104 protein-coding genes and 1 tRNA gene (2 of these 105 only partly in view) are annotated in these 115,343 nt (G+C 45.5%); 55 read left to right on the forward strand and 50 right to left on the reverse strand.

Annotation, left to right across the window (positions count from 1 at the left end; all coding sequences use genetic code 11):
- Positions 1-39: the end of a DUF3579 domain-containing protein gene (locus AOC20_RS08115; RefSeq protein ID WP_215360105.1), read on the forward strand. The gene continues 276 nt to the left of window position 1, outside the view; 39 of the gene's 315 nt are visible here — the last part of the coding sequence; its start codon lies beyond the left edge, outside the window; it ends in the stop codon at positions 37-39.
- Positions 40-112: 73 nt separating this feature from the next.
- On the opposite strand, the gene rpsT is transcribed toward AOC20_RS08115, so the two are convergent.
- Entirely contained in the window at positions 113-379 is a 267-nt protein-coding gene (rpsT, locus tag AOC20_RS08120) for a 30S ribosomal protein S20 (RefSeq protein WP_011903592.1), read from the reverse strand.
- Between the two features lie 151 nt (positions 380-530).
- Between rpsT and murJ the strand changes: the two genes are divergently transcribed.
- Positions 531-2,084: a murein biosynthesis integral membrane protein MurJ gene (gene murJ / locus AOC20_RS08125; RefSeq protein WP_215360108.1), complete on the forward strand. Its 1,554-nt coding sequence runs from the start codon at positions 531-533 to the stop codon at positions 2,082-2,084.
- A 5-nt stretch (positions 2,085-2,089) separates the two neighbouring features.
- Positions 2,090-2,932, forward strand: coding sequence for a SirB1 family protein (locus AOC20_RS08130; protein WP_215360110.1), 843 nt, complete (start codon positions 2,090-2,092; stop codon positions 2,930-2,932).
- Positions 2,933-2,967: 35 nt separating this feature from the next.
- Here the strand turns inward: AOC20_RS08130 and AOC20_RS08135 are convergent, their stop codons facing one another.
- Positions 2,968-3,612, reverse strand: a complete 645-nt coding sequence (locus AOC20_RS08135; protein WP_215360112.1) for a VTT domain-containing protein — start codon at positions 3,610-3,612, stop codon at positions 2,968-2,970.
- Positions 3,613-3,670: 58 nt separating this feature from the next.
- Between AOC20_RS08135 and miaA the strand changes: the two genes are divergently transcribed.
- Complete coding sequence (gene miaA, locus AOC20_RS08140; RefSeq protein ID WP_215360114.1) at positions 3,671-4,675, forward strand: tRNA (adenosine(37)-N6)-dimethylallyltransferase MiaA; 1,005 nt, start codon at positions 3,671-3,673, stop codon at positions 4,673-4,675.
- A 21-nt stretch (positions 4,676-4,696) separates the two neighbouring features.
- On the opposite strand, the gene purM is transcribed toward miaA, so the two are convergent.
- Positions 4,697-5,749, reverse strand: coding sequence for a phosphoribosylformylglycinamidine cyclo-ligase (gene purM, locus AOC20_RS08145; protein WP_215360117.1), 1,053 nt, complete (start codon positions 5,747-5,749; stop codon positions 4,697-4,699).
- Between the two features lie 72 nt (positions 5,750-5,821).
- Between purM and AOC20_RS08150 the strand changes: the two genes are divergently transcribed.
- From AOC20_RS08150 to panB, 6 genes are read left to right on the forward strand one after another with little or no spacing between them, the layout of a single operon-like run.
- Entirely contained in the window at positions 5,822-6,811 is a 990-nt protein-coding gene (locus AOC20_RS08150; RefSeq protein ID WP_215360119.1) for an AI-2E family transporter, read from the forward strand.
- A gap of 11 nt (positions 6,812-6,822) precedes the next feature.
- Positions 6,823-7,578, forward strand: coding sequence for a DnaA regulatory inactivator Hda (gene hda, locus AOC20_RS08155; RefSeq protein ID WP_215360121.1), 756 nt, complete (start codon positions 6,823-6,825; stop codon positions 7,576-7,578).
- A 19-nt stretch (positions 7,579-7,597) separates the two neighbouring features.
- Positions 7,598-8,278, forward strand: a complete 681-nt coding sequence (locus AOC20_RS08160) for a histidinol-phosphatase (protein WP_215360123.1) — start codon at positions 7,598-7,600, stop codon at positions 8,276-8,278.
- The gene (gene pcnB / locus AOC20_RS08165) at positions 8,275-9,675 is read left to right on the forward strand and encodes a polynucleotide adenylyltransferase PcnB (protein WP_215360125.1); all 1,401 of its coding nucleotides are present in this window, start codon (positions 8,275-8,277) and stop codon (positions 9,673-9,675) included. The genes AOC20_RS08160 and pcnB overlap by 4 nt, the downstream gene beginning before the upstream one ends.
- Before the next feature lie 52 nt (positions 9,676-9,727).
- Positions 9,728-10,255 carry a 2-amino-4-hydroxy-6-hydroxymethyldihydropteridine diphosphokinase gene (gene folK / locus AOC20_RS08170; RefSeq protein ID WP_215360127.1) on the forward strand — a complete coding sequence of 176 codons (528 nt, stop codon included), beginning with the start codon at positions 9,728-9,730 and terminating at the stop codon, positions 10,253-10,255.
- A gap of 17 nt (positions 10,256-10,272) precedes the next feature.
- Positions 10,273-11,091 (forward strand): 3-methyl-2-oxobutanoate hydroxymethyltransferase, encoded by an 819-nt coding sequence (gene panB / locus AOC20_RS08175; RefSeq protein WP_215360129.1) that lies wholly within the window; start codon positions 10,273-10,275, stop codon positions 11,089-11,091.
- On the opposite strand, the gene dnaJ is transcribed toward panB, so the two are convergent.
- The 5 genes from dnaJ to hrcA all read right to left on the reverse strand — a co-directional run bounded on the left by dnaJ (position 11,092) and on the right by hrcA (position 17,208).
- Positions 11,092-12,228 carry a molecular chaperone DnaJ gene (dnaJ, locus tag AOC20_RS08180; RefSeq protein WP_215360131.1) on the reverse strand — a complete coding sequence of 379 codons (1,137 nt, stop codon included), beginning with the start codon at positions 12,226-12,228 and terminating at the stop codon, positions 11,092-11,094.
- A 100-nt stretch (positions 12,229-12,328) separates the two neighbouring features.
- On the reverse strand, positions 12,329-14,266 hold the full coding sequence (dnaK, locus tag AOC20_RS08185; protein ID WP_215360133.1) for a molecular chaperone DnaK: 1,938 nt from the start codon (positions 14,264-14,266) through the stop codon (positions 12,329-12,331).
- A gap of 156 nt (positions 14,267-14,422) precedes the next feature.
- A complete protein-coding gene (grpE, locus tag AOC20_RS08190) occupies positions 14,423-14,971 on the reverse strand; it encodes a nucleotide exchange factor GrpE (protein ID WP_215360135.1) in 549 nt (182 codons plus the stop codon).
- Between the two features lie 66 nt (positions 14,972-15,037).
- On the reverse strand, positions 15,038-16,132 hold the full coding sequence (gene hemH / locus AOC20_RS08195; protein ID WP_215360138.1) for a ferrochelatase: 1,095 nt from the start codon (positions 16,130-16,132) through the stop codon (positions 15,038-15,040).
- Between the two features lie 65 nt (positions 16,133-16,197).
- Positions 16,198-17,208 carry a heat-inducible transcriptional repressor HrcA gene (hrcA, locus tag AOC20_RS08200; RefSeq protein ID WP_215360140.1) on the reverse strand — a complete coding sequence of 337 codons (1,011 nt, stop codon included), beginning with the start codon at positions 17,206-17,208 and terminating at the stop codon, positions 16,198-16,200.
- Positions 17,209-17,245: 37 nt separating this feature from the next.
- Here hrcA and AOC20_RS08205 point away from each other — a divergent pair, with 37 nt between their 5' ends.
- Positions 17,246-18,151 (forward strand): NAD kinase, encoded by a 906-nt coding sequence (locus tag AOC20_RS08205; protein WP_215360142.1) that lies wholly within the window; start codon positions 17,246-17,248, stop codon positions 18,149-18,151.
- A 26-nt stretch (positions 18,152-18,177) separates the two neighbouring features.
- Positions 18,178-19,848, forward strand: a complete 1,671-nt coding sequence (recN, locus tag AOC20_RS08210) for a DNA repair protein RecN (protein WP_215360144.1) — start codon at positions 18,178-18,180, stop codon at positions 19,846-19,848.
- A gap of 10 nt (positions 19,849-19,858) precedes the next feature.
- On the opposite strand, the gene glnE is transcribed toward recN, so the two are convergent.
- Positions 19,859-22,672 (reverse strand): bifunctional [glutamate--ammonia ligase]-adenylyl-L-tyrosine phosphorylase/[glutamate--ammonia-ligase] adenylyltransferase, encoded by a 2,814-nt coding sequence (glnE, locus tag AOC20_RS08215; RefSeq protein ID WP_215360146.1) that lies wholly within the window; start codon positions 22,670-22,672, stop codon positions 19,859-19,861.
- A gap of 77 nt (positions 22,673-22,749) precedes the next feature.
- Between glnE and AOC20_RS08220 the strand changes: the two genes are divergently transcribed.
- From AOC20_RS08220 to AOC20_RS08235, 4 genes are read left to right on the forward strand one after another with little or no spacing between them, the layout of a single operon-like run.
- Positions 22,750-26,907 carry a YhdP family protein gene (locus tag AOC20_RS08220; protein ID WP_215360148.1) on the forward strand — a complete coding sequence of 1,386 codons (4,158 nt, stop codon included), beginning with the start codon at positions 22,750-22,752 and terminating at the stop codon, positions 26,905-26,907.
- Positions 26,908-26,913: 6 nt separating this feature from the next.
- Positions 26,914-27,747 carry a carbon-nitrogen hydrolase family protein gene (locus AOC20_RS08225; protein WP_215360150.1) on the forward strand — a complete coding sequence of 278 codons (834 nt, stop codon included), beginning with the start codon at positions 26,914-26,916 and terminating at the stop codon, positions 27,745-27,747.
- A 20-nt stretch (positions 27,748-27,767) separates the two neighbouring features.
- Entirely contained in the window at positions 27,768-29,258 is a 1,491-nt protein-coding gene (gene tldD / locus AOC20_RS08230; RefSeq protein ID WP_251373083.1) for a metalloprotease TldD, read from the forward strand.
- A gap of 30 nt (positions 29,259-29,288) precedes the next feature.
- Positions 29,289-30,416: a 3-deoxy-7-phosphoheptulonate synthase gene (locus AOC20_RS08235; protein WP_251373084.1), complete on the forward strand. Its 1,128-nt coding sequence runs from the start codon at positions 29,289-29,291 to the stop codon at positions 30,414-30,416.
- Between the two features lie 39 nt (positions 30,417-30,455).
- Here the strand turns inward: AOC20_RS08235 and AOC20_RS08240 are convergent, their stop codons facing one another.
- Positions 30,456-31,025 carry a cob(I)yrinic acid a,c-diamide adenosyltransferase gene (locus AOC20_RS08240; RefSeq protein ID WP_215360152.1) on the reverse strand — a complete coding sequence of 190 codons (570 nt, stop codon included), beginning with the start codon at positions 31,023-31,025 and terminating at the stop codon, positions 30,456-30,458.
- A 42-nt stretch (positions 31,026-31,067) separates the two neighbouring features.
- Here AOC20_RS08240 and AOC20_RS08245 point away from each other — a divergent pair, with 42 nt between their 5' ends.
- Genes AOC20_RS08245 through proC form a run of 5 tightly spaced genes read left to right on the forward strand, consistent with a single transcriptional unit; the run spans position 31,068 to position 36,577 of the window.
- Positions 31,068-32,558 (forward strand): FAD-linked oxidase C-terminal domain-containing protein, encoded by a 1,491-nt coding sequence (locus tag AOC20_RS08245; RefSeq protein WP_215362280.1) that lies wholly within the window; start codon positions 31,068-31,070, stop codon positions 32,556-32,558.
- Positions 32,558-33,703: a glycolate oxidase subunit GlcE gene (gene glcE, locus AOC20_RS08250; protein ID WP_215360154.1), complete on the forward strand. Its 1,146-nt coding sequence runs from the start codon at positions 32,558-32,560 to the stop codon at positions 33,701-33,703. The genes AOC20_RS08245 and glcE overlap by 1 nt, the downstream gene beginning before the upstream one ends.
- Positions 33,704-33,711: 8 nt before the next feature.
- Positions 33,712-34,989 (forward strand): glycolate oxidase subunit GlcF, encoded by a 1,278-nt coding sequence (gene glcF / locus AOC20_RS08255; RefSeq protein ID WP_215360156.1) that lies wholly within the window; start codon positions 33,712-33,714, stop codon positions 34,987-34,989.
- Entirely contained in the window at positions 34,986-35,711 is a 726-nt protein-coding gene (locus AOC20_RS08260; RefSeq protein WP_215360159.1) for a YggS family pyridoxal phosphate-dependent enzyme, read from the forward strand. Before glcF ends, AOC20_RS08260 begins: the two co-directional genes overlap by 4 nt.
- Entirely contained in the window at positions 35,708-36,577 is an 870-nt protein-coding gene (gene proC, locus AOC20_RS08265) for a pyrroline-5-carboxylate reductase (RefSeq protein WP_215360161.1), read from the forward strand. Before AOC20_RS08260 ends, proC begins: the two co-directional genes overlap by 4 nt.
- Here the strand turns inward: proC and ubiA are convergent.
- Together ubiA and recG are read right to left on the reverse strand one after the other, a co-directional pair.
- Complete coding sequence (ubiA, locus tag AOC20_RS08270) at positions 36,574-37,437, reverse strand: 4-hydroxybenzoate octaprenyltransferase (protein WP_215360163.1); 864 nt, start codon at positions 37,435-37,437, stop codon at positions 36,574-36,576. The genes proC and ubiA overlap by 4 nt on opposite strands.
- Before the next feature lie 10 nt (positions 37,438-37,447).
- Positions 37,448-39,538: an ATP-dependent DNA helicase RecG gene (recG, locus tag AOC20_RS08275; RefSeq protein ID WP_215360165.1), complete on the reverse strand. Its 2,091-nt coding sequence runs from the start codon at positions 39,536-39,538 to the stop codon at positions 37,448-37,450.
- Positions 39,539-39,568: 30 nt separating this feature from the next.
- Between recG and queA the strand changes: the two genes are divergently transcribed.
- The 5 genes from queA to secF all read left to right on the forward strand — a co-directional run bounded on the left by queA (position 39,569) and on the right by secF (position 45,105).
- Positions 39,569-40,615: a tRNA preQ1(34) S-adenosylmethionine ribosyltransferase-isomerase QueA gene (queA, locus tag AOC20_RS08280; protein ID WP_215360167.1), complete on the forward strand. Its 1,047-nt coding sequence runs from the start codon at positions 39,569-39,571 to the stop codon at positions 40,613-40,615.
- Positions 40,612-41,769 carry a tRNA guanosine(34) transglycosylase Tgt gene (gene tgt, locus AOC20_RS08285; protein ID WP_072582910.1) on the forward strand — a complete coding sequence of 386 codons (1,158 nt, stop codon included), beginning with the start codon at positions 40,612-40,614 and terminating at the stop codon, positions 41,767-41,769. Before queA ends, tgt begins: the two co-directional genes overlap by 4 nt.
- Before the next feature lie 133 nt (positions 41,770-41,902).
- Complete coding sequence (yajC, locus tag AOC20_RS08290; RefSeq protein WP_068320905.1) at positions 41,903-42,229, forward strand: preprotein translocase subunit YajC; 327 nt, start codon at positions 41,903-41,905, stop codon at positions 42,227-42,229.
- Between the two features lie 38 nt (positions 42,230-42,267).
- Positions 42,268-44,127: a protein translocase subunit SecD gene (secD, locus tag AOC20_RS08295; RefSeq protein WP_215360169.1), complete on the forward strand. Its 1,860-nt coding sequence runs from the start codon at positions 42,268-42,270 to the stop codon at positions 44,125-44,127.
- Between the two features lie 3 nt (positions 44,128-44,130).
- A complete protein-coding gene (gene secF, locus AOC20_RS08300) occupies positions 44,131-45,105 on the forward strand; it encodes a protein translocase subunit SecF (RefSeq protein ID WP_215360171.1) in 975 nt (324 codons plus the stop codon).
- Here secF and AOC20_RS08305 read toward each other — a convergent pair.
- The gene (locus AOC20_RS08305; protein WP_215360173.1) at positions 45,102-46,457 is read right to left on the reverse strand and encodes a 3-deoxy-D-manno-octulosonic acid transferase; all 1,356 of its coding nucleotides are present in this window, start codon (positions 46,455-46,457) and stop codon (positions 45,102-45,104) included. The two genes, secF and AOC20_RS08305, sit on opposite strands and share 4 nt — an antisense overlap.
- Complete coding sequence (purB, locus tag AOC20_RS08310; protein WP_215360175.1) at positions 46,454-47,833, reverse strand: adenylosuccinate lyase; 1,380 nt, start codon at positions 47,831-47,833, stop codon at positions 46,454-46,456. Before purB ends, AOC20_RS08305 begins: the two co-directional genes overlap by 4 nt.
- Positions 47,834-47,928: 95 nt before the next feature.
- On the opposite strand from purB, the gene AOC20_RS08315 reads away from it, so the two are divergent.
- Positions 47,929-48,543 carry a glutathione S-transferase gene (locus AOC20_RS08315; protein ID WP_215360177.1) on the forward strand — a complete coding sequence of 205 codons (615 nt, stop codon included), beginning with the start codon at positions 47,929-47,931 and terminating at the stop codon, positions 48,541-48,543.
- 74 nt (positions 48,544-48,617) lie between these two features.
- Here AOC20_RS08315 and mnmA read toward each other — a convergent pair whose 3' ends face one another.
- Complete coding sequence (gene mnmA / locus AOC20_RS08320; RefSeq protein WP_215360179.1) at positions 48,618-49,730, reverse strand: tRNA 2-thiouridine(34) synthase MnmA; 1,113 nt, start codon at positions 49,728-49,730, stop codon at positions 48,618-48,620.
- A 177-nt stretch (positions 49,731-49,907) separates the two neighbouring features.
- Here mnmA and AOC20_RS08325 point away from each other — a divergent pair, with 177 nt between their 5' ends.
- Genes AOC20_RS08325 through AOC20_RS08335 form a run of 3 tightly spaced genes read left to right on the forward strand, consistent with a single transcriptional unit; the run spans position 49,908 to position 52,802 of the window.
- The gene (locus AOC20_RS08325; RefSeq protein WP_215360181.1) at positions 49,908-51,038 is read left to right on the forward strand and encodes a Re/Si-specific NAD(P)(+) transhydrogenase subunit alpha; all 1,131 of its coding nucleotides are present in this window, start codon (positions 49,908-49,910) and stop codon (positions 51,036-51,038) included.
- Between the two features lie 24 nt (positions 51,039-51,062).
- Complete coding sequence (locus tag AOC20_RS08330; protein ID WP_011903634.1) at positions 51,063-51,401, forward strand: proton-translocating transhydrogenase family protein; 339 nt, start codon at positions 51,063-51,065, stop codon at positions 51,399-51,401.
- 33 nt (positions 51,402-51,434) lie between these two features.
- Entirely contained in the window at positions 51,435-52,802 is a 1,368-nt protein-coding gene (locus AOC20_RS08335) for an NAD(P)(+) transhydrogenase (Re/Si-specific) subunit beta (protein ID WP_215360183.1), read from the forward strand.
- 74 nt (positions 52,803-52,876) lie between these two features.
- Here the strand turns inward: AOC20_RS08335 and AOC20_RS08340 are convergent, their stop codons facing one another.
- Entirely contained in the window at positions 52,877-55,273 is a 2,397-nt protein-coding gene (locus tag AOC20_RS08340; RefSeq protein WP_215360185.1) for a tetratricopeptide repeat protein, read from the reverse strand.
- Between the two features lie 283 nt (positions 55,274-55,556).
- Here AOC20_RS08340 and AOC20_RS08345 point away from each other — a divergent pair, with 283 nt between their 5' ends.
- Positions 55,557-56,348, forward strand: a complete 792-nt coding sequence (locus tag AOC20_RS08345) for a hypothetical protein (protein WP_215360187.1) — start codon at positions 55,557-55,559, stop codon at positions 56,346-56,348.
- A gap of 13 nt (positions 56,349-56,361) precedes the next feature.
- On the opposite strand, the gene AOC20_RS08350 is transcribed toward AOC20_RS08345, so the two are convergent.
- The 3 genes from AOC20_RS08350 to AOC20_RS08360 form a co-directional block, all read right to left on the reverse strand.
- Positions 56,362-57,096, reverse strand: a complete 735-nt coding sequence (locus AOC20_RS08350) for a hypothetical protein (protein ID WP_215360189.1) — start codon at positions 57,094-57,096, stop codon at positions 56,362-56,364.
- A 118-nt stretch (positions 57,097-57,214) separates the two neighbouring features.
- Entirely contained in the window at positions 57,215-58,867 is a 1,653-nt protein-coding gene (groL, locus tag AOC20_RS08355) for a chaperonin GroEL (RefSeq protein ID WP_215360191.1), read from the reverse strand.
- Between the two features lie 28 nt (positions 58,868-58,895).
- Complete coding sequence (locus tag AOC20_RS08360) at positions 58,896-59,186, reverse strand: co-chaperone GroES (RefSeq protein WP_072582790.1); 291 nt, start codon at positions 59,184-59,186, stop codon at positions 58,896-58,898.
- 316 nt (positions 59,187-59,502) lie between these two features.
- Here AOC20_RS08360 and AOC20_RS08365 point away from each other — a divergent pair, with 316 nt between their 5' ends.
- From AOC20_RS08365 to dacB, 4 genes are read left to right on the forward strand one after another with little or no spacing between them, the layout of a single operon-like run.
- A complete protein-coding gene (locus AOC20_RS08365; protein ID WP_215360193.1) occupies positions 59,503-60,345 on the forward strand; it encodes a diguanylate phosphodiesterase in 843 nt (280 codons plus the stop codon).
- Positions 60,345-60,968: a response regulator transcription factor gene (locus tag AOC20_RS08370; RefSeq protein ID WP_215347694.1), complete on the forward strand. Its 624-nt coding sequence runs from the start codon at positions 60,345-60,347 to the stop codon at positions 60,966-60,968. Before AOC20_RS08365 ends, AOC20_RS08370 begins: the two co-directional genes overlap by 1 nt.
- A 4-nt stretch (positions 60,969-60,972) precedes the next feature.
- Complete coding sequence (locus AOC20_RS08375; RefSeq protein WP_251373085.1) at positions 60,973-63,399, forward strand: ATP-binding protein; 2,427 nt, start codon at positions 60,973-60,975, stop codon at positions 63,397-63,399.
- A gap of 38 nt (positions 63,400-63,437) precedes the next feature.
- Positions 63,438-64,967, forward strand: a complete 1,530-nt coding sequence (gene dacB / locus AOC20_RS08380) for a D-alanyl-D-alanine carboxypeptidase/D-alanyl-D-alanine endopeptidase (protein WP_215360195.1) — start codon at positions 63,438-63,440, stop codon at positions 64,965-64,967.
- Here dacB and AOC20_RS08385 read toward each other — a convergent pair.
- The 7 genes from AOC20_RS08385 to AOC20_RS08415 are packed head-to-tail and all read right to left on the reverse strand — an operon-like array spanning position 64,913 to position 72,421.
- The gene (locus AOC20_RS08385) at positions 64,913-66,019 is read right to left on the reverse strand and encodes an L-threonylcarbamoyladenylate synthase (protein WP_215360197.1); all 1,107 of its coding nucleotides are present in this window, start codon (positions 66,017-66,019) and stop codon (positions 64,913-64,915) included. The genes dacB and AOC20_RS08385 overlap by 55 nt on opposite strands.
- Positions 66,020-66,021: 2 nt before the next feature.
- Positions 66,022-67,206, reverse strand: coding sequence for a 5-(carboxyamino)imidazole ribonucleotide synthase (locus tag AOC20_RS08390; protein WP_215360199.1), 1,185 nt, complete (start codon positions 67,204-67,206; stop codon positions 66,022-66,024).
- Between the two features lie 4 nt (positions 67,207-67,210).
- On the reverse strand, positions 67,211-67,705 hold the full coding sequence (gene purE, locus AOC20_RS08395) for a 5-(carboxyamino)imidazole ribonucleotide mutase (RefSeq protein WP_215360201.1): 495 nt from the start codon (positions 67,703-67,705) through the stop codon (positions 67,211-67,213).
- 40 nt (positions 67,706-67,745) lie between these two features.
- Positions 67,746-68,642: a phosphoribosylaminoimidazolesuccinocarboxamide synthase gene (locus tag AOC20_RS08400; RefSeq protein ID WP_215360203.1), complete on the reverse strand. Its 897-nt coding sequence runs from the start codon at positions 68,640-68,642 to the stop codon at positions 67,746-67,748.
- A 7-nt stretch (positions 68,643-68,649) separates the two neighbouring features.
- Entirely contained in the window at positions 68,650-69,714 is a 1,065-nt protein-coding gene (gene fba / locus AOC20_RS08405) for a class II fructose-bisphosphate aldolase (protein ID WP_215360205.1), read from the reverse strand.
- A gap of 56 nt (positions 69,715-69,770) precedes the next feature.
- Positions 69,771-71,207 (reverse strand): pyruvate kinase, encoded by a 1,437-nt coding sequence (gene pyk, locus AOC20_RS08410; protein WP_215360207.1) that lies wholly within the window; start codon positions 71,205-71,207, stop codon positions 69,771-69,773.
- A 2-nt stretch (positions 71,208-71,209) separates the two neighbouring features.
- Positions 71,210-72,421, reverse strand: a complete 1,212-nt coding sequence (locus AOC20_RS08415) for a phosphoglycerate kinase (protein ID WP_215360210.1) — start codon at positions 72,419-72,421, stop codon at positions 71,210-71,212.
- A gap of 207 nt (positions 72,422-72,628) precedes the next feature.
- Here AOC20_RS08415 and AOC20_RS08420 point away from each other — a divergent pair, with 207 nt between their 5' ends.
- From AOC20_RS08420 to AOC20_RS08440, 5 genes are read left to right on the forward strand one after another with little or no spacing between them, the layout of a single operon-like run.
- Entirely contained in the window at positions 72,629-73,552 is a 924-nt protein-coding gene (locus AOC20_RS08420) for a branched-chain amino acid transaminase (protein ID WP_215360212.1), read from the forward strand.
- Between the two features lie 21 nt (positions 73,553-73,573).
- Positions 73,574-73,762, forward strand: coding sequence for a zinc-finger domain-containing protein (locus tag AOC20_RS08425; RefSeq protein ID WP_215360214.1), 189 nt, complete (start codon positions 73,574-73,576; stop codon positions 73,760-73,762).
- Between the two features lie 46 nt (positions 73,763-73,808).
- Positions 73,809-74,849: a lipopolysaccharide heptosyltransferase II gene (waaF, locus tag AOC20_RS08430; protein WP_215360216.1), complete on the forward strand. Its 1,041-nt coding sequence runs from the start codon at positions 73,809-73,811 to the stop codon at positions 74,847-74,849.
- 17 nt (positions 74,850-74,866) lie between these two features.
- On the forward strand, positions 74,867-75,301 hold the full coding sequence (locus tag AOC20_RS08435; RefSeq protein WP_215360218.1) for a nuclear transport factor 2 family protein: 435 nt from the start codon (positions 74,867-74,869) through the stop codon (positions 75,299-75,301).
- Between the two features lie 3 nt (positions 75,302-75,304).
- A complete protein-coding gene (locus AOC20_RS08440) occupies positions 75,305-75,925 on the forward strand; it encodes a DUF2946 family protein (RefSeq protein WP_215360220.1) in 621 nt (206 codons plus the stop codon).
- On the opposite strand, the gene AOC20_RS08445 is transcribed toward AOC20_RS08440, so the two are convergent.
- On the reverse strand, positions 75,922-77,622 hold the full coding sequence (locus tag AOC20_RS08445; protein WP_215360222.1) for a M48 family metalloprotease: 1,701 nt from the start codon (positions 77,620-77,622) through the stop codon (positions 75,922-75,924). The two genes, AOC20_RS08440 and AOC20_RS08445, sit on opposite strands and share 4 nt — an antisense overlap.
- 23 nt (positions 77,623-77,645) lie before the next feature.
- On the opposite strand from AOC20_RS08445, the gene moaC reads away from it, so the two are divergent.
- Complete coding sequence (moaC, locus tag AOC20_RS08450; protein ID WP_215360224.1) at positions 77,646-78,122, forward strand: cyclic pyranopterin monophosphate synthase MoaC; 477 nt, start codon at positions 77,646-77,648, stop codon at positions 78,120-78,122.
- A gap of 10 nt (positions 78,123-78,132) precedes the next feature.
- Here moaC and AOC20_RS08455 read toward each other — a convergent pair whose 3' ends face one another.
- The 13 genes from AOC20_RS08455 to AOC20_RS08515 form a co-directional block, all read right to left on the reverse strand.
- The gene (locus AOC20_RS08455) at positions 78,133-79,029 is read right to left on the reverse strand and encodes a glycosyltransferase family protein (protein WP_215360226.1); all 897 of its coding nucleotides are present in this window, start codon (positions 79,027-79,029) and stop codon (positions 78,133-78,135) included.
- Positions 79,030-79,256: 227 nt separating this feature from the next.
- Positions 79,257-79,940 carry a glycosyltransferase gene (locus AOC20_RS08460; protein ID WP_215360228.1) on the reverse strand — a complete coding sequence of 228 codons (684 nt, stop codon included), beginning with the start codon at positions 79,938-79,940 and terminating at the stop codon, positions 79,257-79,259.
- Positions 79,924-82,008 (reverse strand): tetratricopeptide repeat protein, encoded by a 2,085-nt coding sequence (locus AOC20_RS08465; RefSeq protein WP_215360230.1) that lies wholly within the window; start codon positions 82,006-82,008, stop codon positions 79,924-79,926. Before AOC20_RS08465 ends, AOC20_RS08460 begins: the two co-directional genes overlap by 17 nt.
- 102 nt (positions 82,009-82,110) lie before the next feature.
- A complete protein-coding gene (locus tag AOC20_RS08470) occupies positions 82,111-83,580 on the reverse strand; it encodes a tetratricopeptide repeat protein (protein ID WP_215360232.1) in 1,470 nt (489 codons plus the stop codon).
- 250 nt (positions 83,581-83,830) lie between these two features.
- Positions 83,831-84,361, reverse strand: coding sequence for a pilin (locus AOC20_RS08475; protein ID WP_285896897.1), 531 nt, complete (start codon positions 84,359-84,361; stop codon positions 83,831-83,833).
- Between the two features lie 121 nt (positions 84,362-84,482).
- The gene (locus AOC20_RS08480; RefSeq protein ID WP_215360234.1) at positions 84,483-85,190 is read right to left on the reverse strand and encodes a TerC family protein; all 708 of its coding nucleotides are present in this window, start codon (positions 85,188-85,190) and stop codon (positions 84,483-84,485) included.
- 99 nt (positions 85,191-85,289) lie between these two features.
- Entirely contained in the window at positions 85,290-86,183 is an 894-nt protein-coding gene (gene sucD, locus AOC20_RS08485; protein ID WP_072582760.1) for a succinate--CoA ligase subunit alpha, read from the reverse strand.
- A 15-nt stretch (positions 86,184-86,198) separates the two neighbouring features.
- Positions 86,199-87,368, reverse strand: a complete 1,170-nt coding sequence (gene sucC, locus AOC20_RS08490; protein WP_011903667.1) for an ADP-forming succinate--CoA ligase subunit beta — start codon at positions 87,366-87,368, stop codon at positions 86,199-86,201.
- A 189-nt stretch (positions 87,369-87,557) separates the two neighbouring features.
- On the reverse strand, positions 87,558-88,079 hold the full coding sequence (recX, locus tag AOC20_RS08495) for a recombination regulator RecX (protein ID WP_215360236.1): 522 nt from the start codon (positions 88,077-88,079) through the stop codon (positions 87,558-87,560).
- A gap of 17 nt (positions 88,080-88,096) precedes the next feature.
- Positions 88,097-89,137: a recombinase RecA gene (gene recA, locus AOC20_RS08500; RefSeq protein ID WP_251373086.1), complete on the reverse strand. Its 1,041-nt coding sequence runs from the start codon at positions 89,135-89,137 to the stop codon at positions 88,097-88,099.
- A 186-nt stretch (positions 89,138-89,323) separates the two neighbouring features.
- Positions 89,324-89,836: a DUF2878 domain-containing protein gene (locus tag AOC20_RS08505; protein WP_215360241.1), complete on the reverse strand. Its 513-nt coding sequence runs from the start codon at positions 89,834-89,836 to the stop codon at positions 89,324-89,326.
- Positions 89,837-89,888: 52 nt separating this feature from the next.
- Positions 89,889-89,965: transfer RNA gene (locus AOC20_RS08510), tRNA-Met, on the reverse strand.
- Positions 89,966-90,043: 78 nt separating this feature from the next.
- The gene (locus AOC20_RS08515; RefSeq protein WP_215360243.1) at positions 90,044-90,454 is read right to left on the reverse strand and encodes a hypothetical protein; all 411 of its coding nucleotides are present in this window, start codon (positions 90,452-90,454) and stop codon (positions 90,044-90,046) included.
- 46 nt (positions 90,455-90,500) lie between these two features.
- Between AOC20_RS08515 and AOC20_RS08520 the strand changes: the two genes are divergently transcribed.
- On the forward strand, positions 90,501-91,112 hold the full coding sequence (locus tag AOC20_RS08520; protein ID WP_215360245.1) for an MOSC domain-containing protein: 612 nt from the start codon (positions 90,501-90,503) through the stop codon (positions 91,110-91,112).
- A 54-nt stretch (positions 91,113-91,166) separates the two neighbouring features.
- On the opposite strand, the gene AOC20_RS08525 is transcribed toward AOC20_RS08520, so the two are convergent.
- Positions 91,167-92,837: an MFS transporter gene (locus AOC20_RS08525; protein WP_215360247.1), complete on the reverse strand. Its 1,671-nt coding sequence runs from the start codon at positions 92,835-92,837 to the stop codon at positions 91,167-91,169.
- 211 nt (positions 92,838-93,048) lie between these two features.
- On the opposite strand from AOC20_RS08525, the gene AOC20_RS08530 reads away from it, so the two are divergent.
- Positions 93,049-94,647, forward strand: coding sequence for a gamma-glutamyltransferase family protein (locus AOC20_RS08530; RefSeq protein ID WP_215360249.1), 1,599 nt, complete (start codon positions 93,049-93,051; stop codon positions 94,645-94,647).
- On the opposite strand, the gene AOC20_RS08535 is transcribed toward AOC20_RS08530, so the two are convergent.
- Entirely contained in the window at positions 94,634-95,263 is a 630-nt protein-coding gene (locus tag AOC20_RS08535) for a trimeric intracellular cation channel family protein (protein WP_215360251.1), read from the reverse strand. The genes AOC20_RS08530 and AOC20_RS08535 overlap by 14 nt on opposite strands.
- A 90-nt stretch (positions 95,264-95,353) precedes the next feature.
- On the opposite strand from AOC20_RS08535, the gene maiA reads away from it, so the two are divergent.
- Positions 95,354-96,028 (forward strand): maleylacetoacetate isomerase, encoded by a 675-nt coding sequence (maiA, locus tag AOC20_RS08540; RefSeq protein ID WP_215360253.1) that lies wholly within the window; start codon positions 95,354-95,356, stop codon positions 96,026-96,028.
- Between the two features lie 12 nt (positions 96,029-96,040).
- On the opposite strand, the gene AOC20_RS08545 is transcribed toward maiA, so the two are convergent.
- Positions 96,041-96,565, reverse strand: a complete 525-nt coding sequence (locus AOC20_RS08545) for a gamma carbonic anhydrase family protein (RefSeq protein ID WP_215360255.1) — start codon at positions 96,563-96,565, stop codon at positions 96,041-96,043.
- A gap of 56 nt (positions 96,566-96,621) precedes the next feature.
- The gene (locus AOC20_RS08550; protein ID WP_215360257.1) at positions 96,622-97,824 is read right to left on the reverse strand and encodes an ammonium transporter; all 1,203 of its coding nucleotides are present in this window, start codon (positions 97,822-97,824) and stop codon (positions 96,622-96,624) included.
- 136 nt (positions 97,825-97,960) lie between these two features.
- Between AOC20_RS08550 and AOC20_RS08555 the strand changes: the two genes are divergently transcribed.
- Entirely contained in the window at positions 97,961-98,323 is a 363-nt protein-coding gene (locus AOC20_RS08555) for a Rap1a/Tai family immunity protein (protein WP_215360259.1), read from the forward strand.
- A 47-nt stretch (positions 98,324-98,370) separates the two neighbouring features.
- Positions 98,371-98,658, forward strand: coding sequence for a YMGG-like glycine zipper-containing protein (locus tag AOC20_RS08560; protein ID WP_215360261.1), 288 nt, complete (start codon positions 98,371-98,373; stop codon positions 98,656-98,658).
- Positions 98,659-98,713: 55 nt separating this feature from the next.
- On the opposite strand, the gene AOC20_RS08565 is transcribed toward AOC20_RS08560, so the two are convergent.
- Together AOC20_RS08565 and AOC20_RS08570 are read right to left on the reverse strand one after the other, a co-directional pair.
- Positions 98,714-99,103 (reverse strand): OsmC family protein, encoded by a 390-nt coding sequence (locus AOC20_RS08565; RefSeq protein WP_215360263.1) that lies wholly within the window; start codon positions 99,101-99,103, stop codon positions 98,714-98,716.
- Positions 99,104-99,151: 48 nt separating this feature from the next.
- On the reverse strand, positions 99,152-99,562 hold the full coding sequence (locus AOC20_RS08570) for a rhodanese-like domain-containing protein (RefSeq protein WP_215360265.1): 411 nt from the start codon (positions 99,560-99,562) through the stop codon (positions 99,152-99,154).
- A 57-nt stretch (positions 99,563-99,619) separates the two neighbouring features.
- On the opposite strand from AOC20_RS08570, the gene AOC20_RS08575 reads away from it, so the two are divergent.
- The 9 genes from AOC20_RS08575 (at position 99,620) to AOC20_RS08615 (ending at position 109,599) form a co-directional block, all read left to right on the forward strand.
- The gene (locus AOC20_RS08575) at positions 99,620-100,882 is read left to right on the forward strand and encodes a putative Na+/H+ antiporter (protein ID WP_215360267.1); all 1,263 of its coding nucleotides are present in this window, start codon (positions 99,620-99,622) and stop codon (positions 100,880-100,882) included.
- 66 nt (positions 100,883-100,948) lie between these two features.
- Entirely contained in the window at positions 100,949-102,298 is a 1,350-nt protein-coding gene (gene miaB, locus AOC20_RS08580) for a tRNA (N6-isopentenyl adenosine(37)-C2)-methylthiotransferase MiaB (RefSeq protein WP_215360269.1), read from the forward strand.
- Positions 102,285-102,758, forward strand: a complete 474-nt coding sequence (gene ybeY / locus AOC20_RS08585; protein ID WP_215360271.1) for an rRNA maturation RNase YbeY — start codon at positions 102,285-102,287, stop codon at positions 102,756-102,758. Before miaB ends, ybeY begins: the two co-directional genes overlap by 14 nt.
- A gap of 30 nt (positions 102,759-102,788) precedes the next feature.
- Positions 102,789-103,628 (forward strand): CorC family transporter, encoded by an 840-nt coding sequence (locus AOC20_RS08590; RefSeq protein WP_215360273.1) that lies wholly within the window; start codon positions 102,789-102,791, stop codon positions 103,626-103,628.
- A gap of 8 nt (positions 103,629-103,636) precedes the next feature.
- Positions 103,637-105,169: an apolipoprotein N-acyltransferase gene (gene lnt / locus AOC20_RS08595; RefSeq protein WP_251373087.1), complete on the forward strand. Its 1,533-nt coding sequence runs from the start codon at positions 103,637-103,639 to the stop codon at positions 105,167-105,169.
- 59 nt (positions 105,170-105,228) lie between these two features.
- Positions 105,229-106,119, forward strand: a complete 891-nt coding sequence (gene glyQ, locus AOC20_RS08600; RefSeq protein WP_215360276.1) for a glycine--tRNA ligase subunit alpha — start codon at positions 105,229-105,231, stop codon at positions 106,117-106,119.
- 27 nt (positions 106,120-106,146) lie between these two features.
- The gene (gene glyS / locus AOC20_RS08605) at positions 106,147-108,285 is read left to right on the forward strand and encodes a glycine--tRNA ligase subunit beta (protein WP_215360278.1); all 2,139 of its coding nucleotides are present in this window, start codon (positions 106,147-106,149) and stop codon (positions 108,283-108,285) included.
- Positions 108,282-108,854, forward strand: coding sequence for a D-glycero-beta-D-manno-heptose 1,7-bisphosphate 7-phosphatase (gene gmhB, locus AOC20_RS08610; RefSeq protein ID WP_215360280.1), 573 nt, complete (start codon positions 108,282-108,284; stop codon positions 108,852-108,854). The genes glyS and gmhB overlap by 4 nt, the downstream gene beginning before the upstream one ends.
- 7 nt (positions 108,855-108,861) lie before the next feature.
- A complete protein-coding gene (locus AOC20_RS08615; RefSeq protein WP_215360282.1) occupies positions 108,862-109,599 on the forward strand; it encodes a lysophospholipid acyltransferase family protein in 738 nt (245 codons plus the stop codon).
- Positions 109,600-109,629: 30 nt separating this feature from the next.
- Here the strand turns inward: AOC20_RS08615 and rsmA are convergent, their stop codons facing one another.
- The 4 genes in view from rsmA to AOC20_RS08635 are tightly spaced (at most 8 nt apart) and all read right to left on the reverse strand, a layout consistent with a single transcriptional unit that may run on beyond the window.
- Complete coding sequence (rsmA, locus tag AOC20_RS08620; protein WP_215360284.1) at positions 109,630-110,406, reverse strand: 16S rRNA (adenine(1518)-N(6)/adenine(1519)-N(6))-dimethyltransferase RsmA; 777 nt, start codon at positions 110,404-110,406, stop codon at positions 109,630-109,632.
- Between the two features lie 3 nt (positions 110,407-110,409).
- Positions 110,410-111,417: a 4-hydroxythreonine-4-phosphate dehydrogenase PdxA gene (pdxA, locus tag AOC20_RS08625; protein WP_215360286.1), complete on the reverse strand. Its 1,008-nt coding sequence runs from the start codon at positions 111,415-111,417 to the stop codon at positions 110,410-110,412.
- A complete protein-coding gene (locus AOC20_RS08630; RefSeq protein ID WP_251373088.1) occupies positions 111,392-112,837 on the reverse strand; it encodes a peptidylprolyl isomerase in 1,446 nt (481 codons plus the stop codon). Before AOC20_RS08630 ends, pdxA begins: the two co-directional genes overlap by 26 nt.
- Positions 112,838-112,845: 8 nt before the next feature.
- Positions 112,846-115,343, reverse strand: partial view of an LPS-assembly protein LptD gene (locus tag AOC20_RS08635; protein WP_215360291.1) — the 3' portion only. It continues 25 nt past the right edge of the window; only the last 2,498 of its 2,523 coding nucleotides appear in the window; the start codon falls outside the window, past its right edge; the stop codon is at positions 112,846-112,848.

Raw genomic sequence — 115,343 nt, forward strand, 5'->3', positions numbered from 1 at the left:
GCATGTGAGTTCAACCCGTCCGCCCCTACCCAGCCTTAAAAACAAAAACCCGCTCTGATGAGGAGCGGGCTTAGGTCGAAACTACATCGACCAGCCTAAAACTAAAACTGTATTACGCTGCCATCGCCTTGATAGCTGCAGACAAACGTGACTTCTGACGAGATGCAGTATTTTTGTGCGCAATCTTTTTGTCAGCAATCTTATCGATTGTTGCTTGAGTTGCTGCGAAAACTTTCGCTGCAGCAGCTTTGTCACCAGTTTCAATTGCTTTGCGAACTGCCTTGATGGAAGTGCGGAGCTTTGAACGCAAACTGGAGTTATGTTCGTTTTGTTTTACTGCTTGGCGTGCACGCTTGCGCGCTTGTGCTGTATTGGCCATCTTTAAACCTTGCCTCTATAAATTGCAAAATGCGATTAGTTAAAAATCTTGCGGACTTGCTGAATTCATTAGCAAGCTCGCCAAAACCCAAGATTTTACCTTAAAGGGGCAAAAAAGCCCAGCCGACCGATAAATAGGTGAAAATCGGCTCATGAACCTGCTTTCTGCCGCCGCTAAGGTCAGCTCCCTAACCATGGTGTCCCGTATTACGGGGCTGCTTCGGGAGACCCTGATTGCCCGTAGTTTTGGGGCTTCCGAGTGGACCGACGCCTTTAATGTGGCTTTTAGGCTACCCAATTTACTGCGTCGATTGTTTGCCGAGGGCGCCTTTTCCCAGGCTTTTGTACCCATTTTGGGAGAAATCTCCAGCCAAGGAGACCAAAAACAGGCCCAAATCCTCGTAAATGCGGTCGCCACCCTCTTATTTTGGGCTTTGCTGCTCACGGTATTGGTTGGCGTAATAGGCGCCCCCCTGCTCATTTTGGCCATTGCCACAGGATTTAAAGGTGGGCCAGCCTTTGAGGCTAGCGTAGTGATGACCCGCATTATGTTTCCGTATATCGGCCTCATTTCACTGGTTTCACTCTCGGCCGGGATTTTGAATACATTCCAGCGTTTTGCAATTCCTGCCTTTACCCCCGTTCTTCTTAATTTGGCATTGATCGGCAGCGCGCTATTTTTAGCACCCCATCTTGAGCAACCCATTTATGCCCTGAGCATTGGCGTTCTGGTTGGCGGCGTATTGCAACTGGCAATTCAAGTTCCGGCATTAAAACGAATTGGCTTATTACCTCGTATTGGTTTGTTGCCAGGCGCGATTAAAACTGCAATCTCCAATCCCGATGCAAGGCGTGTGTTGCGCCTAATGGGTCCTGCAGTATTTGCAGTATCTGTAGCGCAGATCTCGCTCATCATCAATACCAATATTGCTTCACGTCTGCAGGCAGGAAGTGTTTCTTGGTTGTCATATGCAGATCGTTTGATGGAGTTTCCAACCGCTCTTCTAGGTGTTGCTCTAGGCACCGTCCTTCTCCCTAGCCTGAGTAAAGCGAATGCTAAGAATGATTTAGTCCATGCGGGTGAATTGTTGATCTGGGGACTGCAGTTAACATTTTTACTAGCAGCGCCTTGCGCACTTGCACTCTTTATTTTTGGCGAGCCGTTAGCCGCTGTCTTGTATCACTACGGCAAGTTCAATGCGCTTGATGTTTTGATGACACAACGCGCATTGGCGGCTTATGGTGTTGGACTAATCGGTTTAATTCTGGTGAAGATCTTAGCGCCCGGTTTTTATTCACGCCAGGATATTCGCACTCCAGTCAAAATTGGCTTGCTTGTTTTAGTTGCTACCCAGCTAGCTAACCTCATCTTTGTGCCATGGCTGGGTCATGCTGGACTTGCCCTTTCTGTTGGCACTGGTGCCTGTCTTAATGCCGCCCTCCTCTGGATCGGCCTACATCGACGTGGTGCTCTACCAAACTCTGCCTGGGCAAAGTACCTAGGCCAATTATTTCTTGCGCTCATCCCCTTCACGGCAGTGCTTTTTTATGCCGCAGGTGCGCACAGTTGGATTGAACTTCAAGCGCAGCCATGGCTTCGTATTGGTTTACTTGCGACCTGGCTAGGCGTTGCCGCTATTGTTTACTTCGCATCCCTAGGTTTGGTTGGAATTCGCTGGCAAAAATTCTTGCGTCATGCAAAATAGCCCTTATGCCAACACAACAACTCGACTATTTCACCTCCCTGGTTGCTGAAGACGAGCACTTCCCTTTAACGGAAGCTGCGATCGCTGTCGCACAACATGCCTACCCCGACTTGGATGTTCAGGGCGTTCTGGATAAACTCGATCAATTGGGAAATAAATTGAAGTCACGCCTGACTCCAGACACATCCCCAATTCAGCGCTTACAAATTCTGAAACATTTCTTTTATACCGAGTTGGGTTTTGGACCAAATCCAAATGATTTTTATGCCCCTGAAAACTCCTACCTGCATTACATACTAGAAAATCGCAGAGGCATTCCAATCTCATTGGCCATTTTGATGATGGAACTTGGAAATCAAATTGGTTTAAAAATTCGTGGCGTCTCGTTTCCCAACCACTTCATGATGCGCATCTCCCTGCAACAAGGTGAAGTGATCATGGATCCACTCACCGGAGAATCTCTCTCCAAACAACAATTACAAGAGATGCTCGACCCCTACCTCGATGCCAAGGGCTATCGTGGTGAGCTCAGCCTGCCGCTCAATATCTTCCTGCGCGCCTCTAGTTCACGTGAGATTCTGTCGCGCTTTTTGAGAAACCTCAAAATGATTTACTCAGAGCATGAGCGCTGGGAGCGTCTGCTAGGCATTCAAGAGCGTTTGGTGATCTTGTTGCCCGACTCTATTGAGGAGGTCCGAGACCGAGGTTTGATCTTTGCGCAGCTAGAATATTTACGTCCAGCTTTAGCAGATATGCATCGCTACCTGAGCGAAATGCCAGAAGCTGAAGATGCTAGCGATATTCGTGAGCACATTGCCACACTTGAAGGCCAAACCAAGCTGCACTAAAACTAAATTACTTTAGTCTTAGTGTTAGATTTTCTTTAGCTCTGCTTGCGCTGAAATATTTTGTAAAGAGCTGCAAACACTACTGGTATGGCAGCAGCACCGACTCCAATTAATACGATCACATTCAGGTTCTGACGAATAATCGGAATATTGCCAAAGAAATATCCAGCAATCACAAGGCTAAATACCCAAAGGGCAGCGCCCGTAATGTTAAAAAACTGAAAGCGTGAAAAGTTCATTTCAGATACGCCAGCAATAAATGGTGCGAAGGTGCGAATGATTGGCAGAAAGCGCGCAAGGATGATGGTCTTACCGCCATGCTTTTCATAAAAAGCATGAGTCTTCAATAAAGCGCCTTGATCAATCCAACGCGATTTACTGCTAAAGATTCTTTTTCCAATCCAGCGACCAATAAAGTAATTTAAGGTATTGCCTGCGACAGCGGCAATTAATAATCCAATACACAAAGTCCAGATATTGAAATGCTCAGTTGCGCAGTAAGCGCCTGCAATAAACAAGAGGGAATCCCCCGGCAAGAATGGGGCCACAACTAAGCCCGTCTCCGCAAAAACAATGGCAAATAACAAACCATAGGCCCAAGGACCATATTGCTGAATCACCACATCTAGATGTTTGTCGATATGCAGCAATAAATCGCCGAGTTGTAAAAGGGTATCCATCAATCCGCACTCCAAATTTAGGTTTGATGCGGATATTAACAGGCTCTTATAATCAGGTATGCCAACTGAACCCTACATTCAGCCTATGCATGCTCTAGACGACGCCCCTATTCTTTGTATTGTTGGGCCCACTGGCGCAGGCAAAACCCATCTCGCCATGTCCTTGGCTGAGTACGCAAAATCGCTTGGTCAAACCATTGAGCTCATCAGCATGGATTCTGCTCTGGTCTATCGCGGCCTAGATATCGGCAGTGCCAAACCAACCAAGGCAGAACAGGCTGCTGTTATTCATCACCTCATTGACATTATTGATCCCACTGAAGTGTATTCAGCTGCTCGCTTTGCTAAGGATGCAAAGCGCCTTTGCACAGAAATTCGTGAGCGAGGAAATATTCCAGTAGTTGTAGGCGGAACCATGTTGTATTGGCGTGCTTGGGCACACGGCCTTTCTTCGCTACCACCAGCCAATCCAGAGATTCGGGCCAGATTGGATGAGGAAGGTAAAGCTATCGGCTGGCCAGCTATGCACGATAAACTCGCCATAGTAGATTCTGAAACTGCAGCACGCTTAAAACCAAATGATTCGCAAAGAGTACAGCGAGCATTAGAAGTTTTTGAAATCACTGGTAAGCCTATGTCAGTATTGCTTGCCGACTCGCCTAGTGAAGATGGTAGAGAAGGTTCTGCTATTCCGCCCTGGATTAATTTAGTGTCACTGGAGCCCAGTGATCGCAAACGATTACATCTCAATTTAGAAAAACGCTTTGACGAAATGCTCGCTGCCGGTTTTATGGATGAAGTCAAAAAGCTTCGCACCAATACTGAATTGCATGCAGATCTTCCAGCTATTCGTTCAGTAGGCTATCGTCAGGCTTGGGAATTTCTCAACGGGGAAATTGACGCTGAACAGATGCGCTACAAGGCCTTGGCAGCAACCAGACAACTTGGCAAGCGGCAGCTCACTTGGCTGCGCGCAATAGAGGGCAGAAATACCTTTGACCCCTTCAACCCTGGTGAGCTTAAGGCGGCGCTGGATTACTGCAAAAAGAATTTAGCTCGGTAAGTAGATGATTCTCTGAGTAGCTTAAATAACGATCGTTTGTGGCGCATCTTTTGGACGCTCAACCACTTCACCAACCGTCCAAGCTTTAAGACCTTGAGCCGTTAGCGACTTGATCGCTACATCTACCTGGTCAGGGGCAACAATGACCACCATGCCGATGCCGCAGTTAAATACGCGCACCATTTCTGCATCAGCAACGCCACCCTTCATTTGCAACCAACGGAAGAGCTCAGGCATTTGCCAACTATCCCGATGCAAAACTGCTTGAGTATTTTCTGGTAGCACGCGTGGTACGTTATCAACCAAGCCGCCACCAGTAATATGCGCCATACCTTTTACATTGATTTCAGAAATCAACTTCAGTAGCGGCTTCACATAAATCTCGGTTGGCGCCATCACGACATCGCCCAGTGAACGACCACCTAAATCATCGCTTGGCTTTGCACCAGCGCGTTCAATAATTTTCCGTACCAAAGAGTAACCATTTGAATGTGCGCCACTTGAGCCAATTGCCAATGCTGCATCACCGGGGACAATCGTTGCACCAGTAATGATTTTGGATTTCTCAACTGCGCCCACTGCAAATCCAGCCAAGTCATATTCACCCGGTGGGTACATGCCAGGCATTTCTGCAGTTTCGCCGCCAATTAATGCGCAGCCAGATAGCTCACATCCCTTGGCAATACCACCAACAACAGTTGCCGCCGTATCAACGGTTAATTTTCCGCAGGCAAAATAATCTAAGAAGAAAAGGGGTTCAGCGCCTTGGACCAAAATGTCATTCACACTCATAGCCACCAAGTCTTGACCAATGGTTTCATGGCGATTCCATTCAAAAGCCAACCTGAGCTTGGTACCAACACCATCGGTACCGGACACCAATACTGGCTCCTTGTAGCGCTTAGGCACCTCAAAAAGGGCTCCAAAGCCACCAATTCCAGCCAAAACACCCTCGCGCATTGTTTTCTTAGCAAGCGGTTTGATACGATCAACTAAGGCATCCCCAGCATCAATATCGACGCCAGCGTCACGGTAGGAAAGGCCTTTTGAGGAAGAATTAGTAGATGAGGTCATATTAGCGCTGGAATATTAGTAAAAAATGCTACTGGGTCAGTAGAATCATTGAATTCTAGAGGATTACTCGTAATGGCTGAAATTTTTACCCCTTTTCTGGCTGCATTCATCCTGGCCTACATCCTGCGGCCCGCTTTTCTATGGCTCGAGGGGCGTCGATTACCTGCGCCGGCTGCTGCTGGTCTGACGGTAATACTGGGTTTAGGTGTGGTTATAGCGATTTTGAGTCTCTTTGTTGGACTACTCAAAACAGAGATCCCCCTCGTTAAGGAACAATTGCCTGATTGGATCGCAAACACTCAGGCTTGGCTTGGGCCCAAACTGGCCGAACTTCATCTCAATATCGATTGGGGTGCTTTAAAAACGACCGCCTCTCAAAAAATTTCAACGCATATTAGCGATCACGCAGATGCTCTAATGACGAGCACTTTTGAAACTGTACTCATGTCTGGTAGCTCAGTCATCGCAGCATTTGTGAATTCGGTTTTGATTGTGTTTGTGATGTTTTATTTGCTAATCGATTGGGATCACTTCTTTGGGTTAGTTAAAAAAATAGTTCCCGTACGAGCACAGGAGACAGTTCATCACTTAGCAATGCATACCGATGGTCTACTCTCACAATATTTGAACGGCATGGTGATTGTGATTTCCATCATGTCCGCTTTTTATAGCATCGGCCTGAGCATTATTGGCATCAAAGGCGCTGTTGCTCTAGGCATCTTTACCGCACTGATGATTGTGATTCCCTATATTGGAATTACTTTAGGCTTCAGCCTTGCCATTTTGTCGGCGCTGCTTCAGTTTGGCCCGCAACATGAAATCATCTGGGTATTAGTACTTTATGGCCTAGGCCAATTCCTAGAAGGCTTTGTCTTAACTCCACGCCTAGTGGGTGAGCGCATTGGCTTGCATCCAGTGGCTGTCCTATTTGCCTTACTTCTCTTTGGCAAACTCTTCGGCTTCTTTGGTGTTTTGCTAGCCCTTCCGATCAGCGCTGTAAGTTTGGTATTAGTCCAGTATTTCTGGTCTGTATACACCCAAAGTTCCTGGTATCAAAAGTAAATTTAGCGGTAATGAATACATCCTCACTTCCAAAGCAATTTGCGCTCGATATCAGCCATTCCCCTAAAGCGAGTTTAGAAAATTATCTGCCTGGAAAAGATCTTGCCTTAATTTCTGCTTTGCGCGACTTAGAGCGCTCTTGGGTAAATGTTGACATACAAAGTTCCACCAATCCCTTAAATCAGCGCTGGATTTACTGGTGGGGACCCGAAGGTTCTGGGCGCAGTCATTTACTCAATGCCATTGGGAATGCCGCCGAGCAAATAGGGCTAGAACATATTGCCCTATCCCAACACGAACCGATATCTTGGGTTCGTTTAGAAGAAAAAATGGGGGCGCTTACTGATAGCGCCACTCCTTCAGTCATTACCGTAGATGATGTTGATGGCCTAGATGAGCGCCTTGTTGGGTCACTTTTTCGCATCCTGAATGAAGTACGGGCTAGCAAGGCAATTCATATTTTTATGGCTGGCAATGCTGCACCAGCCAGCTTGAAGCTCCGGGAGGACCTACGAACCCGTCTAGGCTGGGGTTTGATCTTTCAGACACAGCTTTTGGATGATGATGAGAAAATACAGGCATTAGAGGAAGCGGCCAAAGCACGAGGACTCGTTTTATCTCCGGATGTATTGCCTTGGTTATTGAGTCGGTTTTATCGAGATATGCCTAGCTTGATGGCTTTGATTGACGCATTGGACGCCTACTCTCTAGAAACAAAGCGTGCTGTAACCTTGCCACTTGTACGTGAGCTCTTGCAGCCTAAATAATTTATTCAATATTTCATTTGTGACCCAGTTAGCCCTTTTCGATTTAGACCACACTCTTTTGCCCTGCGATAGCGATTACGAATGGGGCCAATTTTTGGCGCGTATTGGTGTTGTAGACAGCGAATACTACGCACGACAAAACGAACGCTTTTATCAAGACTACAAAGAGGGCAAGCTTGATATTCATGAGTTTCTGCGTTTTGCTCTTAAGCCACTTTCAGAACATTCGCGCGTGCAACTCAAAGAGTGGCACGATGCTTTTATGAAAGAAGTGATTAACGGGCAACTTCGCCAACAAGCAATGGATCTAGTAAAGCGCCACCAAGATGCGGGAGATCTCTGCTGTGTGATTACCGCCACCAACAGCTTTGTAACTCGTCCTATCGTGGAAAGTTTTGGTATCGAACATCTCATCGCCACCGAACCAGCCACCGCAGATAACCAGCCACTGGCTAATTACACCGGTGAAGTGAAAGGTATTCCGAATTTTCGTGAAGGCAAGATTCAGAACCTGCATGATTGGCTGGCATCTCAAAAACTGTCCTTAGATACCTTGCCTTACAGTTACTTTTATTCTGACTCGATGAATGATCTTCCTTTACTTGAAAAGGTAAGCCATCCTGTCGCCACCAATCCAGATGATCGCCTTCGCAACGAAGCTAAGCAGCGTAACTGGCCCATTCTTGAATTGTTTGCATGATCACTAAATTTATTAAACGTATTTTGCGGCGCGACCCGATGGTCAAGCACACCCAAGCGAACAATACTGGCGCTCCGAAACGCATTCCTAAAAAATCACATCGGATTGATCCGCACTTGCTTTCCAAGAACGCAGTAAAGGTAACCCATACATTGCAACAAGCAGGCTATGAGGCATTTATTGTGGGGGGCGCCGTTAGGGATCTTGCTCTTGGTATTAGCCCAAAAGATTTTGATGTTGCTACTAACGCTACGCCCGATCAAGTGCAAAGACTCTTTCGCAAGGCACGCCTGATTGGTCGCCGCTTTCAGATTGTGCATGTCACCTTTTTTGGCAAAGGTCATCCTGAAATCATCGAAGTATCCACCTTCAGAGCTCTACTGGATAACGCAGGAGATCATGTGGCTGAAAGTGGTCGAATCCTACGCGACAATGTGTGGGGCTCTCAAGGTGAAGATGCCGCCAGACGTGACTTCACGATCAATGCAATGTATTACGATCCCTCCTCCGAAACTGTTCTTGACTATCACGGCGGAATGGCAGACATGCAAAAGAAGACCTTGCGCATGATTGGCGACCCTGCTAAACGCTATCGCGAAGATCCTGTACGCATGCTCAGAGCTGTGCGTTTTGCAGCTAAAACGGGTTTTGAATTAGACGCTGCTACACGCGCTCCGATTGCAAAGCTAGGCACTCTATTGAACGATGTTCCTTCAGCCAGACTCTTTGACGAAATTCTCAAACTTTTGATGTCAGGCTACTCCTGGAAAGCAATCCAAGGACTAAAGGATGCCGGACTTCATCATGGACTGCTGCCACTGCTTGATCACATCCTAGATAAGGGCGAAGATTCTAAAGGGGCTAATAACTTCGTAAAGCTTGCTTTAGCCAACACCGACGATCGTATTCAGTCCGGCAAAAGTGTTTCTGCTGGATTTTTATTTGCCACCCTACTTTGGCCTGATCTACTGAAGAACTGGAAAGCCAACTCCGCCAAAGGTATGGCTAATATTCCCGCCTTGCACGATGCGATGGATGACACGATTGCCACCCAGAGCAGCGGCATGACCATTCAACGCCGCTTTGAAAGCGATATGCGCGAGATTTGGTCCATGCAACCCCGCTTTGAGAGACGCGTAGGTCGTTACCCCTTCCGCCTGATTGAATCCCCTCGTTTCAGAGCGGGTTATGACTTTATGTTGCTACGCTGCGCAACTGGGGAGCTGAATTCAGCTATTGGCCAATGGTGGACAGACTTCATCGCGGCTGATCCCACTGGGCAGGAAGAGCTGATGGCTAGCGTCAAAAATGAATCTGGCAACAATACTAGCCCTGCCAAAAGAAGGCGCCGTAGAAAGCCAAAATCAGCAGCGCCCCCAGAGAGTGCAGCAAGCTAAGCAAACTTAGAGAAATTTCAGTAAAGTAGTTTCATCTCTCGTTTGGAAAACTATGGCACGAGCATTTATCGGATTTGGCGGCAATATCGGCGACACGCGTCAGCTTATTACTGATGCTATTGTTTGCTTGGCACTACGTGCTGAGCTACAAATTCTGGCAAAAAGCTGCTTTTATCAAAGTGCGCCCGTTGAAGCTACCGGCGGTGATTACATTAATGCCGTTATCGAAGTTGAAACTGAATTAAGCCCATATGGCCTTCTTCATGTCTGCCAAACCATTGAGCAAGAGTTTGGTCGTGAACGTCCATATGCAAATGCACCCCGGACCCTTGACCTCGACATTCTCTCTTTTGAAGGGGTTACGCAGAACGAAACTGAGTTAATGCTGCCACACCCCAAAATCATAGAGCGCTCATTTGTACTTCTACCCCTGCTAGAAATAGCCCCGGATATTTTTCTGCCCAACTGGGGTGAACTCAAAGCCTACCTACCGAATGTAGCTCATCAAAGAATTGAAAAACTCGCTTGCAGGAACTGCAATTGCGGGGAAAAAGACGTTTATAGCCAAACGGCACATTAATTCATTAAACTCTCGCCATGGGTTACTTACAAGGCGACAAGCCAATCACAATCACTAAGCTCCTCGCAATGCATGCTGAGGGTGAAAAGATCTCTATGCTCACCGCATATGACTCCACTATGTCAGCGCTTCTTAATCGCTGCGGCGTGGAGACCATTTTGATTGGTGACTCACTCGGCAATGTAATTCAGGGGCACTCCTGCACAACGCCGGTAACAATTGAACAAATGGCATATCACACCGAATGTGTGGCACGCGCAAATACTCATGCCTTTCTCATTGCCGATCTTCCGTTTGCAAGCTATGGCGACCCAGTACAAGCCCTAGAGTCCTCCGCTCAACTAATGCGCGCTGGTGCCGATATGGTTAAGCTTGAAGGCGGCGGTGACTGGCAAGTAGATGTCATTAGTCATTTAGTTGAACGTAGCGTTCCTGTCTGTGCCCACTTAGGCTTACTCCCGCAATCCGTTCACGTCTTGGGTGGCTATAAGGTGCAAGGTAAATCTAAAGATGCAGCTAGCGTGATGCTTGAACAAGCGCTTGCATGCCAAGCTGCTGGTGCGCAAATGGTGGTGCTAGAAGCAATCCCCTCTTCCTTGGGCGAGAAGATCACTGCAGAACTTCACATTCCGACTATTGGTATTGGCGCTGGACCAGATTGCTCAGGTCAAGTATTGGTTCTGCAAGATATGCTGGGCATTAGCCCAGGTAAGCCGCCGAAGTTTGTCAAAAACTTCATGGATGGTCACCACTCGGTTGAAGCTGCCATCAAGGCGTACATTAGAGAAGTGAAGTCCGGGAAATTCCCCGGACCAGAATACGGCTTTGCTGGCTAATTAGCTAAAGAAGCTCTTCACACCATCAAACCAACCCTTTTGCTGAGGGCTGTGCTTATCGCCACCAGACTTAAGGCTATCGTCAAACTTCTGTAGTAATTTCTTTTGTTCTTCAGTCAACTTCACCGGTGTCTCCACGAGAACATGAACGAAGAGATCGCCTACTAATGTTGAGCGTAGACCCTTGATGCCTTTATTCCGCAAGCGGAATGTCTTCCCGGTTTGCGTACCCTCTGGAATCGGAAACTCAACGCGTCCGGCCAGGGTTGGCACTTCGATGTCTCCACCAATAGTTGCCGTCGCAAAAGAGATTGGCATCTGCACGTGCAAATCACTACCGTCGCGCTCAAATACTTTATGCGGCTTAACGCGCACTTCTACATAGAGATCGCCAGATGGTCCGCCATTAATGCCTGGCTCACCATTACCCACTGAACGAACACGCATACCGTCATCAATGCCTGCTGGTATTTTGATCTCGAGTGTTTTTTGTTCTTTATGTTTACCGCTGCCATGACATGTTTTACATGGCTTAGGAATGTACTCGCCAGTACCACGACACTTAGGGCAAGTTTGCTGCATGGAGAAGAAGCCTTGCTGCACGCGCACCTGCCCATGCCCGCCGCAGGTTGTACAGGTCTCTGCTTTTGTGCCCGGCTCAGCACCAGTACCATGACAGGGTTTGCAATTACTCCAGCTAGGAATGCGAATTTGAGTTGTATAACCCTCGGCAGCTTGCTCAAGAGTAATGTCCATGTTGTAGCGTAAATCCGCACCTTTGTAGACTTGCGGACCAGACTGACGGCCGCCGCCTTGACCAAAAATATCTCCGAAAATATCACCAAAAGCATCGGCAAATCCGCCACCGCCAAAACCGCCCCCACCAAATCCGCCACCCATGGATGGGTCGACTCCAGCGTGACCATACTGATCATAAGCAGCACGCTTATTAGGGTCAGTTAGGGTTTCGTAAGCTTCTTTAACTTCTTTAAACTGGGCTTCAGCCGTTTTGCTATCGGGATTGCGATCTGGATGATGTTTCATCGCCATCTTGCGATAAGCCTTTTTCAACTCATCATCACTGGCACCTTTTGCTACACCAAGCACTTCATAAAAATCGCGTTTACTTTTAGGCACGGCCTATTCCTCTCAACAACCTGAATGGCACAAGTCGGCACGAGGCCGACTTGTTATTTAAGTACATCAAAACTACGTTAATGAATGTCTGATTTCAGAATTACTTCTTGTCATCAACCTCTTTGAAATCAGCGTCAACAACGTCTGCATCAGGAGCAGCGCCAGCAGCTTGACCGCCAGGGGCCGCGCCAGGAGCAGCGCCACCTGCTTTAGCTTGCTCAGCAGCCATGACTTTTTCGCCAAGCTTCTGACTGGCTTTACCCAAAGCTTCTGTCTTAGCTTCAATCGCTTCTTTATCGCTACCTTTGATTGCTTCGTCCAAGTCTTTCAAGGCCGCTTCAATCGCTTCTTTTTCAGCAGCTTCTAAGCTGGCGCCATGCTCTTCCAAGGCTTTCTTAGTTGAGTGAGCCAAGGCATCTGCCGTATTGCGTGCAGTTACCAACTCAAGCGCTTTCTTGTCCTCAGCAGCATTAGCCTCGGCATCTTTCACCATGCGTTGAATTTCTTCTTCGGTTAAACCAGAGTTTGCCTTGATAGTGATCTTGTTCTCTTTGCCAGTGGTTTTGTCTTTTGCAGTTACGTGCAAGATACCGTTAGCATCAATATCAAAAGTCACTTCAATTTGCGGCATACCGCGTTGCGCAGGGGCTATACCTTCAAGGTTAAATTCACCGAGCAACTTATTCGCAGCAGCCATCTCGCGCTCACCCTGGAAACACTTGATGGTTACCGCTGGTTGGTTATCTTCCGCAGTGGAGTAGACCTGTGAATGTTTGGTAGGAATCGTTGTGTTCTTAGGAATCATCTTGGTCATTACGCCACCAAGGGTCTCGATACCCAATGACAACGGGGTAACGTCCAAGAGCAATACGTCCTTGCGATCACCAGACAATACAGATCCCTGAATTGCGGCACCAACAGCAACAGCCTCATCTGGGTTAACGTCTTTACGTGGCTCTTTGCCAAAGATTTCTTTTACTTTGTCCTGAACTGCAGGCATACGGGTTTGACCACCAACCAAAATAACGTCGTCAATGTCAGCAACATTCACGCCAGCATCTTTAATCGCAGTTAAGCAAGGGCCAGCTGTACGCTTGATCAACTCTTCTACCAAGGACTCTAATTTGGCACGGGTTAACTTCAAGTTCAAATGCTTAGGACCGCTAGCGTCAGCTGTCACGTAAGGCAGATTGATTTCTGTTTGTTGTGCGGATGACAATTCAATCTTGGCTTTTTCTGCAGCATCCTTCAAGCGTTGCAACGCTAATACGTCTTTGCTCAAATCAACGCCCTGTTCTTTCTTGAACTCAGCAATGATCCAGTCAATAATGCGTTGGTCAAAGTCTTCACCACCCAAGAATGTATCGCCGTTAGTAGAGAGCACTTCAAACTGCTTCTCACCGTCAACGTTAGCAATCTCAATGATGGAAACGTCGAATGTACCGCCGCCTAAGTCATACACAGCGATCTTGCGATCCACTTTGTCTTGCTTGTCCAAACCGAATGCCAATGCAGCAGCTGTTGGCTCATTGATGATGCGCTTAACATCCAGGCCAGCAATACGACCTGCATCTTTAGTTGCTTGACGTTGACTGTCATTGAAGTAAGCAGGAACAGTAATCACTGCCTCTGTCACTTCTTCACCGAGGTAATCTTCGGCAGTTTTCTTCATCTTGCGCAAGATTTCAGCGGACACTTGTTGTGGCGCCATTTTCTTGTCGCGCGCTTCAACCCAAGCATCACCGTTATCGGCAGCAATAATTGCATAAGGCATCAAGCCGATGTCTTTTTGTACTTCAGGATCTGTAAATTTACGACCCATCAAACGCTTAACTGCATAAATAGTGTTTTTAGGATTCGTCACTGATTGACGCTTTGCAGGCGCACCAACCAATACTTCGCCATCCTCAACGTAAGCGATGATGGATGGAGTTGTACGAGCGCCTTCGGCGTTTTCGACAACTTTAGGTGCATTGTTTTCAACGACTGAAACACATGAATTCGTGGTTCCTAAGTCGATTCCGATAATCTTTCCCATAATTGCTCCAAAAAATTAAATTGTTTTGTTGTACTGATAAATATTTCGATACCCAGTAAATGGGGTCTAAAAAGGAGATTTCAAGGGCATAAAGAGCAAAAAAGGCAGAAATCTGCCTTTTTTATGCTTTTTTGGGAGGTTTAGCCCCTATTCTGCCTATTTTGGAGCGCTAACCGTCACTAAAGCAGGTCTCAAAACCCGTTCGGCTACGGTATAGCCGCGCTGTAATACAGAAACCACGGTATTGGACTCTTGCTCGGCAGGAACCGAGGCGATTGCCTGATGGTGGTGAGGATCAAACTTATCTCCAACCGCAGGGTTAATTTCAGTCATGCGGCCTTTTTCAAAGGCGGAAAGCAGTTGCTTGAGGGTGATCTCCAAACCTTCTTTGAATGCCTTGGCATCACCAGCATCAGTACTTAATGCCGCATAAAGACTATCCGTCACAGGCACTAAATGCTCTGCAAAACTTTCAATTGCAAACTTATGCGCTTTAGCAATATCTTCCACGGCACGACGGCGAATATTTTCTCCCTCAGCCTTTGCGCGCAAGAAGTTATCTTGCAGCTCACCAATCTTTTGATTGAGTTCAGCAATTTCCTGTTCAGGCGTCTTTACAGCCGGAGTTTCTGCTGTAGCTTCTATGATCGGCTCAGCTGCAGAATTCTCTTGCTCAGGGGAAGGGTTTTGATTTTCTTGTGTCATGGACGCTATTTTACTTTTCTATAAAGATGACTATTACTTTGTAACATGGGGTCAATTAAATCAATTTCAAGACTTCATTCTTTCGGCTAATTCAGCTCTTTCATTACGCTTTGCTAATTCAGCCTCAGACTCCACCCCTAAAGACCAGCCTTGTAGATGATGATGGGCAATATCGCTCATAGCCTCAATCCACTTAGGGCTGCTGTTCAAGCAGGGAATATAGCGATAGTCCTTACCACCATGCTCCAAGAAGATTTCACGGGCCTCCATCGCAATTTCCTCAAGCGTTTCTAAGCAATCCGCCGGAAATCCAGGACAAAAAATATCAATGCGTTGACAACCTTCTTTAGCCAACTTCTCAATCGTTGGCGCTGTATAGGGCTTTAACCATTCCGCTTTACCAAAGCGCGACTGGAAGGTCACAATATATTGACCAGGCTCTAAGCCTAAAGATTCACCAAGTAGACGCCCCGTTTTCAAGCACTCACAATGATAGGGATCGCCCTTCATGAGGTTACGTTTCGGCAAACCATGAAATGACATGACAAAACGATCGCCCCTTGCAAAATCAGGACGACCATCTTGATCCCAACTACTTAAAACTTGATCACGTAGTGCGGTAATGTAAGCAGGATTGTCGTGATAGTGCTTCACTAATCGCAACTCAGGCTGATCACGCCAAGTACTGAGCACTCGAAATGCTTCATCAAAACTAGATGCTGTTGTAGTGGCAGAGTACTGGGGGTATAAAGGCAGGAGCAATAAACGCTCCATGCCTTGTGCCTTGAGGCTCTCAAGAGCAGATTGCGTGGATGGCTGACCATAACGCATGGCCAGATCCACCAAAACAGTATGCCCCTCATTGGTAAATTTTTCGCCAAGCTCTTTAGCCTGTAAGCGTGAGTAGTGCATTAATGGGGAGCCTAATTTTGGCAGCCAAATAGAAGCATATTTTTTGGCAGAGGCACCACTACGGATTGGCAAAATAATGCCATTCAATATGCACCACCAAATAATGCGTGGAATCTCCACTACTCGCGGATCAGAAAGGAATTCTTTTAAATAGGCGCGTACTGCTTTAGCTGTCGGCGCAGACGGCGTGCCTAAGTTCAGCAGTAGGACTGCTGTTTTGGATGCGCGTAGATGCGGATTTGGATTCAAGATATTGTGTCTCTAGTAGTAAGGTTTAAATATATAAGCAGTGTGTTCGATATTGACAATATAGATTAGGAACTTAACGCGCCCGATAATAATTTTGAAGTGATATCCACAATAGGAATGACTCTGTCGTAAGCCATGCGAGTTGGCCCAATGACACCAAGTGTTCCTACTATTTGACCGTCTACGCTATACGGAGCGCTAATGACCGCTAGATCTTCATAGGGTAATAAGTCACTCTCACCGCCAATAAATATTTGAATGCCGTCAGCATGACTCGATACATCGAGTAGCTGCATCAGAACGGATTTTTGCTCCAACATATCAAACATCTTGCGCAACTTATCCAAGTTGGAACTTAAATCTCCAACATTCAGCAAACGTCGCTCACCCGAGAGCACCATATCGCCACGACCCATATCGTAATCTGCAACACCGCTCTGCAGTGCTAAAGCCATCAACCCAGAAATATCCGCGCGTAAATTATCGAGATCAGATTTCAAATGCATACGTACTTGATCGAAACTTTTTCCAGCAAACTGAGCGTTAATAAAATTACCTGCCTCGATTAACTGACTCGGTGTGTAGTCTTGCGTTGTGGGCAAAATGCGGTTTTGCACGTCACCCTCTGGGGTAACCATGATGAGCAAAATCTTGCCTTCACCCAAACGCAAGAACTCAATATGCTTAAAGACCTGGGCTCGCTTGGGTGTCATGACGACCCCGGCGAAATGGGTCAGGTTCGACAAAATTTGGGCTGCCGAGTTCAGTACTCTTTGAGGGGAATCTGGCAACAAGCCTTTTTCAACCTCTCGAGCTGCCATTTCTTCTAATGGGCGAACAGTAACCATGGTGTCCACAAACAGGCGATAACCTCGTGGGGTCGGAATGCGACCCGCAGAAGTGTGGGGGCTGGTCACCAGACCCATATCCTCCAAATCCGCCATCACATTGCGGATAGTGGCCGCAGAGAGGTCCAAACCTGAGAATCTGGATAGCGTACGCGAGCCAATGGGCTGACCCTCCTCGATATATCGCTCGATGAGGGTTTTTAGTAAGGCGCGGGAACGTTCATCCATGGTGGAAGGGATTTTATGCCTATGGTTTAATCGTTATATGTTAAGCCCATCCCCAAATTCCAGCAAAAAGGCATTTAGCCGGGTTGCACTTGTCGGCAAATACCAGGCAGACGGTATCGAGGAGCACCTCAAAGATCTCAGCAAACTCCTAAAGGATCTGGGTTGCGAGGTATTTCTGGAAGCGGCCACAGCCCAACATCTGGGTTTAAAAGACTTTCCCACTAAAACTGTCGAGAATTTTGCAGGGGCAATTGATTTAGTAGTGGTTTTAGGGGGTGACGGAACAATGCTTGGCATTGGTCGCCAACTCGCAGGCAGTAATGTGCCTCTGGTCGGCATCAATATGGGTCGATTAGGCTACATGACAGATATTCCCATTCAGTCAGTACAAGCCATCCTTCCTAAAATTATTGCAGGTGACTACGAAGCGGATACCCGTACCTTGCTTGATGCCGTAGTGCTGCGGGATGGTAAAGAGATCAATCGTGCATTAGCGCTCAATGATGTGGTTGTAAATCGTTCTGGCATTTCCGGAATGGTCGAGTTAGCCGTGCATGTCAATGGTTCGTTTATGTACAACCAACGATCTGACGGCTTGATCGTATCAACCCCTACCGGCTCTACTGCTTACGCACTCTCAGCTGGAGGACCGATTTTGCATCCCCACGTTGCTGGCATTTTGTTAGCGCCCATTGCGCCGCACTCACTCTCTAATAGACCGATTGTCTTGCCACAAGATAGCGTTACAGTGATTGAGGTTGTCAACGGACTTGGAGTAATTGTGAATTTTGATATGCAATCGCAAACCAACTTGCAAAGCGGTGACAAGATTGAAGTACGCCAATCTGACAAAACGATCGCCCTTTTACATCCCAGCAAGCACAGCGACTACAAAACTTTGCGTGAGAAACTGCATTGGAATGAGTATCCATCGACATTTTGATGTCGAGTTTTTTGCTACGCTAATACATGCTTCAGACCATCTCCCTCCGTGACTTTGTCATCGTTGATCAGTTAGAGCTAGATTTTTCTAGCGGCTTTACTGTACTCACTGGAGAAACTGGCGCCGGCAAATCTATTCTGCTTGATGCCCTGGGCTTGGTCTTGGGCGAGCGTGCCGATAGCAGCCAAATACGTGAAGGCAGTAACCGCGCAGAAATTTCTGCACTCTTTCGGATTGAGCCTGAGCTGGTGGAATCGTTTAGCCATTGGCTTGATGCGCAAGGCTTTCCATTGGAAGATGATGGGCAAAGCTTATTACTGAAAAGAACCGTCGAAAGCAGTGGGCGGAGTCGTGCCTTTATCAATGGAAGTGTTGCGACACTGGTGCAGTTACGTGATGCAGGTGATCAACTGGTAGATATTCATGGGCAACATGCGCATCAACTTTTATTAAAAGGGGGAGCACAGCGTGAGCTCCTGGACCGCCATGCTGGCTTACTGCCACTCGCTACAGAAGTAGCGCAAATATTCAAAACTTTAGCGGACTCTCGTCGCCTCCTTCAGCAAGCCGAAAATGCAGGTCAAGATGTTGAACGTGAGCGTGAACGTCTTGAGTGGCAACTCGAAGAATTGACCGAACTTTCACCACAAGAGGGTGAATGGGTAAGCATACAGAGTGAGCATGCCCGCTTAGCGAATGGCGCAAAACTGATTGGTGGTTGCCAGGAGGCAATTGACGTTTTGAGCGATGCTGATAACTCTCTTGAATCCACCCTTTCAAAAGTCTGCTCGACTGTCAGTGCATTGGCTGAACATGACCCAGCGCTAGGCGAAATCAATCAAGCCCTAGAATCGGCCAGTATTCAACTTGACGAAGCTATTCATGGACTGAATCGCTATCTACAAAAAATTGACTTAGACCCCGCCAGGCTTGCCCAAGTAGAAGAGCGCATGCAAGCATTACACAGCACAGCTAAAAAATATCGTGCTGAAGTAGATGAATTGCCAGTATTACTGCAAACCACATCCGAGCGACTAAATGCCTTAACTGCATCCCAAAATATCGAAGTATTACGAGACCAAGTTAAACAGGAAGAGGCTAACTACCTCAAGCTCGCTAAACAACTTTCACAGAAACGTGAAAAAGCAGCAACCGATCTTGGGAACTTAGTAACCGATGCAATGCAAGATTTATCTATGGCAGGTGGTCGCCTAGAGATAGCCTTGACGCCTCTTAGCGAGGGTGGCTCCCATGGTCTCGAGCAAATTGAGTTTTTAGTTGCAGGCCATGCTGGCAGTACCCCACGATCACTTGCCAAAGTAGCCTCTGGCGGTGAATTAGCACGTATTAGCCTAGCAATCAGCGTAATTACGAGTAAAGCCTCGTTTACACCGACACTCATATTTGATGAAGTGGATGCGGGTATTGGTGGCGCTGTGGCTGAAACCGTTGGCAAACTTTTGCATCAATTGGGTCAATCACACCAAATCTTATGTGTAACCCATTTACCTCAGGTAGCAGCTCAAGGTAACCACCACCTTAAGGTAAGCAAGTCACAAACTGGAGACAAGACAGTGTCGCAGGTTCAGATTTTGGGCAGAGCCGAACGAGTTGAAGAGGTAGCACGTATGCTCGGCGGCGCCACAATTACTGACACCACACGTCGTCATGCTCGAGAGTTACTGGAGCAAAACTAAACCATAGCCTCTAATCGATACTAGAAGGCGCCTTAAAGATCTCCAACCAAAGCGCTTGCACGGCAGCTCTTGCTGTAATGAACTCAGGTTGATTTTCTAAATTGATACGGGTTTTTTCTGCACCATCCAGACGTAAACGATGTTGACGAGCTCTCAATAATCGATAAGCACTACCAACCGATTGAGCAGCTTCATGGGTAATTAAACCTACATCGCTAGCAATACGTAACAAGGCAATATTACCTAAATTACCTATGAGTTGTGGATGTTTGTGCGCATATGCCAATACTAAAAATTGCACAATAAATTCAATATCGACCATACCTCCAGCATCATGCTTTAAGTCAAATTCAGTATTGGCATTCGGGTGTCCTGCATGTACCTTGCGACGCATCTCTAGAATCTCAAATCGCAGAAGATTCACATCTCTCTGCTGACTTAATACTTCTGATCGAACCGAGTCAAAAAAAGTTCCTACACTTGAACTACCAGCGGAGAAGCGCGCCCGGGTCAGGGCTTGATGCTCCCATACCCAGGCAGCGTTATCGCCTTCACGCAACTGATATTTTTTAAAGGCCTCAGCATTAGTTACCAAAAATCCAGCAGAGCCATTTGGACGAAGACGTGTGTCAATTTCAAACAAACTACCTGTTGAGGTAAAGGCTGTGAGCCAATTAATCATTCGCTTTGCAAGTAGGGCATAAATTTCTTGCGCAGCATAATCAGACTCATGTGCTTGATATAAAAATACGATATCCAAGTCAGAGGCATAGCCTAATTCTTTGCCACCTAACTTTCCATAAGAAATAACGGCAAAGGGAGGACTTGATTCAGAAGGAAGGTCAAACTTTCTGGCTACGCTAGGCCAAACGCGCTCAAAAGTAGTCTGCAAAATTAAATCTGCCAATGCTGATAAATGGTCACTCACCCGCTCTACTGGCAGCGCTTGCTGTACGCCAATACCCAGATCCGTTAATAAAGTAATAAACGTTTCGTTGTGATGGGTTACGCGCAAAATATCCATCGCCTGCTCAGAGCCGTCGCCATCAGCCATGACATCATCAAGCCGCATATTGAGATTTGATCGTACTTCTTGCCAATATTGTTGAGGGTCTTCAATTAACTCCCTCTCTGATTGAGCGTTTAATAAGTGATCTAATAAATGGGGGTGGCGCGTTAGGTATTGAGCGCCCCACTGGGAGGCTTTGAGCAAGTCCAAAACATTGGATAGGGCCCTAGGGTACTCAACCAAAATGGATAGGTAGGCACTGCGTCTTGCAATTGCCTCAAGTAGATCAAAGAAACGTAATAGCGTTTTATCAGCAAAGATTGACAAAGCTCCTTCAATCTGCAAACTCTCCGCTGCCTTACGCATTAAGTTATCGAATATTAAACGGCTTTTTTCTGGCAACAATTTTTGTTTTGGGCTATCTGTCCATGCCTGCCAACGACTATAGGAATCCGGGAAAATTGTCCGGTCAGGTGCCCAGTCTTGAGCTAATGGAGCAATCTTCAGGCGAGCGCTATCGTCTAGTGAAAATGCCTTCTCGAACAGCTGCGCAACATTATTTTGATGGCGCTCTAGTTCCACCATAAAAGTCTTTACTGAAGTATTTGGCTCTTGCATCGACATTGCTAAACGTGATCGAGCATCGTCATCATCGGGCAAATAGTGTGTTTGCTGATCATCCCATATCTGAATACGGTGCTCTAAGCGCCTTAAGTAAATATAAGCCGCTTGCAAGGATTCCACTTCATGCATGGGCAAGATGCCGCTTTGTTTAATAAGCTCCAAAACTTCCATCGTAGGGCGCAATCTAAAGCGAGGGTCTGTCCCACCTCGCATCAGTTGAAACATTTGGGCTAGAAACTCAATCTCGCGGATACCGCCACGCCCCAACTTAACATCCCGTGAACGTCCTTGATGACCTGTGGACCGCTTTTCTGCTTCAGCCTGAATCTGCGCATGCAAGTCACGAATGGAGGCGATCACACCGTAGTCTAAATGTCGGCGATACACGAAGGGGCGAATGAGTTGATCAAGCTCTTTTTGACAGTGCGCAAAATCTGGAGAGTCTGGTTGAGGTGCAATTAATCGACCTTTAATCCAAGCATAGCGTTCCCACTCCCTACCCTGCACCAATAGATACTCTTCCAACATATCAAGACTGCATACTAAGGGCCCGGAGTCCCCATTGGGACGAAGACGCATATCTACACGAAATACAAATCCATTAGCATCATGCTCAGCCAACAACTTGATCAAACGCTTACCCATCCGCGTAAACCACTCGTGATTAGATAAGCTCTTGGGACCACCAGTCGTCTCGCCCTCATGCTCATACAGAAAAATTAAATCAATGTCTGAAGAGAGATTTAATTCAAGGCCACCTAATTTACCCATCCCAACAACCATGAGAGGCATTTCAGACTGCGTTGACTTGCTCCATGGCAAGCCAAAACGAGTTTTGAGATCTGCACGCGTAAAAGCAATGGCAGCTGAAACGGCAAATTCTGCAAAATGACTAAGCGCGTTCGTAACCTCACAGAGGTCAGCCATACCATTTAAATCCCGAAATGCCACCCACAGCATCAGGCGCTGTCTTGCCATGCGAATATTGGCCATCCATAGAGCCTCATCTTGCTCATCTGCCTGGATGCCTGCACCACAGTCTTCGAGAAGATCTCTGATACCCTGTACATCAACTTTTTTCTGCCCCTGAATACGAAGCCACTCAAGCCATTCGGGGTGAGCGCTTAGCCAACGCCTCGCATAAGTCGAGTGCCGCTCCAAAAAATCGATTTGTCGGGAAAAATCATCCATTCCCCCATCTTAATCCGACCCCAAGACCCAAGCCAGAAGCTTGGCGATCAAGCCAAGGCTGACGGATAATAGGGGTCATGCTGCAAAAGTTCATCCCGCCTCGCCTCAAGAGCGTGCTCACCAAACGTCCTCCAGGTTCGAGTAGGGCCTTGCGTAAGCGCGCCTTGATCCTGGCATGTATTGTTGCGGTCCTTTTTGTGATTGGGCATGTAGGTGTGCGTTTCATCCTTTGGCCGCAAATTGAGAAATCTAAGGCCTCAGTTGAAAAGCTCATCAGCGCTCGAATTGGTGCTGAAGTTTCGATGGAATCCCTGCAGGTTTCATGGACGGGCATTAGACCTAATTTTGAAATTGATGGCTTACGTTTTAACGGCCCAGATAAGTCAAAACCACTCTTATCTATTCAAAAAATTCATGGGCAGCTAAGTTGGGCATCGTTTTATCACTTGGCTCCATATTTTCATGAACTCAATATTGAGAACGCTCAAATTTATGCGCAACGTGATAGCAAGGGTGCGATTAATTTTGCCGGTATCTCTATAGATGGAAATTCAAATAGTTACGCAGCAGAAAATTGGCTCTTTGCACAGAATGAAATTCAGATTAGCAATGTCAAATTATTTTGGGATGATCAACTGAAGAAGAAACCAATTACTACTATAGACATTCAAAGTCTCTCTCTTAGTAATGGTATTCGCAGTCACCAAGGATCGTTAAGTGCCAGCACACCCTGGACTAAGGGCCCCCTCACCTTTGATATTGATTTAGTTCACCATCTCGGCGGCCAGGCTGGTAAATGGCAAGACTGGATTGGGACCATCTCTTGGAATCTAAATGAACTGCAGCTTACTCAAATAGCTAGCGACTTTTCTATCCCCCTAAATACGCTTGAGGGAATCCTAAACTCTAGTGGAAAACTAAAAATTGATAACGGCAAGCCCGATGGTGGAGAAATTTATTTAGCGGCCGATAACCTAACCATTCAGCTTTCCAAAGGTGAAGATGCCATCACTCTTGGAAGACTAGAAACCAACCTAACTCAAGAAACTGATGGTGGGTTGATATCCATTACAACCAAGACATTTGCCTGGCGTGATATCGATAGCCCCAAAACTACTCCACTCGAGAAGTTGAGCCCCATGACCTTCCGCTGGAGACCACCATCTGGAGGCGGAGAAATTAAAGAGTTTGGCTTTTCCTCTCCAAAGATTTTGGTAGAGGACATTGCCTTATTTGCACTTAACCTGCCGCTATCAAAAAAGGTTCACCAATGGATTAAGGCCTCACAAGCAGATGGTGAGCTACAAGATCTAGACATCAAATGGTCAGAAAGTAAGTCACCCCTGTCAGCACTTAATATTCCTGGCGGATGGTTCAAGTCCAATAAACTGGACTTTACTGTCAGTGGAAAAATGATCGACTTAAGTTTTGTTGGCATTAATAAGACGATGCCCTCTGTCTCCAAGCTTTCAGGCTTTCTGACGGCCGATCAAAGCAAGGGAAGTTTCTCCATTAGATCGAATGATCTTACTCTTGAGATAAACGACTTACTTGTCGCTCCTAAAATTCAACTGGATCAAGCCAGCGGTCAAATATCTTGGACAAAACAAAAAGGGAACTGGGTTATCAATGCTAAACAGCTGATGCTGAGCAATCCTGAGATCACAACAACGCTTAACCTAAATTACACTGTTGGCACAGGCAAAAATCCTGACTTCATGTCTCTGGATATGGATTTTGAACAGGCTAATTTAAAAACGGCCTACCGTTATTTGCCAGTTGGGATGGGCGCTGAGGCTAAATCCTATTTGAGCAAAGCTTTTGATGCGGGAACAATTCAAAAGGGGCAACTACATATTAAAGGTGATCCCAATGAAGTGCCATTCTCTAAAGCAGGCTCGGGAGAATTCACGCTCAACCTACCTATCAGTGGCGCAACATTCAGTCCAGTGCCGACCCAACCTACTGCACAAGGCACTTGGTCCGCCTTCAACAAGGTCAATGGTGTTATCAATATGCAAAATGCCAGCTTCACAGTTGACATTGATCAAGCGAGCTACAAACAAGTTGCTCTTAGCAACTTTCATGCAGCAATTCCTAGCGTCAGTGCAAAGCAATTAGTGTTAACAGTTAATGGTGAGGCACAGGGAGAAGCCTCCCAATTGCTTGAATATCTATTTGCCTCGCCCGTTGGGAAAAAACAAGTCGCACTGGAACGAAACCTCAAAATAACTGGACCGATCAACTTGAACCTGGGTCTCAAGGTTCCGCTGTCGGGCAGTGAAGACACTAGTACGGACGTTAAGCTGAGCTTCCCAGGGAATAGAGCTCAATGGGCTGACTTACCACCCTTTGAGAACCTTAAGGGGAAGATTCGCATTACGGAAGTGAATCCAGAATTTGAAGACATCACTGCCAACTTCCTTGGGGGTGATATCAAGATCTCAAGTGCAACAACAAATCAGGGTGGACAAAGCTACAACATCATAGGAGATATTGGGGCTAGCTTTATTAAAAACTACTTCAAAAATGATACGGATGTACAGATCATTCCGATTTTGCAGGCTATGAGTGGTGTAGCTCGATATCAAGGTGTCATCAACTTCAATAAAGGGGCTAGTGAAACAAACTTAAAGATGGATATGCGCAATTGGGCTGTCGCAGCTCCAGCACCGCTCAAAAAAGAGATGGGCGCCCCCCTTTCTGGACAAGTAACTTTGAGGACATTTGAAAAAAATAAATCGAATGCAAGTCGTTTCACATGGGATGGAAAAATTGGTGATAGCTACTATGTACAAGGTGAATTAAATGGTGATGACACCCTTCGCCACTCCATTGGTATTGGGACGCCTGCCGTTACACCTCCGCAAGGCTTTAGCCTAAATCTGGCAAGTAATGAACTGAACTTTGATGATTGGCTAGACTTTTTAAATCGCAACAATCAAAAAAAATCTACGCCTAGTACGAATACCAGCAACGCAAATAATATTCAAGCCTCCGTACAGGTTAAGCAATTAACAATATTTGATCGCATATGGCAGGATGTGAACTTAACAGCAGGTAATAAAAATACAGCTTGGCAAATTCGCTTGAGAGGGTCGCCTCAAATTGCGGGAAGTATTCAGTATCAGCAAGCAAATCAGACTCAAACGAATGGTCTTATTAGCGGTAATCTCGCGCGCCTTAAGATTCCAGAACCAATTTCACTCGTTACCACCTCAACGAAGACAGGACAACAGAACAAATCTAATCAAAATCAGATTGAACCAAGTTTGATCCCAAGTATTGATTTGACAATTGACGACTTTGAATGGAATAAAGCCCGACTTGGTCAGGTCAAAATTCAAACTAAAACCAATGGAAATGCTCTTGAGATTGACACTATTCAATTTAACGATCCACAAGGAAACTCAAGCCTCACTGGGCGCTGGGTTGGATCTACACCAAATTCACCTGCACACACCAACTTAAACATCGCCTTAGATATTAGGAATGCCGGCCAAATCATCGGTCATTGGACAAGTCAGAAATCGATAGAGGGCGGCCAGGGCAAACTCAGCAGCTCCATAGAGTGGGATGGGTCCCCTTTTGGACCAAAATATGACACTCTTTCCGGCAAGGTGGCTTTAAATCTAGAGAAAGGTCGCCTCTTAGAAGTCAACACTAGCGGCGCAAAATTACTTGATGTACTTAGCTTACAAAGTTTATTCAGATTTGCTACCTTAGACCTCCAAGGCAGTCTTGGCAATATTGTCACCAAGGGGACTCCATTTAATTCGATTGAAGCTTCTTTTGATGTTAGTAAGGGTATAGCTCAAACCAAACAGTTCACGATGGGTCTTGATCAAGCTCGAGTTGCTATGAATGGGCAAATTAATATTCCTCAACAAACCCAAGACTTACGCGTCACTATCTTCCCAACGATTGATGCAACCGCAGGGTCTCTAGCTGCCTTTGTAATTAATCCGATTGTTGGGCTTGGTGCATTAGTTGGGCAATACTTAATCACTAGTCAAATTAACCGTAATCTTCAATCGGACTATTTAGTACAGGGGTCTTGGGACAATCCGGAAGTAATCCCCTTGGATCAAAAAGGTCAACCAATCGATGCCAAAACTTTGGAGACAATTCGCAGCAAAGATTTGCTTAAGGAGCAAAGTAAGCCAAGTGGCAATAGCTCCGGACCGCAAAGCAATCCAAGTAATTCTGGCGCACCAAATAAAAATCCAAATTAATACGTTATGAGCACAACAACCAATAGTGCAGAACTCAAGATTGCCTCCGTTCAGATGGTTTCTACTGCAGATTTACAGGAGAACCTCTCTGCGGCGAGAAGACTTATCGCTGCCGCCGCAGCAGATGGCGCACAACTAGTTGTTCTGCCAGAATATTTTTGCCTCATGGGCCTAAAAGATACTGACAAAGTACGTGCCCGAGAGAGTATTGGTAAGGGCCCCATCCAAGAGCAACTTTCAGATATTGCAAAAGCAAACAATCTTTATTTAGTAGCCGGCACTATTCCCCTGGAAGCAAAAGATCCCAGCAAGGTACTCAATACAACCCTGGTATATAATCCTGTTGGCCAACAAATTTCTCGCTACGACAAAATTCATTTGTTTGGCTTTCAAACTACTACTGAGCGCTATCAGGAATCTGAAACGATTGAGGCCGGTAATGAGCCTGGACTCCTCCAAATTTCCGTCGACGGTATTGAGTGGAAATTTGGTTTAAGTATTTGCTATGACTTACGCTTTCCAGAGCTCTATCGTGCCCTAGGGCAAGTGGATTGCCACATCATCCCAGCCGCTTTTACCTACACTACCGGCAAGGATCACTGGGAGATCCTGTTACGCGCCCGTGCCATTGAAAACCAATCCTATGTATTGGCTTCTGCACAAGGCGGTAAACACCAAAATCAACGCCGCACCTGGGGTAACAGCATGCTAATTGATCCTTGGGGGGAGGTTCTAGCCAACCTACCTGAGGGCGAAGGCTTTATTTCTGGGCTCTTGTGCAAAGATAAATTAAACGAGGTACGCTCTAAGTTACCCGCACTTGCACATCGCAAGCTTTAAAGAAAGATTTGCCGAATCACATGAATGCACCAGAAGCACTATTTCCCGCTAATTGGACTAAAGCTAAAAAGCAAGCAGACTTAATTAAGTTAGCGAAGTCCATCTTGCTCGAGCCTACTGGATTATCTGAGCAAGACCTACACCATACATTTGGCAATCTATTTGCTCATCGTCTTGATGATGCAGACCTTTACTTTCAACACACCCGAAGTGAAAGCTGGAGCCTTGAAGAGGGCATTGTTAAATCAGGTAGCTTTAATATTGATCAGGGTGTTGGGGTGCGAGCCATTTATGGCGATAAGACAGCCTTTGCGTACTCAGATGAAATTAATTTAGAAGCGTTAAATAAAGCGGCTAAAGCTACTCGGGTGATTGGGCCTGAGGGCGGTAAACAAGCAGTTGCGAGCAAACTATTTCACCCAGTTTCCAACAAGCTATATTCAGATATCAACCCCTTAGACTCTCTGCAGCCTAAAGAGAAAATTGCACTACTGGAAAGCATTGAACGTCGCGCCAAAGCACGTGATCCGCGCATCATTCAAGTCATGGCGAGTTTAGCCGGTGAATTTGATGTTGTTTTAGTTGTGCGTGCAGATGGGCTATTGGCTGCTGATGTTCGTCCACTAGTTCGCGTTTCAGTTCACGTCATCGCCGAGCAAAATGGTCGTCGTGAGTCTGGATCCTCGGGCGGTGGCGCTCGTCACGACTATCTCTACTTTGATGAAGCAATTATTAATCGCTATGTTGATGAAGCAGTTGATGGCGCACTTGTAAATCTCGAATCCCGCCCTGCGCCCGCAGGTCCAATGACTGTAGTGATGGGACCTGGCTGGCCTGGCGTTCTGTTACATGAGGCCGTTGGTCATGGTCTTGAGGGTGACTTTAATCGCAAGGGTTCCTCTGCTTTTGCTGGTCGTATTGGACAACGGGTTGCCGCCAAGGGCGTCACGGTAGTTGATGACGGCACCTTATCTGGACGAAGGGGCTCTTTAAATATTGATGATGAAGGTACGCCTACACAATGCACCACATTGATTGAGGATGGCATCTTAAAGGGTTACATTCAGGATAGTCTTAATGCGCGCTTGATGAAGATGCCGCTTACTGGCAACGGTCGTCGCGAAAGCTTTGCTTCTCTACCAATGCCACGCATGACAAATACCTATATGTTGGCCGGCAAAGATGATCCCCAAGAGATTGTGGCGAGCATCAAGCGTGGTTTATATGCTGTCAATTTTGGCGGTGGCCAAGTGGATATTACTAGCGGAAAATTTGTCTTTTCCGCTTCCGAAGCCTACTGGGTTGAAAACGGCAAAATCCAGTATCCCGTTAAAGGCGCCACCATTATTGGTAGCGGGCCAGAATCCTTAAAACAGGTATCTATGATCGGGAATGACCTCAAATTAGATGGTGGTGTGGGCGTTTGCGGCAAGGAAGGACAAAGCGTTCCGGTCGGGGTTGGCCAGCCTACTCTAAGGATTGATAGCCTAACTGTGGGCGGAACTGCCTAATATCAGCTAATTACGGCTTAAAATAGTTAGATGAGCCAACAAATTACGAATCCCGCCAATTGGTACTCCACCGTCGACAAGACTTCGGATACTGACGATCAACGCATTGACAAGATTTCTGTTCTGCCACCGCCAGAGCATTTAATTCGCTTCTTTCCAATCTCTGGAACACCAACGGAAGCCCTGATCAGCAAAACCCGTAAAAAGATCCGCGACATTATTCATGGTAAAGATGACCGTTTATTAGTCATCATCGGACCATGCTCTATTCATGACCCAAAAGCAGCATTGGAATACTGTCAACGTCTTCTTGTTGAGCGCGAGCGTTTTGCTGGTGAATTAGAGATTGTGATGCGTGTGTATTTTGAAAAGCCACGCACTACTGTTGGATGGAAGGGCTTGATCAACGACCCTTACCTAGATGAAAGTTATCGCATTGAAGAAGGTCTGCGCCTAGCTCGCCAAGTATTAATGGAAATCAATCGTCTCGGCATGCCAGCTGGTAGCGAGTTCTTGGATGTAATATCTCCGCAATATATTGCTGACCTGATTTCTTGGGGTGCAATTGGTGCTCGCACTACCGAGAGTCAAGTTCATCGTGAACTCGCCTCTGGCTTATCTGCGCCGATCGGATTTAAGAATGGCACCGATGGCAATATCAAAATTGCTACCGATGCGATTCAAGCAGCTGGTCGTCCACACCACTTCTTATCCGTGCATAAGAACGGTCAGGTATCCGTTGTGGAAACTAAAGGTAACAAAGATTGTCACGTTATTTTGCGTGGTGGCAAAGAGCCCAACTACGAAGCACAATTTGTACAGTCAGCCTGCTCCGAGCTAGAAGCAGCCAAGCTTCCAGCCAGTTTGATGGTAGATTTGTCTCACGCTAATTCAAGCAAGAAACATGAGCGTCAAATTGTTGTTGCCGATGATGTGGCAGGGCAGATGGAGTCTGGCTCTCATCAGATTTTTGGGGTGATGATTGAAAGTCACTTAAATGATGGTGCTCAGAAATTCACACCCGGTAAAGATGATCCAAGTAAATTGGAATACGGGCGCAGCATCACTGATGCCTGTATTAACTGGGATGATTCAGTGAAAGTTTTGGAGCGTCTTGCAACTGCCGTTAAAAAACGCCGAAGCCTAAAGAAGAAATAAAGAAATAAGTTCTAAGAACTACAGCAAAAAGAGGCTAATTTATTTAGTCTCTTTTTTTTCGTGCTTCCAAAGTACATCGGATCCACCAGCAGCACGATTCAGAATGCGCGCCAGCACAAACAACAAATCAGATAAACGATTGACGTACTGACGAGGAGAGTCGTATAGAGGCTCTTCCCAGCCTAAGCGGACAATCGAACGTTCCGCTCTGCGACAAACCGTACGGCACACATGAGCTTGTGCAGCAGCGCGAGTACCGCCTGGCAGAATGAATTCGGTCAAAGGCGGCAGCTGTTGATTGTATTTTTCAAGCCAAACATCCAATTGCGCTACATGGGCCGGATTCAGTAGCTTGTAATTTGGGATACAAAGCTCACCACCTAGATCAAATAAGTCGTGCTGCACTTGCAAAAAAAGCTCATGTAATTCAGCAGCAATCTCTGTAGGAATGTCTTCAGTCATCAAAACACCGATTTCTGAGTTCAACTCATCGATATCGCCCATGGCGCAGATCCGCAGATGATCCTTCTCTACGCGACTCCCGTCGCCCAAGCCTGTCATCCCTGCATCGCCTGTTCTAGTGGCGATTTTTGATAGTCGATTTCCCATAAACCTAATTATAGGTAAATGGCTAAAATGATTCTTATGAATATGGTGACCCCACCCCCCGATTTAGCCGCTATTAGCGCCCTTCAGTCGAAATTGGTAGCAGCATTGCGCCCGCTCCTGCCAGAACATGCCCTTTTATGGGAGCCAGAAGACACCATCCCCTATGAATGTGACGGTTTGGCCGCCTATCGACGGATGCCCTTGGCAGTAGCCCTGCCAGAAACTGAGGAACAAGTCGCTCAAATTTTGAAGATTTGCTATGCAATGCAAGTTCCAGTGGTGCCTCGTGGGTCTGGGACTGGCTTATCTGGAGGCGCAATGCCGCTCTCTCAAGGATTGGTTCTATCCCTAGCTAAGCTCAAGAAGATTATTAGTATTGATCCATTCACCCGCACTGCAGTGGTTCAGCCAGGCGTACGTAACCTCGCCATCTCTGAAGCTGTTGCGCATCTTGGTTTGTATTACGCGCCAGATCCCTCTTCACAAATTGCTTGCTCTATTGGTGGCAACGTCAATGAAAACTCCGGTGGTGTGCACTGTCTGAAGTACGGCCTCACTCTACACAATGTTTTGCGTGTTCGCGGAATTCTGATGAATGGTGAGATTGTTGAATTCGGTGGTCTTGCACCCGATGCACCCGGACTCGATTTGTTGGCAATCATGATGGGTAGTGAAGGCATGCTTGCTGTAGTCACTGAGGTTACCATCAAATTGGTTGCGAAACCAAAATTAGCTCGCGTCATCATGGCCAGTTTTGACGACATTGAAAAAGGTGGTAACGCCGTTGCTGCCATCATTGCGGCTGGCATTATTCCCGCTGGACTAGAAATGATGGACAAAGCAACCACTCGCGCCGTCGAAGAGTTTGTACATGCAGGCTACGACCTTGATGCTGCCGCTATTTTGCTCTGTGAATCTGATGGTACACCAGAAGAAGTTGCTGAGGAAATTGAGCGCATGACCAAGGTGCTTGAAGAAGCTGGTGCGAGCGGTATTCAGATCTCGAAAGATGAAAGCGAGCGCTTAAAGTTTTGGAGCGGTCGTAAAAATGCTTTCCCAGCAGCCGGTCGCTTAGCGCCTGACTACTACTGTATGGACGGCACCATTCCTCGCCGTCACATTGCTACCCTGCTTAAGCGTATTCAAGGTATGGAAGAGAAATATGGTCTTGGGTGTTTAAACGTATTTCATGCTGGGGATGGGAATATGCATCCACTAATTTTGTTTAATGGCGCCGATCAAGATGAATGGCATCGTGCAGAAGAATTCGGGACTGAAATTTTAGAAGCCTGCGTAGAACTCGGTGGCACCATCACGGGTGAGCACGGCGTTGGTATTGAAAAGATTAACTCAATGTGTGTTCAATTTGGCGAAGGTGAACGCGAATCCTTCTGGGGTGTTAAGAGCGCCTTTGATCCAGAGAAACTACTCAATCCAGATAAGGCCATTCCAACTTTAAATCGTTGTGCGGAATATGGACGCATGCGTATTAGCGGTGGTCAACTACCCCACCCCGAATTGGAGCGCTTCTAATGAGTCACTCCAATCCACACATCGACGCATTTTGCGAACAAATTCTGAACGCAGCCAAGAGCAATACTAAACTTTCCATCGAAGGTGGTGGTACAAAGTCTTGGTATGGGAATCCAAATAACCATGCCAAGCTTGATACACGCACTTACTCAGGTATCTTGGAATATCAACCAGAGGAACTCGTGATTACAGCTTGTGCTGGTACACCACTTAAAGAAATTGAAGCAGCGCTCAAAGAAAAAAATCAGGTGCTCGCTTTTGAACCTCCCCATTTTGGCGATAGTGCAACGTTTGGTGGGGCGATTGCCGCTGGCCTAGCTGGTCCCGGTCGCATCACGGTTGGTAATTTTCGCGACTTTGTTTTGGGTGCGCGCATTATCGATGGCAGAGGACAAGATCTTTCCTTTGGCGGCAAGGTCATGAAAAACGTTGCAGGATATGACGTCTCTCGTTTACTCCCGGGCTCTTTAGGAACGCTTGCGCTCTTACTAGAAGCCTCAGTTAAAGTATTGCCAAAGCCTGCTGCTACAGCCACCCTACGTTGCCAGATCTCTCAAGAGAAAGCTTTGAAGATCCTCAATGAATGGGCAGGCCAGCCACTTCCCTTATCTGCAAGTTGCTGGATAGGCTCAGCCAAAGGTGGTGATGGCGAGTTAACCTTCCGTCTTGCAGGCGCAGCAGCAGCCGTGAAAGCTGCTATTCCTCTGATGAGCTCACTAGTCATGGCAGCCGAGATCAACGAAGAAAATGCAGAACAGTTTTGGCATGATTTGCGCGAACAGAAACTGCCTGCGTTTACTAATCTTGGCGCTGATCAAACACTATATCGCTTGGCACTACCAGCAGCATGCGGACCACTGAACATTACTGGCGCAGATGATGAAATCGTTCTGGAATGGCATGGTCAACAACGCTGGATTAAGGCGCCAGGTGATGAAGCAACTTTCAAAACCATTAAAGCATTGGCAAACTCCCAAGGTGGACATGCAACCCGCTTTAGACAGGGTGCAAGCGTAGACCCTAGCTTTCAACGCTTTACTTTGCTTTCAGAGCAAGCCCACTCCCAAGCCCTTGAGGCAGTGCAAGAGCGCCTCAGATCGGCATTTGATCCTGTAGGTGTATTCGCTACTAAACGTCTTCCATAAGTCTTTCTATGCAAACTCAACTCGCCCCTCAATTTGCCAATACGCCGGAAGGTATCGAGGCAGCCCGCATTCTGGGTAAATGTGTTCACTGCGGTTTTTGTACTGCTACCTGCCCAACGTATCAGCTGCTTGGTGATGAGTTGGACGGTCCTCGTGGGCGCATTTATCTCATCAAGCAAATGGCTGAAGGTCAGGCCCCGACTGAAAAAACCCGTCTTCATTTAGACCGTTGCTTAACCTGCCGCAATTGCGAGAGTACGTGTCCTAGTGGCGTGCAATACGGCAACTTAGTAGACATTGGTCGCAAGTGGGCTGAAGAAAATACTCCGGAGCGCCCACTCGGCCAAAGATTCACACGCTGGGCCCTAAAAGAGGGTTTAACCAAACCCGCTTTATTTAATTCAGCAATGGCTTTAGGTCGTTTAGTGCGTCCATTGATGCCAAGCGGTATTCAACGCAAGATTCCATTGGCAGTGAATAAAGCATTAAATAGCGCTACTGATGCCTATACAAGGCCTACCGCAGCCCATCAGCGCAAAATGGTTTTGCTCGAAGGCTGCGTTCAGCCGGGCATGCTGCCGAATATCAATTCAGCAACGGCGCGCGTTCTGGATGCATTAAAGATTCAATTGATCAGCGCGCCCAGTGCTACTTGCTGTGGAGCACTACGCTATCACCTCAATGATCAAGCTGGTGGATTAGATAATGCCAAACAAAATATTGATGCTTGGTGGCCTTTAGTAGAGAGTGGCGTAGAAGCGATTGTGATGACCGCATCAGGTTGCGGTGTCATGGTCAAAGATTATGGCCACCTCTTTGCAAATGATCCCAGCTACGCTTCCAAAGCTAAGAAGATTTCAGAACTCACGAAAGATATCTCTGAGATTCTTCCTTCACTAGAAAATGAATTAGTGCAGCTCGTAGGCACAGATCCTAAGCCAGGTGTGGTGTATCACCCACCCTGCACTTTGCAACATGGCCAGCAAATTCGGGGCAAAGTTGAGGGGCTCCTTACCAGCATTGGTATTGGTGTACGTTTATGTGCCGACAGTCATCTTTGCTGTGGATCTGCTGGTACATATTCCGTCACCCAACCAGAGTTATCTGAACAACTCCGCAAAAACAAGCTAACTCACTTAAATGCTGCTTGTGAAGAGTCTGGCGCCGAGGTTATTGTCTCTGGCAATATTGGCTGCATTACCCATCTCCAGCAAGATGACACTCCAGTAGTTCATTGGATTGAGATCGTAGATCAATTGATTAGCAAACCTTCTAAGGCCACATGAATTCCATAGTTGTAAATCTGATGCAAGTCAGAGAACGAATTGAGCTTGCTGCTTTAGAGGCAAAGCGTGAGCCTGAAGACATTGAACTTCTTGCGGTAAGCAAAACTTTCCCAACCTCTGCGATTGAGGAAGCTATGCATGCCGGTCAATCTGCTTTTGGTGAAAATTACGTCCAAGAAGCTGTAGAGAAAATTATTAAGCTCGAAAAGCTACGTCCTTGGCTGGTATGGCACTTTATCGGTCCACTACAAAGCAATAAGACTCGTGAGGTTGCCGAGCACTTTGATTGGGTTCACAGCGTAGATCGACTCAAAATTGCTGAACGCCTCTCCACTCAACGGGGTGAGTTTCCAGATTTAGCACCTCTTCAGGTTTGCGTCCAAATTAATGTGAGCGAGGAAGAGAGCAAAAGTGGTGTTTCTCAGACAGAGGTAGAGGTACTATGTAATGCTATTACCTCTTTACCCAACCTAGTTCTGAGGGGTTTGATGGCCATTCCTGCACCCAGCACAGATTCCGTTGAGCAGCGCCAGGCTTTTGCTGCAGTCCAAGATTGCTTTCAGCAGATTAAGGCTGCTCACGCTAACGATCTGGGATATCAATTCTTTGATACCCTGTCGATGGGCATGTCTGATGACTTAGAAGCTGCCATTATTGAAGGCAGCACTATGGTACGTGTAGGTTCAGCCATTTTTGGGAAGCGCGATAAGATTAGCAAATGAACTCAAATAAAATCGCACAAAACAATAGCAACGCCCACATTACCTTTATTGGTGGCGGCAACATGGGGCGCGCGCTCATCAGCGGCTTACTTGCAAGCGGATTTGAACCGAATCAAATCTCTGTGGTGGAAGCAAACGCCGCTACTGCCCTCAAGCTACATGCTGATTTTGGCGTTCAAGGTATTGGCGCTCTAGAGCAAATCGCTTTTGATTTCTCTAAAAATAATGTCGTTGTCATGGCAATCAAGCCTCAAGACTTTAATGTGGTTGCTAAGGAATTAGCGACTAAGTTAAAGCATGCAAGCGTACCCGGTCCATTGATTCTCAGTATTGCTGCAGGTATTCGCTTAAAAGATATGAGTCGCTGGCTAGACCACACACGTTGTGTACGTGCCATGCCCAATACTCCTGCCTTAATCGGCAAAGGAATTACCGGTCTCTTTGCAGATGCTGCAGTCGATCAATTTGACCGCGCACTTGCTGAAACAATTTGCAATGCAGTAGGTCAAGCAGTATGGGTTTCAGAAGAAAAGCTGATGGATGCAGTCACTGCCGTGTCTGGAAGTGGTCCCGCTTATGTCTTTGCTTTTCTAGAAGCAATGCAGTCGGCTGGCGAGAAGCTGGGCCTTGATACAGAGATAGCACGCAAACTAGCTTACGCAACCCTTGAAGGTGCTACTCAGTTAGCCCATAACTCTGATGAGCATGCTGGCGTTCTACGCGAGAGAGTCACCTCAAAAGGCGGCACTACTGCGGCAGCCCTCGATGTAATGAAGCAGCAGGGTTGGCACGAGATTTTAGAAAAAGCAATTGATGCTGCCAGTCAACGTGGCAAAGCTATGGGTGATGAACTCGGTCAGAACTAGTTCAGACTCAACCCCAGCACAATCCCGAGAAATAAGAATCCACCCAGCCAGTTGTTGTGGCGGAACGCTTTAAAGCAATTCTCACGATTGCGAGTTGCAACTAACTTCATGTGATAGATTGCACAAGCCAGTGCTGAGAACCAGCCTAAAAGGAAGTAATTACTTAAGCCGGCCATCTGCGCCACCCATAGCTGACTGATGAACAATATTCCATAACTTATTGCAATGGCGAGTACATCATAGTGCCCAAAAGTAATGGCAGATGTTCTCAGACCTAAACGCAAGTCGTCATCACGATCAACCATCGCATACGCCGTATCGTAGGCGATTGCCCAGAAAATATTACCGACAAATAAGATCCATGCCTCTATGGGAATGAAATCCAAAATGGCTGCATATGCCATCGGGATACCAAAACCAAAGGCAATACCTAAGACAGCTTGAGGCATTGCAAAAAAGCGTTTAGTGAAGGGATAAATAAAAGCGACTAGTAAGGCCAGTACTGAAAGCTGCTTTGTAAATGCATTCAAGGGCTGAATGAGTAAAAAGGCAATGAAAGCCAATAAGCCAGCAACAGCAACTGCTTCTTTACCGGAAATTTTTCCACTAGTAACGGGACGGCCCTGTGTTCTTTTAACGTGCCGATCAAAATCTTGATCCGCATAGTCATTAATTGCACAGCCTGCGCTGCGCATCAAAAAAGTGCCGAGAATAAAAATCAGCAGAATAGATAAATCAGGGGTGCCGCTACTGGCTAACCAGAGAGCCCAGAGCGTGGGCCACAATAGCAATAGCGTGCCAATAGGTTTATCCAACCTAATTAAATACCCATAAGAAATGAAACGCTCTTTTAAGCTCATGAAGCAATTATCAAGCTTTTAAGAACTCTGCACGAGATCCAAGCCAGCGCTCTAAATGACGTTCCACCAAATCAGTGTGCTCTGCGAGTAAGCGATCTGCCGCCTGCTGAGCCAGTTCAATTAGCCAAGCATCCCGCTGTAAATCGACAAAGCGCAACATAGCATCACCTGACTGCTTGGCACCAAGCAACTCGCCTGGACCACGAAGAGATAGGTCACGCTCGGCAATCACAAACCCATCCGATGTCTCACGTAAGGTTTGCAAGCGCTCTTTAGCAGACATCGAGAGCGGTTCGGCATACATCAAAATACAGACTGAATCTGCGGAACCCCTACCTACACGTCCCCTCAATTGATGAATCTGTGCATAGCCAAAACGCTCGGCGTGCTCAATCACCATCAGCGCTGCATTTGGCACATCTACCCCCACCTCTATGACTGTTGTAGCAACCAAAAGCTGAATCTCATTTGCCTTAAAAGCTGCCATGACAGCGGCCTTTTCTTCTGCTTTTAGCCTGCCATGCACTAAACCAACCTTAAAGTCAGGCAAAGCTTCGGTGAGCTGCTCAAAACTTTCTACTGCAGTTTGCAGTTGAAGCACTTCAGATTCCTCAATAAGGGGACATACCCAATACGCTTGCAATCCTTTAGAGAGCCAACCCTGCAAACCACCAATCACCTCATCACGGCGACTAGCTTTAACAACTTTGGTAGCAATGGGTTTTCTACCCGGGGGTAACTCATCAATTACAGAGACATCTAAGTCAGCGTAGTAAGTCATCGCTAAGGTGCGAGGAATAGGCGTAGCTGACATCATCAACTGATGGCAGTAAAACAATTCTGATCCAACCCGCTGTTGAATTTCTAAACGCTGCCTCACCCCAAAGCGATGTTGCTCATCAATAACTGCCAAGCCTAGCTTTGCAAAACTCACACTCTCCTGAATCAGGGCATGTGTGCCGACAATTAATTGAGCCTGCCCATTTTCAATGGCCTCTTGAGCCAGTCTTTTGTCTTTAGCTTTTAGACTTCCGGATAGCCATGCAATTTGCACTCCTAGAGGCTCAAACCACTCCTTCATCTTGAGATAGTGCTGTTCAGCCAAGATTTCGGTAGGGGCCATGATGGCAGCTTGATAGCCATGATCCATCACGCGGGCAGCCGCCAAGGCTGCAACCACGGTCTTGCCGCTGCCTACATCACCTTGTAGGAGGCGATTCATCGGGAAAGATTTTGTTAGATCATTGCTAATTTCAGACCAAACACGATCCTGCGCATTTGTTAATTTAAAAGGAAGCACTTTCAACAAGCCTTCTTCAAGACTTTGTACTCCTTCTTCTTTACCTTGAGATTTACCTTTGTCTTTTATAAAACTTGGCGCATGTCTCTCTCGGCGAATCGCATGCGCGCGCTTTAAAGAAATCTGTTGAGCTAGTAACTCTTCAAATTGCACTCGGCGCCACGCAGGATGAGTGCGCTCTAACAGTGATTGTGTGTTTGCATCTGCAGGTGGTTGATGCAAATAAGTAATCGCACTTTGTAAATTGGGCCAATCATTGCTGGGCAACAACTCCCCCATCAGTTTTTGAGGCAAGAATTCTGCCAAGCTATCTTGCAAACTGGGGTCACGCAAAGCTTGCGTTACTGCTTTACGAATAATGGTTTGTGAGACACCGACGCTGGCTGGGTAAACCGGAGTCAAACTAGCGGGCAAAGGTGCGTCTGGAGCTACAGCTCGCACAGTAGGATGCACCATCTCTGGACCCTGAAAACCTTCGCGCACTTCACCACGCACCCGAATATTGACCCCAACCGCCATCTGCTTTTGCTGGCTTGGGTAAAAGTTGAGAAAGCGAAGATTTAAAGTCTCGGTCTCATCCTCAATAGTGACTACCATCTGCCTTCTGGGTCGAAACAAGACCTGATTACGGATGACTACCCCCTGAGTCTGGGCTGAGTGAAATCTACCCTGGACAATTGCCTCCTCTATGGTGAGAAGCTCGGTCTCATCCTCATAGCGGGATGGCAAATGCAAAGCAAGGGCCATAGGGGTGTCTAAACCCATCTTTTGGAGTGTGCTTGGCGCTTGTTTAGTAGTCATCGTTAAAATCTAATACCTGATGGTAACGCTATGCAACTCTCCGACTTTAATTACGAACTCCCGCCCGATCTAATCGCCCAACATCCTTTGGCGAATAGAACCGATAGCCGCCTCTTAGAGGTTATGGCTGACGGGATGAATCACGCCCATCTGGTAGACAGACAGTTTAAGGACATTCTTAGCCTTGTGAAGCCTGGGGACTTATTAGTCTTCAATGACACGAAAGTCATCCCGGCTCGACTGCATGGCAAAAAAGAGACCGGCGGCATCGTTGAATTACTCATTGAGCGGATTAGCGGAGAAAAACAGGCTTGGGTACAAATTAGAGCGTCTAAGGTACCGAAGACTGGCAGCATCGTATATATCCACAATGAAGCAGGTGAGACATTTCCGGTTGAAAGGACTGGATATGACGGGCGCTTTTATGAGGTCCGCTTTCCTGAGAATGTATTTTCTCTATTGGAGCGCTTTGGCGAACTCCCCTTACCACCCTACATTGAGCATCAACCCGATGGCGAAGATGCGCAGCGCTATCAAACGGTAGTTGCTAAAAATCCAGGTGCAGTCGCTGCCCCAACAGCAGGCTTGCATTTTGATGAAACGATTTTGCAAGAACTGAAAATATTAGGTGTACAACAAGCAGCGGTTACATTACATGTGGGCGCTGGAACATTTACTCCGGTGCGCGAAGAAGACCTCTCAAAGCATAAGATGCACTATGAATGGTATTCAATACCTGAAGAAACCTTGCAAGCGATTGAGGCTACCAAGCAAAAAGGTGGGAGAGTGATTGCGGTGGGTACCACGAGTCTTCGAGCCCTGGAGAGCTTTGCAGCTAGCGGGCAAAGCAGTGGTGAGACCAACCTCTTTATCACCCCTGGCTATCAATTTAAAACTGTAGATTGTTTGTTAACTAACTTTCATCTGCCAAAATCTACTCTATTGATGTTGGTAGGCGCATTTGCGGGAATGGATAACATTCGCGCCGCTTATCAACATGCCATTCATCAGAAATATCGTTTCTTTAGTTATGGAGATGCGATGTTTCTTTGCCGACTCGAGAATACAAAGATATGACCAAACCTGTTCACTTTAATATCCTGGCGCGCGACTCACAAAGTCCTGCACGTCTTGGTCAGCTCGACCTTCCGCACGGCAGCGTGCAAACGCCAATCTTCATGCCAGTCGGAACCTATGGCACCGTGAAAGCGATGACACCGCGTGATCTCAATGAAGCAAAAGCACAAATTATTTTAGGTAACACCTTTCATCTCTGGCTGAGGCCAGGATTGGATGTCATTAAAAAACATGGTGGACTACACCGCTTTATGGGATGGGACAAACCTATTCTGACTGACTCGGGCGGCTTTCAAGTATTTAGCTTAGGAGCACTTCGTAAGATCTCTGAAGAGGGCGTGACCTTTGCATCACCGATCAACGGTGACAAATTATTTATGTCACCAGAAGTGTCAATGGAAATACAGGCCGTGCTTAATAGTGATATTGCCATGCAGTTTGATGAGTGCACTCCGTATGAAATCAAAGGTCAGCCGACTTCTGAAAAAACGGCACGTGCTTCGTTGGAGATGTCACTTCGTTGGGGTGATCGCTCTCTAAAGCGTTTTCGCGAACTCAATACCGGTAATGGACTTTTTGGGATTGTCCAAGGCGGCATGTTTGAGAATCTTCGTGAATTTTCTTTAGATGCTGTCAGCCAGCAAGGTTTTGATGGCATTGCCATTGGCGGCCTTTCGGTTGGGGAGCCAAAACCTGAATTTGAGCGGATTTTAAATTTCACCGCACCAAAACTGCCAGAGCATATGCCTCACTACCTCATGGGTGTGGGTACCCCAGAGGACCTCATTTTGGGGGTTAGCCTTGGAATTGATATGTTCGATTGCGTCATGCCTACCCGCAATGCCCGAAATGGCTGGCTCTTTACCCGTTTTGGCGACCTTAAGCTACGTAATTCAGGGTACAAGGACGATGATCGCCCTGTTGACCCTACTTGCGCCTGCTATACCTGCCAAAACTTCACCAGATCCTACTTAAATCACCTCCAAAAAGCGAATGAGATCCTGGGCTCCCAGCTCAACACCATCCACAACTTGTCTTATTACCTCCAGCTCATGACTGAGGTGCGCGAGGCACTCAGTAAAGATCGTTTTAGCGCCTATCGCGAGGAATTTCATAGCAATCGCCAGCGCGGCGTAGAGCCGGGACAGGACTAATAGCCCTACAGGGGGCAAAACCCCCTGCAAATCCCCTCCAAAGCCCCACACAGTTTAGAATTGCGGGTTACGACCTTAGCTATAAGGTCGCAAAATGACGCAGTTTTCAAATGGTAATTAACGGAGGTTATGTATGTGGATTAGTAACGCTTTTGCCCAAGCTCCTGCAGCGGGCGCAGATTCTGGTGGCTTAATGAGCTTCCTCCCCTTGATTTTGATGTTTGCAGTTTTGTACTTCATCATGATTCGCCCACAAATGAAGCGTCAAAAAGAAACTAAAGCAATGCTTGAGTCATTAGGCGTTGGAGATGAAGTGGTGACTGTTGGCGGCATTATGGGCAAAGTAACGGCCTTGAAAGATCAAGTAGTGACTGTTGAAATTTCTGCTGGCACTGAAGTACAAATGCAAAAAGGCGCTATCACTACAGTATTGCCAAAAGGCACTCTGAAGTCCGCTTAATGCATCCGCTTAATTTGTTTGTTTAAAAGTATCTCAATATGAATCGCTACCCTCTCTGGAAATATCTAGTCATTGCCATTGCATTACTGATCGGCGGACTATATTCATTACCCAATTTCTATGGTGAGGCTCCAGCGGTTCAGGTCTCGTCTGCCAAACCAACCATCAAGGTTGATTTGGCAACGCAGGCTCGTGTAGAAAAAATTCTCTCTGAAGCCAACATTAATAACACCGGCATCTTTTTTGAAGCGGCTGGCAATGTAGGCTCTATCAAAGTTCGCTTCAATAACACCGATATTCAATTACGCGCACGCGATCTCTTGCAGCAGAAGTTGAATGTGGATCAAAACGATCCCAACTACACCATTGCATTAAATCTACTATCCAATACTCCGGGATGGCTAAATGCGATCAATGCACTTCCAATGCCTTTAGGTCTTGACTTGCGTGGAGGTGTGTACTTCCTCCTCCAAGTGGATATGAAGGGCGCAGTACAAAAAAAGGTTACCTCTTTAGCAACCGATATTCGCAGCCAATTACGCGACAAGAACATTCGCCATCAAGGAATCGAGCGTGGCGCGGACTTTATCTCCATCAATTTCGGCAGTACTGCTGATGCCGAATCGGCTCGCTCCATGCTGATGACCAGTCAACCTGATTTGATTTGGCAAGTAAAGCCCACTGGCCTTTCACCCAAAGTAGTCGGTGAATTTAAACCTGCAGCCTTAAAAGAAATTCAAGACAATGCTGTTAAGCAAAACATTGTTACGCTCAATAAACGCGTAAACGAACTAGCAGTTAAAGAACCAGTAATTCAACAGCAAGGTGCCGAGCGCATTGTTGTGCAGCTACCAGGTGTACAAGATACAGCGCGCGCCAAAGACATCATTGGTCGTACAGCCACACTAGAGTCTCGCTTAGCTGATCCCTTGGTATCTACCATCGCTTTAGGTGAAACACCACCCCCAGGCATGGATACTTTCCGCTTTGGTGAAAACCGTTTAGGCGTATTTAAAAAGTCAGTGATTTTTAGTGGCGATCGTATTACCGATGCTAGTGCTGGCTTTGATCAAAATCAACGACCCGCTGTAAATATCTCCCTTGATTCTGCTGGCGGTCGCGTCATGCAAGAAGTGACTCGTGAAAACATTGGCAAACCAATGGGGATGATTCTCTTTGAAAAAGGCAAAGGTGAGGTTCTCACTATCGCCACCATCCAAAGCGAATTTGGTGCAAAGTTCCAGATTACTGGCCAACCAACCACTGAAAGCGCCAATGACTTAGCCCTCCTCTTGCGTGCTGGCTCACTAGCAGCGCCAATGGAAATCATTGAAGAACGCACCATAGGACCAAGTCTAGGCGCTGAAAATATCGAGAAGGGCTTTAAATCCCTCTTAATCGGTTTTGCCGCTATCGCAATTTTTATGATGGCTTACTACTTGTTATTCGGCACCTTCTCTGTTGTAGCCCTAGCAGTGAACCTTCTCTTACTCATCTCGGTACTCTCAATGTTGCAAGCCACTCTAACCCTGCCTGGTATCGCAGCGATGGCCTTGGCTTTGGGTATGGCGATTGACTCAAACGTATTGATTAACGAACGTATTCGCGAAGAACTTCGTAACGGCGCTTCACCACAAACAGCAATTTCTGTAGGTTTCGATAAGGCTTGGGCAACGATTTTGGACTCTAACGTAACGACTTTGATTGCAGGTCTCGCCTTGCTAGCATTTGGATCGGGCCCTATCAAAGGCTTCGCGGTAGTTCACTGTTTAGGTATTCTGACTTCAATGTTCTCGGCTGTCTTCTTCTCACGTGGCCTTGTAAACCTCTGGTACGGCAGACATAAGAAGATTCAAAAACTCGCTATCGGCCAAGTTTGGCGCCCACAGGAGAAATAAGCCATGGAATTTTTCCGAATCAAAAAAGATATTCCCTTTATGCGCCATGCATTGGTGCTCAATGCGATTTCTTTAATTACTTTTTTAGCGGCAGTCTTCTTCCTTTGGCATAACGGCCTTCATCTCTCCATTGAATTTACGGGTGGTACGGTCATGGAAGTGAGTTACCCACAGACCGCGCCCTTAGATTCAATACGGTCAAAGGTTGAGAAGCTCGGCTATGCAGATACTCAGATTCAGAACTTTGGTAGCTCACGTGATGTGATGATTCGCCTACCTTTGCAAAAAGATGCAGAAGGCAAGCTCATCTCATCAGCCGATCAAAGTAATTCAGTTATGCAAGCTCTTGATCCAGCAACGACTGGTGTAAAGCTTCAGCGTGTCGAATTTGTTGGCCCTCAGGTTGGTCAAGAGCTGGCTTTTGATGGCTTAAAAGCCTTGATCTTTGTGATCATTGGCATTGTGGTGTATCTGTCCTTCCGCTTTGAGTGGAAATTTGCAGTTGCCGGCATCATTGCGAACTTGCATGACATTGTCATCATCTTAGGTTTCTTTGCCTTCTTTCAGTGGGAGTTTTCCCTCTCGGTACTGGCAGCAGTATTGGCGGTTCTAGGTTACTCAGTCAATGAATCCGTAGTGATCTTCGACCGTATTCGTGAGAACTTCCGTAAGTATCGCAAGATGACTACTCGCGAAGTAATTGATAACGCAATTACCAGCACAATCAGCCGTACAGTCATTACTCACGGTAGTACTGAGATGATGGTTTTAGCAATGCTCATCTTTGGCGGCCCAACACTCTTCTACTTTGCATTAGCGCTGACCATTGGTATTTTGTTTGGTATCTACTCGTCAGTCTTCGTTGCTGCAGCATTAGCCATGTGGCTTGGTGTTACACGTGAAGATCTAGTGAAGGGTGATAAAAAGCCAGATGACAATGCCCGCAACGATGACCCCAACTATGGGGCTCGGGTTTAAGAACAGCTTTGTTGATCAAGGGCAGCTAAGATCTTCTTAGTTGCACCTTGATGCTCAATTGAGTAAGTCTTTGCGGCCGCACTCATTTTTACCAACTCGGCAGTATTCAAAAGCAATTCTTTTAAAGCCTCCATCAAAGCTACTGGTTCGCTCAGAATTAACTCGCCACGTACACGCTTAGCAGCACCAGTCCGAATAGCATCTAAAGCTGCCTGCTGAAAGTTATAGGTATGCTCACCCAGTAAAACAGGGCAGCTGGCAGCACAAGCCTCAATCAGGTTCTGACCACCAAAAGGTAGCAGGCTTCCACCCATTAATACCAAGTCTGAGGCGCTGTAATACATTGGCATCTCACCCATAGAATCACCAAGGACTACATCTAAACCAACACAATCAATAGGAAGACCAGTCCACTCACTGCGGCGACGGAACTTTAAATCAGCGCTACTAATCTGATCAGCTACTTCTGTAAAGCGTTCCGGATGGCGTGGCACCAAACATAACAAAGGCGGTGTTTTAAAGGCATTGCTTAAAAGCAAATCGCTCCAAGCTTTGAGAATGATAGCCTCCTCGCCATCACGTGTACTTGCAGCACACACCATTAAGCGATTACCTGCATGTATGTCCTGTTGCCAAACCTTACCTTGCTCTACGAGACCAGGGTCCAAAGGAACATCAAACTTCAGATTGCCCACAATCTTCACATTTTGAACGCCCAAGCTGCGATAACGTTCTGCATCAAATTCAGTTTGAGCCAAGATGCCCTCAAAAGCTTGAAATAATGCACGCCCTGCTTTGCCAAATTGATTGACACGGCGCGCACTGCGTTCAGATAAACGGGCATTAACCAAAAATAAGGGCAGGCCAATTTCTTTGCAGCGAAAGACTACCGTTGGCCAAGCTTCTGTTTCCATAAATAGACCGAACTTTGGCTTAAATGTTTTTAAGAAATACTCCACCGACCAACAGAGGTCATAAGGCAAATAGACTTGGCGAATTTGCCCAGTAGCAATCTCTTTAGCAAATAATTGCTTACCCGTACGACGCCCATTCAGAGTCATGTGGGTCAGTAAGATAGATTCGCCTCTGGCCAAGTAGGCATCGATTAATGGTTGAGCCGCGCGAGTTTCCCCTACGGATACCGCATGAACCCAAATCGATCCTTGGGTAACAGGCTTGTCGTAACCAAAACCGAGGCGCTCAGGAATGTGATGCAAATATGAGAATGCGTGACGCGCCCGCCAAGCTAGCCGCATGAATGCCAATGGCAACAAGAGATGCCACAGCAGTTGGTAAGCAGCAAACCAGATGCGGGGACGTGCCCCGTATTCTGAATTGTTAGTCAAACTCACTTTTTGAGACGTTCGGTCAACTCGACCGCTTTACCCAGATAAGAAGATGGCGTCATCTCCAACAAACGTGCTTTAGCATCTTCAGGGATCTTCAGACCTCGAATGAACGCTTGAAGATCTGCTTGATTAATGCCTTTGCCGCGAGTCAACTCTTTTAATTGCTCATAGGGATTTTCAATGCCATAACGGCGCATCACAGTTTGTACTGGCTCAGCCAATACTTCCCAACAAGCATCTAAATCAGCAGCAATTGCAGCGTGGTTTACCTCTAACTTGCCAAGACCGCGCAAGGCGCTGTCATAGGCTAAAACACTGTGCCCAAAGGCAGGGCCCAGATTACGCAAGACAGTGGAATCAGTAAGGTCGCGTTGCCAACGAGAAATTGGTAATTTTTCAGCAAGGTGACGCAGTAATGCATTAGCTACACCCAAGTTACCTTCAGAGTTTTCAAAGTCAATTGGGTTGACTTTATGCGGCATAGTAGATGAACCAATCTCACCTGCCTTAGTACGCTGCTTGAAATACCCAACTGAAATATAGGCCCAGAAGTCACGATCCATGTCCAAGAGAATCGTATTAGCACGAGCAATAGCATCAAAGAGTTGCGCCATGCCATCGTGCGGCTCGATCTGAATGGTGTAAGGGTTGAATGTCAAACCTAGTCGCTTCTCGACCACATTCTTAGAGAAATTTTCCCAATCAAAATCAGGGTAGGCAGATAAGTGGGCATTGTAGTTACCAACTGCACCGTTCATCTTGCCAAGTAGGGGAGCTGCAGCAATAGAATCGATTGCACGCTCTAAACGCTTGGCGATGTTCGCAATCTCTTTACCTAAGGTACTTGGCGAGGCTGGTTGACCATGAGTACGAGATAGTAAAGGTACTTTGGCATTTTCAAGCGCGAGCTCTGTTAATACCGAAAGGACTTTTCTCAGCTGGGGCAAAAGTACTTCATCACGCGCACCGCGCAACATCAAACCATGCGAAGTATTATTAATATCCTCTGATGTGCAAGCAAAGTGAATGAATTCACTTGCTTTTAATAAATCAGGACGACCAGCTACTTTTTCTTTTAAGAAGTACTCAACCGCTTTAACATCGTGATTGGTTACTGCTTCGATATCTTTAATGCGCTGTGCATCTTCATCCGAAAAGTTTTCAGGCAGCGACAGCAAAAAGGCTTCATCAGCAGCATTAATCTTGGGTACATCGGGAAGACCAGCAGAAGCTAAAGCCAAAAGCCAATGAATCTCCACAAAAACACGCTGGCGCATAAAAGCGGCTTCAGATAACCAAGGACGCAAAGCATCTAGTTTTCCGGCGTAGCGACCGTCAAGAGGGGAAAGAGCATTTAAGGTAGAAAGCGGCTGACTCACGAATATTGCCTTTGCATTGAATATGTCAATAAAGGCTAATTTTAATGCGTTCTGGGGTCCAGCAAAGCTCAAATAGGATGGCTATACTTGACCTTATGAAACTTATCGGATCCCTTACTAGCCCCTATGTACGTAAAGTACGCATTGTTTTTAACGAGAAAAAGGTCGATGTTGACCTCGAATTAGAGAATGTCTGGGCTGCAGACACCAAAATTAGTGCCACCAACCCCCTAGGGAAGGTCCCCTGCCTCATTTCTGACGATGGCGAGACTATCTACGATTCTCGGGTCATTGCTGAATATGCGGACGCTTTAAGCCCTGTTAGCAAGCTCATTCCTAGCGATAACCGCGAACGCGCCTCAGTTAAAACTTGGGAAGCGCTGGCTGATGGAGTTATGGACGCAGGTATTTTGGCTCGTTTAGAGCGCACCTTACGTCCACCAGAGCAACAAAGCCAAGCCTGGGTTGACCGCCAAATGGGCAAAATTGACGCTGCTCTTAGTCAAATGTCTGAGCAACTTGGCGAGAATCCTTGGTGTCATGGTAATCAAATGACTTTGGCAGATATCGCCGTTGGTTGTGCGATTGGTTACTTACTGTTTCGCTTCCCAGAAGTGAAATGGCAAACGCAATATCCAAACTTAGATCGCTTGTATCAAAAATTATTACAGCGGCCTTCGTTTATGGAAACTGTACCGCCTGCTGCTTAAATAAATTACTGCTTAAATTAAAAATGCCAATCAAGTTGATTGGCATTTTTGTTTCTGCTGTTTGATGATTCAATTTATGCAGAAATAATTCCGCCACCCAAACAAATATCTCCGTCATAGAGTACTGCAGATTGTCCAGGAGTCACTGCCCACTGCGCATCTGGAAAACTTAATTCAAAACTCAGTGCTTCAGCGCCAGCACTAAAAACGCAAGCGGAGTCTGCTTGACGATAACGCGTCTTCGCTGAATAGTTTCCAGGTGTTGGCGCTGCGCCAGATACCCAACTCGCGTCTATTGCAGAAAGCTTATGAGCCAATAACCACGGGTGTTCATGGCCCTGAGCTACATAGAGGGTGTTGTTAGGAACATCTTTACGCGCAACATACCAAGCATCACCATTTCCATCTTGGCTGCCGCCTAAACCAATGCCCTTACGTTGGCCTAGGGTGAAAAAAGCTAAGCCCATATGTTCGCCAACGGTCTTACCCTCTGGCGTTTTGATGGGACCGGGTACACGAGGTAGGTAGCGGTTTAAAAATTCTCTAAAAGGACGTTCGCCAATAAAACAAATACCAGTGGAGTCTTTCTTCTTTGCATTGTGCAAACCAATTTGCTCTGCAATTTTTCGGACTTCTGTTTTCGGAATTTCGCCAAGTGGAAACATCACTTTTGCTAATTGTTGCTGTGATAGACGGTGCAAGAAATAACTTTGATCTTTACTAGCATCCACTGCCTTTAATAATTGAACTTTGCCGCCCTCATGACGAACGCGTGCGTAATGTCCGGTAGCGATCGCATCTGCGCCCAAACTCATAGCGTGATCCAAGAAGGCTTTGAACTTAATTTCCGCATTACATAAAACGTCAGGATTAGGTGTTCTCCCTGCAGCGTATTCACGCAAGAAATCGGCAAATACCCGCTCTCGATACTCGGCAGCGAAATTTACCGCCTCAACATCGATTCCGATCATGTCTGCTACAGAGACAACATCCAGCCAATCCTGACGCGCGGAGCAGTACTCATCGTTATCGTCATCTTCCCAATTCTTCATAAAAAGGCCGATAACTTCGAAGCCTTGCTCTTTGAGCATCCATGCGGCAACCGACGAATCTACCCCTCCAGACATGCCAATAACGACTTTCTTGGTCTGGGGCGACGGGATTGCAGAAGAATTGAGCGGGATCATCAAAAAATGCGAGAATTCAATATAAGCTGACAGACCATATTGTAGAAGTCTTAGCCCAATTTCACAGGATTTTGGGTAAAAACCAAGCAAGCGGACTTCGGGGTAAGTAAATAGGTGCAACTAGCCCTATTTAACTAAAATAGATTTTTTGAAAAATTTTGCTTTTGGAGACATGCCATGCGCATAGGAGTGCCACTGGAAACAAGGCCTGGGGAAACTCGAGTAGCCGCTACACCAGAAACCGTTAAAAAACTCATCGGTCAAGGTCATACTGTTGTTATTCAAAAAGACGCCGGGTTAAAAGCAAGCCAACCTGACTCTGCATATGAGGCTGTTGGCGCAAGCATTGGTAGCGCTGCAGATGCCTTCGGAGCTGAGATTGTTCTTAAGGTGCGCGCTCCTGAAGCAGCTGAACTTAAGCAAATTAAGTCTGGCGCTGTACTCCTTGGAATGCTCGATCCATTTGATAACGACATGATTGCCGCGATGGCTGCGCAAGGTATTACCGCCTTCTCATTAGAAGCTGCGCCTCGAACAACCCGCGCTCAAAGCATGGACGTTTTGTCTTCGCAAGCCAATATTGCTGGATACAAAGCGGTGATGGTTGCTGCAAATGAATATCAACGCTTTATGCCAATGCTGATGACAGCTGCGGGTACCGTTAAAGCAGCTCGAGTATTAATCTTGGGCGCAGGTGTTGCTGGTTTACAAGCAATTGCAACTGCAAAGCGTCTAGGTGCTGTGATTGAAGCATCTGATGTTCGTCCTGCCGCTAAAGAACAAATCGAATCTTTGGGGGCGAAGTTTGTTGATGTTCCCTATGAAACTGATGAAGAGCGCGAAATTGCTCAAGGCGTTGGTGGCTATGCCCGCCCAATGCCTGAAGCTTGGATGAAGCGTCAAGCAGCTTTGGTTGCAGAGCGTGCGCAGCAGGCTGATATCGTAATTACTACTGCATTGATTCCAGGCCGTAAACCTCCCGTTCTTCTACATAGCGATACTGTTGCCAATATGAAGCCAGGCTCGATTGTGATTGACTTGGCAGCTGGTAAAGGCGATAACGGCTCAGGCAACTGCCCTTTGACACAGGCAGACAAGGTGGTTGATGTGAATGGTGTGAAGATTGTTGGATACACCAATTTAGCCAGCATGGTTGGTGCTGATGCTTCGGCGCTTTACTCACGTAACTTGCTCGACTTTATGAAACTCATAGTAGATAAAGATGCGAAATTGGTTATCCCGAGTGATGACGATATCGTTACTGCTTGCTTAATGTGTCGTGATGGCCAAGCCATCCGCAAAAACTAATAGTAAAAATACTAAGGAAACACTATGGATCTCGCTGCCTTTCAAAGTATCCTCACCGTTCAAAACATTACCGTGTTTGTACTGGCCATTTTTGTCGGCTACCACGTCGTATGGAACGTTACCCCAGCATTGCATACGCCTTTAATGGCGGTGACTAATGCCATCTCCGGCATCATCATCGTAGGCGCATTACTGCAAACCGAAGTAATCGGTGGTGATGAAATTACGCTCACCAGCATCATTGGTGCGGTAGCGGTATTTCTTGCCTCTATCAATATTTTTGGTGGCTTTATGGTCACCCGTCGCATGCTTGAAATGTTCAAGAAAAAAGCTCCTAAAGCTGATGCGGCTGGAACCAAGTAAACCTAGAACAAGACCTATATAGAGACCAAAACTATGTCAAACATAACCGCTATTTCTTATCTCATTTCATCGGTGTTGTTCATCCTCGCTTTGCGTGGCCTATCCTCACCAACCACCTCACGCCAAGGTAATACCTTCGGCATGATTGGTATGTTGTTAGCAGTCATCACCACCTTCCTCATTCCTGACTTCAAACCAGTCATCTCCCTCATTGGTATTGCTATCGTTGGTGGCGCCATTATTGGAACCATTGCAGCTAAGCGCGTGCAAATGACCAAGATGCCTGAATTAGTTGCGTTGATGCACTCTTTTGTAGGTCTATCTGCAGTATTGATTGCAATTGCAGCCGTGTTTAATCCTGCACATGAACATACTGGTGCGCAGAAGATTGAACTCTTTATCGGCGCATTTATTGGCGCTATTACCTTTACCGCTTCTGTGATTGCTTTCGGGAAGTTGTCAGGTAAGGTTAGCGGTAAGCCAGTGAGTTTTGCTGGTCAGCACTTGCTCAACTTGCTATTGGCTCTTTCCATGGTGGGTGCTGGCATCGCGTATTACATGGGCGATAGTCATGCTGCTTTCTTGGCTATGTGTGCGATTGCCTTGGTATTGGGCGTGACTTTAATCATTCCGATTGGCGGCGCTGATATGCCAGTGGTTGTATCCATGCTCAATAGTTATTCTGGCTGGGCGGCAGCGGGTATTGGCTTTACCCTTAATAACCCAGTGTTAATTATTGCTGGTGCTTGCGTAGGCTCATCTGGCGCAATTCTGTCTTACATCATGTGTAAGGCTATGAATCGCTCTATTTTGGCTGTATTACTCGGTGGCTTTGGCGCCGAAGCTGCCGCAGGTGGTGGCGATGATGGCAGTCCTAAAAATTACAAAACAGGCTCACCTGAAGATGCTGCCTTCCTGATGGAGAATGCTGATACCGTAATCATCGTTCCTGGATATGGCTTAGCAGTTGCCCGTGCTCAACATGCCTTAAAAGAGTTAACTGAAAAATTAACCCACCATGGTGTAACCGTGAAGTATGCAATTCATCCAGTAGCTGGTCGTATGCCTGGTCATATGAACGTTCTCCTAGCTGAAGCAGAAGTTCCATACGACCAAGTATTTGAAATGGAAGATATCAATAGCGACTTTGGCCAAGCTGACGTGGTATTGGTTCTTGGTGCTAATGACGTGGTTAACCCAGCGGCACGCACTCCAGGTAGCCCGATTTTTGGCATGCCAATCTTGGAAGCATTTAAAGCGAAAACTATTATTGTTAATAAGCGCTCAATGGCTGCCGGTTATGCAGGCCTGGACAATGAACTTTTCTACATGGATAAAACCATGATGGTCTTCGGTGATGCGAAGAAGGTGGTTGAGGAGATGGTTAAGGCAGTTGAGTAAACTCAAGCTTCAGACTATCAAATAATTAACCGCCTTCGGGCGGTTTTTTATTTCCAGTTATATTTAGCTGTAAATTAATTTTTTAACAAGTGATCAGGGGGTAGATCATGCACGCAACGCTCGTGCATTCTCATAAAAAGTTTCTCTAAATTTTTAGCAAACAATGGAGTATTAAATAGTGGTCCTGACAAACGGTTGCGAGACAAGCGCCCCTTTATCTCAATTAGCTTTTGAGGGTTTAATGCCAACTCAATTGCCAAATTCTCGTACTCTTGTAATGTGTGCGTTACCAGCTCAGGAATCTCAATGGCTTTAAGTAGACTGGCTGCTACCCTACCCGCAAAAGCATCCCCATTTTTTGTAAGCACAGGGACCCCTGCCTTTAATGCATCTAAGGCCGTGGTATGAGCATTGTATGGACTGGTATCCAAGAAAAGATCGGCCAGGGCAATACGGGTCAAATGATCTTCCATCGGATCGACTTTTGCAGCGAATATAACTCGCTGTGAATTTATTCCAAGCTTTTCGAACTCATTGTGTAAATTTTTCCTAAACGTGGCATTGTTTTCAGAAAGCCAAAGAACACTATTTGAAACTCGGGATAAAATTCTTGCCCAACTTTGTATTACTTCAGAATTAAATTTATAGCTGTTATTAAAACAACAGAAAACAAAGCCCTTTTCTGGCAACCCAAATTCTGACCTAGCAAATAATTTCTGTGAAGGCACTCTAGAAGAATCATCAACCATGTAGGTGTCAGGGAGATACGCAACTTTTTCGGTATAAAGTTCGCGACTTTTTTCCGGAATGACGACTTCATCTGCAATGATGTAATCCATGAAATCCGTACCCGTTGTGCCTGGATATCCTAAGTAGTTCACTTGAATTGGGGCAGCTCTATAAGAAAAAATACCGGTTCTAGAGTCCTCGGTTAAGCCCGATAGGTCAATAGCAATATCTACACCTAATTTACGAGCATATCTAGCAACCTCGATATCAGACATCGAAGAGACGTCTATAAAGAGATCGAATGCATTAGTTAAGCGTGACCTCATAAAATCTGTTGCGGGAGCCTGCTCTAATGAAAATGCATAGATTTCAAATAAATCCCTATCGTGTAATTCAAAGAGCTCAGCGGTTAAATAAGAAACAGGATGCTCACAAAAATCCCCCGAAAAATATCCAAGGCGAATTTTTTTATTCTTATACTCCTTTACCAAGCTTCCCAACGCAGGGTTATAGGGAAATTTTTCATGAGCATATGTTTTTGCAACCTTAAAATGCAGAGTACTGTCATCGATTAGTGAAAGCGCAGAAAAGGGTGTAATTGCTTTTTCATGAGAACGAAGTTTATTTTTTAATAACTCAATACTCTCTTGAAGATTTTTCCACATACCTAGCTTGAGTTTTAGATGAAGAGCGTCTCCAAAAGCCCAATCAATATCAGTCTTATAAGCTAGAGCCTTGTCATAACAAGCAGAGGCTTCTTCATAATGTTTCAGCATTTGCAGGGCCACTGCTTTATTAGCCCAAGCTTCAGGGTATTGAGGCGCATCACTCAAAGCATTCTCGAAACACGATAGCGCCTCCTCGTGACGCTTTAACATCAAGAGGGTTGCACCCTTGTTTGACCAAGCTTCAAAGTGGTCCGGCTTAAAACTAAGTGCTTTGTCATAGCAAGATATTGCATCCTCATATCTCTTGAGAGAATATAAGAGTACGGCCTTATTTGCCCAGGCTTCAGCATGATCCGGCCTATAAACTAAAGCGCGCTCATAGCAAATTAAAGCATCCTCATATTTTTTTAAATCATGAAGTGTATCTGCTTTATTAAACCAAGCCATTGAATAATCTGGCTGATAACTCAATGCCTTATCGCAAGATTCGCAGGCCTGTACATATTGCCTTAAATTTTTTAGGGGAATACTGCGATTTGACCAGGCCTCAAAAGATGCTGGGCTTAATTTAATAGCCTCATCATAAGAATCAATCGCCTCTTGATAGCGCTCTAAATGATTTAAGGCCACCCCTTTATTTAGCCATGCTTCAGGTATATCCCTCTTTAAGGCAATTGCACACTCCAATACCTCAAGAGCAACCTTGTAATTGTTTAAGTCATTTAAAAGGGCGCCTTTATTTATAAGGATATCTGGGTCTTCAGGGTTAATTATTAAAGCTAAATCATATGCGGCAATTGCACCCAGAAGATCTCCTTGCATTGCGCGTATCAGAGCTAAATTAAAAGGAATCCTAGAGTCATCCTGATTGTTTAGTTGCAATTCTTCAAATATTATCCGCGCATCGGAAGATCGATTATTTTGAGCACAAGCAAGCCCAATTTGAAATATTGAATTTTTATTCTCAACATCTTGGCGAATAGTCTCTTGCAATAGTAGATGATTACTATCAAGTTGATTATCGCGAATAGCTTCAATAATTTTCGCAATGAGGGGGGATTGAATGTTGCTCATATAAAAATATTTTTAAACACTCACTCTGGATACCAATACTCATTAACTCTAACCGGCTCCAGAAAATGCTGTTTATTCTTTCGAATGCCAACTATAACAAATTAAAAATGTCTGATTTAAAAGATAAGTATTTTTTATTTGAATGCAAGCTACGTCCCCGTTTGCATCAGTGATGGTAGCGCAACCACCAAGAACTTCAATTAAATAACCACTATTGGCTGGTTTTTTATTACACTAGGTAAACACATTAATATAGCCATCAACCACCTTAAGAAAGTTAGCTATGCATTATTTCATGGAGAATCACGTCAATGTAGTGAGATATGCTCCTTATATTTTTCTAGTATCTATTCTCATTTTTTTTAGCATTGGCTGGATCTTTGGTAAATACCGTCTTCGCATTTCAGACAAGGTAATCGTTCAAGATTATTTAGCATCAGCAATCTTCGGCTTATCCGCTCTTGTTCTCGGTTTTACATTCTCGGGTGCGAATGATCATTTTGATCAACGCGTAAGTCTCATGCGTGCACAAGCGGATGCCATCACTCAAATCTACCAATCTAGTAAGTATCTCGCTCCAAAAGATCAAATTGCAGTACGAAACTCTCTTAAAGAAATCATTGCGGATCGACTATCGATTTATCAAGGTATTCGCACATTCGTAGCACTCAATGAAAATGTAGCCAACTTGGGAAGCAAGTTAAATGAGTTTAATGAATTGATGATGGTGAGCATTCCTCGCGCACCGTCGAATAACAGGGACTTGGCAGATAAGATTTTGAGGCCGCAAGTAGACCGTCTCATGGAGGTCATGAGAGACGGAATGTTAAATTCCAGACACCACCCCCCCGCCATTCTTGAGCGCTTTTTATTTACTCTTCTGACGATTGGCGCACTTTTAAGTGGTTACGCTATGGCAATTAAGAAGGAAGAGGATTGGTTTTTAACCATTATTTATCTGGCGCTCATGGGATTTGCTCTGTATGTCATCTTCGCACTAGAGTTCCCGAATGAACTATTCCCATATGAGGCCTTCAATGCTGACTTATTGCGGACACAAACTCTGTTGCAATAATCTACTGAGAAGCCTATCTTCTTTGATAGCTATTGGATAAATTGTCCTGCAGAACATAGGCAATGCCATTGGCTATTAAAGAAAGGTCTTGATCTAACACTCGGCTACGGTATGTCCAGCCAGCAGGTAATTTCAACTGCTCACTTAATACAGGTAAGTCTTTCATATTCAAGTGTGGGTTGACTATTTGTGAGTATGACTGCATCACATAGACATCTCCTGCAGGAGATGTGAGTTCGTAAACAGCACTACCAGCTCTGTAGATAAAATTAGTTATGCGGTTAATTTCATTAGGGGTGAAGTTTTTGCTGCCCATGAGTTGCTTAAACAAGCTCAACTGTACCGTTGCACGTAAATTCATCTCAATGCCACCAAAGGATTCTTTTACATCATTCACGGTATTGCCTGCTGCTTGAATTTCATCCATCGTCCAATAGCGTGGGCCATTTAAATAAACAAATGAGACGTCAAAATTTTGGGCGATAGATTCTTTATTGAGTGCGTGCCACTGGGTTTCAGGACAAAGATTAAGGCCTTGAGTATTAAAAACTTTCACCTCCAGTTTGAGCCAGTCGCGCTTACCCATCAGCACCTCACAATAGCGCTGGTTACGAAGATTGGAAATGCTCTTTTGATATGAGAATTCAGGTTTGGCAGGTTGGGCAATTACATCACCAGAACCTGAGAAATAGACCATGAAGACTAAAAACACACTAATACAGTGAGTTGCCAGATTGCGACCAGTCATATTGATGCCCATTTAAAGGTAAATTTTGATACAGCTTACACCCAAATAAAAACGCCCGGTCTTTTGAACCAGGCGTTTTTTACTTCTTCAGCTAGATTGCCGAGGAAATTGACAGCTATTACATCATGCCGCCCATTCCACCCATGCCGCCCATGCCGCCCATATCAGGCATACCGCCAGCACCAGATTCATCTTTTGGTGCTTCGGAGATTGCGCAATCGGTAGTCAATAACAAGCCAGCAACAGAAGCCGCATTTACCAATGCAGTTTTTGTTACCTTAGTTGGATCAATAACGCCTTGCGCAACGAGGTCACCGTATTCACCAGTAGCTGCGTTGTAGCCGTTATTACCTGTGCTTGCTTGTACTGCATTAACAACTACACCAGCATCTTCACCAGCATTGCTAACGATCGTACGTAATGGCTCTTGCATTGCGCGCAATACGATGCTGATACCAGCGTCTTGATCAGCGTTATCGCCTTTCAAGCCCTTGATACCTTGCATTGCACGAATCAGAGCAACGCCACCACCAGGAACAATACCTTCTTCAACGGCTGCACGAGTTGCATGTAATGCATCATCAACACGAGCCTTCTTCTCCTTCATCTCTACTTCAGTAGCAGCGCCAACACGAATCACTGCAACACCGCCAGCCAATTTGGCTACGCGCTCTTGCAATTTTTCTTTGTCGTAGTCGCTAGTCGCTTCTTCGATCTGAACACGAATGTTCTTCACACGAGCTTCAATCGCTTTAGCATCGCCAGCACCGTCAATGATGATGGTGTTTTCTTTACCTACTTCGATACGCTTTGCTTGACCCAAGTGCTCAAGAGTTGTTTTCTCGAGTGTGAGACCAATTTCTTCAGCGATCACTGTACCGCCAGTCAAAATCGCGATGTCTTCCAACATGGCTTTACGACGATCGCCGAATCCTGGAGCCTTAACGGCGCAGGTCTTGATGATGCCGCGAATGTTGTTTACAACCAAAGTTGCCAAGGCTTCGCCTTCAACATCTTCTGCAATGATCAACAATGGACGACCAGACTTCGCTACTTGCTCAAGCACTGGGAGCAAATCACGGATGTTGGCGATCTTTTTGTCAAACAAGAGCACGTATGGGCTTTCCAATACGGCAACTTGCTTTTCTGGTTGATTAATGAAGTACGGGGAAAGATAGCCGCGGTCAAACTGCATACCCTCAACCACTTCCAACTCATCTTCCAAAGACTTGCCATCTTCAACAGTGATAACACCTTCTTTGCCTACTTTTTCCATTGCTTCTGCAATGCGTTGACCAATACTATGGTCGCTGTTTGCAGAGATAGAGCCTACTTGAGCAATTTCTTTAGTAGTTGTGCAAGGCTTGCTAATTTTTGCGAGCTCTTCGATTGCAGCTGTCACAGCTTTATCGATACCGCGCTTCAAGTCCATTGGGTTATGGCCTGAAACAACATACTTCATGCCTTCGCGCACGATAGACTGAGCCAATACAGTAGCGGTAGTTGTACCATCACCAGCGATGTCTGCAGTTTTGGAAGCAACTTCCTTAACCATCTGTGCACCCATATTCTGGAGCTTGTCTTTCAGTTCGATTTCTTTTGCTACAGATACACCGTCTTTAGTGATAGTTGGTCCACCAAATGAACGCTCAATCACCACATTGCGACCTTTTGGTCCCAAAGTTGTTTTCACTGCATTAGCAAGAATGTTGACGCCTTCGACCATCTTGGTGCGGGCGCTATCTCCAAATACAACGTCTTTTGCTGCCATGATTAAATTCCTCTCTTAAATACCGAAATTACTTCTGTACAACAGCCATGATGTCGTCTTCACGCATCACGATGAGTTCTTCGCTGTCAACTTTGACCGTTTGACCTGCATATTTACCAAACAACACACGGTCGCCTACTTTGACGTCAGGTGCGTTTAATTTGCCACTGTCATCGCGCTTGCCTGGGCCTACTGCCAATACTTCACCTTGATCCGGTTTTTCTGCAGCAGCGTCAGGAATGATGATTCCGGAAGCAGTTTTTGATTCTTGATCTAAACGCTTGATGATTACGCGATCATGTAAGGGACGCAAATTCATCTCTTCTCCTATGTTAGTAAGTGTTAACTATTTAAATAAACTATAAAAAACAATGCTTTACAGCCTCATTACCCGCGAAATAAAGGTAATTTACTGATAAATAACCTTTTTAGCACTCGCGTGTAGAGAGTGCTGATTATATAGGTCTAATTCCCGAGATTTCAAGGGTGGATCGCCATAAATTCTTTAAGGATTTAGCCTCTTTTTATAATGGGGACAGGTTGGTAGGACTGTTCCTACAGATAAATCAACCCAAAGCCCTTACCGCTCCAATCCGTCCTGCCTAGACTGGACAGTCACTGATTGGAGAATGCTGATGAGCCCGAAATCCCGGCTGTACACGCTTGTAAAGGCATGGAAGAACAAACCCTTCCAAGAAGTACGTGACGCCTGTGGCGACCCCTGGCTTGGCCTTAGTAGCCAAGCCCTAGAAGAACACCAATCTTGGTCCAAGCGACAAGCGATTAGTCATGAACCAATTTTTAACTGCAAGGGCACAAAACTGACAGGATCTTTATTTAGACCGCTACTGACAGCAACTGATATGCAATTACTTCGTCTTTTCATGGAAGGCTTAGACACAATTGCCTATTGGTATCGTAGCGGTCGCTTTATCCCTGGAATCCTGCCAGTACCCAGCCACGCCATAGCCTCTGGTAGCTATGTAGACGCGATGACTGAATTAATTTTGAACTCACGTCTACCAGTGGGTCTAGTGACTATTGGAATTTCATCTATCCCTGAATCTGATGCCACCGGTGCATTCAAAGAGGGTTTGCTGCGTTTGCGACGTCTTGGTGTCTTGCTTCATTTCCTGAAATTTTCTGGCAGCATCGAGGAATTGCATTGGGTAACAGAGATGCAGTTAGAAGGTGTTCATATTGATATGGGTAAGATTCGTGAACGTCAACTGGCGAGCGACGTGCTCTCTCAACTAAGGCAATCAACTTACTCACCAACACAAATTTATGCCAGCAATATTGGACTGGTAAAAGATTTAGAGCGTGCTTCTAAGCTAATAGCAGATCACTCTTACGGCAGCATCATGATGTCTCCCGTAAGTCGCCATCAAATGCTACAGATTGACGATAGCCGAATCGCAAAAGCCATTTTTTCGCTGCACCCTCATCCACACCCAAACCAAAACGGAGACAAGTAATGAGAAAACGCGTGATGTTAGTAGATGACCATCCAGCAATGCTGATGGCTCTTAAAAGTATGTTGCAAGACCAGTTGTTATTTGAAATTGCAGGGCAAGCTCAGAATGGTGAAGAGTGCCTCAGATCCATGAAAGAGGTAAATCCCAATATGGTTATTCTAGATCTAGATATGCCCAAAACAGATGGGTTTGATGTTATTCGTCGTATTGGCTTGATGTATCCCGATGTACGAATGCTAGTCCTTTCTAGCATGGACGAAGCAGTCTATGGTGGAAGGGTTCGATCATTAGGTGGACATGGGTTCGTCAATAAAACCGCAGGTGCTGATGTCATTCTGGCTGCCTGTGTTGCGATCTCTCAGGGTTACAACTTTTTTACCCATGGAAAAAATGGTAATAGCTCATTGAGCGATAACGATAAGTTGGCACTGATATCCGATCGCGAGCTTCAAGTCATGAAATACCTCGGAAAAGGTAATACCAATCAACAGATATCTGACATGTTGCATATCAGCAATAAAACAGTAGCCACATACAAAACCAGAGTCTTCGACAAACTAGGCATAAATAATATTGCTGACCTGATTTTGTTCTGCCGCATGAATAACATTATCGAGAGCTAACAGCGTGCGTCGATCCATCACCCGTATTGCCTTCTTCACATTACTAAATGGATTATTAGGCAATTCATATGCAAATTTACTCGGCTCTGCAGAGCAGAGGTGGATCGATGCGCATCCTGTAGTACGTTTTAGCATTCATGAGAAGTACGCGCCCTATTTAGAAACTAATGAACGCGGTGAATCTGGGGTCTTTCACAGCCTACTAAGCAAACTCAGTCGTTACACCAAACAAGAATATCTACCGAAGTGGCGCAAAAGCGATCAAGAAGGACTCCAACAGCTTGCCAATGGAGAGGTGGATTTCATCATTGATCCACCCACATTAAGTGATGATTATCTCAAGTTTGGCTCCCTTTCAGAGGCAATCTTTTGGGGTCACGACGCTATTGTTACAAAGCGCCCAAAGAATGATGCGCCCATTAAACCAAGCAATATCGCGTACTTTGATCGTGGCTTTGAAAATCCCCCAATCCCAACCAATTCCATGGGAGATATTTCCAGCTCTGCAGAGAGATTAGTTGTCGCTCTTCTTAAAAACGATATTGAAGCAGTCGTATTGCCAATTAGGCTAGCGCAGCAACTCATTCATAAATTCAATGGCGATCAACTACAGGTTGATGGCTTATACAGCCGGGAGCCATTTGAATACCGTTGGTTTGTCCCGCATCAGCACGAGGCTTTACATGGCGTACTAGGGCGCTTTCTGAATAACTTAGATCCAGTTGCATCCCGCCAACTTTTTAAACTTAATATATCTACACTTGAGACGGGCCATACTGCCCCGTCAAAATCGATGCCTTGGTTCACCGCTTTAGGAATTCTGCTAATAGGCTCTTTCCTAATCTGGCGCATGTATCAAAAACAATCTATGCAAAAAGAAGAGGCTCAACAACTAATGTCATCCAAAGAGCGGGCTGAAAATGCAAACGCAGCGAAGTCCGCCTTTCTTGCAACCATGAGCCACGAAATTCGTACGCCTATGAATGCAATTTTAGGGGTACAGGAATTATTACTGAACAGCCCCCTCCCAAAAAATGAAAAGACTCTGCTGAAGAGTGCTCATTCATCAGCAGAATGTTTATTGGGGATCTTGAATCAAGTATTAGATCTTTCGAAAATTGAAGCGGGAAAGCTCACTCTGAATATTGAACCTTGCAACCTGAATGCCTTGATTGATGATATTGATTCGACATTCTCAACAGTTGCCCAAAGGCAAGGTCTAAAACTTCACACTTCTAAAGATCCGCGCGTTGCAGAGGTTTTACTGCTAGATTCACTACGCTTACGTCAAATACTACAAAATCTCATTAGCAATGCGATTAAATTCACCAACCATGGTGAAATCTATTTCTCCATCAGCGTATTGGCAGATGATCATGCTGGTCAGCTCATTGAATTTAGAGTAATTGATACAGGCATTGGCATGGGACAAGAGGAGATCGAAATTGCACTGCAAGCCTTTGAACAAATACCTGGAAATGCCGAACAACCAAATGGGACGGGTCTTGGCTTAACCATCAGCAACCACTTAGTCACCTCCATGAATGGTCAGCTCCTCTTTGAGAGTGCACCTGGCTTTGGTAGCAATATCCATTTTTGTCTTGCTTTTCCACGTACCAGTATTGCAGCGACCAGATCCCCCATGCCAAATAGCACTGGCTGTATCAGGAAGTTAGTCCCTAAGGATATAGAAAGTAATGCACGTCCATTGCAAGCATTGGTTGTGGAAGATCATCCAGCAAGTCGCCAAATAATTTCACTCCAACTCCAGGCGCTAGGCATTGATCCCTCAGTTTGTGATAACGCCATTACCGCACTAGATTTAATTCAGCAAAAGCATTTTGATCTTCTCCTAACAGATCAATCCATTCCCGGCATGCAGGGTTCTGATCTTGCTAAACACTTACGTGATGCAGGATACCAAGATCTCGTCATCATCGGAATTACCGCTGATATTTATGCGCTAGAGTCTCGTCATCAGTTCTTAGCTGCCGGCATGAACGGCGTCCTCATAAAACCTTTAAGTCTAATGACCTTAGAAAATGAACTCTCACGTTATTTTAAAACTGAGGAAATTAGTAACAGAGTATTACCCGCCAAGAATCAGGAAGAATATTCCTTTGATGCCTTTCAAAATCTGCTACGGAAAAGTCCAGAGTACATTTTGATCATTCTGGAAGAAATTAAACAAGTTCATGATGAGGTCCTATTTGCGCTCAAGAATAAGGATTTAGATAAGACTTGCTTTAAGCGTATGGTTCATAAAGTAAAGGGTGGCGCGCAACTCCTGAGCGCCACAAAATTTGTTGAATCCTGCGAAGCTCTTGAGCAGGAAGGAAATTTAGTTGAGCAAGCCACTACCCTCACCCGATTATTAGAAGATCAAAATCAAGTTATCAATCACTATCAATCTAGATATTCAGAGCACTAGGTAATCACTTTGAGCAATGTGGGTTTATCCTATGGGTAATGCGCCTCCATTTAATTTGCCAGTCCGCCTTTGCTGCAGCCTTCCTTTGGCTTCCTAGTTCGCTAGTCCTTGCCAATGAGACGCCGCCCTTGGCTATTCCCCAAGTTGTATTTAGTAGTCTAGAGCGCAATCAAATTCCAAAAGATGCAGTGAGTATTTCGGTTACAGAGATCGAACCTGGACGACCTGGTAAGCATCTAGCAAAAAAGATTCTAGATTGGCGGTCTAACGATCCAATGAACCCCGCCTCAACTATGAAGTTATTTACTACGCTTACAGGCTTAGATATTTTGGGGCCGCAATATCGTTGGCGTACAAATGTCTATAGCGATGGTGTAATTCGTCAGGGAGTATTGAAGGGCAATCTGTATTTGCAAGGCACAGGCGATCCCAAACTTGTTCCTGAAGAGTTAGCCAAGATGATGAAAGAGCTTCAAGGCCTAGGCATTCAGAAGATTGATGGCAATTTATTCTTTGATCGTAGCGCTTATGCGCCAACTGTCATGGAGCACAACACGATTGATGGCGAGTCTTTACGTGCCTATAACGTTCCACCAGATCCGCTGCTTTATGCATTTAGAACACTCTCATTTCAGATTGGAAAATCTAAAACAGCAGACTTTATCGATATTAGCTATACGCCAGCACTGTCACAACTCAAGGTATCCAATCAAATGCAGTTGGTTGATCGCCCGTGTGATAACTGGAAAAGTGATATTCGCTTTAATTTAGATCCAGAAGGCATTAGCAACACCGATCAGCCCCTAACCGCTCAGTTCTCTGGAGCATTTCCCGGATCATGTAGGGGTGTGAACTTTAACGTTGTTGCTCTTGATGCCAATACCTTCCTTACTCAAGGCTTTGCTGCTGCATGGGAACGAGCTGGTGGGACTTGGGTCCAAGCTCCAGTTGGCAAAAACGGAAGTGTGCCACTAGCAGCACGATTACTTCTGCAGTTTGAGGGCATTGCACTAGCGGATGATGTATTGGATATCAATAAATACTCGAATAACGTGATGGCTCGCCAACTGCTATTAACTTTAGCTTTGGAGAAAATGGGAAAACCTGCTACGACCGCTAATGGTGAGCTTGTTATGCAAAGTTGGCTCAAACAAAATGGCCTGGACTTTCAGGGTCTAGTTATTGAGAATGGCTCTGGTCTGTCGCGCAATGAAGCTATCTCTGCTAGTCAGATGAATCAACTCTTGTTGACTGCACGTAATTTACCCGTAGGCGATATTTTTTATAACAGTCTTCCGATTGCCGGTACTGATGGCACTATGCGTAACCGCCTTATGGGTCAGTTACGTAAGTTTTTGCATCTCAAGAAAAAGCCTGAGGCCCGAATCAAAACGGGCTCACTTGTGGATGTACGTGCAATCTCGGGTTACGTCTTGAGTAAGTCCGGCAAAATGTATGCAGTAACTTCATTCATTAACCACCCTAATGCATGGAGAGGTTTAGAAGCGCACGATCAGTTACTAGCGTGGCTGCTTGAAGATGGTCCGGAACCAAAACACGCACGCTGAAGACGATCTCTAACGCCATCCCAATTTTCGCCTGCTGGTGGCTCAGGGAACAAAATCAAGTCCCACCCCTGCTGATCCAAGTCACGCAGAGTGCGATATAGACGACTAGCAAAGGTATTTGGGTCGCTAGAAACAATGATTTCTTCTGCATCGATTGATGGGTGATCCTCCAAAACCAAAGAAGATTCAGAATCCCAAACTACAACCGCAACTTGTGACTTTGTATCAGGATATTCACTCAAAGCATCCAATACGCGGCCAGAAGCATATAGACGCAAAGGGGTTGTAGGTGCGTAATGAGCTTTAAGACTTCCAGAGACTCTAGGCAGATCTTCCTTTGCTCCATGGCCTTCTAAGTTATCCTGTAATTCACCAACTTGATATACCTTTACTCCTGTCCTTGCAAAGATCTCACTTGGAGTAATCGCGCCAGGCCTCAGAAGGACTGCTTTATCGCCTGAGGATAAGTCAATGATGGTTGACTCGATGCCAACCTCACAATCACCGCCATCCAAGACCATCAAATCCAGCATACCTTCAAATTCACTTCGGACATCTGCAGCGCTGGTAGGCGATACCTTACCAAAACGATTAGCCGAGGGAGCTACAACACCACCTTTAAATTTACGCAATAGTTCTTGAGCAATTGGATGAGCGGGAGCCCGAATTGCCACCGTGTCTTGACCACCAGTCAGCTCATTTAAAACATTTTTATCTTTTTTAAAGACCAACGTTAATGGCCCAGGCCAAAAAGCATTAATTAACCTTAAGGCTTCTTCAGATAAATCCCTTGCCCATGGTGCCAGGAGCGCAACCCAATCAATTTGGGCTTGATCAAATTTATCTGGTGCAGCTAGATGGACGATCAAGGGATGATTTGAGGGGCGACCCTTGGTGGTGAAAATTTTCTTGATGGCCTCAGGATTTTTAGCATCTGCACCCAAGCCATAAACCGTCTCCGTGGGGAATGCAACCAATCCACCATCACGCAAGGTTTGTACTGCTTCATTGATCACTGCAGAAGATTGCAGTGGGGTACTGTCTGCGGACATTTCTAGGGCTCGATCCCTAATTCAGTAGCAACGGCTGCGCAATTTTGGCGAGCCTCATTAAGTGCTTCGCCCAGACAATTGATATGCCCCATTTTTCTACCAATGCGTGGCTCAGATTTTCCATATAGATGTAGCTTTGCATCAGGATGAGCAAGAACTTTATTCCATGCAGGTTCACGGGCTTTATCTTCGCTGCCTTCAAACCAGAGATCGCCTAATAAATTGAGCATCGATACAGGCGCAAGCAGGCGCGTATCACCCAAAGGCAACCTTGCCATTGCTCTTACTTGTTGCTCAAACTGACTGCTGACACAAGCATCCATGGTGTAGTGACCAGAGTTGTGTGGACGTGGTGCAATTTCATTAGCAACAATATCACCACTCTTCAGAACAAAGAATTCAACACAAAGAACGCCAACATAATCAATCTTCCGAATCAGCGCTTTAGCTGCATCAATAATTTTCTTCTCTTGGGCAGGCTTTAATGATGGAGCTGGAACAGTAGAGGTATGCAAAATACCATCGCGATGAATATTTTGAGAAACGGGGTAAGCCACCACCGCATCATCATATCCACGAACAACAAGTGCTGATACTTCAAAATCTAACTCCATGCGTTTTTCAAGGACGCAAGGAACTTTACTTAGTTCCGCCCAAGCCGCTGGTAAATCAGCAACCGTGTAAACGGTAATTTGACCTTTACCGTCATAACCCATACGGGCAGTCTTTAGAATTCCAGGGAATAAATCTGTTGGAAGATGAGCAATATCAGCATCATGCTCCAGGACTGCATAGGGAGCTGGGCCAATGTTCGTCTCAGTTTTCCAGGTTGCCAGAAATTTTTTCTCAGCTACCCGATTCTGCGCTAAAGAAACGCAACTACTACGTGGTGCGACAAAGACACCTAAAGCCTCTAACTCATCAAGCGCTTGCGCGGAAACATTTTCAAATTCAGTACTGACAGATGTGCACAAAGCAGCCATCTCTTTTAAAGCAGCACTATCAGTGTATTCGGCTTGAATAAATTTTTCGGCAATAGAGCCTGCAGGACTATCCGAGCCTGGATCAAGTACGCAAACTTTATACCCCATCGCTTGAGCAGCCTGAGTAAACATCCGACCTAGTTGACCGCCACCTAATATTCCTAAATATGAACCCGGTAAGATGGGTTCCATGCGATCTGCCATGTAATTAATATCCCGGCAAATTCATTGAACGTGCGGTATCAGACTGCTTCGCACGGAAATCTTCTAAACGCTTCGCTAAATCAGCGTCATGTAATGCTAAACCAGCAATGACATGCAAAGCGGCATTGGCTGCACCAGCCTCACCAATTGCAAAAGTGGCAACTGGAATGCCTTTAGGCATTTGCACAATAGAGTAAAGAGAATCTTCGCCACGCAAATACTTGCTGGCAACAGGAACGCCATACACTGGAACAATAGTCTTGGACGCCAACATACCTGGCAAATGGGCTGCGCCACCTGCGCCAGCAATAATGGCTTGCAAACCATTGATTTGTGCTTTTTCAGCGTACTGAAACATGTCATCTGGCATGCGGTGTGCGGAGAGTACTTTGGCTTCGTGAGCAATACCAAATTGCTCGAGCATTTGAGCGGCATGCTGCATGGTGTCCCAATCTGAATTGGATCCCATGACTATTCCGACGATTGGCTTCTTGCTCATTTACCTCTCCAAATACTTTTAATATTCTCTAAGGACTCTATTATCCCTGAGTTAGGCGTGTCAGTGCTTCGCGATATTTTTGGGCAGTTTTTTCAATCACATCAGCTGGTAATTGTGGTGCAGGGGCTGTTTTAGGCCATAGCTTCCCGTTTACCTCGGCCGTTTCAAGCCAATCACGGACAAACTGCTTGTCGTAGGAAGGTGGATTTGAGCCTACATAATAGGTCTCTGCCGGCCAGAAGCGAGAAGAGTCTGCTGTGAGGATCTCATCCATCAACACCAATTGCCCATTAGCGTCTAAACCAAATTCAAATTTAGTATCGGCAATGATGATCCCACGAGTGGCTGCATATTCTGAAGCTTCTTTATATAAACGAATACTCACTTCGCGGATTTGATTGGCTAACTTTTCACCAATCATTTCAATTACTTTTTCAAAAGAGATATTTTCGTCATGCTCACCCATTTCAGCCTTGGCAGCAGGTGTAAAAATAGGCTCTGGTAATTTTTGTGCATTCTCTAGACCTTCCGGCAGAGCAATGCCGCACACCTTGCCAGTTTCTTTGTAGTCTTTCCAACCGCTACCAGCCAGATAGCCGCGCACTACCGCCTCAACTAATATTGGCTTCAAGCGCTTAGCTACTACAGCACGTCCTTTTACTTGATCCACCTCATCGGGAGTTACTACCGAAGCAGGATCAATACCAGTTAGATGATTAGGAATGACAGATGCCAATTTATCAAACCAAAAATTTGCCATTTGATTTAAGACAATGCCTTTTTCAGGAATGGGCTCGCCCATCACCACATCAAATGCAGAGAGGCGGTCAGTCGTAATCATGAGTAACTTGTCGTCATCTAAAGCATAGACATCGCGTACCTTGCCTTTAGATAGTAAAGGCAAAGACTTAATCGAGGTAGCGTACAAAGCAGGCATAGTTAAATCACTTCACAATTTGAGTTAATTTGCCGCTCTTATATAACTCAGCCATCTTCTCTAAAGAAATGGGCTTAATTTTGGAGGCTTGACCAGCAGAGCCAAAAGCTTGGAAGCGGGCAATACATACTTTCTTAGCGGCCTCACGGGCTGGCTTCAAGTAATCCCGGGGATCAAACTTGGTTGGATTCTCAATAAAGTAACGACGGATCGCACCAGTCATTGCTAAACGGATATCGGTATCGATATTGATCTTACGTACACCATTCTTGATGCCCTCTTGAATTTCTTCAACAGGAACACCGTAAGTCTCTTTCATATCCCCACCGAATTCACGAATCTCGGCAAGCAATTCTTGAGGAACACTAGAGGAGCCATGCATCACCAAGTGAGTATTTGGAATGCGCGCATGGATTTCTTTAATACGATCGATGGCTAGGATGTCGCCTGTAGGCTTCTTCGTAAATTTATATGCGCCATGGCTGGTACCAATTGCAATCGCCAGTGCATCGCACTGAGTTGCCTTGACAAAATCAGCCGCTTGTTCCACGTCAGTCAATAATTGTTCGCGAGTCATTTTGCCATCAGCACCATGACCATCCTCTTTGTCGCCCTGCATAGTCTCAAGTGAGCCCAATACACCTAACTCAGCTTCAACCGTAACTCCAATGGAGTGGGAGAACTTTACCACCTCTTTGGATACGTCTACGTTGTACTCATAGCTAGCAACCGATTTACCATCAGCCTCCAAGGAACCATCCATCATCACACTGGTAAAACCACTCTTAATCGCAGCCATACAAACAGCTGGGCTTTGACCATGATCTTGATGCATCACTACCGGAATGTGTGGATAAGCCTCAACTGCAGCAGAAATCAGGTGGCGTAAGAACGCTTCGCCAGCATACTTACGCGCGCCAGCAGAAGCCTGCATGATTACTGGAGAATCCGCCTCGTTTGCCGCTTCCATAATTGCTGTGACTTGCTCTAAGTTATTCACGTTAAATGCTGGCAGGCCGTAACCATTTTCAGCAGCATGATCCAAGAGTTGTCTTAAAGATACTAAAGCCATGATGTTCTCTTAATAAATAGTAATAAGGTTAAAAATAGATCTGAGTTCATAGTGAATTACTTCACATGAATAATCTTGAGGGTATTCGTTCCACCAGGCTCACCCATTGGCTCCCCAGAAGTCAATACCACTGTATCGCCAGCCTTGACTGCGCCTACTTTTTTCAAACATGCCTCAACCTCTTGAAGTGCAGTATCGCGATCTTTGGTGTAATCCAAGCCGATCGGAGTGACATTACGATAGGTACTCAGGGCACGCTGGGTGGCAAGCTTTGAAGTCAAAGCAAAAATGGGAACGTGAATATTGTGACGGCTCATCCAAATTGCAGTAGAGCCCGAATCTGTTAGAGCTGCAATCGCATTGGCATGCAAGTGATGGGCTGTAAATAAAGCCCCTAAAGCAATCGTTTGATCAATACGCGCAAATGTTTGATCCAGAAAATCGGTATCCAATTTCACGGGGTCTGACTTTTCTGCTTCAACGCAGATCTCCGCCATGGCTTTGATAGTCTGAACCGGATACATACCCGCAGCAGACTCAGCAGATAACATGACAGCGTCGGTACCATCCAATACCGCATTAGCAACGTCACTGACTTCTGCGCGTGTTGGAACTGGAGCATTGATCATGGACTCCATCATTTGCGTGGCGGTAATCGTAAATTTATCCGCCTCACGTGCCCACTTAATCATGCGTTTTTGTAAAGCAGGAACAGCTGCGTTGCCAACTTCGATCGCAAGGTCTCCGCGTGCAACCATAATGCCGTCGCTCTCAGCAATAATGCTTTTGAGTGCTTCTGACTCAATCGCCTCAGCACGCTCTACCTTAGCAATCGTTCTCACTTTTCCTACGCCATATTTCGCGCTAGCGGCATCAGCCAACTTACGGGCATAAGCCATGTCGGCACCATCTTTAGGAAAACTAATTGCCAAAAAATCGACGCCCATGGCAATCGCCGCATCTAAGTCTGCAATATCTTTTTCAGTCAGTGCGGGAGCAGTTAAACCGCCGCCAGCACGATTGATGCCTTTGTTGTTGGATAGAGGTCCGCCTTGCTCAACGATGGTGAAAATCTCACCACCCTTAACGCTATCTACCGTGAGAACAACTAAACCATCGTTTAACAGAAGGCGATCACCGGGGTTCACATCACCTGGCAGCTCTTTGTAATCAAGGCCTACTTTGGCTTGATCTCCAAGTTCACAAGCTACATCCAAGGTAAATTTATCCCCTTCCTTAAGAAGAATTTTGCTATCCACAAATTTACCAACCCGAATTTTAGGGCCTTGTAAGTCAGCCATGATGCCAACCTCTTTACCAGCTTCAGCGGAGATAGTGCGCACCAAATCATGACGCGCTTTATGGTCGGCAACAGTGCCGTGTGAGAAGTTCATTCGCACCACATCCACGCCAGCACGAATCATGTCACGCAAGACTTCAGGCTTTTCAGAGGCTGGCCCTAAGGTTGCAATGATCTTTGTTGCTCTCAACATATTTAGTCTTTCGCTCTTTCAGCAAGTACTGCAAAGGCTGGCAAAGTTTTGCCTTCTAAGAATTCTAAGAAGGCGCCACCGCCAGTAGAGATGTAATCCACTTGATTCTCAATGCCGTACTTGGCAATCGCCGCCAAAGTATCGCCACCGCCAGCAATTGAAAATGCCGGTGAGTGCGCAATAGCTGCAGCTAGCATTTTGGTGCCACCACCAAATTGATCGATTTCAAATACGCCCAATGGGCCGTTCCAAACAATCGTGCCAGCATGAGCGAGCATGATTGATAAACGCGCAGCGGTCTTCGGGCCAATATCCAAAATCATGTCATCTTCTGCAACCTGATCTGCAGGTACGCGGTTTGCGCGGGCTAATGGAGATAAGTCATTCGCGACAACAACGTCTTCTGGAATGGGTACATGAGCGCCACGCTTTTCCATGATCTCCATAATTTCTCTAGCCTCATCAACCAAATCAGGCTCAGCCAACGATTTACCAATTGGCAAACCTTTGGCTAACATGAAGGTGTTAGCAATGCCGCCACCAACAATGAGTTCGTCTACTTTTTCAGAAAGCGCCTTCAGAATCGTCAACTTCGATGACACTTTAGAGCCCGCAACAATGGCCACCAAAGGGCGTTTAGGACTTGCTAATGCACGACTCAGCGCATCCAATTCAGCAGCCATCAAAGGTCCAGCACATGCAACAGGCGCAAATTTTGCTACTCCATGAGTAGTTGCTTCAGCACGATGTGCTGTTCCAAATGCATCGTTGACATACACATCACACAAAGCAGCAATCTTTTTTGCTAACTCATCATTATTCTTTTTTTCACCCACATTCAGGCGACAGTTTTCCAGTAATACCAACTCGCCTGGATTGACTTCAAAGCCGCCATTAACCCAATTGCTAATTAAAGGAACCTTACGGTTTAATAAATTGGCAATCCGATCTGCTACCGGCGCCAAACTATATTCAGGTTTAAATTCCCCTTCTGTTGGACGCCCTAAATGGGAAGTCACCATCACAGCAGCCCCTGCATCCAAACACATCTGCACCGCCGGCATAGATGCCCGGATGCGAGTGTCTTCAGTAATGTTTCCAGCCTCATCTTGTGGAACATTCAGGTCGGCGCGAATAAACACCCGCTTACCCTTTAATTGACCTGATTGGGCTAATTCGCTTAGACGCTTAACTTGAAATAAGGATTCCGGCATGAGTTTGGGTAAATTAGTGGTTTATGGGGAATATTCCATTCTAAATGCTCTAGCCTATCCGCCCGAGGTTCTGAGCCGACAGACTGGTCTGCCTGCTCTACAATAAGGACTTAAATACTTTCTGGGCCGAGGGAGTATGTCCTGTCAGCCCAGTAACCTGCTAAAACCGCTTTTAAAGATACTTAACAGACACAAAAGGTAGAAAAAATGTCGATGTCCGACCGCGATGGCTTTATTTGGACTGATGGGAAGCTAATTCCTTGGCGTGAAGCCAATGTTCACGTGTTAACGCATAGCCTACATTATGGAATGGGCGTTTTTGAGGGCATCCGAGCCTATAAAACACCTCAGGGAACGGCCGTTTTCCGCCTCCCAGAGCACGTAAAGCGCCTCTTTAACGGCACCAAGATCTTCCAAATGAACATGCCCTTCACCCCAGAAGAGATCAGCAAGGGCATTATTGACGTGGTAAACAGCAATAAGCTGGAAGCCTGCTATATCCGCCCAATTATCTTTATTGGCTCCCAAAAGCTTGGGATATCCCCTAAGGGCAACAGTATTCATACCTCAATTGCAGCCTGGGAATGGGGTGCCTATTTGGGCGAAGATGGCTTAAATAAGGGCATTCGGGTTAAAACCTCCTCATTTACACGCCACTTTGTAAATTCCTCGTTAGTGCGTGCCAAGGCCTCTGGCTACTACATCAACTCCATTTTGGCTAATCAAGAAGTAACCGCCAATGGATATGACGAAGCTTTATTGCTCGATACCGAAGGCTATGTTTCTGAAGGCTCTGGCGAAAATCTATTTATGGTTCGCAATGGGATTGTGTATACACCAGACCTTGCTTCATGCTTAGATGGCATCACACGTGATTCTGTAATTCAGATTGCTAAAGACCTCGGTTATGAAGTTCGTGAAAAACGCATTACTCGCGACGAAGTTTATTCTGCTGATGAAGCATTCTTTACCGGCACAGCTGCTGAAGTTACTCCAATTCGGGAGTTGGACGATCGCACGATTGGTGATGGCAAGCGCGGACCAATCACCGAGAAAATTCAGAAGACCTATTTCGATGCGGTGTATGGCAGAAATGATCAGTACAAATCTTGGCTCACTTACGTTAAGTAATTTGCAATTAGGAAACAGCACATGACTCAAGCTCAAGTGGTAATGGTAGATGGTAAAGATTTACCTCTACATTGCCCTACCAACAAAACTCCCGCATGGAATTCGCACCCGCGCGTTTTTCTAGATATCACTAAAACCGGCGAAGCCAAGTGCCCTTACTGTGGCGCAGAGTACAAACTCATTCCCGGCACAGAGCCGCACGGTCACTAAGTCTTATCAGCACCTCACCATGAGGTGCTGAATCGGGATACATTACATGCACAGTATTCTGATCATTGCCCCAAACTGGATTGGGGATGCGGTAATGACTCAGCCTTTATTGGCAAACCTCAAAGAGCAATTTCCAGAATCTAAAATCGATGTACTTGCCAGCACTTGGGTGGCGCCCATTTATAGAGCCTGCTCAGAAATTCACGAAGTCATCGAAGCAAAGTTTGAGCATAAGCAATTGCAGTGGGGTTTGCGAAAAAAGCTTGCTAAAGAACTTTCGACTAAAAAATATCAAGCCTGTTTTATATTGCCCAATAGTTTTAAGTCTGCACTCATACCCTGGCTTGCCAATATTCCCTTTCGGATTGGCTATCGCGGCGAGTTACGTTTTGGTTTTATTAACTTAGCGCTAGATAACCCAAGTAAATTTAATCGCCCACCTATGGTCGAGCACTATCTTGCATTAGGTCAACTTCTTAAGGAAGAGTCGGCCTCTGCATCAAATAAAGAACGCATCCCCCAATTAAATGTTTCTAATGCAGCAAACAAGTCTGTTCAGGCTAAGCTACAAAATACCAAGATTGATACCGGCAATATTTACATCATGTGTCCCGGCGCTGAATATGGATCAACCAAGCGCTGGCCAACCAGTCACTTTGCGCAACTGGCACAGCGATTAATTGCCGACAACCCAACTAAGCAAATCATTCTGTTGGGCAGCAAAGGTGATCATGTGCTTGCACAAGAAATTCAATCTAAGGCAAATCAGGATAGTCATATCCATAACTGGTGCGGCGAGACCTCCCTGGACGAAGCAATTGCACTAATTGGCATGAGTAAGGCAGTGATCAGTAATGACTCAGGATTAATGCATATTGCTGCAGCCCTCGCAATTCCTCAGGTGGCTATTTTTGGCTCAAGTGATCCGGCTCACACGCCCCCTCTATCTGACAAAGCAAAGGTCATTTGGCTAAACCTGCCATGTAGCCCATGTCATAAAAGAGCATGCCCTCTAGGTCATCTTAAGTGCTTAAATGACATCCAATCGGAACAAGTATTCGCTACACTGAATACACTCCAGCCTTAACCCAGGAACAGTAAGCCATGACCAAACTTGCCAGACTCTTTCATAATGCAGATGATGTAGTAGAAGCATGGCGAGATGCTCTCAGACATCGCGACGTTCAAAGCGCTCTGGATATTTGGTTAGACGATGATGCTATTACTTGCGTCCTCCCAGAGGGTCATCGCCTAACTGGTCATGCAGAAATTCGGGAAGGCTTAGAAAGACTTCTTTCCAAACAACCTCTATTTTTAGAACCGATTGCCTGCATTAGCCACTCCGTTTTAGGTGCGGCCGTATATGACACCACTGAAGCAGTTCACCTCAGAGCCGACCAAGTAGAGGCAGAATTTTTTCTCAATATCACGCTCGTACTACTGCAAGATAGTCAGGGCTGGCGCATTGCCCACCTGCATGCGAGCCACTCCACAGAAGACACCTTCGACGCCCCCGCAACCCCGCACGGTTTGCATTAATCAATGGATGATCAAGTACTACGGTCACTCGTGAAGTGGCCAAATGTGCCTGATTGCTTTGGTTGGCTTGCTTTAGATCGTCGCGGTCAATGGCGCATGCGAGATGAGTTCACACAAAAAAATAATCTCCCAGGCAATGTGATTCAACATGCAGCCCTCAATGAATTTATTGCACGTAACTATGCCTGCGATGAACTCGGTAGATACTTTTTTCAAAACGGGCCGCAACGTGTTTTTATTACTTTGGATATTACCCCTTGGATAGTCAGAATCACTCCGAGCGACCATGGTCAAAATTTCATGAATCAATGCCATCAACCAATGGAGCCCACCGCCGCGCTTAGCGATGAGAAGGGCAATATTTATATTATCGGCAAGGTAGATCACATTGTTTGTAATAGCAGTAACCATGACAACAATCAATTTATTAAAAGCGATTGTCAAACCATTGCCCTCTTACATGATCACGATCTGGATCATTTTTCTGAGTTAGCTAAGCTGCGCGAGGAAGCATGCAGTTTTGGGGGTTCTTGGGTTTGGCAAGAAAAATCACTACCTTTAGATCCTATTCATTCTGAAGAACTAGCCTCTCGCTTTAACTTCAGAGCAAAACCGCAGCCCTAGCCTGGCATTTGCTTACCCTGCTCCTTGAGCTCATCTTGATACTGACGCTGCATCTCGCGGAGACGCGCATCGATACTAGACCCTTGATAAAAGTCAGCCCCGCCAGCAGAGCGGGCAATGCGAAGTTGCTCAATTGCAGAAGGCCAAGCACCTTCAAGCGCATATTTTTCACCCAGCGCGTAATGACGCATAGGTACATTCTTAGCCTGATCGTAGGCCTTAGAAAGCAAGTTCCACCAAACAATTTCATTTGGCTGAGATCTTGTGCGAGCCTTTAACCAAGAGATGGCTTCATTAGTACGACCTAGTTTTAATTCAGCATTAATCATAGCGGCACCAGCCGCATATGATTGCGGATACGCACGTAAGGTAGCCTGAGCAATTTGAAGAGCTTCTTCGCCCTTACCTTTAGCAAGCGCAAGTTCAGAAGCAGTAACATCCAAAGACAAACTTTGCCTCTGAATTGGCGATCCCGGTGCACTTGCTTTCTGAGCTAAGTTACGGGCTTGCTGTAGGTTAAATTCGGCCTGATCTATTTTCCCTTGGCGCTGTGCAATCAGTGCTAAGCCATAAAAACCTTCCATCTGTTTACCAATTTGTGCTTGCTTACTCAAACTATCAAAGGTATTTTTTAAGTCATACATTCCACTTGAGCTACCTGCCTGCTCCATCCGTGCTCGCGCTTTAATGAAATAAAACTCAACGGAACTTGACACATTACGTGCAGGTACAGTACGCGCCCGATCTTGCATGTCAGCAATACGGTCAGTTGTCAAAGGGTGGGTGCGCACGTAGGTAGGCACACCTTTATCCATAATGCCAGTCGCTTTTTGTAGGCGCTGGAAAAAGCCTGGCGCTCCATTTACGTCGTATCCACTGGCATCCAATATCTGAAAACCGACTCGGTCAGCCTCACGCTCAGCATCTCTTGAATAAGAGAGTTGATTATTAATCGCCGCAGCTTGACCGCCTTGCATCAGACCAGCGCCCGCAGAGGGATTGCGTGAAGCTGCTAAGGCTCCCAAGACAATACCGGCCAATGCAATCATCATATTGGTTGTTTGCTTATCCATCTGACGCGCTAGGTGACGCTGCAATACATGACCAGTCTCATGCCCCATCACTGAAGCCACCTCAGAATCGGATTCAGCGCTCACAATCAGGCCCGTATGAAAGCCAATAAAACCGCCCGGTAATGCAAACGCATTGATACTGCTATCTTTAACGGCAAACACTTCAAAATCATAGGCGCCGCTTCCTTGTTCATTTGCGCCCCCTAATTGCAGCTTACGGGCAGCCTGCAATAAACGACGCTCCATCTGATTTAAAAAGTCATAAAGAGGTAAATCATTGGAATAGTCAGGATCAGGTCGAATTTGACGCATGATCATTTCGCCATACTTACGTTCATCCACTCGACTAAGAGAATCACCGCCTGGATCACCCATATCAGGCAGGATGATTGTTGGCTGGCTACGTAAAGAGCTTCGTGTTGGCGCATTCGCTGGACGAGCATCAGGGGATTGCATGGCTCGACCAATATTTTCGAGAGCAGCAGAATTGCCCTCCACGGAGACATCCCCAATAGGGGGTGCAGCGTGAGCAGGAAATCCAGACCAAGCGAGCCCCAGCATCAGCCAAACGGCCAAGGTGCGGCTTAAAAATGTGGTTTTTGGAACTGACTTTATGTCTTGCATCTCTATATGGTAAAACTTATCCCATGAACAAACTAACTCATTTTGATGCCAGCGGGCAAGCCCACATGGTAAACGTTGGTGATAAGCCTAACACTCATCGCATAGCTATTGCTAGCGGCAAGATCACCATGCTTCCCGATACCTTCAAAATGGTTGAATCCGGTACCCACAAAAAGGGGGATGTCCTAGGTATTGCCCGCATTGCTGGAATTCAAGCCTCCAAGAGAACATCCGATCTAATTCCGCTCTGCCATCCGCTAGCACTCACTCATGTGAGTCTAGAATTCCAGACCAACTCCAAAGACAGCAGCATTACTTGCCAAGTCAGAGCAGAAACCACAGGTCCAACCGGCGTCGAAATGGAAGCCCTCACCGCAGTCCAAGTTGCCCTCCTCACAATCTACGATATGTGTAAAGCTGTTGACCGCGGCATGGTGATGGGTGATGTGAAGCTTCTTGAGAAGAGTGGTGGGAAGAGCGGGGAATGGAAGCAGGGTTAGCAGTCTTTACTTAAGCAAGTAGCTCCACCCACTTACTCGAAAGATTCCGAATGGAATACTTTGGTACGACATCAAGTTGTGCAAGCTTTACTTGATCATGAAACATTGCAGGGTCTTGAATGAGCGATCTAAACTCTTCACTATCAATATCAACATAGTATTTTTTAAAATCTTTATAGCTATCAAGGGCACCGGCAGCCACTGGCAAACCAAGCGCAAGCGCTGTAATTAATCTATTCGAGCTTGCGCCATTCTTCTTTAGATCAGCATTATTGATTGGAATAATACAAGCATCAGCTAATTTTGAAGCATGTACCATAGCCTCTTGAGACCAGATAGCAAGCTGAATTTGAATTTCAGCTTCTGAGATCAATTTAACTTTTGAAAAATATTCTAACCCAACCTGATTGGACAAGATAATTAATCTAATTTGATCTCCAGCCCTAAAGCCTAGCTTGATAAAAGAAATTAAATATTCAATATTAGATGCGTGACCAAACCACAAGAAAGTAATTGGTTTATTCACTGGCTTTATAGTTTGAGGAAGACACTCAATCGCATCTTCTACTAACTCAATTTTTCCAGAATAATATTTAGCCAGGTTTTGCTTCATCATTCGTGAGGACGTTACGACAACATCAACCATGCATAGTACATTTCGGTAAAAGTCTGACATACTTGACTCAAAGCCAAGATGGTGATCCGTATAGTCCAAAAAAATTTTGGCCCCAGATCTTTTTGCATGCTCGATTTGCTCAAGCCACTGAACTTGTCGAGTCTGGATATTATTGCCACCAATTTTGGTAACTACGACCTTATCAGAGAGGTTAACAATAACCTCACCAAAAGTTACATTTTCACCATGTTCAACTAGACCTTTAATTGCAGGGCCAATGCGCAATCTCATACTGGCTAGATTTGAACTAAGAATGGACTCCAAGTCTTGATCGAACGCTTGGAGCAAGAAATGTACGCTAGTCAATTTAATTCCCAAATAAAATTGTATGTATAACTTAAGCTAAGATAATCAGGGGATACAACCCATCATACGGCGTCAATCGGCCAGCCATAAAACAGGGTCGCTACAAAAGACTCACGCCAAGACTTTCAGTTGAAACTTGGTCGTATTTATAGCTAATCAAACCCCTCACTCATCCTTGCATAACTTTTCTTCCATGCATCGGACATCGGCTCATTAGCGTAGTCCTTAAAACATGGAGTGCCTAATGTGTAATGAATGAGCTTTGCATTCGGATTTTCTGGGTACTCAATCGCAAGCCAGTTCCATTCCGCGACAAGTCCACCGATTAACTCATCCTCAAGCCAAGAAAATCGATGTAAATATGATCCTGGCTGACCTTGAATGAATTCTGGCGTAAGGATGGCATTTTTTGGATGTCCACAGTTCCATAGAATTAAGCTTGACCAATTTTTTCTTGGGTAATCTTCATTTTTATTGCCTAAGTATTTTTTGGCAGCCTTAGTTTTATAGTCATGTTTTACAACCTGAACTGCCTTAGTCTCATCTCTCAAAGACCATAGCTCAGCAATATCTGCCTGACAAACCATATCACCATCAGCAAATATTGCCCACCCAGAATAATTCATTAAATATGGCGTAAGAAACCTAGAGTAGATAAACTTATTGCTACCATCTTTGTGCACTTCTTTGTATTTATTTAGGGTATTTTCGGCTAGAGGAAGAAATTGAACGGACAACGTGGCTCGATCAATAATGGTTTGGCAAAAAACATGATATGCAACAGCCTCTCTCTGATCAAAGCCAACTACTAAGTTAATTTTATTTAAGGATTTCATTTTTTAATTTAGCGGCTATAGCTTTAATAGCATCATTCCATTCGAAATTTTGATTTTGAGAATATAAAGTAATGCTCGGATACCAGCTGCTTGTAGTTTCATCATGCCAATACCAAATGCGCCCAGTAGAATAAGGCACTAATAAAAGGACTGCTTTACCCAGGGCCCCAGCTAAATGGGCGGTTACATTGCTGGTGGTGATTATAAGATCGCAGGTTTGGATAATCGAAAGCAAGCCATCTATGTCATTAAATAAATCAATACCATCTATAGTTGTTAATTTAGTACCGAAGTTCTTTTCTAAGCTCTGTATTTCTTGCTGAGTATCTCCATACTGCAGATTTATAAATTCACATCCATCAACCTGAAAGATCTCATTTAAGTCTGAAAGTAAAAGACTTTTATCCTTACCAATCCTTTCGTTTATGCTTTTCCATGCTACACCACACTTAATTTTTTTTATGGCGTCAAAATTATTTTTGAGTGTTTTCGTGAATTCATCGTTAACTTCAAGATATGGAACTCTTCGGCCATTCATATCTGGAGTCATATTAAATATCACTGGAAGAGTGGCAAGTGGTATCTGAGCGTCATATAAATTAGTATTTAATGGGGCATTCTTATCGATAAATGTAATCTCGGGAAATGATCGAGATAGGATTGGCAGCAACTTTGCATCTGTGGAGACCGTAATATTTTCAGCCCTATTTTTAACAATCCCCAGTATTGACGCATAAAAAATAATGTCTCCAACACCTTGCTCCGTGAATACGAGCAAATGCTTGCAGTTTGATCCATTCCATATTTCCAAGTCCTCAATTGCCCTCTTAAATTTGGCATCTTTTGCCATTAAGCGCCAATCATAATCGGCCCATCCAGACTGATATTTCTTAAGAAATAAGTTCAATAGGGATTTGTTGGCCCAAACTTCCTGATAGTCGGGCTTTAGACTCAGGGCTTTATCGTAATGAGTAATCGCCTCGTCATAATGTTTTGTTTCATTTAGAGCTGTCCCCTTATTGAACCAAGCTTCGTAATAGTCGGGCTTTAGACTCAGGGCTTTATCGTAATGAAAAATCGCTTCATCATATCGCTTCAATGCATTTAGAGTTGCCCCTTTATTAGACCAAGCTTCGTGATAGTCGGGCTTTAGACTCAGGGCTTTATCGTAATGAGTAATCGCCTCGTCATAACACTTTAGCTGATGCAGAGTCACCCCTTTGTTAAACCAAGCTTCGTGATAGTCGGGCTTTAGACTAAGGGCTTTATCGTAATGAGTAGTCGCCTCGTCATAACGTTCAAGCTCCTTCAAAGCCATGCCTTTATTAGCCCAAGCTTCATGATGATCGGGTTTAAGGCTAAGAACTTTATCGTATTGCATAATGGCCTCTTCATAACGCTGAAGAGCATGTAAGGTCGCCCCTTTATTACTCAAAACTTCGTGATAGTCAGGCTTTAGACTAAGGGCTTTATCGTAATGAGCAATCGCCTCCTCATAACGTTTGAGCTCGTGCAGATCAGCACCCTTATTAAACCAAGCCTGGTAATGGTCGGGCTTAAGGCTAAGGACTTTATCGTACTGCGCAATGGCCTCGTCATAACGCCGAAGTACATGAAGGGTCGCCCCTTTATTAAACCAAGCCTCTAAATAATCGGGCTTTAAACCCAGCGCATTGCTATAACTAAGCAAAGCATCTTCATAGCGGGCCAAATTCGACGCAGTTTTACCATAGTTGAGCCATGCCTCCGGATTATTGGGGGCTAGAGTAACTGCCTTTTTATGATGCGCAAGGGCATCTTTATCATTTCCTGAATCTGCAAGAGCTTTCGCCAAGTTGTACTGTATGGAGGCATCGTCAGGATGAATTCGAGCAGCCCTAGCTAAATAATCAGCCGCTTCCTTGTAATTTGATTGCGAAGCTTTAATTAAGCCAAGTATATGTAGTGCTGGGAGATTTTTTGAATCGACCTTTAGAACTCTTCTTAAAATTAAATCAGCGCTATCAAAATTACCGCCCTGAAAAGCTTGTATGGCTTGTTGAAGCATTAATTGAAGTTGAGGGTTCATGGTGTTATTTTAATGTAGTGATGCAGATCTCTAAAAGAAGAGACTAATAGATCAATTATTTGCAACCCTTATATGGTCTTGGGACAAGCCCTCATGGAGCCTCTACTTTAGACGCTCTTCTAGGTTTGCTTTTACCCTTGCAAGCACTCCATCCCAGTCGTTCAATTGATCCTGTCTAAATAGTTTTACGGATGGGTACCACGGGCTATCCTCTCGATCCAATAGCCATCTCCAATCTGGAATAAAAGAGAGTAGAACCCAAGTTTCTTTGCCGAGGGAGGCGCTAAGGTGAGGGACGCTCGTACACGTACTAATAACTAGATCTACGCACTCTATTAATGCAGCAGTATCTCCAAAGCCTTGCAAATCTTCCCCAAAAAAATGAATATTTTCATGGGTCTCTAATGTTGCCTTATCACCCTCTTTAATCTCTTTTTGCAGGCAGATATAGTCATATCCCACTTCTGGCAGGGCTTTTAAAAATTCAGATAACTGCATACTGCGTTTAGCATCATTTTTAAAATTAGAGGCACTACTCCATGTTATTCCAATACGCGGCCTTGTCTTGGGTCCTAATTTTTCCAACCACTTCTCTACCTTTTTAGAATCCGCTTTGAAGTAAGTAGGTTTAGATGGTATTGATTGCAAATTTGTTTTAAATACTAGAGGTAGACTCATCAGCGGGCAGTAAAAATCGAACTCTGGTATCTCAGCCCCCTTAGTAATGATTTGAGAAACACCACTTAATCCGCCAAAAACATCAGCCAATGACTTTGGCGCCTCTAATATCACCTTAGCACCTAGCTGAGCAACCAGCTCAACATATCTTGCGAAGTGAAGAGCATCTCCTAATCCTTGCTCACAATAGATCAGAATAGTTTTCCCTTGAAGTGATTCAGTCCCGAGCCACAAGGTTTGCGTAAACCCCCTTCTTACTCCACTAAATTCAAACTCCTCCCCTTTCCCCCATCGTGACTCGTAGAGTAAGAAGCCATCATCCAGGTTCCCACTCAAAAGCAAAGCCAATGATTTATGCCAATACGCTAAATAATGATCTGGCTGAAGTCGTATAGCATCATCATAGGATTGGATAGCGCTTTCTAATTGACCGCCCTCCAAATACGCATTTCCCTTATTGACGTAGGCTTTGACATCCATAGGATCAAGCTGTATCGCTTGCTCATATACAGCAATTGCTTCGGAATACCTATTGAGTTCTTGAAGAGCATTACCTTTGTTGCTGTATGCCTCAGCATAAGTTCTATCGAGCAATATCGCTTTTTCATAAAACTCTAAAGCTTTCTTGAAATGCTTTTGCTCTAAATATACGTTACCAATATTGCTTGCGAGCAATGCATTTTTTGGGGCATTTTTGAATGCCCGTCTAAACAAAGCCAGAGCTTTATCGTAATCTTTTCGTTGCGCCTCTAAGACACCCATTAGACGTAAAACATCAACACAATTAGGGTCAATATTAAAAGCTTGATTTAGAAATAATTCTGCCGCAAGACTATTTTGATTGCGGAGAGAATTTACGGCCTCCCCCAATAGGTATCTTAGCCGTTCATTCATCTGATTAAATAATATTTAGATAAAGTCAAAATACGTATGCTTAAAATATTTTAAAGTGAAAGTAGATTTTTCGAAATGCAATTACATTAAAAATGCCAGCTTGAAATACATCTATTGCTTGCTAGAGTATTCACTGTCAATGTGGCTTTATATAGTGATTTTATTACTAAGCCCTAAGATAAGCACAAAATAAATTGAATTTAGAGTGGGCCGCCAGTGTGAATGGCAGCCCAAAAAACAAATTACTTTACTATTTAGTCAATCTGCATTCCGAAGGGAGTAACTGAGGAATCAAATTCGTTTCCGTGGATCTACACGACCATCCTCCTGCCCAAGAAGATCCCTCCGGCTTTGATAAATCCACAGGTTTTGGAGTGTTTGCATCAGGCTCATTAGTGGGGAATAAATGCAGAGTATTCTTTCCCTCTGGAGCTACACTCACTTGGTAGTCAATAGCAATGGCACCCGAAGGAGTAATTTCAATGAGCTTAACGCTGCGAGTAGGCGTGAAAGTAAATGATCCATTAGTTGCCTCGTCCATCTGCACGGTTCCGCGACTTGCAAAAGCTTCAGTTACCGCAAGCTTAGCGCTAGAAGATAAATTCATACCCTCCACAACACGACTGCGAGCAATATAGTCCTGATACTGCGGTACTGCCACTGCCACCAGGATTCCGATAATGGCTACGACAACCATTACTTCAATTAAAGTAAACCCAGCTTCCGAGGTTTGATCTTGAGAGTTTTTCAGACTCTCCATTTCTTTATAAATACTCTGCATAATTTCTAGCTCCTGAGGTGAAATTCCTCATCATCCAGTCTACGCCTTTTGAATTCAAGGAACACTGGAAAAGAAAAAGCCGGCTTTTTAGACCGGCTTTTTCTGATTCGGATGCAATCAATTAGTGCGCATGCTTACTAGAATTTCTCTTCTTAAAGTAAGTGCCAACCAGTATCACAATTACCACCCCAATAATCTCAAAGGCAAGCTTCGCATCACCTAAGGCGGCTTGAATACTGTCCTTAATAGCAGGATCGTCAACCAACATACCACCAGCTAACAAGCCCAATAAGCCCGCGCCCAAAGTAATAATGATTGGGAAGCGCTCCATCACTTTCAACAGCATGGCACTACCAAAAATGATCAATGGGATAGACATGCCTAAGCCAATAATCAACAGGAGCAAGCGAGTCTCCTCTGGGCCTTTTTGGGCTGCAGCTGCAACAGCCAAAACGTTATCTAAACTCATGACTAAGTCAGCAATCAAGATAGTGCGGATAGCCGCCCAGATACTAGTCTTAGCTTCCATATGCTCTTCGCCACCGCTATCAGACAAGAGCTGAATGCCGATGTAAAGAAGCAGCAGACCGCCAACGATTTTTAAATACGGCAGTGTTAATAAAGCAACTGCTGTAATGGTGAGCACAACTCGCAAAATAATGGCGGCTGCACTGCCCCAGAAAATGGCCTGCTTTTGTTGTGCTGGTGGCAAATTACGTGACGCTAAAGCGATCACAACTGCGTTATCGCCAGATAGCAAAATATTTGCGACGATAATTGATAGAAGCGCCGCCCAAAAGGTAGCGTCTGAAAATGCTGATAAATCCATGGTGTCTCCTGCGTTCTATTTATTTTGTTTTATGTTTTAACTGCTATTTACTACCAAAAAAGGATGCTGATTTAACAGCATCCTTTTCCTTAGGGCTAATTACAACATGGCTTTCAACAAAGCAGCCATTTCTGATGGATTCTTTGTGACTTTGAAGCCACACTCTTCCATCACAGCTAATTTCGCATCAGCAGTATCAGCACCGCCAGAAATCAACGCACCTGCGTGACCCATGCGCTTACCTGGAGGCGCTGTTACACCAGCAATAAAGCCAACTACTGGCTTCTTCATATTATCTTTACACCAGCGAGCAGCTTCTGCTTCATCTGGACCGCCGATTTCACCAATCATGATCACAGCATCAGTCTCTGGATCTTCATTGAACATTCTCATAATGTCGATGTGCTTCAAGCCATTGATTGGGTCGCCACCAATACCTACTGCTGTGGACTGGCCTAAACCAATTGCTGTCAACTGACCAACCGCTTCATAAGTCAAGGTACCGGAACGGCTAACAACGCCGATGCGACCTTTCTTATGAATATGGCCAGGCATGATGCCAATCTTGAGTTCATCTGGAGTGATGATGCCTGGGCAGTTAGGGCCGAGCAATAAAGTCTTCTTGCCGCCAGCCGCTTCTTTGGCATGCATCTTGTTACGCACTTCAAGCATGTCACGCACTGGAATGCCCTCAGTAATACAGATAACGAAGTCGAGGTCAGCCTCAACCGCTTCCCAAATCGCAGCAGCCGCGCCAGGAGGTGGAACATAGATAACAGAAGTAGTTGCACCAGTTTGCTGTGCGGCCTCTTTAACAGTCCCATAAATAGGAATATTAAAAATAGACTCGCCCGCTTTTTTAGGATTTACACCGGCAACAAAACAGTTTTTGCCGTTTGCGTATTCCTGACATTTTTCAGTATGGAACTGACCTGTCTTACCAGTAATACCTTGTGTAATGACTTTGGTGTTTTTATTGATCAAAATAGACATATTGAAATTCCTGGATTATTTGTTTTTGGCAACAGCAGCAACTACCTTAGTAGCAGCTTCAGCCATTGAATCGGCGCTAATAATTGGCAAACCAGAGTCTGCAAGAATCTTCTTGCCCAACTCTTCGTTAGTGCCCTTCATACGCACGACCAAAGGTACTGTGAGGTTTACTGCTTTACATGCAGTAACAACACCGTCAGCGATCACGTCACAACGCATAATGCCGCCGAAAATGTTTACCAAAATAGCTTCAACACTCTTGTTCTTCAACATGATCTTGAATGCTTCAGTTACTTTCTCTGCTGTAGCACCGCCGCCAACGTCCAAGAAGTTTGCTGGCTCGCCACCGAATAACTTAATGGTGTCCATGGTGGCCATCGCCAAGCCTGCGCCATTTACTAAACAGCCGATATTGCCATCTAAAGAAATGTAAGCAAGGTCAAATTTAGAGGCTTCGATTTCAGCAGCATCTTCTTCATCGATATCGCGGTAAGCAACGATTTCTGGATGACGGAACAATGCGTTTGGATCAAAGTTGAACTTGGCATCCAAAGCCTTGATCTTGCCGTTACCTTCAAGAATCAATGGGTTGATTTCAACTAAAGAAGCATCGGTATCCCAGTAAGTCTTATACAGGTTTTTAAACACGTCGCGCGCCATTGGAATAGAGGCTTCAGGAACGCCGATACCTTTTGCCACGATATCGCAATCAGCATCTGTCAAACCAACCATCGGATCAACAAATACTTTGATAATTTTTTCTGGATGAGATTCAGCAACTTCCTCAATATCCATGCCGCCTTCGCTAGAAGCCATGATCACATTCTTTTGTGTGCCACGGTCTGTAACGATACTGAAGTAGTACTCTTTTTTAATATCAGCGCCGTCTTCGATTAAAAGGCGATTTACTTTTTGACCCTCTGGTCCAGTTTGATGCGTCTTGAGCTGCATGCCCAAAATTTCTGAAGCATATTTCTTCACTTCGTCCATGCTTCTAGCCAATTTCACGCCGCCGCCTTTACCGCGACCACCTGCATGAATTTGTGCTTTTACAACCCACACTGGGCCACCAAGTTTTTCAGCAGCTTTCACTGCCTCATCAACACTGAATGCAGGAATGCCGTTAGGAACTGGCACATTAAATTGGCGAAGAAGTTCTTTGCCTTGGTACTCGTGAATTTTCATAATTACTCCGAAACGGTATCTTTTTTAGCAAGCGATGAGGATTAGTAAAACCGATGTCGCCACAAACTCATACTTACTCCAGAAAGTGGCTATTTTTGCCAAATGCGAATAAATGCGAACGGCTTGACCGACTCCATAAGTCTATCATGCTGCAATGCCGCAAATAGCGTTTTCTGATCCGTAATTGCCCTAATCAGGGGTCTGACCACCAACTACCTTTGCCACCACCTCAGAACCAAAACCCTTAGATGCCAAAAATCGATACTGCCTAGCCTTCTCCTTTTGGTCCTGGGCGCGCACACCATATTTTCTGGTCCAAAGATCAAATGCTCGCTGAAATTCAGTCTCTTTAAGCGCCCCAAGAAGTTTGGCAGATTGCTTGGAATCCACCCCAGCCCTTTCGAGCTCATCAGCAATCTTCCTCATCCCGTAGCGCTCGCTCCGGCGGCGTACCAATGCCTCAGCAAAGCGCTCGTCCGATAACCAGCCCCGAGCCTCAAAATCGTCTAAAACCGCCTCAATCTGTGAATTTCGAGATTCTGGGGTGTGCTCCGCCTGCTCACCGCCCAACTTGCTCCATCTAGCCTCTGATTCAGCTAGTTTTGCAGCCAACCCCTTGCGACTGTATTCCCGGAGAGACAAAAGACGCAAAGCCCGAGCTTTGAGACTCGGGCTTTGTTTGACTTTTTTATTGTCGCTTGATTCTGACATCGAATGATTCAACGCGATTATTCGACTTCCTCTTCGCTCAGCACATCAGTCACCACTGCTGAACCAGACTTAACGCCCAACTTCTGACGGATTTTGGCTTCGATGTCTTTGGCAATGGCCGGATTCTCTTTTAAGAACTCACGTACATTATCTTTGCCTTGACCAATGCGATCGCCGTTATAGCTATACCAAGAACCTGACTTCTCAACAAGGTCAGCTTCGACACCCATATCAATGATTTCGCCTTCTCTTGAAATACCAGCACCGTACATGATGTCGAAAATGGCTTCACGGAATGGAGGAGAAACTTTGTTCTTTACAACCTTCACGCGGGTCTCATTACCGACAACCTCATCACCTTTTTTGATGCTGCCGATGCGGCGGATATCTAAACGCATAGAGGCATAGAACTTCAGAGCGTTACCGCCAGTAGTGGTTTCTGGAGAGCCGAACATCACGCCAATCTTCATACGAATCTGATTAATAAAGATCACAGTAGTGTTAGTGCGCTTAATGGCGCCGGTCAACTTACGCAAAGCTTGACTCATCAAACGAGCCTGCAAGCCTGGCAAAGAGTCGCCCATATCGCCTTCGATCTCCGCCCTTGGAACCAATGCAGCTACCGAGTCAATGACGATTAAGTCAATGGAACCTGAACGTACTAATGCGTCTGCAATTTCTAAGGCCTGCTCACCAGTATCTGGTTGAGAGATCAAAAGGTTATTTACATCTACACCGAGACGTGATGCGTACTGCACATCCAAGGCATGCTCCGCATCAATAAATGCACAAGTGCCGCCAAGCTTTTGCATTTCTGCAATAGCATGCAAAGTCAATGTTGTTTTACCTGAAGACTCAGGTCCGTAGATCTCAATCACGCGACCACGTGCAAGACCGCCAACGCCAAGCGCGATATCTAAACCGAGTGAACCACTGGATACCACTTGAATATCTTCACTAATTTCAGCATCGCCCAATCTCATGATTGAACCTTTGCCAAATTGCTTCTCAATTTGCGCTAACGCTGCTGTTAGTGCTTTTTGTTTGTCTCCGCTCATTCCTTCAAATTCTGAAGAGGCTGATTTTCTTTTGTCATCCAAGGCCATTTTTATTTCCCTTTTCGCTATGTACTGGGCTTTTTCCCGAAGTTTTATTTACTGTGTAACAACTTAGGAGTTACTGTATATAAAAACAGTAGTCTTTGCAAGCGACTTTTAAGCCGAATTTACGGATTTTTTAATAAGCTACGCTTGATTGACGCGGTCCCAGTAGAAAAAGAGGGGTATAGCTATGGCCCAGGCCACCCCCACCAGGATAAAACCAGCAATTTGACCGCCTGGACCCCATCCTCCCGCGCCCATCCTAATACCCGCTTCATAAGACATAGGGCCGGCAATACCCCCTAAAACAGCTCCTAAAACCGGTCTGCCACGCAACCAACTCAAGGAACCATTAATGGTAGTGGCCACCAAAACCCAGAGTACCCACATCCAGAGCGGCGATAAATACGGCGACGGCCAATCATCCCGAAAATCTAGATAACCCAAGTGCATGATGAGAGTATCGGCCACTAAGCCAAAGATAAAAGCTTTCCATAAAAGGCTGATTTCTGTTTTTGGGGAAGGTGAACGCCAGGCGTGGAAGGCAATATAGGCCAGAGTGGCAACCACCGCCCAAAGCACTTGTTTATTAGCCGCGCCCAGAACACAAGCAAACCAACCAAGCTGGAAAATAATAAAGTTCCAAAATTTAGCCATGCCAAGCATCCTAAGAAAAAGGCCACTGCCGAGGGGCAATGGCCTTTAGATTTGGTGGCGAATCAGGGATTTGAACCCCGGACCTGCGGATTATGATTCCGTCGCTCTAACCAGCTGAGCTAATTCGCCGAACTCGTTATTGTAAATGATCAGAATCCTTCTGTCTAAACGAATCCTACCTTTTCACCGTCCGGGATGGGTAAAGCTCTATTTAATCTGAAACGTGCTCAAAGCCTCGTCGCGCCCATAAAGGACATTAAATTCAATTTTTTTGGCTAAAAAGAGCTTTTTAAGGACTTCATCCTTGTTTTCAAAAACAATGGCCGTCTGTTCTGGGTAACGTGAAAAAGGATCGCTTGTGACATCAATCACCTGTCCATCAACCTTAATTTGCTTGATAGAGCGCTTATAAAACTTATCAGGGCGTATAAAAATCAGGCGCTTGACGTACTTATCCAAGACGAGCTTTTGACCCTGCTCATTTACTTTGAAGTAGTAGACCAACTCTTCTTTGCCATTGGTGGTCATGTCACGCTCTTCATCCCACTTTGCGTTAGCTACTTGACTAATTAATAGGCCCAGAAATAGAGTGGCAACTAGCTTATAAAAGTGCATCATTTACCTTCTTCAATAGATAGCCTGATCTTATCAGTCATTTTTACTCATGCGCCTACTCACCATCTCAGCCGGCAAAGTAATGCCCTTATTTGGCAATCACCACCCTAACTACAAGTCAGTTGCTTCAGCGATCCATAAGAAGAGCATCAGTACCCTAGAAAATCTTAGTCAGATCGAGATCGGATCACTTGGGGTAAAAGGTGATGAGCAAGCCGACTTATCAGTACACGGTGGTATTGAAAAAGCCATCTATGTTTATCCAACAGAGCACTATGCCTTCTGGAATGAACTACTCACTCGCGAAACCAAAAGGTCAGTAGAACTGCAACACGGTGCACTTGGAGAGAACTTCACAATTGAAGGCTTATTGGAAACAGAAGTGTTTGTTGGGGATAAATTGTTGATTGGCGAACTCGAGTTTGCCGTTGTCAAATTGCGCGAGCCCTGCTTTAAGTTCAACGCTGCCGTTGGCTATAAAGGCGCAAGCAAAGCAATGCTTCAATCTGGCTTTAGCGGGTGGTACTTACGCGTACTTAAAACTGGAGTGCTTACTGCTGGCGCTCAAATTCAAATCATACCCGGATCAAGAACTACGTCTATTGCCGAGCAAAATCAAAAGCTATTAAATAACCGCAATCAAAAAGATTTGTGGGAATAAAAAAACCCGACCATTTCTGATCGGGTTTCTTATTTGATGCAGACTAAAAAAATCTTAGTCACGTGCGTAGATATCTACGTCTTTGGTTTCTTTAACAAACAGTGTACCGATTACCAATGTCATCGCAGCGATGATGATTGGGTACCAGAGACCGTAGTAAATGTTACCGTTTTGCGCAACCAAGGCGAAGGAGATCGTTGGCAATAAGCCACCGAACCAACCGTTACCAATGTGGTATGGCAAAGACATAGAGGTGTAACGAATACGAGTTGGGAACATCTCAACAAGCATCGCAGCGATTGGGCCATAAACCATGGTTACCAAGATCACCAAGAACACCAATATAGCCAACACAGCTACGTAGTTAATTTGTGAGGAATCAGCTTTTGCTGGGTAGCCAGCAGCATTCAACGCTTCACGAATTTGCTTCTTGAACTCAGCATCTTTAGCCTTCAAGTCTGCTGGAGCCATACCTTTTGCTGAGTAACCAGTGATTTCTGTATCACCAATCTTCACAACCGCTGTACCACCTGCAGGACCAGCAATAGTGCTGTAGCTAGCAGAGTTTGAAGCCATCACTTGTTTTGCAATATCGCAAGAACTTGTGAACTTCGCAGTACCTGTTGGGTTGAACTGGAATGTACATTCATTCAGGTCAGCAGTAATTGTTGCTGGTGAAGATGCCATTGCCTTTTCCAACGCTGGGTTAGCAAAGTGTGTCAAACCATTAAACACTGAAACTGGTGTATTCGGGATGTAAGTAATGATCGCCAATAACAAACCAGACATGATGATTACTTTACGACCAATCTTGTCAGACCATGCTCCGAATACTACGAAGAATGGTGTACCGATTACCAATGAAGCAGCAATCAACAAGTTTGCAGTCTTAGCATCCACCTTCAACACTTGTGTGAGGTAGAACAAAGCGTAGAACTGACCTGTGTACCAAACCACTGCTTGACCTGCAACCAGACCAAACAATGCCAAGATAACAATCTTCAAGTTCTTCCATTGACCGAAAGACTCTGTCAAAGGTGCTTTTGATAATTTGTTCTCTTCTTTCATCTTCTTGAAAGCTGGAGACTCATTCATGGACAAACGAATCCATACAGAGATCGCCAACAATGCGATAGAAGCAATGAAAGGAATACGCCAACCCCAAACATCAAAGTCTGGACCAGTGAATTCACGTGTGAACAAAATCACGAGCAAGGAGAGGAACAAGCCAAGAGTAGCTGTTGTCTGAATCCAAGCTGTGTAAGCACCACGCTTACCGTGCGGAGCATGTTCTGCAACATAAGTAGCAGCACCACCGTACTCACCGCCCAAAGCCAAACCTTGAAGCATACGCAATGCGATCAAGATAACTGGAGCAGCAACGCCGATAGTTGCATAGTTAGGCAGAATACCCACGATGAAGGTTGCGCCACCCATTAACAGGATGGTGACCAAGAACGTATATTTACGTCCGATCAAATCGCCTAAGCGACCGAACACCAACGCGCCGAATGGACGCACGATGAAACCAGCAGCAAACGCTAACAAAGCGAAAATGAAGGCAGAGCCAGCATCTAAGCCTGAGAAGAACTGCTTGGCGATAACGGCAGCCAAAGAACCGTAAAGATAAAAGTCGTACCACTCAAAGACTGTACCTAATGAGGATGCAAAAATAACTTTGCGCTCTTCAGGGGTCATTGGGGCTGCTTTAGTTGATGTTGACATCAGTAGCTCCTAACTATTTTTATTAAATAAAAAACAACTAGGCGATTATGCTTTGAAAAAATTCAAAGAAATCCACTAGTTAGGGTAATTCCTCATCAAATAGGATCGGGGTTTTCCCGAGAAATTAGGAAACTAGAGGCAATTTCACAACAAGTACTAGCCTAGCGTCTAATACATAGGCAGCAGTTCATATATTGGAGACATAAAAACCATGCAACAAAAATGGGGAATTCGAGGAATGGCGGTAGCGCCCCACTCCCTCGCTTCTGAATCTGCATTAGCAGTTCTTCGTGAAGGCGGCAACGCACTAGAAGCCATGGTGGCGGCAGCCGCAACAATTGCTGTGGTGTACCCGCATATGAACTCGATTGGTGGAGACTCATTTTGGGTCATTCATTCACCTGGGAAAGCCATGGGCGGCATTGATGCCTGTGGCGCTGCTGCTGGTTTAGCCACAAAGGAATGGTATGCGGAGCGTGGCATCACTAAAGCGATTCCTTTTCGTGGATCAGTGGCAGCAAACACTGTGGCAGGAACTATCTCTGGCTGGGGCGCTGCTGACAAACTTTCGAAACAGGGGCTAGGCGGAAAGATTCCTTTATCTCGCTTACTAGCCGATGCCATTTATTACGCAGAAGCAGGTGTACCAGTTACTTATAGTCAATCCAGCTTGACCGCGAAGAAGCGGGAGGAGCTCTGCTCTATTCCTGGGTTTGCTAAAACTTTCTTGGTAGATGGCAAAGCGCCTGCGGTTGGCAGCATCTTCAAGCAAGAACGTCTTGCCAAAACCTTACGCCAAATCGCAAGCAAGGGAACGGACGATTATTACCGCGGCGATCTTGCAGACCTCCTTGCCAAAGAATTAACTGACATTGGCAGCCCCTTGCGCTTAGAGGACTTGCATCGCCACCATGCCAAGCTCATTGACCCCCTTGAGCTCAAGCATAGCCTGGGCAAGGTCTACAACATGATTCCACCTACTCAAGGAGTTGTGTCATTAATGATCATCGGCATCTTAGATCAATTGAACTTGAGACGTTTTAAGGTGGATAGTGCTGAGTATGTACACCACTGCGTTGAGGCAACTAAGCAAGCATTCAAAATTCGCGATCAGTTTGTTACCGATCCTGCGTATATGACAAAAAATGCACAGTCTTTCCTAGCGCCAGCATTCCTAAAAAAACTTGCCAAGAATATCGACCCCAACAAAGCTTTACCTTGGGGTCAAGGTAAAGGACCTGCCGATACGATTTGGATGGGCGTCATTGATGGTGCTGGTAATTGTGTTTCCTTCATTCAAAGTATTTATCACGAGTTCGGCGCTGGCATTGTGCTGCCTAAATCTGGTGTGAACTGGCAAAACCGCGGCTGCAGTTTTTCGCTTGATCCCAATACACTCAATCATCTTGAGCCTTATCGCAAACCATTCCATACATTGAACCCAGCGATGGCTTTATTTAAAGATGGTCGCTCGATGGTTTATGGAACGATGGGTGGTGATGGTCAACCACAAACCCAATGCGCCGTCTTTACTCGTACTGCCACTTACGGCTTAGACCCACAAGATGCCATTAGCCGTCCACGCTGGTTGCTCGGTCGTACTTGGGGTCAAACGAGCGATAGCTTAAAACTCGAGTCTCGCTTTAGTCCTTGGGTGGCAAAAGAACTACATGCCTTAGGTCATGAGATAGAAATGCTCGATGCGTTTGATGAAACTGTGGGGCATGCGGGCTGTATTATTCGTGACCCATCAGGTACTTTGCGCGGCGGATGGGATCCACGCAGTGATGGTGCAGTTAGCGCGTTTTAGTTATAAACATTTTAGGTACGCGCAGATCCCAATAAATAGCGGCTGCGCGTAGTCCAAAAATTCCGAGCATACAAATCACAGAACCTTCAACCACGTACTGCGGCAAGAAGTTCAGAACCAAAACATAAGCAACGCAACCTAAGGTCACCGGAATCGCATAGAGCTCATGCGACATGATTAACGTTTTTCTGCCGGCAAGCACATCACGCAATAGACCACCACCGATCGCGGTAATTACTCCCAAGATGACTGGCGCGACAGGCAAACCAAAATCCAGATTCCAAGCTTTATCGGCACCCTGAATCGCAAATAGTGCGGCACCAAAACCATCGATGTATAGCATCCAGCGATAGATTTGCGGTTGGGTAAAAAATGATTCCGCAAAAAATGTCAGTACGCTAGCACCTAAGGCAAGCCACACATATATTTGATTGTCCGACCAGAAGGTGGGCACCTCTAAAATAATGTCACGAATAGTGCCCCCACCAATTGCGGTGATTAATCCGAGAACCAAAACACCAAAGAGATCGACGCCACGATCTGCAATAGCCAAGACCCCCGTGACCGCAAAGGCCATGGTTGCAATGATGCCAATCCAAAAACTAATCTCTTCCATAACAAAGAGTCTAAAGCACTTTGCTTGCGCGCTATCTTGAATGCCCATTCTGAATATACTGTTAGTCATGAGTCCAGATAAGACATTGATATGAATCTCAAGCTATATAGCTTTTGGCGTAGCTCTGCAGCCTTTCGGGTGCGTATTGCTCTTAACCTAAAAGGTATGGGCTATGAAACTGTTCCAGTCCATCTCAGTAAAAATGGGGGCGAGCAAATGGGAGATGTGTATAGCAGCAAAAATCCCAATCGCTTGGTGCCTTTATTTGAAGATGGGCAGAAAAGTATTCATCAATCTTTGGCAATCATTGAGTACCTTGAAGAAGTTCAGCCTGAGCCTCCACTCTTACCAAAAAATGCAATCAATCGAGCTTGGGTGCGATCCATTGCGATGGATATCACCAGCGATATTCATCCAATTAATAACGTTCGTGTACTCCGCTACCTCATCAAAAAACTCGGCATTAGCAATGAGGCTAAAGATGAGTGGTACCAGCACTGGATTAAGGTAGGACTAGAGAGCATTGAAAAACAATTGAGTAATGACTCTAGGGTTGGGAAATTTGCCTGCGGCGATCAACCAGGCTTGATTGATATCTGCTTAGTGCCTCAGCTGTTTAATGCGCTGAGTGCAAAAGTAGATGTGCGTCCATTCCCAACTCTGATGAGAATTTTTGATGAGTGCATGCAATTACCCGCCTTTATTGATGCATCCTGGGAAAAGCAAATCGATGCCGAAGGCTTAAACCCTGTTGCTCCACAGTAAAAATGTGAGGAACTAGGAAACTCTCTTCAGCGTCTTTACATAGCGCTGGGCATTTTTCACGTAACGTCCAGCGATATCGTGGATGCCTGCAATTTGTTCTGCAGTAAGTTCTTTCACCGCTTTTGCTGGAGTTCCCAAAATCATAGAGCCATCCGGAAATTCTTTTCCCTCGGTAACGAGCGCACCCGCCCCAACTAAACAATTTTTTCCAATTTTGGCGCCATTTAAAATCACCGCACCAATGCCAATGAGGCTACCGTCTCCAATATGGCAACCATGCAACATGACTTTGTGACCAACGGTGACGTTCTTACCAACTACGAGGGGGTAACCAGGATCGGTATGCAAAACAGATGCGTCTTGAACATTGCTACCTTCACCAATTTGAATGAGATCGTTATCGCCACGGATCACGACTTTAGGCCAGATGCTTGCATCTTGATGAAGCTCTACTTTGCCGATCACTTCTGCGCTTTCAGCAACCCAAGCGCCCGCAGCTAATTGTGGGGCGTTTCCGTCTAGTTCAAATATAGCCATGACTCATTATAGGTATGAATCAGGCTATAGATGAACGTATTTGCACCAACAGCAAATTACCAGTTTGGCTCACGATCAGGAGTAGAAGAAATACGGTGCACACTTAAATCAGCGCCTTCGTATTCTTCTTCTTGCGTCATCCGAATGCCCAAGATCGCCTTTAGAGCACCATACACAACAAAACCTCCGACTAGCGCTATACCTACACCTAATGCGCTGCCAATCAGTTGTCCAGTAAAGGTAACACCGCCAATCCCTCCAAATGCTTTAGTGCCGAAGATGCCTGCAGCCAGCCCGCCCCAAAGACCACATAAACCGTGTAAAGGCCAAACCCCGAGAACGTCATCGATCTTCCAACGGTTTTGCACTAAGGTAAACATATAAACAAACAAGGCACCTGCAACTAAGCCAACAAACAAAGCACCAAGGGGATGCATTAAGTCTGAGCCTGCACATACCGCTACCAAACCAGCAAGCGGTCCGTTATAAGTAAAGCCAGGATCGTTACGGCCCACCACCCAAGCAGCTAATGTGCCACCGACCATTGCCATCAATGAGTTCATTGCAACCAAGCCACTGATCTTGTCAATCGTTTGTGCACTCATCACATTAAAACCAAACCAACCTACTGCCAAAATCCAGGCGCCTAAGGCCAAGAATGGAATGCTTGAGGGAGGATGAGCAGAAATTTGACCTTCTTTGGTATAACGACCGCGACGCGCGCCTAATAAAAGGACCGCAGGCAAGGCAATCCAGCCGCCAACAGCGTGAACCACTACTGATCCAGCAAAGTCATGGAACTCTTCACCCGTAAAACCTTTGATCCAAGCTTGGATACCATAATGTTGATTCCAGGCGATACCCTCGAAGAAGGGATACACAAAACCAACTAATATAAAAGTTGCAATTAACTGCGGATTAAATTTAGCGCGCTCCGCAATACCACCAGACACGATTGCAGGAATCGCAGCAGCAAAAGTCAGCAAGAAGAAAAACTTCACCAACTCATATCCATTTTTCTCTGCCAGCAATTCTGCGCCCGAGAAAAAGTTCACGCCATAAGCAATGCTGTAACCAATGAAGAAATAGGCAATAGTTGAGACAGCAAAGTCCACCAAGATTTTGACCAGAGCATTTACTTGGTTTTTCTTGCGTACCGTTCCCAGCTCCAGGAATGCAAAACCCGCATGCATTGCAAGAACCATAATGGCGCCGAGCAAGATAAATAAAGCATCACTACCTGTCTTCAAGTTTTCCATAAATTTCCCCTCTTCTTTTTTGCATCATTATGGGGAACTATAAAACCCAAAGGAGTGCAGATTGCACCCATTTAGTGCATTAATAGTGCTTATTTATGGTTTATCATCGTTTTCACATACACCCAAGGGAGAACCCATGAAAAAATTCCTCGTAGCATTAGTCGCTTTGGCTGCATTTTCCGGCCTGGCTCAAGCGCAAGAAACTATCAAAGTATTGAGCACTCAAGAACTGGCTAATGTTTGCAAGCTCCCCGCAAGCCCAGAATCACGTAGCTTTTGTATTGGCTTTACCACTGCTGTTTATGAAACCTATTTAGCTACTCGTCACCCACAACGTGCAAAGCCATTTATTTGCGTTAAACAGCCAGCTCCAGCACGTGATGAAGTAATTAGTGATTTTGTAAAGTTCGCCGCAAGTAATCCACAAGTTGCCGACAAGCCAGCATCAGGTGTTGTCTTGGGCTTCCTAGCTTCACGCTTCCCTTGCGCTAAAAAATAATCCAAGCAAATTAGCCAAAACAATACCCATTTAAAGGATCAATTGAGATGAAAAAAATTATCGCAATTACTGCAGCAACTTTAGCAATCGCTGGTTGTTCAAACATGAGCAATACAGAGCAACGCACACTCTCAGGCGCAGGCATTGGCGCAGCAGCTGGTGCTGTTGGCACTGCAATCTTCCACGGTAACCCTATCTGGGGCGCTGTTGGTGGAGCAGCAGTTGGTGCTGCATCAGGCTACGTCTATGATGCATACAAGAAAAATGAAGGCGCTAACTACAACGCTGGCTATAACGCAGGAAAAAATAATCAGCCAGCGCAAGCACCAAACTAAGTTACATCAATCGGTCTAGTAAGGCCGTAGTACCGCAATACATACCCAGCTCGTATTAATTTACCAGCTGGGTTTTTATTTGGATTTGACCAGCTAAGGCCTTATGGATTGGGCACTTATCAGCAATCTCCAGCAGGCGCTCTTTTTCTTCTGCGCTTAAATTGCCTACCAGTTGAATCTCGCGAGCGAATGTTTCAACATCATCAGCTCTCTGAATATCTACAGTCACAATCGCATTTTCTAATTTCATTTCTTTACGCCCAGCGTACATCTTTAAAGTCATCGACGTACAGGCAGCCAAAGCTGCGCCAAGATATTCATGAGGACTGGGGCCGGTATCAGAACCCCCCCTAGATATTTCTGCATCTGATAAAAAATGCAAATCACCAGCAGTCAATTTCTGCTGAAGGGGGCCTTGGCCAAACTGCGAAACTACTTTTCTCATAACGATCCTTAAAAGATGTATTTCAATAGTGTGAATTTCAGAATTACTTTAACCAGAATGGGGTTTGCTTACTTTTTCCGCTAAGGGTAACTGCGCTTTTTTCCATGCGCTAAAGCCACCCTCTATATGACAAACATTGGGCACTCCCATTCTCTGTAGTGTTTGCGTAGCTAATGCTGAACGCCATGCGGAGGCGCAATACAACACCAGCCTTTTCCCATCACCAAAGATGGGCTTGTAATAAGGACTTTCAGGATCGACCCAAAACTCTAGCATTCCTCTTGGAGCATGCAGCGCATTAGGAATCATGCCCTCACGTTCCAGCTCACGAACATCACGAATATCCACAAACACCACATTGGGGTCGATTAATAATTCCTGCGCCGTTTCTAGCGAGAGAGTCTCAATTTCAGCCATTGCGCCCTGAATGAGCTCTTGGTATCCAATTTTTAATTTCACAAAAACTCCTAAATTAACAATCTCTTTGACTCATGAAGCACCTGCTACCATTCTGCTATGAACTTTACCCCCACAGAACTTGGCGCAAGTATTATTTTTGGAATTGCCGTTTTGCATACCTTTTGCACCGGCTATTTTGAATCTATTGCTAAAAAATCGCCACGACATGCAGGTCTATGGCATTTGCTTGGTGAAGTAGAAATTGTTTTTGGTTTTTGGGCAGCTATCTTGGTTATTTTCATCTCTTTTTATGATGATTTACAAACTGCTAAAGACTTCTTAAACAAGCGTAATTTCACTGAACCACTTTTTGTCTTTGCCATCATGATTGTGGCTGGCACAAAACCTATTCTGTACTTTGCTACACAAATTTTGCATACGCTAGCTAAAGTGCTGCAGCGTCTATTACGAATTAGAAGCGCTCCCGTCTTATATTTTTTAACGCTTGGGGCCACACCACTACTAGGCTCTTTGATTACAGAACCCGCCGCAATGACACTGGCTGCTTTTTTATTGCGTGACTTAGTGTATCGCCATCAATGCTCTAAAGCACTTCTCTTTGGAACTCTGGGCGTCCTCTTTGTCAACATTTCAATTGGGGGTACGTTGACTAACTTCGCGGCCCCGCCCGTTCTGATGGTGGCTTCTACCTGGGAATGGAGTTCAGCATTTATGTTTGCGAACTTTGGTATTGAATCCTGTATCGCAATCTTCATTAACGCTCTCGCTGCTACTCTCCTGTTTCATCGGCAACTCATTGAGCCAAACGATAATCAAAAAGAAGTGAAGATTCCTTTGGCAGTGATCTTGACGCATCTACTGTTCTTGTTTGGAGTAGTTTTCTTTGCGCATGATCCTATTATTTTTATGTGGATCCTGCTTTTCTTCATTGGGTACACCACCGCCTACCCAAAACATCAAAGCCCCTTGATTCTGAAAGAAGCGCTCTTGGTAGGCTTCTTCTTGGGTGGCTTAGTGGTATTGGGTGCATTGCAAGGCTGGTGGCTGCAACCAATTCTCGAAATGATGAGCCCTACCGCAGTCTTTTATGGCAGCCTTGTCTTAACGGCTTTCACAGACAATGCGGCACTCACCTATCTAGGGTCATTGGTCTCCGGAACTACTCCCGAGTTCAAGCTCGCTTTAGTAGGCGGAGCTGTTGCAGGTGGTGGTCTAACCGTGATTGCCAATGCACCCAATCCAGCAGGGATTGCCATTTTGCGCGGTCATTTCCCTGGACACACGGTGTCAGCCCTCTATTTACTGATTGCTGCCATTCCACCCACAATCATCGCAATTCTGGCTTATCGACTCATATAAGACCACTAAAGACCTTAAGCAGTAAAATCTGAGCTTCGCCCCCAGCTATAAACCTGAGAACGGCATATGAAAAAGCTCTATATCAAAACCTTCGGCTGTCAAATGAACGAGTACGACTCGGGAAAAATGGCAGACCTCTTACATGCCGATGAAGGCATGGTCATGACGGATCGGCCTGAAGATGCCGATGTTGTCCTTCTGAATACCTGCTCTATCCGAGAAAAAGCCGAAGACAAAGTCTTTTCAGATTTAGGTCGTCTACGTGAACTCAAGAAAACGAAGCCTAATTTACTGATTGGCGTTGGTGGATGTGTTGCCAGTCAAGAAGGCCAACAGATTGTCAGTCGCGCTCCTTATGTTGATGTTGTCTTTGGACCTCAAACACTCCATCGCTTATCTGATCTGATTGCAGAGCGACGCAAAACCGGCGTCTCTCAAGTAGATATTTCTTTTCCTGAAATTGAGAAGTTTGATCATCTTCCTGCCTCACGCCAAACACGCGGCTCAGCCTATGTCTCGATTATGGAAGGCTGCTCTAAATATTGCAGTTACTGTGTGGTGCCCTATACCCGTGGTGAGGAGGTCTCAAGGCCATTTGACGACGTACTGACTGAAGTAGCCGGTCTTGCTAGTAAGGGCGTAAAAGAAATAGTGCTACTTGGACAGAATGTGAATGCCTATCTTGGCAAGATGGGCAATTCCGAAGAAATCGCTGACTTTGCACTACTGATTGAATACATCGCCGAGATCCCTGGGGTTGAGCGTATTCGCTTTACTACTAGCCACCCTAAAGAATTTACACAACGTCTCATCGACGTCTACGCTAAAGTGCCTAAACTAGTTAGTCACTTGCATCTACCTGTTCAGCATGGATCAGATGCCATGCTCTCTGCTATGAAGCGCGGCTATACGGCGTTAGAGTTTAAAAGCATCATTCGTAAGATGCGCGCTGTTCGACCTGACCTAACACTGTCAAGTGATTTCATTGTGGGTTTCCCGGGTGAAACTGAGGCCGATTTTGAAAAGCTACTCAAGATGGTGAAAGAACTGAACTTTGATAACAGCTTTTGTTTTATCTTTAGTCCACGCCCAGGCACACCAGCCGCCAATCTTCACGATGACACGCCTTACGAAGTCAAGCTGAAGCGCTTGCAAACATTGCTAGCGCTAGTAGAGAGCCAAGCAAATCAAATTAGCCAACAAATGCTGGGCAATACCGAGCGAGTACTGATTGAGGGCTTAGCTAAAGATGGTATTAACTTACAAGGCCGCGCTGAAAATAATCGCGTGATTCATTTCACGGCACCAGACCAAGATATTGAAGAACTCATCGGCCAGATGGTGGATATTCGTATTACCGAAGTGCTGAACTACACCTTAAGAGGGGAGCTAGTGGAAGCGCATGCCAACCAATAAGAAAAAGATTTCGCCCAAGCTGACAATTGATTTTCAATTCGCTAGTCCAGCAATTGAGTCGGCAATAGGTAAAGCAGCCTCCTCCGCCCTAATTAAGAAATGGGTCAAGAGTGCCACGCCTCTTGGCGGCTTAGTGACCCTACGCTTTGTTAATGCTACGGAAGGCAAAAAGCTGAACTTAACGTTTCGCCAAAAAGACTACGCCACCAATGTTTTAACTTTCCCATACGAGCTTACAAAAAAATCTTTAGCTACCGATATTATTTTTTGTTTACCCGTGCTTCAAAAAGAAGCCAAGGAGCAAAGCAAGTTATTGAAAGCGCATTTGGCTCATTTAATTGTGCATGGCTGCCTTCACGCCCAAGGTCATGATCATGAGGCAGAACGTGATGCCAAAAAAATGGAGGCTCTGGAAATCCAAATTCTCCAAAAATTAGGCTTTGCTAACCCCTATTCTTAATTTGTCTTATTTCTAAGCTATTCTTGCTATATGCCTGACCCCAATAAATCCCTTTTAGACCGCTTGGCCGCTTTTTTAACTCCAGAGCCAACGAAACCTAGTGAACGCCGTCAAGAACTAATTGAAACACTGCGCGAAGCCCAATCTGAGGGGTTGATAGATGCCGATGCCCTCTCCATGATTGAGGGAGTTTTTCAAGTAGGTCAATTATGTGCTCGCGATATTCTTGTACCGCGCGCCCAAATTGACTGGATTGATATTGGTCAATCCCTTCCCGAGATCATTAAGAGCGTTATCGAAGCAGCGCACTCACGCTTTCCGGTTTATGAGGGGAGCAAGGATAACGTTATAGGTATTTTGTTAGCTAAAGATCTATTGCGTCATGCCACAGAAAAAGACTTTCAAGTTCGGGATTGGTTACGTCCGGCCGTCTTTATCCCTGAATCAAAACGTCTGAGCGTCTTACTACGAGACTTCAAAGATAATCGTAATCACCTAGCTGTAGTGGTAGATGAATATAGCGGGGTAGCTGGAATTATTACGATCGAAGATGTGCTGGAACAGATCGTTGGCGATATTGAAGACGAGCATGATATTGACGAAGAAGCTGATAATCTGATTGCATTAGATAATGGCGATATTCGCGTTAAGGGCATTACAGAGCTAGAGCAATTTAATGAAAAGCTTGGTACGCATTTTGAACTCGAGGATATTGAAACCGTTGCTGGTCTGGTTATTCAACATCTAGGTCGAGTACCGAAGATGGGCGAGCTTATTGAAATTGATGGCATTGAATTCGAAGTGCAACGCGCTGACCCAAGGCAAATTCATATTCTGCTTGCACGACAAGCTAATAAAAAATCTGACTGAGATTCAACTTGCTTGATCAGCAACCTTATCGATACATCGGCGGCAAAGCATCTATAGTCCTGAGCTTGTTTATCTTAGGCGCCGTACTGGCATTAATTGCCGAACTGCCTTATGGCGGCTGGATACAAATCCCCGTTCTCAGTCTTGTTTGGTGGCGCCTCAATCCTCAGACTCCGAATCCTTTAAAGAAGCAATTCTTGCAGGGCCTTATCTTTGGGATTGGTTATTTTGTTATCGGCCTTTGGTGGCTTTACATTAGCCTGCATGATGTCGGCGGTATGAATGCACTGCTCGCGTGTATGGGAGTATTTCTTCTCTCTGCTTATGTAGCCGTCTATTTTTCTTTAGCAACTCTAGTAATTCCATTGTTTAAACAGAGTCGTCTATTCGGCCTTTTACTCGCATCTAGCTGGGTGCTGGCAGAATTTTTGCGCGGCTATATCTTTACCGGCTTTCCATGGATGGGATTTGCCGAAACCCAGTTCAATGGTCCATTCGCACCGATTGCGCCTTTCTTTGGGGGGCTAGCTTGTACCTTTTTAGCGGTCTGGGCTTCCTGGGAGATTTACCAAGTTCGCAAGCATGTCCTTGCAAGCGCGATCCTCCTTTCAGCTGTTGTTAGCATCTCGCAACTGGCTGGGTTATTGACCTTTACAAAACCAGTTGGAGAGCCTATTAGCGTTCGACTGATTCAAGGTAACTTTGAACAAAGCTTGATATTCAAGCCAGAAGGGATACTCCAGCAAATCGCGTTTTACCACGATGCAATTACGCAATCTAAAGCTGAATTAATTATTGCTCCTGAAACTGCTTTTCCCTGGCCCGAAAATCAATTACCCGCCAACCTGTTAGAAAGCTTACGAAGTTTTTCTAACTCCAATGACGCCAACTTATTATTTGGTGTCATTGGTAGAGAATCTGCCCCTCAAAATAATCGAGAATTTTCTAATCGTGCCTTAGGTCTATCCCCTTCTTCGCCAACTTATATTTATGATAAAAGTCATCTAGTGCCCTTTGGTGAATTTATACCTCCAGGATTTCATTGGTTTGTAAATGCCTTTAGTGTTCCATTGAGTGATTTTGCTAGAGGTGGAATGAGTCAGCCTAACTTCACAATATTAAGAGCTCACCAAGATCCTATTTATGCAGCCATTACGATTTGCTATGAAGATGTATTTGGTAGCGAACTCGCTAGCAGAATTCGTAACAGCAGAAAGCCAACAAACCTGTTGATAAACCTCACCAATCTTGCTTGGTTTGGAGATTCGCAGGCCCCGACCCAACAGTTACGCCTTTCACAACTGCGCTCTCTAGAAACTGGACTTCCTGCCTTACGCGCTACCAATACCGGCATTACCGCCGTTCTTGGCCCCGATGGCAAAGTACTAAAAGCACTCCCTGAATTTACCCAAAGCACTCTAAGCACCCAAGTCCAAGCGTATTCAGGCAAAACGCCTTACGTCATTTGGGGTAATTTACCGATTTTGGGTATTTCTTGCCTTCTCTTGCTCTGGGGCTTGATTCGTCATAGACGTTTTTAAGCATTTTTAACGCCAGCACGCTCTAGCCATGTAAAATCAATGGCTTAGCCAGGTTAAACATGCTTACTTTTCAGCAAATCATTCTCAAACTTCAAGATTATTGGGACCAACAAGGTTGTGCCCTATTGCAACCTATCGACCTCGAGGTTGGTGCCGGTACATCTCATACCGCAACCTTCCTGCGTGCCATTGGTCCTGAGCCCTGGAAGGCGGCTTATGTGCAGCCATCCCGCCGACCAAAAGATGGTCGCTATGGTGAGAACCCAAACCGTCTGCAGCACTACTATCAATATCAGGTCGTTCTGAAACCAGCCCCTGAAAATATTCTTGATCTGTATTTAGGATCTCTCGCCGCCTTAGGTCTGGATCTAAAACAGAATGATGTGCGCTTTGTAGAAGATGACTGGGAAAACCCAACGCTTGGCGCTTGGGGTCTTGGCTGGGAAGTTTGGTTAAACGGTATGGAAGTGACTCAATTTACTTACTTCCAACAAGTAGGTGGCTTGGATTGCAAACCTGTTCTTGGCGAGATTACCTACGGTATCGAACGTTTGGCGATGTACATCCAGAACTGCTCGAATGTATATGACTTAGTTTGGGCTGATGGCATTTCTTATGGTGACGTGTATCACCAGAATGAAGTTGAGCAATCTTGCTATAACTTCGAACACTCTAATACTGATTTACTCTTTGCAAACTTCACAAATTATGAAAGTGAAGCTAAGCGCTTGATGGAAGTGCCACTGGCACTTCCCGCCTATGAAATGATTCTAAAAGCCGCGCACACATTTAATTTGCTGGATGCGCGTGGCGCTATCTCAGTAACAGAGCGTGCAGCCTATATTGGCCGCATTCGCAATCTGTCGCGCGCCGTTGCTCAAGCCTACTTTGAGTCCAGAGAGAAACTGGGCTTCCCAATGTGTCAACGTCAAGCTAAAGCGCAGGCTTAAGCGCATCGAGATTTCTGCATTCCATTTATGAGCACATCCAATTCAAAACCTCAATCAGCGACTTTATTGATTGAGGTATTTACCGAAGAATTACCTCCAAAATCTTTACGTCGCTTAGGTGATGCATTTAGCGAGGGCATCTTTGCAGCACTTAAATCTGCAGGTCTGGCCTCTGAGTCATCCAAAGTGACTGGCTTTGCCACGCCTCGCCGTCTAGCCGCTCAAGTCACCAACATACTAGATCAAGCGCCTGACTTTCCTGTACGTGAAAAATTACTGCCCACCAGTATTGCATTTGATGCTGAAGGTAAAGCCACTCCACCTTTGCTTAAAAAATTAGGCGCCCTTGGGTATGCAGATATCGATCTCGCTACTCTAGAAAAAGCGGGTGAAGGTAAAAATGAAGCTCTGTATCTTAATGTGATCGCTAAAGGTGCTGAGCTTGAGCAAACTGTGCAAACTGCGCTTGAGCAAACATTGAGCAAACTACCAATTGCAAAAATGATGCATTACCAAGTGCTGCAGAAAAATGGTGAATTAGCTGACGTCCAATTTGCTCGTCCAGCCCATAGTATCATTGCGCTTCATGGTGGCACCACCTTAAGTATTAGCGCTCTTGGCGTTGATGCAGCCAATCAAACTGAGGGGCATCGTTTCCTAGCACCAGGCAGTGTCACCATTAATAATGCAGATCAGTACGAATCTGACTTGCAATCTAAGGCAAAGATTATTCCCAGCTTTAATCAACGTCGTGCACAGATTGAAGCTGCCCTTTTAAAAGCTGCTGGCGATGATTTAGTGCTGATGCCAGATAGCCTTTTGGATGAAGTAACAGCGCTAGTCGAGTGGCCCGCCATCTATGAGTGTCATTTCGATCAAGAATTCTTGGAAGTGCCGCAAGAATGTTTGATTCTGACAATGCAAACGAATCAAAAGTACTTTGCATTAACGGACAAGCAAGGAAGATTGCGCAACCGCTTCTTAATTGTTTCGAACATTGAAACCAGCAAACCAGATGCCATCATTTCCGGTAACGAGCGCGTTGTGCGTCCACGCTTATCTGATGCACGTTTCTTCTTTAAGCAAGATCAAAAGCGTCCCTTAGCTTCTCGCGTGGCAGATTTAGGTAAGGTGGTCTATCACAACCAATTAGGTAATCAATTGGATCGCGCCAAGCGCGTTCAAGGGCTAGCCGTAGGCATAGCCAAGAAACTGGGCGCAGATGAGAAGTTAGCTTCACGCGCAGCTGAAATTGCCAAAACAGATTTGTTAACCGATATGGTTGGTGAGTTCCCAGAGTTACAAGGAATCATGGGTCGTTATTACGCTACTCATGATGGCGAGAATGCGGATGTCGCTAGCGCTTGCAGTGAACACTATATGCCGCGCTTTGCAGGTGATGAACTGCCCCAAACTCAAACTGGCACGATCTTAGCTATTGCTGACAAACTAGAAACTTTAGTTGGCATTTGGGGCGTTGGACTTGCACCTACCGGAGACAAAGACCCATATGCTCTGCGTCGTCATGCTTTAGGCATTTGCCGCCTACTCCTCGAAAAAAATCTTTCTCTCAATTTGCCTGAATTGATTGAGTTGGCTCGTGCGCAGTTCCCACAAGCAGATGTACAAGAAAAAGCAAAAGCAGCTGATACCTACGCTTTTATCATTGACCGCTTGCGTGCCTATTTGCGTGATCAATCGATTGCTGGCAAAGCATTTACGAGCGCGGAAATTGATGCTGTTCTCAGCCAAGACCCAGCACAAATTAATGATTTAATTGAGCGCTTAACAGCATTACGTGAATTTAATGCTCTCGCAGAAGCTGCTCAACTCGCAGCCGCTAATAAGCGTATCAGTAATATTCTCAAGAAAACGACTACTGCCATTCCTGCGACATGTTCTGCAAAATTGCTGCAAATTCCAGCAGAGGCCAAGCTACATCAAGCATTAGAGGCGATTACACCGGCACTCAATGCCGCTTATGAAAAACGTCAATTTGTAGAACTCCTAAAAGCTCTCGTGGCTTTAAGTGGCCCAATTGATCAATTCTTTGCAGATGTGATGGTGATGGACCCTAATCCTGAGTTACGCGATAACCGCTTAGCTCTCCTGCAACAACTTCACCAGAAAATGAACCTCGTTGCCGACCTCGGCAAATTAGCATGAGCAACAGCTCCTCTAAATTAATCATTCTGGATCGCGATGGCGTGATCAACAAAGATAGCGATGATTATGTGAAGTCTGCTGATGAGTGGATTCCTCTTCAAGGCAGTCTAGAAGCAATTGCCCTGCTAAATCAAGCAGGCTATCAGATTGCCTTAGCAACTAACCAGTCCGGTCTTTCAAGGGGCTACTTCACAATTAACGATTTGCATGCCATGCATAGCAAAATGGATATCCTGCTCAAGCCCTTGGGCGGCCGCATTGATAGCATCTTTTTTTGCCCGCATCAGGATGCTCATCAATGTGATTGCCGTAAGCCTGCACCTGGCATGATGAAAGAAATTGCCTTGCGCTACAAAAAAACGGATAGCGTCAAGCCATTAACGGGCGTTCCGATTGTGGGAGACTCTTTGCGCGATCTCCAAGCTGGAGTGGCTTTAGGAGCATCCCCCCATTTAGTTCTCACCGGCAAGGGAGAAAAAACCCTTGCAAACGGTAAGCTACCAGAGGGAACACAAATTCATGCAGATCTCTTGGCTTTCGCTCATGCACTTTTAGAAAATAAGGTTTAGACCAATCATGAAATTGATTCGCTCCACCCTCTTTGCCCTATTTTTACTGGTATTCACGCCAATCTGGTCAGTGCTGTGCATGATCACTTTTCCATTTCTGAGTCCAGAAAACCGTTACACCTTTATTGGACTCTGGAATAAAGTCGTTATCGCTCTTTTAAAACCACTATGCGGTATCCATTATGAAATCCGCGGCATGGAAAACATGCAAGCCGTACTTAATGAACGTGTGATTATTCTCAGCAAGCATCAATCTGCTTACGAAACAATTGCATATATTGCATTACTACCCAAACAACTCTGCTTTGTCTTTAAACGTGAATTACTCTGGATCCCATTCTTTGGGTGGGCATTAGCTCTCCTCAAAATGATTCACATTAATCGCTCAAATAAGATGACCGCAGCGCTATCCGTGGCGTCACAAGGTCGTAAACGCTTAAGCGAAGGCAAGTGGATCATGCTCTTTCCAGAAGGAACGAGAACGCCTACCGGCTCAACCAAGCCTTATCGCAAAGGTGGCGCACGACTAGCGACTGCTACTGATGCCCTCATTATTCCGATCGCACACAACGCTGGGCGCTGCTGGCCAAAGAATAGTTTTATTAAAAACCCAGGCACGGTGATCTTCTCCATTGGCCCAGCAATTAGTTCGACCAATAAATCAGCAGAACAACTTCAGCAAGAAGTAGAGGGCTGGATTGAAGCTGAAATGCGGGTGATTGACCCTAGCGCCTATAAGCAATAAGAAGGCAATTAATTAGTACTGCGTATTGATTTATGAGGCGAGAACTTTAGCCCACTCGATATAGCGATCTACGGAAATATCCTGAGCTCTTGCTTTGAGTTCAATCTCGGTCAAACTTAATCTATCAGCAAAAGCACTCAAGTTGGTACGCAACATTTTTCTTCTTTGAGAAAAGGCTGCAGCAACTACCTTCTCCAAAGAACCCCATTGCGCATCTGAAAGATTGAAGTCTCTTCTTGGAATCATTCGTACAACAGCCGAGTTCACTTTAGGTTGAGGATCAAATGCTTCTGGTGGCACCTCCAGCACCAACTCCATGTCATAACGAGCCTGAAGCATGACTGAAAGACGACTGAAATCTGAACTTCCGGCCTTAGCCACCATCCGTTCAACAACCTCTGCTTGCAACATAAATACCTGCTCATCGATATGACTTGCCGCCGCTACCAAATGGAACAAAAGAGGTGAAGAGATGTTGTAAGGCAGGTTACCGACAACTTTGCATAATCCAGTCTTGGTCGAGCGATTCTGTGCCCATGTCACGAAGTCAAATTTGAGAGCATCGCCCTCGATTACAGTAAGGCCTTTAAGGTTTTTCTCATTCCAAAAGGCTACTAAATCACGGTCAATCTCTAAGAGATCCAAGCAATCTAGATTACTCAGCAAAGGTAGCGTTAGCGCACCAAGACCAGGTCCAATCTCAATAACGTGCATATCAACACCGGGGTTAATAAGCGCAACAATAGAATAAATAATGCCGTTGTCTTGTAGAAAGTTCTGGCCAAATCGTTTACGAGCGCGATGCATTCCTTAGTGTTGCTTTCTTTTATTCAGTGCTAATTGATAGGCTAAACGTAAGGCCTCAAGCATGCTACCCGAGTCAGCAACCCCTTTACCGGCGATATCTAAAGCAGTTCCGTGATCTACCGAAGTACGAATAATCGGCAATCCTAGGGTGACATTTACCCCATTGCCAAAGGTAACAAATTTAAAAGGTGCCAAGCCCTGATCGTGATACATCGCAATGAAAGCATCCACTTGGGCAACGGAATCAGAATCAAACATCGTATCGCCAGGATAAGGGCCGAGGACATTAATGCCCATGCTCTGAGCCGCATCAATTGCCGGTGAGATGATGTCAATCTCTTCACGACCCAAGTATCCAGATTCTCCTGCGTGAGGATTTAAGCCAGCCACATGAGTCAATGGTTTTGAAATACCAAATTTGTTCTGCAAATCTTGATTGACGATTTGAATGGTTTCCAATACCAAGTCATGGCTTAGCGCTTGTGGAACCTCTTTTAAGGGAAGATGGGTGGTCATAAGAGCTACCCGCAGATCTCTCGGGGATTTAAGCCCCAAAAACCCACTGGGCAGTGGCGCACATAACATCATCACCACATGAGAAACATGACAACGCTGTGCGAGATACTCTGTATGCCCTGTAAATGGAGTCCCAGCATCATTAATAATGCTTTTCTGAAGTGGAGCAGTCACCATCGCATCAAAACGACCCTGAAGACAACCATCAACAGCTTGATCCAACAGGCTAAGAACATACTTTGCGTTCTGAGGATTCAAAGTTCCCTGCTGGACGGATGTGGCAAGTTCGATATTTTGAATCTGCAATCGATTCACGAATTCTGGATTAGTATTTTTCGGTATAGAAAGTAAGCTCTTATTACCCAGCAAGGTAATTGCAACATTATGTTGCTCATGCAAAAACTCTAGCGCAGCAATAAGAGAAACCTCAGGCCCAATACCAGCTGGCTCACCAGTACTTACAACGAGATTAACGAGGGGTGCTGCTTGCTGCATCTTCCACGTTCAAAATTTTTACAGTTGCATTGTCACGCAACTCACGCATCCAATCTTGATAAGCTTGATCAAATTTTCTTTCACGTATAGCTGCGCGTGCAAATTGACGTTGCTTTTCTACAGTCAACTGACCTTCGCGTCGCTCCATCACCTGAATCAAATGCCAGCCAAATTCAGATTTCACTGGGTTACTAACCTCCCCAATTTGCAGGCGATTCATGGCCTGCTCAAACTCCGGAACCAAATCCCCAGGACTCATCCAGCCTAGCGCACCGCCATTTGCTGCAGAACCATCCTCAGAGTATTTTTTCGCAAGCTCAGCAAAATCTGCAGTTTTGGCGCGGATCTGATCGCGAAATCCCTGTAGACGTCTCTCGGCATCCTGATCACTTAAGCTAGGGCGACTACGCAACAAAATATGGCGGGGTAGCGTTTGGGTGATGGGGATATTTTTAGGTGTGGATGAAACAGCGTCTGCAGAAATCGCTTGCTGCACAGGCGCATTTTCCATAACCGCACGTCGATCTAATACTTTCAGCACATGATAGCCTGCAGGACTTTTTACTACAGCATTCGCTACCTGACCGCCCCCAGTATTTCGGATTGCCTCATAAAATAATTGTGGCAACTTATCTGGCGTACGATAGCCCAAATCTTGAAACTTAATTTTTGGATTATCTTTTGCAGCCATCGCTCCGAGCTGCATGAAATCAACATCACCACGCGCATCACGCAAAAGAGCATCTGCTTTTTTCTTTGCATCTGCTTGAGCACCCGCTCCTGCTCCTGCATCTACCGGGATAAAAATCTGGGCTACATCAATCTCTTCAGGACCGCCTTTTCCAACAGATGCTGAAGAGGAGGAAGAACCAGCCGTCATCGCCCTCGTTCGTTCCATGATGAAGTTATCAATCTCGGCATCTGAAATTTTGATCTTGGCCTCAACCTCTCTCTCACGATAACGTGTCATAGAAATATCGTCACGTAGCATTTGCCTGTATCGCTCAAAGGAAGTACCAGAAGCGACTACCCTTGCCTTCAATTCAACCAGTGTCAGTTTATTTTTTTCAGCAATCTCACCAATGTACTTGTCTAACTCTTTATTACTAATACCCACACCTTCTTGTTCAGCATTTTGAATTTGAATTTTTTCAAGGATGAGGCGCTCCAAAATGGTTTTTCGTGCTGATCCATCCTCAGGCAACTTGGCGCCCTGCTTCTTCAATGCCGCAATTCGATCATCAATTTCTTTTCGTGTTACGAATCCAGTGTTCACCACTGCAGCAACGCCATCAATATTGCGAATTTTGCTTTCTGTAACTTGGTTATTTTTTGCGGCATCCTGCGCAAAAGTGGTATTCATCATGAAACCAAGACCAAGGAAAGCAGCTAGGATATAAATTTGTTTATAACGTTTCATACAAAGCATTATTGATAGTTCTCATATATTGAGGGAGGTATTGGTTTGGAGGTAGGCATATATCCAGGAACATTTAGCTTCATGATATCAACTGGATTGCTTCCAGCGCTACCAAAGCCCTTAAATTCGATCTGAAACAGTACCTGGGTTGTCGTTATGAGAGAAGTATTTAAGACTTGAGAATACGCCCCACGGAAAGTCCAGCAATCCTTACTCCACTCTAGAGCCACCAAACTATTTAATGTTTTGGTACTTAGGGCGTCATATCCCCAGCGCCCTAAGACAGAGACTTCCCGCGTAATTGGCCATTGACCTGAAACGTTGTATTGATCGGTAGTGGTGGCTGAAGGAACAAAGGCTTGGTTATTTTGGATCGATGCCTGTACTGGCGGAGACCAAACATTGCGGTATCCAAAATTTAAACTTCTGCCTTGTGTAGGGCGCCAGCTACCTCCAACTGTAGTTTGTACGAAGCGATTCAATTGGGTGTTGTATTGACCAAATAAATCTGCGCTGAAATTCCCAAGCAAACGAACCGAACCAGAGCCCAGGGTATCTGAGTAAGTAGTAGGGTTAACAATATTGCCATTCAAACCTACTCGCTGGCCAGTGAACTGCTGCTTTTGGGCAACGGTCACATTTGCGCGTTCCGCTCCAGTATTAGCCTCGATCATGCGGCTAGTCAGGCCGAGTGTTGCAGAATTATTGTCGGCAATACGGTCATTACCAATAAAAGTATTTTCATTAAAAATTTGAGATACACCGAAACCTGCGTCTGCGGTATCAAATATCGGCGTCTGTGCCTGACTTTGATATGGAGTGAAAACATAGAAGGCTCTAGGTTCCATAGTCAACAACATATCTCGGCCAAAGAATCCTTTTAATTCAGTAGCATCTCTTTCAAATGCCAAGGCAGAGTCCAAGCTAAAAGTTGGGATAGTAAAACCTTGAGCAACTGGTGCACCACCAGCTGTAAACGGAGTAGCGTTGTAGGTATTTGACTGAAAACTTACCTTTGGGGTGATGTAATAACCCGGCGTCACTTGTGGCAAAGCCAGTGCGCCCTTCACTACAGTTCGATCGGCCTGACTGTATACACCTGGTGCAGTAGCGGCCAAATTGCCGCCAATGTTGTATGCAAACCTGGTGTAGTCAGTAGAAAAAGTAGTTGCGGGGCCCGTTGGCAAAGTAACATATTTACCACTTGTATCTGCTACAGCAGGGGTTAAACGATTGTTATAGGCAGCAGTAATGTTTGGAAGGATGTTATATGGTGCTTGGACTGTAGTAGTGGGATCTGGCTGCAAAGTTTGAAAAGTCAACGCCCTTGCGGAGACATTCCAGTTGCTCAAACTACCCGTAAGGCCTTTGGTGGTTCCCACCTCTTGACGAAACTGACTAGTGACAGCCCCAGCGATACTCTGGGAGAAATCTGTAGGGTATAAATTATCTGAAACCCGTGCCATATTGACGTACCCAGTCCATGAACCAGGCATCGGAATTCCTCCAGGTGCAGCACCACCACTAAATATCTGTCGCTGCTGCCAATCATATTTCCAACGATCAGTACCCGTTTTTTTATCGTAGGGCATATATTCACCCAGCGCCGTTCCCGAATAATCCTTTTCCAAGAAGCGATATTGGGCACCTAACATTCCACCGCGATGATTCATATAGCGTGGCAATAGTAATAAGTCGCGATTAGGGGCAATATTTACATAGTAAGGCTGCGTAATATCAAGGCCATTATTTGAGTTGTATCCAGCAACCGGCGCAAGAATGCCAGAGCGACGTTGGCCGCCTGTAGGGGCGGTAAAGTAGGGAATATACGCAATGGGCACATCAAAGAAACGCATCACGCCATGCGTACCAACCATTTCCTTCTGTTCATTATCGATCTCCATCGTACTAGCCGTGAAATACCAATCTAGATTTTCTGGTGTGCACGTAGAGTAAGTTGCCTTATCAAATACAAAAACATCAGTACTTTGCACGGTTAAATTTTTTGCCTTGCCATTGCCCCCGTTATCACGCAATTCGTATATCGGTGACTCCATTGAGCCTTCACGTGCATCTACCTTAAATTGACCCTTAGGTCCCTTAAAAGTAACATTCCCTTTTGATAGCTCAACATTTCCGTTTAAGTTAGCAATATCTGTATCAGGGTTGTAAGTAATTTCATCCGCCTTGAGAACCGATCCATTGCGACGAATTTGCGCGCGCCCAATTAAATGCATATCACGCTCAACAACGCCAGTAATTGTGTCGCTCGAAGTAAAAGTAATCGCCTGACCATCATCAATTGGTTTTCCAACGCGCAACTGATCATCCAGCTTTAAAACAGTGACATTACCTCGATCCGGCAATAAAACAGTATTAGATCCACCCGGTGCATTTGTAGGCAAAGGGGCTGGTGCCTGAGCATGCCCGAAGAGGGCAAATTGAAGCAATGTCACCCCCATAAATACGCGCAGGGTTACATGCAAAAAAAGAGGGGCGCAAAGGC

Origin of the sequence: Polynucleobacter ibericus, from assembly GCF_018687955.1 — a bacterium.
Classification (GTDB): Bacteria; Pseudomonadota; Gammaproteobacteria; order Burkholderiales; family Burkholderiaceae; genus Polynucleobacter; species Polynucleobacter ibericus.

Bases quoted from the DNA above. Each gene is read 5' to 3' on its own strand.
- AOC20_RS08150 (WP_215360119.1), top strand. From the start codon at position 5,822: ATGGCTGAAATTTTTACCCCTTTTCTGGCTGCATTCATCCTGGCCTAC.
- AOC20_RS08565 (WP_215360263.1), bottom strand. From the start codon at position 99,103: ATGAGAAAAGTAGTTTCGCAGTTTGGCCAAGGCCCCCTTCAGCAGAAA.
- pyk (WP_215360207.1), bottom strand. From the start codon at position 71,207: ATGTTGAGAGCAACAAAGATCATTGCAACCTTAGGGCCAGCCTCTGAA.
- recG (WP_215360165.1), bottom strand. From the start codon at position 39,538: ATGACTACTAAACAAGCGCCAAGCACACTCCAAAAGATGGGTTTAGAC.
- groL (WP_215360191.1), bottom strand. From the start codon at position 58,867: ATGGCAGCAAAAGACGTTGTATTTGGAGATAGCGCCCGCACCAAGATG.
- AOC20_RS08575 (WP_215360267.1), top strand. From the start codon at position 99,620: ATGAACTTTACCCCCACAGAACTTGGCGCAAGTATTATTTTTGGAATT.
- AOC20_RS08460 (WP_215360228.1), bottom strand. From the start codon at position 79,940: ATGAAATCCTTAAATAAAATTAACTTAGTAGTTGGCTTTGATCAGAGA.
- dnaK (WP_215360133.1), bottom strand. From the start codon at position 14,266: ATGGGAAAGATTATCGGAATCGACTTAGGAACCACGAATTCATGTGTT.
- hrcA (WP_215360140.1), bottom strand. From the start codon at position 17,208: ATGGATGAACGTTCCCGCGCCTTACTAAAAACCCTCATCGAGCGATAT.
- rpsT (WP_011903592.1), bottom strand. From the start codon at position 379: ATGGCCAATACAGCACAAGCGCGCAAGCGTGCACGCCAAGCAGTAAAA.
- AOC20_RS08415 (WP_215360210.1), bottom strand. From the start codon at position 72,421: ATGCCGGAATCCTTATTTCAAGTTAAGCGTCTAAGCGAATTAGCCCAA.
- AOC20_RS08390 (WP_215360199.1), bottom strand. From the start codon at position 67,206: ATGGCAGATCGCATGGAACCCATCTTACCGGGTTCATATTTAGGAATA.
- AOC20_RS08590 (WP_215360273.1), top strand. From the start codon at position 102,789: ATGCCTGACCCCAATAAATCCCTTTTAGACCGCTTGGCCGCTTTTTTA.
- panB (WP_215360129.1), top strand. From the start codon at position 10,273: ATGGGTTACTTACAAGGCGACAAGCCAATCACAATCACTAAGCTCCTC.
- recN (WP_215360144.1), top strand. From the start codon at position 18,178: ATGCTTCAGACCATCTCCCTCCGTGACTTTGTCATCGTTGATCAGTTA.
- pcnB (WP_215360125.1), top strand. From the start codon at position 8,275: ATGATCACTAAATTTATTAAACGTATTTTGCGGCGCGACCCGATGGTC.
- waaF (WP_215360216.1), top strand. From the start codon at position 73,809: ATGCACAGTATTCTGATCATTGCCCCAAACTGGATTGGGGATGCGGTA.
- AOC20_RS08515 (WP_215360243.1), bottom strand. From the start codon at position 90,454: ATGATGCACTTTTATAAGCTAGTTGCCACTCTATTTCTGGGCCTATTA.
- glyS (WP_215360278.1), top strand. From the start codon at position 106,147: ATGAGCACATCCAATTCAAAACCTCAATCAGCGACTTTATTGATTGAG.
- AOC20_RS08235 (WP_251373084.1), top strand. From the start codon at position 29,289: ATGAGCCAACAAATTACGAATCCCGCCAATTGGTACTCCACCGTCGAC.
- AOC20_RS08550 (WP_215360257.1), bottom strand. From the start codon at position 97,824: ATGGAAAACTTGAAGACAGGTAGTGATGCTTTATTTATCTTGCTCGGC.
- ybeY (WP_215360271.1), top strand. From the start codon at position 102,285: ATGCCAACCAATAAGAAAAAGATTTCGCCCAAGCTGACAATTGATTTT.
- AOC20_RS08260 (WP_215360159.1), top strand. From the start codon at position 34,986: ATGAATTCCATAGTTGTAAATCTGATGCAAGTCAGAGAACGAATTGAG.
- AOC20_RS08340 (WP_215360185.1), bottom strand. From the start codon at position 55,273: ATGAGCAACATTCAATCCCCCCTCATTGCGAAAATTATTGAAGCTATT.
- purE (WP_215360201.1), bottom strand. From the start codon at position 67,705: ATGAGCAAGAAGCCAATCGTCGGAATAGTCATGGGATCCAATTCAGAT.
- AOC20_RS08465 (WP_215360230.1), bottom strand. From the start codon at position 82,008: ATGAACCCTCAACTTCAATTAATGCTTCAACAAGCCATACAAGCTTTT.
- grpE (WP_215360135.1), bottom strand. From the start codon at position 14,971: ATGACACAAGAAAATCAAAACCCTTCCCCTGAGCAAGAGAATTCTGCA.
- secF (WP_215360171.1), top strand. From the start codon at position 44,131: ATGGAATTTTTCCGAATCAAAAAAGATATTCCCTTTATGCGCCATGCA.
- rsmA (WP_215360284.1), bottom strand. From the start codon at position 110,406: ATGCATCGCGCTCGTAAACGATTTGGCCAGAACTTTCTACAAGACAAC.
- AOC20_RS08245 (WP_215362280.1), top strand. From the start codon at position 31,068: ATGGTGACCCCACCCCCCGATTTAGCCGCTATTAGCGCCCTTCAGTCG.
- AOC20_RS08555 (WP_215360259.1), top strand. From the start codon at position 97,961: ATGAAAAAATTCCTCGTAGCATTAGTCGCTTTGGCTGCATTTTCCGGC.
- sucD (WP_072582760.1), bottom strand. From the start codon at position 86,183: ATGTCTATTTTGATCAATAAAAACACCAAAGTCATTACACAAGGTATT.
- AOC20_RS08615 (WP_215360282.1), top strand. From the start codon at position 108,862: ATGAAATTGATTCGCTCCACCCTCTTTGCCCTATTTTTACTGGTATTC.
- purM (WP_215360117.1), bottom strand. From the start codon at position 5,749: ATGACCTCATCTACTAATTCTTCCTCAAAAGGCCTTTCCTACCGTGAC.
- hda (WP_215360121.1), top strand. From the start codon at position 6,823: ATGAATACATCCTCACTTCCAAAGCAATTTGCGCTCGATATCAGCCAT.
- AOC20_RS08315 (WP_215360177.1), top strand. From the start codon at position 47,929: ATGAAACTTATCGGATCCCTTACTAGCCCCTATGTACGTAAAGTACGC.
- AOC20_RS08325 (WP_215360181.1), top strand. From the start codon at position 49,908: ATGCGCATAGGAGTGCCACTGGAAACAAGGCCTGGGGAAACTCGAGTA.
- miaA (WP_215360114.1), top strand. From the start codon at position 3,671: ATGCCAACTGAACCCTACATTCAGCCTATGCATGCTCTAGACGACGCC.
- AOC20_RS08535 (WP_215360251.1), bottom strand. From the start codon at position 95,263: ATGGAAGAGATTAGTTTTTGGATTGGCATCATTGCAACCATGGCCTTT.
- murJ (WP_215360108.1), top strand. From the start codon at position 531: ATGAACCTGCTTTCTGCCGCCGCTAAGGTCAGCTCCCTAACCATGGTG.
- glnE (WP_215360146.1), bottom strand. From the start codon at position 22,672: ATGGATGATTTTTCCCGACAAATCGATTTTTTGGAGCGGCACTCGACT.
- AOC20_RS08225 (WP_215360150.1), top strand. From the start codon at position 26,914: ATGAGCACAACAACCAATAGTGCAGAACTCAAGATTGCCTCCGTTCAG.
- miaB (WP_215360269.1), top strand. From the start codon at position 100,949: ATGAAAAAGCTCTATATCAAAACCTTCGGCTGTCAAATGAACGAGTAC.
- yajC (WP_068320905.1), top strand. From the start codon at position 41,903: ATGTGGATTAGTAACGCTTTTGCCCAAGCTCCTGCAGCGGGCGCAGAT.
- AOC20_RS08205 (WP_215360142.1), top strand. From the start codon at position 17,246: ATGTTAAGCCCATCCCCAAATTCCAGCAAAAAGGCATTTAGCCGGGTT.
- mnmA (WP_215360179.1), bottom strand. From the start codon at position 49,730: ATGATCCCGCTCAATTCTTCTGCAATCCCGTCGCCCCAGACCAAGAAA.
- folK (WP_215360127.1), top strand. From the start codon at position 9,728: ATGGCACGAGCATTTATCGGATTTGGCGGCAATATCGGCGACACGCGT.
- AOC20_RS08220 (WP_215360148.1), top strand. From the start codon at position 22,750: ATGCTGCAAAAGTTCATCCCGCCTCGCCTCAAGAGCGTGCTCACCAAA.
- sucC (WP_011903667.1), bottom strand. From the start codon at position 87,368: ATGAAAATTCACGAGTACCAAGGCAAAGAACTTCTTCGCCAATTTAAT.
- gmhB (WP_215360280.1), top strand. From the start codon at position 108,282: ATGAGCAACAGCTCCTCTAAATTAATCATTCTGGATCGCGATGGCGTG.
- AOC20_RS08365 (WP_215360193.1), top strand. From the start codon at position 59,503: ATGAGCCCGAAATCCCGGCTGTACACGCTTGTAAAGGCATGGAAGAAC.
- AOC20_RS08440 (WP_215360220.1), top strand. From the start codon at position 75,305: ATGGATGATCAAGTACTACGGTCACTCGTGAAGTGGCCAAATGTGCCT.
- AOC20_RS08630 (WP_251373088.1), bottom strand. From the start codon at position 112,837: ATGAAACGTTATAAACAAATTTATATCCTAGCTGCTTTCCTTGGTCTT.
- maiA (WP_215360253.1), top strand. From the start codon at position 95,354: ATGAATCTCAAGCTATATAGCTTTTGGCGTAGCTCTGCAGCCTTTCGG.
- glyQ (WP_215360276.1), top strand. From the start codon at position 105,229: ATGCTTACTTTTCAGCAAATCATTCTCAAACTTCAAGATTATTGGGAC.
- queA (WP_215360167.1), top strand. From the start codon at position 39,569: ATGCAACTCTCCGACTTTAATTACGAACTCCCGCCCGATCTAATCGCC.
- AOC20_RS08525 (WP_215360247.1), bottom strand. From the start codon at position 92,837: ATGTCAACATCAACTAAAGCAGCCCCAATGACCCCTGAAGAGCGCAAA.
- ubiA (WP_215360163.1), bottom strand. From the start codon at position 37,437: ATGAGCTTAAAAGAGCGTTTCATTTCTTATGGGTATTTAATTAGGTTG.
- AOC20_RS08480 (WP_215360234.1), bottom strand. From the start codon at position 85,190: ATGGATTTATCAGCATTTTCAGACGCTACCTTTTGGGCGGCGCTTCTA.
- recA (WP_251373086.1), bottom strand. From the start codon at position 89,137: ATGAGCGGAGACAAACAAAAAGCACTAACAGCAGCGTTAGCGCAAATT.
- glcF (WP_215360156.1), top strand. From the start codon at position 33,712: ATGCAAACTCAACTCGCCCCTCAATTTGCCAATACGCCGGAAGGTATC.
- AOC20_RS08335 (WP_215360183.1), top strand. From the start codon at position 51,435: ATGTCAAACATAACCGCTATTTCTTATCTCATTTCATCGGTGTTGTTC.
- AOC20_RS08520 (WP_215360245.1), top strand. From the start codon at position 90,501: ATGCGCCTACTCACCATCTCAGCCGGCAAAGTAATGCCCTTATTTGGC.
- AOC20_RS08475 (WP_285896897.1), bottom strand. From the start codon at position 84,361: ATGCAGAGTATTTATAAAGAAATGGAGAGTCTGAAAAACTCTCAAGAT.
- AOC20_RS08420 (WP_215360212.1), top strand. From the start codon at position 72,629: ATGTCGATGTCCGACCGCGATGGCTTTATTTGGACTGATGGGAAGCTA.
- AOC20_RS08505 (WP_215360241.1), bottom strand. From the start codon at position 89,836: ATGGCTAAATTTTGGAACTTTATTATTTTCCAGCTTGGTTGGTTTGCT.
- AOC20_RS08560 (WP_215360261.1), top strand. From the start codon at position 98,371: ATGAAAAAAATTATCGCAATTACTGCAGCAACTTTAGCAATCGCTGGT.
- dacB (WP_215360195.1), top strand. From the start codon at position 63,438: ATGCGCCTCCATTTAATTTGCCAGTCCGCCTTTGCTGCAGCCTTCCTT.
- AOC20_RS08425 (WP_215360214.1), top strand. From the start codon at position 73,574: ATGACTCAAGCTCAAGTGGTAATGGTAGATGGTAAAGATTTACCTCTA.
- AOC20_RS08445 (WP_215360222.1), bottom strand. From the start codon at position 77,622: ATGCAAGACATAAAGTCAGTTCCAAAAACCACATTTTTAAGCCGCACC.
- fba (WP_215360205.1), bottom strand. From the start codon at position 69,714: ATGGCTTTAGTATCTTTAAGACAACTCTTGGATCATGCTGCTGAAAAT.
- AOC20_RS08370 (WP_215347694.1), top strand. From the start codon at position 60,345: ATGAGAAAACGCGTGATGTTAGTAGATGACCATCCAGCAATGCTGATG.
- recX (WP_215360236.1), bottom strand. From the start codon at position 88,079: ATGTCAGAATCAAGCGACAATAAAAAAGTCAAACAAAGCCCGAGTCTC.
- AOC20_RS08135 (WP_215360112.1), bottom strand. From the start codon at position 3,612: ATGGATACCCTTTTACAACTCGGCGATTTATTGCTGCATATCGACAAA.
- tldD (WP_251373083.1), top strand. From the start codon at position 27,768: ATGAATGCACCAGAAGCACTATTTCCCGCTAATTGGACTAAAGCTAAA.
- AOC20_RS08470 (WP_215360232.1), bottom strand. From the start codon at position 83,580: ATGAATGAACGGCTAAGATACCTATTGGGGGAGGCCGTAAATTCTCTC.
- AOC20_RS08545 (WP_215360255.1), bottom strand. From the start codon at position 96,565: ATGGCTATATTTGAACTAGACGGAAACGCCCCACAATTAGCTGCGGGC.
- AOC20_RS08360 (WP_072582790.1), bottom strand. From the start codon at position 59,186: ATGAATTTGCGTCCCTTACATGATCGCGTAATCATCAAGCGTTTAGAT.
- moaC (WP_215360224.1), top strand. From the start codon at position 77,646: ATGAACAAACTAACTCATTTTGATGCCAGCGGGCAAGCCCACATGGTA.
- glcE (WP_215360154.1), top strand. From the start codon at position 32,558: ATGAGTCACTCCAATCCACACATCGACGCATTTTGCGAACAAATTCTG.
- AOC20_RS08240 (WP_215360152.1), bottom strand. From the start codon at position 31,025: ATGGGAAATCGACTATCAAAAATCGCCACTAGAACAGGCGATGCAGGG.
- AOC20_RS08350 (WP_215360189.1), bottom strand. From the start codon at position 57,096: ATGACTGGTCGCAATCTGGCAACTCACTGTATTAGTGTGTTTTTAGTC.
- AOC20_RS08330 (WP_011903634.1), top strand. From the start codon at position 51,063: ATGGATCTCGCTGCCTTTCAAAGTATCCTCACCGTTCAAAACATTACC.
- AOC20_RS08530 (WP_215360249.1), top strand. From the start codon at position 93,049: ATGCAACAAAAATGGGGAATTCGAGGAATGGCGGTAGCGCCCCACTCC.
- AOC20_RS08435 (WP_215360218.1), top strand. From the start codon at position 74,867: ATGACCAAACTTGCCAGACTCTTTCATAATGCAGATGATGTAGTAGAA.
- tgt (WP_072582910.1), top strand. From the start codon at position 40,612: ATGACCAAACCTGTTCACTTTAATATCCTGGCGCGCGACTCACAAAGT.
- AOC20_RS08385 (WP_215360197.1), bottom strand. From the start codon at position 66,019: ATGTCCGCAGACAGTACCCCACTGCAATCTTCTGCAGTGATCAATGAA.
- proC (WP_215360161.1), top strand. From the start codon at position 35,708: ATGAACTCAAATAAAATCGCACAAAACAATAGCAACGCCCACATTACC.
- AOC20_RS08400 (WP_215360203.1), bottom strand. From the start codon at position 68,642: ATGCCTGCTTTGTACGCTACCTCGATTAAGTCTTTGCCTTTACTATCT.
- secD (WP_215360169.1), top strand. From the start codon at position 42,268: ATGAATCGCTACCCTCTCTGGAAATATCTAGTCATTGCCATTGCATTA.
- AOC20_RS08130 (WP_215360110.1), top strand. From the start codon at position 2,090: ATGCCAACACAACAACTCGACTATTTCACCTCCCTGGTTGCTGAAGAC.
- AOC20_RS08455 (WP_215360226.1), bottom strand. From the start codon at position 79,029: ATGAGATTGCGCATTGGCCCTGCAATTAAAGGTCTAGTTGAACATGGT.
- AOC20_RS08345 (WP_215360187.1), top strand. From the start codon at position 55,557: ATGCATTATTTCATGGAGAATCACGTCAATGTAGTGAGATATGCTCCT.
- pdxA (WP_215360286.1), bottom strand. From the start codon at position 111,417: ATGCAGCAAGCAGCACCCCTCGTTAATCTCGTTGTAAGTACTGGTGAG.